The organism is Hyphomonas sp. UBA4505 (assembly GCF_002388685.1).
In the GTDB taxonomy this organism is placed as follows: Bacteria; Pseudomonadota; Alphaproteobacteria; order Caulobacterales; family Hyphomonadaceae; genus Hyphomonas.
In genome coordinates, this window is record NZ_DGMZ01000012.1 from 356833 (window position 1) to 469841 (window position 113009).

Annotated in this window: 114 protein-coding genes and 1 other RNA gene (1 of these 115 running past the window's edge); 52 read left to right on the plus strand and 63 right to left on the minus strand. The window is 59.7% G+C overall.

The window, feature by feature from the left end:
* Positions 1-6: 6 nt before the first annotated feature.
* Both B3527_RS10845 and B3527_RS10850 read left to right on the plus strand, forming a co-directional pair.
* Positions 7-318 carry a cupin gene (locus tag B3527_RS10845; protein WP_206991239.1) on the plus strand — a complete coding sequence of 104 codons (312 nt, stop codon included), beginning with the start codon at positions 7-9 and terminating at the stop codon, positions 316-318.
* A 97-nt stretch (positions 319-415) separates the two neighbouring features.
* A complete protein-coding gene (locus B3527_RS10850) occupies positions 416-907 on the plus strand; it encodes a hypothetical protein (protein WP_206991240.1) in 492 nt (163 codons plus the stop codon).
* On the opposite strand, the gene B3527_RS10855 is transcribed toward B3527_RS10850, so the two are convergent.
* Complete coding sequence (locus tag B3527_RS10855) at positions 904-1323, minus strand: 6-carboxytetrahydropterin synthase (protein WP_290479876.1); 420 nt, start codon at positions 1321-1323, stop codon at positions 904-906. The two genes, B3527_RS10850 and B3527_RS10855, sit on opposite strands and share 4 nt — an antisense overlap.
* 129 nt (positions 1324-1452) lie before the next feature.
* Positions 1453-2160 (minus strand): 7-cyano-7-deazaguanine synthase QueC, encoded by a 708-nt coding sequence (gene queC / locus B3527_RS10860; protein ID WP_290479877.1) that lies wholly within the window; start codon positions 2158-2160, stop codon positions 1453-1455.
* Positions 2161-2371: 211 nt separating this feature from the next.
* Between queC and B3527_RS10865 the strand changes: the two genes are divergently transcribed.
* Both B3527_RS10865 and B3527_RS10870 read left to right on the plus strand, forming a co-directional pair.
* On the plus strand, positions 2372-5245 hold the full coding sequence (locus tag B3527_RS10865) for a TonB-dependent receptor (protein WP_290479878.1): 2874 nt from the start codon (positions 2372-2374) through the stop codon (positions 5243-5245).
* A 119-nt stretch (positions 5246-5364) separates the two neighbouring features.
* Positions 5365-6507 (plus strand): PQQ-dependent sugar dehydrogenase, encoded by a 1143-nt coding sequence (locus B3527_RS10870; protein ID WP_290479879.1) that lies wholly within the window; start codon positions 5365-5367, stop codon positions 6505-6507.
* A gap of 6 nt (positions 6508-6513) precedes the next feature.
* Here B3527_RS10870 and recR read toward each other — a convergent pair whose 3' ends face one another.
* The 14 genes from recR to B3527_RS10940 all read right to left on the minus strand — a co-directional run bounded on the left by recR (position 6514) and on the right by B3527_RS10940 (position 16415).
* A complete protein-coding gene (gene recR, locus B3527_RS10875) occupies positions 6514-7119 on the minus strand; it encodes a recombination mediator RecR (RefSeq protein WP_290479880.1) in 606 nt (201 codons plus the stop codon).
* 130 nt (positions 7120-7249) lie between these two features.
* Positions 7250-7963, minus strand: a complete 714-nt coding sequence (ctrA, locus tag B3527_RS10880; protein ID WP_034810668.1) for a response regulator transcription factor CtrA — start codon at positions 7961-7963, stop codon at positions 7250-7252.
* A 135-nt stretch (positions 7964-8098) separates the two neighbouring features.
* Positions 8099-8938 carry an AAA family ATPase gene (locus B3527_RS10885; RefSeq protein WP_034810665.1) on the minus strand — a complete coding sequence of 280 codons (840 nt, stop codon included), beginning with the start codon at positions 8936-8938 and terminating at the stop codon, positions 8099-8101.
* 4 nt (positions 8939-8942) lie between these two features.
* Positions 8943-9953, minus strand: a complete 1011-nt coding sequence (locus B3527_RS10890) for a flagellar biosynthesis protein FlhF-like protein (RefSeq protein ID WP_290481453.1) — start codon at positions 9951-9953, stop codon at positions 8943-8945.
* Between the two features lie 165 nt (positions 9954-10118).
* Positions 10119-10385: a flagellar motor switch protein FliN gene (fliN, locus tag B3527_RS10895; RefSeq protein ID WP_034810661.1), complete on the minus strand. Its 267-nt coding sequence runs from the start codon at positions 10383-10385 to the stop codon at positions 10119-10121.
* Positions 10382-10786: a hypothetical protein gene (locus tag B3527_RS10900; protein WP_034810659.1), complete on the minus strand. Its 405-nt coding sequence runs from the start codon at positions 10784-10786 to the stop codon at positions 10382-10384. The genes fliN and B3527_RS10900 overlap by 4 nt, the downstream gene beginning before the upstream one ends.
* Entirely contained in the window at positions 10783-11712 is a 930-nt protein-coding gene (locus B3527_RS10905; RefSeq protein ID WP_290479882.1) for a FliG C-terminal domain-containing protein, read from the minus strand. Before B3527_RS10905 ends, B3527_RS10900 begins: the two co-directional genes overlap by 4 nt.
* Positions 11709-12386, minus strand: a complete 678-nt coding sequence (locus tag B3527_RS10910; protein ID WP_290479883.1) for a hypothetical protein — start codon at positions 12384-12386, stop codon at positions 11709-11711. The genes B3527_RS10905 and B3527_RS10910 overlap by 4 nt, the downstream gene beginning before the upstream one ends.
* 106 nt (positions 12387-12492) lie before the next feature.
* Positions 12493-12765: a DUF1153 domain-containing protein gene (locus B3527_RS10915; protein ID WP_206991248.1), complete on the minus strand. Its 273-nt coding sequence runs from the start codon at positions 12763-12765 to the stop codon at positions 12493-12495.
* Between the two features lie 210 nt (positions 12766-12975).
* Positions 12976-14058, minus strand: a complete 1083-nt coding sequence (locus B3527_RS10920; RefSeq protein WP_290479884.1) for a phosphotransferase — start codon at positions 14056-14058, stop codon at positions 12976-12978.
* On the minus strand, positions 14059-14697 hold the full coding sequence (locus tag B3527_RS10925; protein WP_290479885.1) for a hypothetical protein: 639 nt from the start codon (positions 14695-14697) through the stop codon (positions 14059-14061).
* Between the two features lie 13 nt (positions 14698-14710).
* Positions 14711-15520: a pyrroline-5-carboxylate reductase gene (gene proC, locus B3527_RS10930; protein ID WP_290479886.1), complete on the minus strand. Its 810-nt coding sequence runs from the start codon at positions 15518-15520 to the stop codon at positions 14711-14713.
* Positions 15521-15530: 10 nt separating this feature from the next.
* Positions 15531-16034 (minus strand): YbjN domain-containing protein, encoded by a 504-nt coding sequence (locus B3527_RS10935; RefSeq protein WP_034810645.1) that lies wholly within the window; start codon positions 16032-16034, stop codon positions 15531-15533.
* Between the two features lie 129 nt (positions 16035-16163).
* Entirely contained in the window at positions 16164-16415 is a 252-nt protein-coding gene (locus tag B3527_RS10940; protein ID WP_206991251.1) for an accessory factor UbiK family protein, read from the minus strand.
* Positions 16416-16500: 85 nt separating this feature from the next.
* Here B3527_RS10940 and lgt point away from each other — a divergent pair, with 85 nt between their 5' ends.
* Both lgt and B3527_RS10950 read left to right on the plus strand, forming a co-directional pair.
* Positions 16501-17457: a prolipoprotein diacylglyceryl transferase gene (gene lgt / locus B3527_RS10945; protein ID WP_242517383.1), complete on the plus strand. Its 957-nt coding sequence runs from the start codon at positions 16501-16503 to the stop codon at positions 17455-17457.
* Positions 17458-17464: 7 nt separating this feature from the next.
* Entirely contained in the window at positions 17465-18511 is a 1047-nt protein-coding gene (locus B3527_RS10950) for a class I SAM-dependent methyltransferase (protein ID WP_290479887.1), read from the plus strand.
* Between the two features lie 6 nt (positions 18512-18517).
* On the opposite strand, the gene B3527_RS10955 is transcribed toward B3527_RS10950, so the two are convergent.
* Positions 18518-20476: an alpha/beta hydrolase family protein gene (locus B3527_RS10955; protein ID WP_290479888.1), complete on the minus strand. Its 1959-nt coding sequence runs from the start codon at positions 20474-20476 to the stop codon at positions 18518-18520.
* 166 nt (positions 20477-20642) lie between these two features.
* On the opposite strand from B3527_RS10955, the gene B3527_RS10960 reads away from it, so the two are divergent.
* A complete protein-coding gene (locus B3527_RS10960; RefSeq protein ID WP_290479889.1) occupies positions 20643-21626 on the plus strand; it encodes an LLM class flavin-dependent oxidoreductase in 984 nt (327 codons plus the stop codon).
* Between the two features lie 24 nt (positions 21627-21650).
* Here B3527_RS10960 and panD read toward each other — a convergent pair whose 3' ends face one another.
* Positions 21651-22007, minus strand: a complete 357-nt coding sequence (gene panD, locus B3527_RS10965) for an aspartate 1-decarboxylase (protein WP_206991255.1) — start codon at positions 22005-22007, stop codon at positions 21651-21653.
* 272 nt (positions 22008-22279) lie between these two features.
* Between panD and B3527_RS10970 the strand changes: the two genes are divergently transcribed.
* Together B3527_RS10970 and B3527_RS10975 are read left to right on the plus strand one after the other, a co-directional pair.
* Positions 22280-23617 (plus strand): hypothetical protein, encoded by a 1338-nt coding sequence (locus B3527_RS10970; protein WP_206991256.1) that lies wholly within the window; start codon positions 22280-22282, stop codon positions 23615-23617.
* Positions 23618-23707: 90 nt separating this feature from the next.
* Positions 23708-24319, plus strand: coding sequence for an NAD(P)H-dependent oxidoreductase (locus B3527_RS10975; RefSeq protein ID WP_290479890.1), 612 nt, complete (start codon positions 23708-23710; stop codon positions 24317-24319).
* Here the strand turns inward: B3527_RS10975 and B3527_RS10980 are convergent.
* On the minus strand, positions 24311-24730 hold the full coding sequence (locus B3527_RS10980; RefSeq protein WP_290479891.1) for a secondary thiamine-phosphate synthase enzyme YjbQ: 420 nt from the start codon (positions 24728-24730) through the stop codon (positions 24311-24313). The genes B3527_RS10975 and B3527_RS10980 overlap by 9 nt on opposite strands.
* 122 nt (positions 24731-24852) lie before the next feature.
* Between B3527_RS10980 and ypfJ the strand changes: the two genes are divergently transcribed.
* The gene (gene ypfJ / locus B3527_RS10985; RefSeq protein WP_206991259.1) at positions 24853-25695 is read left to right on the plus strand and encodes a KPN_02809 family neutral zinc metallopeptidase; all 843 of its coding nucleotides are present in this window, start codon (positions 24853-24855) and stop codon (positions 25693-25695) included.
* Positions 25696-25746: 51 nt separating this feature from the next.
* Positions 25747-27036 (plus strand): O-acetylhomoserine aminocarboxypropyltransferase/cysteine synthase family protein, encoded by a 1290-nt coding sequence (locus B3527_RS10990; RefSeq protein WP_290479892.1) that lies wholly within the window; start codon positions 25747-25749, stop codon positions 27034-27036.
* Positions 27037-27128: 92 nt separating this feature from the next.
* Here the strand turns inward: B3527_RS10990 and rpoD are convergent, their stop codons facing one another.
* From rpoD to B3527_RS11010, 4 genes are all read right to left on the minus strand, one after another.
* Positions 27129-29084: an RNA polymerase sigma factor RpoD gene (rpoD, locus tag B3527_RS10995; protein ID WP_206991261.1), complete on the minus strand. Its 1956-nt coding sequence runs from the start codon at positions 29082-29084 to the stop codon at positions 27129-27131.
* 410 nt (positions 29085-29494) lie between these two features.
* Positions 29495-31402, minus strand: a complete 1908-nt coding sequence (gene dnaG, locus B3527_RS11000; protein ID WP_290479893.1) for a DNA primase — start codon at positions 31400-31402, stop codon at positions 29495-29497.
* A gap of 122 nt (positions 31403-31524) precedes the next feature.
* Positions 31525-32292, minus strand: coding sequence for a PRC-barrel domain-containing protein (locus tag B3527_RS11005; protein WP_206991262.1), 768 nt, complete (start codon positions 32290-32292; stop codon positions 31525-31527).
* Positions 32293-32386: 94 nt separating this feature from the next.
* Positions 32387-32899 (minus strand): GatB/YqeY domain-containing protein, encoded by a 513-nt coding sequence (locus B3527_RS11010; RefSeq protein ID WP_290479894.1) that lies wholly within the window; start codon positions 32897-32899, stop codon positions 32387-32389.
* Positions 32900-33029: 130 nt separating this feature from the next.
* Between B3527_RS11010 and carA the strand changes: the two genes are divergently transcribed.
* Complete coding sequence (gene carA / locus B3527_RS11015; protein WP_290490081.1) at positions 33030-34211, plus strand: glutamine-hydrolyzing carbamoyl-phosphate synthase small subunit; 1182 nt, start codon at positions 33030-33032, stop codon at positions 34209-34211.
* A gap of 123 nt (positions 34212-34334) precedes the next feature.
* The gene (locus B3527_RS11020; protein ID WP_290481184.1) at positions 34335-34907 is read left to right on the plus strand and encodes a 2OG-Fe(II) oxygenase; all 573 of its coding nucleotides are present in this window, start codon (positions 34335-34337) and stop codon (positions 34905-34907) included.
* A gap of 16 nt (positions 34908-34923) precedes the next feature.
* Here the strand turns inward: B3527_RS11020 and B3527_RS11025 are convergent, their stop codons facing one another.
* From B3527_RS11025 to B3527_RS11050, 6 genes are all read right to left on the minus strand, one after another.
* On the minus strand, positions 34924-35508 hold the full coding sequence (locus B3527_RS11025) for a TetR/AcrR family transcriptional regulator (RefSeq protein WP_290479897.1): 585 nt from the start codon (positions 35506-35508) through the stop codon (positions 34924-34926).
* Between the two features lie 382 nt (positions 35509-35890).
* Entirely contained in the window at positions 35891-38623 is a 2733-nt protein-coding gene (locus B3527_RS11030; protein ID WP_290479898.1) for a beta-glucosidase family protein, read from the minus strand.
* Positions 38624-38746: 123 nt separating this feature from the next.
* On the minus strand, positions 38747-39184 hold the full coding sequence (locus tag B3527_RS11035; RefSeq protein WP_206991266.1) for an EVE domain-containing protein: 438 nt from the start codon (positions 39182-39184) through the stop codon (positions 38747-38749).
* On the minus strand, positions 39185-40045 hold the full coding sequence (locus B3527_RS11040; RefSeq protein ID WP_290479899.1) for a heme-dependent oxidative N-demethylase family protein: 861 nt from the start codon (positions 40043-40045) through the stop codon (positions 39185-39187).
* Between the two features lie 9 nt (positions 40046-40054).
* Positions 40055-40681, minus strand: coding sequence for a class I SAM-dependent methyltransferase (locus B3527_RS11045; RefSeq protein WP_290480655.1), 627 nt, complete (start codon positions 40679-40681; stop codon positions 40055-40057).
* Positions 40678-41397: a hypothetical protein gene (locus tag B3527_RS11050; protein WP_206991269.1), complete on the minus strand. Its 720-nt coding sequence runs from the start codon at positions 41395-41397 to the stop codon at positions 40678-40680. The genes B3527_RS11045 and B3527_RS11050 overlap by 4 nt, the downstream gene beginning before the upstream one ends.
* Positions 41398-41624: 227 nt before the next feature.
* On the opposite strand from B3527_RS11050, the gene B3527_RS11055 reads away from it, so the two are divergent.
* Positions 41625-42527 carry a DMT family transporter gene (locus tag B3527_RS11055; RefSeq protein WP_206991270.1) on the plus strand — a complete coding sequence of 301 codons (903 nt, stop codon included), beginning with the start codon at positions 41625-41627 and terminating at the stop codon, positions 42525-42527.
* Positions 42527-43276 (plus strand): peptidoglycan recognition protein family protein, encoded by a 750-nt coding sequence (locus B3527_RS11060; protein WP_290479901.1) that lies wholly within the window; start codon positions 42527-42529, stop codon positions 43274-43276. The genes B3527_RS11055 and B3527_RS11060 overlap by 1 nt, the downstream gene beginning before the upstream one ends.
* On the opposite strand, the gene B3527_RS11065 is transcribed toward B3527_RS11060, so the two are convergent.
* The gene (locus B3527_RS11065) at positions 43255-44199 is read right to left on the minus strand and encodes a YhjD/YihY/BrkB family envelope integrity protein (protein WP_290479902.1); all 945 of its coding nucleotides are present in this window, start codon (positions 44197-44199) and stop codon (positions 43255-43257) included. The genes B3527_RS11060 and B3527_RS11065 overlap by 22 nt on opposite strands.
* A 170-nt stretch (positions 44200-44369) precedes the next feature.
* Here B3527_RS11065 and B3527_RS11070 point away from each other — a divergent pair, with 170 nt between their 5' ends.
* Positions 44370-44912, plus strand: a complete 543-nt coding sequence (locus tag B3527_RS11070) for a low molecular weight protein tyrosine phosphatase family protein (RefSeq protein WP_290479903.1) — start codon at positions 44370-44372, stop codon at positions 44910-44912.
* Positions 44913-44916: 4 nt separating this feature from the next.
* On the opposite strand, the gene B3527_RS11075 is transcribed toward B3527_RS11070, so the two are convergent.
* Together B3527_RS11075 and B3527_RS11080 are read right to left on the minus strand one after the other, a co-directional pair.
* Positions 44917-46095 carry an acyl-CoA dehydrogenase family protein gene (locus B3527_RS11075; RefSeq protein ID WP_290479904.1) on the minus strand — a complete coding sequence of 393 codons (1179 nt, stop codon included), beginning with the start codon at positions 46093-46095 and terminating at the stop codon, positions 44917-44919.
* Between the two features lie 70 nt (positions 46096-46165).
* The gene (locus B3527_RS11080) at positions 46166-47698 is read right to left on the minus strand and encodes an amidohydrolase family protein (RefSeq protein WP_290479905.1); all 1533 of its coding nucleotides are present in this window, start codon (positions 47696-47698) and stop codon (positions 46166-46168) included.
* An 83-nt stretch (positions 47699-47781) separates the two neighbouring features.
* Here B3527_RS11080 and B3527_RS11085 point away from each other — a divergent pair, with 83 nt between their 5' ends.
* The 3 genes from B3527_RS11085 (at position 47782) to rnpB (ending at position 49732) form a co-directional block, all read left to right on the plus strand.
* Positions 47782-48441, plus strand: coding sequence for a TetR/AcrR family transcriptional regulator (locus B3527_RS11085; RefSeq protein WP_206991275.1), 660 nt, complete (start codon positions 47782-47784; stop codon positions 48439-48441).
* 55 nt (positions 48442-48496) lie between these two features.
* A complete protein-coding gene (locus tag B3527_RS11090) occupies positions 48497-49312 on the plus strand; it encodes an enoyl-CoA hydratase/isomerase family protein (protein WP_290479906.1) in 816 nt (271 codons plus the stop codon).
* 47 nt (positions 49313-49359) lie between these two features.
* An RNA gene (gene rnpB, locus B3527_RS11095) (RNase P RNA component class A) lies at positions 49360-49732 on the plus strand.
* Positions 49733-49920: 188 nt separating this feature from the next.
* On the opposite strand, the gene B3527_RS11100 is transcribed toward rnpB, so the two are convergent.
* Complete coding sequence (locus tag B3527_RS11100; protein WP_206991277.1) at positions 49921-50268, minus strand: DUF1428 domain-containing protein; 348 nt, start codon at positions 50266-50268, stop codon at positions 49921-49923.
* A gap of 159 nt (positions 50269-50427) precedes the next feature.
* On the opposite strand from B3527_RS11100, the gene B3527_RS11105 reads away from it, so the two are divergent.
* Complete coding sequence (locus tag B3527_RS11105) at positions 50428-50820, plus strand: hypothetical protein (protein ID WP_290479907.1); 393 nt, start codon at positions 50428-50430, stop codon at positions 50818-50820.
* Positions 50821-50955: 135 nt separating this feature from the next.
* On the opposite strand, the gene B3527_RS11110 is transcribed toward B3527_RS11105, so the two are convergent.
* A complete protein-coding gene (locus B3527_RS11110) occupies positions 50956-51618 on the minus strand; it encodes a DUF2959 family protein (RefSeq protein ID WP_206991279.1) in 663 nt (220 codons plus the stop codon).
* A 147-nt stretch (positions 51619-51765) separates the two neighbouring features.
* Between B3527_RS11110 and B3527_RS11115 the strand changes: the two genes are divergently transcribed.
* Positions 51766-52677: an RnfABCDGE type electron transport complex subunit D gene (locus B3527_RS11115; RefSeq protein ID WP_290479908.1), complete on the plus strand. Its 912-nt coding sequence runs from the start codon at positions 51766-51768 to the stop codon at positions 52675-52677.
* Entirely contained in the window at positions 52674-54056 is a 1383-nt protein-coding gene (locus tag B3527_RS11120) for a DUF2330 domain-containing protein (protein ID WP_290479909.1), read from the plus strand. The genes B3527_RS11115 and B3527_RS11120 overlap by 4 nt, the downstream gene beginning before the upstream one ends.
* 51 nt (positions 54057-54107) lie before the next feature.
* Here B3527_RS11120 and B3527_RS11125 read toward each other — a convergent pair whose 3' ends face one another.
* The 3 genes from B3527_RS11125 to B3527_RS11135 are packed head-to-tail and all read right to left on the minus strand — an operon-like array spanning position 54108 to position 56868.
* Complete coding sequence (locus B3527_RS11125; RefSeq protein WP_290479910.1) at positions 54108-55130, minus strand: threonine aldolase family protein; 1023 nt, start codon at positions 55128-55130, stop codon at positions 54108-54110.
* On the minus strand, positions 55130-55882 hold the full coding sequence (locus tag B3527_RS11130) for an SDR family oxidoreductase (protein ID WP_290479911.1): 753 nt from the start codon (positions 55880-55882) through the stop codon (positions 55130-55132). The genes B3527_RS11125 and B3527_RS11130 overlap by 1 nt, the downstream gene beginning before the upstream one ends.
* Positions 55879-56868: a calcium/sodium antiporter gene (locus tag B3527_RS11135; protein WP_290479912.1), complete on the minus strand. Its 990-nt coding sequence runs from the start codon at positions 56866-56868 to the stop codon at positions 55879-55881. The genes B3527_RS11130 and B3527_RS11135 overlap by 4 nt, the downstream gene beginning before the upstream one ends.
* Positions 56869-57129: 261 nt before the next feature.
* On the opposite strand from B3527_RS11135, the gene B3527_RS11140 reads away from it, so the two are divergent.
* On the plus strand, positions 57130-57603 hold the full coding sequence (locus tag B3527_RS11140; protein WP_290479913.1) for an NUDIX domain-containing protein: 474 nt from the start codon (positions 57130-57132) through the stop codon (positions 57601-57603).
* A 357-nt stretch (positions 57604-57960) separates the two neighbouring features.
* Here the strand turns inward: B3527_RS11140 and B3527_RS11145 are convergent, their stop codons facing one another.
* From B3527_RS11145 to B3527_RS11155, 3 genes are all read right to left on the minus strand, one after another.
* Positions 57961-58611 carry a CDP-alcohol phosphatidyltransferase family protein gene (locus B3527_RS11145; RefSeq protein ID WP_206991286.1) on the minus strand — a complete coding sequence of 217 codons (651 nt, stop codon included), beginning with the start codon at positions 58609-58611 and terminating at the stop codon, positions 57961-57963.
* A gap of 98 nt (positions 58612-58709) precedes the next feature.
* A complete protein-coding gene (locus B3527_RS11150; protein ID WP_290479914.1) occupies positions 58710-59642 on the minus strand; it encodes an Hsp33 family molecular chaperone HslO in 933 nt (310 codons plus the stop codon).
* Between the two features lie 79 nt (positions 59643-59721).
* A complete protein-coding gene (locus B3527_RS11155; RefSeq protein ID WP_290479915.1) occupies positions 59722-60657 on the minus strand; it encodes a radical SAM protein in 936 nt (311 codons plus the stop codon).
* Positions 60658-60718: 61 nt separating this feature from the next.
* Between B3527_RS11155 and B3527_RS11160 the strand changes: the two genes are divergently transcribed.
* Complete coding sequence (locus B3527_RS11160) at positions 60719-62068, plus strand: MFS transporter (protein WP_290481191.1); 1350 nt, start codon at positions 60719-60721, stop codon at positions 62066-62068.
* Between the two features lie 3 nt (positions 62069-62071).
* On the opposite strand, the gene argF is transcribed toward B3527_RS11160, so the two are convergent.
* Entirely contained in the window at positions 62072-62998 is a 927-nt protein-coding gene (gene argF / locus B3527_RS11165) for an ornithine carbamoyltransferase (RefSeq protein WP_290479917.1), read from the minus strand.
* A 53-nt stretch (positions 62999-63051) separates the two neighbouring features.
* Entirely contained in the window at positions 63052-63756 is a 705-nt protein-coding gene (locus B3527_RS11170; RefSeq protein WP_290481193.1) for an N-acetylmuramoyl-L-alanine amidase, read from the minus strand.
* Positions 63757-63939: 183 nt separating this feature from the next.
* Between B3527_RS11170 and B3527_RS11175 the strand changes: the two genes are divergently transcribed.
* Together B3527_RS11175 and B3527_RS11180 are read left to right on the plus strand one after the other, a co-directional pair.
* A complete protein-coding gene (locus B3527_RS11175) occupies positions 63940-64131 on the plus strand; it encodes a hypothetical protein (RefSeq protein WP_290479919.1) in 192 nt (63 codons plus the stop codon).
* 179 nt (positions 64132-64310) lie between these two features.
* Positions 64311-65525 (plus strand): saccharopine dehydrogenase family protein, encoded by a 1215-nt coding sequence (locus tag B3527_RS11180; protein WP_206991291.1) that lies wholly within the window; start codon positions 64311-64313, stop codon positions 65523-65525.
* Here the strand turns inward: B3527_RS11180 and B3527_RS11185 are convergent.
* Complete coding sequence (locus tag B3527_RS11185; RefSeq protein ID WP_290479922.1) at positions 65522-66067, minus strand: GNAT family N-acetyltransferase; 546 nt, start codon at positions 66065-66067, stop codon at positions 65522-65524. The genes B3527_RS11180 and B3527_RS11185 overlap by 4 nt on opposite strands.
* Before the next feature lie 118 nt (positions 66068-66185).
* Here B3527_RS11185 and nspC point away from each other — a divergent pair, with 118 nt between their 5' ends.
* Positions 66186-67331, plus strand: coding sequence for a carboxynorspermidine decarboxylase (nspC, locus tag B3527_RS11190; protein ID WP_206991293.1), 1146 nt, complete (start codon positions 66186-66188; stop codon positions 67329-67331).
* A 3-nt stretch (positions 67332-67334) separates the two neighbouring features.
* On the opposite strand, the gene B3527_RS11195 is transcribed toward nspC, so the two are convergent.
* The 8 genes from B3527_RS11195 to B3527_RS11230 all read right to left on the minus strand — a co-directional run bounded on the left by B3527_RS11195 (position 67335) and on the right by B3527_RS11230 (position 76495).
* Entirely contained in the window at positions 67335-68165 is an 831-nt protein-coding gene (locus tag B3527_RS11195) for a carbon-nitrogen hydrolase family protein (RefSeq protein WP_290479923.1), read from the minus strand.
* 37 nt (positions 68166-68202) lie between these two features.
* Positions 68203-69420, minus strand: a complete 1218-nt coding sequence (locus B3527_RS11200) for a S41 family peptidase (RefSeq protein WP_290479924.1) — start codon at positions 69418-69420, stop codon at positions 68203-68205.
* Positions 69408-70595 (minus strand): aspartate aminotransferase family protein, encoded by a 1188-nt coding sequence (locus tag B3527_RS11205; protein ID WP_290480684.1) that lies wholly within the window; start codon positions 70593-70595, stop codon positions 69408-69410. The genes B3527_RS11200 and B3527_RS11205 overlap by 13 nt, the downstream gene beginning before the upstream one ends.
* Before the next feature lie 396 nt (positions 70596-70991).
* A complete protein-coding gene (hisG, locus tag B3527_RS11210) occupies positions 70992-71726 on the minus strand; it encodes an ATP phosphoribosyltransferase (protein ID WP_051607414.1) in 735 nt (244 codons plus the stop codon).
* On the minus strand, positions 71723-72853 hold the full coding sequence (locus B3527_RS11215; protein ID WP_290479927.1) for an ATP phosphoribosyltransferase regulatory subunit: 1131 nt from the start codon (positions 72851-72853) through the stop codon (positions 71723-71725). The genes hisG and B3527_RS11215 overlap by 4 nt, the downstream gene beginning before the upstream one ends.
* Positions 72850-74334 (minus strand): histidine--tRNA ligase, encoded by a 1485-nt coding sequence (hisS, locus tag B3527_RS11220; protein ID WP_414651598.1) that lies wholly within the window; start codon positions 74332-74334, stop codon positions 72850-72852. The genes B3527_RS11215 and hisS overlap by 4 nt, the downstream gene beginning before the upstream one ends.
* A gap of 262 nt (positions 74335-74596) precedes the next feature.
* The gene (locus B3527_RS11225; RefSeq protein WP_290480683.1) at positions 74597-75070 is read right to left on the minus strand and encodes a PaaI family thioesterase; all 474 of its coding nucleotides are present in this window, start codon (positions 75068-75070) and stop codon (positions 74597-74599) included.
* A gap of 60 nt (positions 75071-75130) precedes the next feature.
* A complete protein-coding gene (locus B3527_RS11230; RefSeq protein ID WP_290479929.1) occupies positions 75131-76495 on the minus strand; it encodes an ABC1 kinase family protein in 1365 nt (454 codons plus the stop codon).
* A 260-nt stretch (positions 76496-76755) separates the two neighbouring features.
* Between B3527_RS11230 and B3527_RS11235 the strand changes: the two genes are divergently transcribed.
* From B3527_RS11235 to recF, 6 genes are all read left to right on the plus strand, one after another.
* Positions 76756-77538, plus strand: coding sequence for an enoyl-CoA hydratase (locus B3527_RS11235; RefSeq protein ID WP_034810559.1), 783 nt, complete (start codon positions 76756-76758; stop codon positions 77536-77538).
* A 129-nt stretch (positions 77539-77667) separates the two neighbouring features.
* Positions 77668-77931 (plus strand): 30S ribosomal protein S20, encoded by a 264-nt coding sequence (gene rpsT, locus B3527_RS11240; RefSeq protein ID WP_034810557.1) that lies wholly within the window; start codon positions 77668-77670, stop codon positions 77929-77931.
* A 543-nt stretch (positions 77932-78474) separates the two neighbouring features.
* The gene (locus tag B3527_RS11245) at positions 78475-79932 is read left to right on the plus strand and encodes a DnaA ATPase domain-containing protein (RefSeq protein WP_290479930.1); all 1458 of its coding nucleotides are present in this window, start codon (positions 78475-78477) and stop codon (positions 79930-79932) included.
* Positions 79933-80124: 192 nt separating this feature from the next.
* Positions 80125-81246 (plus strand): DNA polymerase III subunit beta, encoded by a 1122-nt coding sequence (gene dnaN, locus B3527_RS11250; RefSeq protein ID WP_206991303.1) that lies wholly within the window; start codon positions 80125-80127, stop codon positions 81244-81246.
* A 7-nt stretch (positions 81247-81253) separates the two neighbouring features.
* Positions 81254-81643 carry a putative quinol monooxygenase gene (locus B3527_RS11255; protein WP_290488449.1) on the plus strand — a complete coding sequence of 130 codons (390 nt, stop codon included), beginning with the start codon at positions 81254-81256 and terminating at the stop codon, positions 81641-81643.
* Between the two features lie 25 nt (positions 81644-81668).
* Positions 81669-82781, plus strand: coding sequence for a DNA replication/repair protein RecF (recF, locus tag B3527_RS11260; protein ID WP_290479932.1), 1113 nt, complete (start codon positions 81669-81671; stop codon positions 82779-82781).
* On the opposite strand, the gene B3527_RS11265 is transcribed toward recF, so the two are convergent.
* Entirely contained in the window at positions 82778-84319 is a 1542-nt protein-coding gene (locus tag B3527_RS11265) for a TadE/TadG family type IV pilus assembly protein (protein ID WP_290479933.1), read from the minus strand. The genes recF and B3527_RS11265 overlap by 4 nt on opposite strands.
* Positions 84320-84545: 226 nt before the next feature.
* Between B3527_RS11265 and B3527_RS11270 the strand changes: the two genes are divergently transcribed.
* Entirely contained in the window at positions 84546-85340 is a 795-nt protein-coding gene (locus tag B3527_RS11270; RefSeq protein ID WP_290479934.1) for a thymidylate synthase, read from the plus strand.
* Here B3527_RS11270 and B3527_RS11275 read toward each other — a convergent pair.
* Together B3527_RS11275 and B3527_RS11280 are read right to left on the minus strand one after the other, a co-directional pair.
* Positions 85337-85693: a carboxymuconolactone decarboxylase family protein gene (locus B3527_RS11275; RefSeq protein ID WP_290479935.1), complete on the minus strand. Its 357-nt coding sequence runs from the start codon at positions 85691-85693 to the stop codon at positions 85337-85339. The genes B3527_RS11270 and B3527_RS11275 overlap by 4 nt on opposite strands.
* An 81-nt stretch (positions 85694-85774) precedes the next feature.
* Positions 85775-86443, minus strand: coding sequence for a hypothetical protein (locus B3527_RS11280; RefSeq protein WP_290479936.1), 669 nt, complete (start codon positions 86441-86443; stop codon positions 85775-85777).
* A 159-nt stretch (positions 86444-86602) separates the two neighbouring features.
* Here B3527_RS11280 and B3527_RS11285 point away from each other — a divergent pair, with 159 nt between their 5' ends.
* From B3527_RS11285 to B3527_RS11300, 4 genes are all read left to right on the plus strand, one after another.
* Complete coding sequence (locus B3527_RS11285) at positions 86603-87139, plus strand: dihydrofolate reductase (protein WP_206991308.1); 537 nt, start codon at positions 86603-86605, stop codon at positions 87137-87139.
* Positions 87140-87209: 70 nt separating this feature from the next.
* Positions 87210-88118: an SMP-30/gluconolactonase/LRE family protein gene (locus B3527_RS11290; RefSeq protein ID WP_206991309.1), complete on the plus strand. Its 909-nt coding sequence runs from the start codon at positions 87210-87212 to the stop codon at positions 88116-88118.
* A 23-nt stretch (positions 88119-88141) separates the two neighbouring features.
* The gene (locus tag B3527_RS11295; protein WP_290479937.1) at positions 88142-89218 is read left to right on the plus strand and encodes an MBL fold metallo-hydrolase; all 1077 of its coding nucleotides are present in this window, start codon (positions 88142-88144) and stop codon (positions 89216-89218) included.
* Positions 89219-89320: 102 nt separating this feature from the next.
* Entirely contained in the window at positions 89321-90415 is a 1095-nt protein-coding gene (locus B3527_RS11300; RefSeq protein WP_290479938.1) for a serine hydrolase domain-containing protein, read from the plus strand.
* Here the strand turns inward: B3527_RS11300 and B3527_RS11305 are convergent.
* Positions 90412-91587: an Mrp/NBP35 family ATP-binding protein gene (locus B3527_RS11305; protein WP_290479939.1), complete on the minus strand. Its 1176-nt coding sequence runs from the start codon at positions 91585-91587 to the stop codon at positions 90412-90414. The genes B3527_RS11300 and B3527_RS11305 overlap by 4 nt on opposite strands.
* A 98-nt stretch (positions 91588-91685) precedes the next feature.
* Here B3527_RS11305 and hflK point away from each other — a divergent pair, with 98 nt between their 5' ends.
* The 4 genes from hflK (at position 91686) to B3527_RS11325 (ending at position 95464) form a co-directional block, all read left to right on the plus strand.
* The gene (gene hflK / locus B3527_RS11310) at positions 91686-92819 is read left to right on the plus strand and encodes an FtsH protease activity modulator HflK (RefSeq protein ID WP_206991313.1); all 1134 of its coding nucleotides are present in this window, start codon (positions 91686-91688) and stop codon (positions 92817-92819) included.
* Complete coding sequence (gene hflC / locus B3527_RS11315; protein WP_206991314.1) at positions 92819-93715, plus strand: protease modulator HflC; 897 nt, start codon at positions 92819-92821, stop codon at positions 93713-93715. The genes hflK and hflC overlap by 1 nt, the downstream gene beginning before the upstream one ends.
* Positions 93716-93727: 12 nt before the next feature.
* The gene (locus tag B3527_RS11320) at positions 93728-93925 is read left to right on the plus strand and encodes a DUF2065 domain-containing protein (RefSeq protein ID WP_206991315.1); all 198 of its coding nucleotides are present in this window, start codon (positions 93728-93730) and stop codon (positions 93923-93925) included.
* 81 nt (positions 93926-94006) lie between these two features.
* Entirely contained in the window at positions 94007-95464 is a 1458-nt protein-coding gene (locus B3527_RS11325; protein WP_206991316.1) for a Do family serine endopeptidase, read from the plus strand.
* A gap of 9 nt (positions 95465-95473) precedes the next feature.
* Here B3527_RS11325 and serB read toward each other — a convergent pair whose 3' ends face one another.
* Complete coding sequence (gene serB, locus B3527_RS11330) at positions 95474-96394, minus strand: phosphoserine phosphatase SerB (protein WP_290479940.1); 921 nt, start codon at positions 96392-96394, stop codon at positions 95474-95476.
* 53 nt (positions 96395-96447) lie between these two features.
* On the opposite strand from serB, the gene miaA reads away from it, so the two are divergent.
* From miaA to ilvC, 6 genes are all read left to right on the plus strand, one after another.
* Positions 96448-97398 (plus strand): tRNA (adenosine(37)-N6)-dimethylallyltransferase MiaA, encoded by a 951-nt coding sequence (gene miaA, locus B3527_RS11335; protein WP_206991317.1) that lies wholly within the window; start codon positions 96448-96450, stop codon positions 97396-97398.
* A 169-nt stretch (positions 97399-97567) separates the two neighbouring features.
* The gene (locus B3527_RS11340) at positions 97568-99346 is read left to right on the plus strand and encodes an acetolactate synthase 3 large subunit (RefSeq protein ID WP_290479941.1); all 1779 of its coding nucleotides are present in this window, start codon (positions 97568-97570) and stop codon (positions 99344-99346) included.
* A 38-nt stretch (positions 99347-99384) separates the two neighbouring features.
* Entirely contained in the window at positions 99385-100083 is a 699-nt protein-coding gene (locus tag B3527_RS11345; RefSeq protein ID WP_206991319.1) for a hypothetical protein, read from the plus strand.
* On the plus strand, positions 100080-100652 hold the full coding sequence (gene ilvN / locus B3527_RS11350; RefSeq protein ID WP_051607411.1) for an acetolactate synthase small subunit: 573 nt from the start codon (positions 100080-100082) through the stop codon (positions 100650-100652). The genes B3527_RS11345 and ilvN overlap by 4 nt, the downstream gene beginning before the upstream one ends.
* Complete coding sequence (locus tag B3527_RS11355) at positions 100649-101302, plus strand: hypothetical protein (protein WP_290479942.1); 654 nt, start codon at positions 100649-100651, stop codon at positions 101300-101302. Before ilvN ends, B3527_RS11355 begins: the two co-directional genes overlap by 4 nt.
* 53 nt (positions 101303-101355) lie before the next feature.
* Positions 101356-102375, plus strand: a complete 1020-nt coding sequence (gene ilvC, locus B3527_RS11360; RefSeq protein WP_290479943.1) for a ketol-acid reductoisomerase — start codon at positions 101356-101358, stop codon at positions 102373-102375.
* A gap of 3 nt (positions 102376-102378) precedes the next feature.
* Here the strand turns inward: ilvC and B3527_RS11365 are convergent, their stop codons facing one another.
* Positions 102379-103068: a GH25 family lysozyme gene (locus B3527_RS11365; RefSeq protein ID WP_290479944.1), complete on the minus strand. Its 690-nt coding sequence runs from the start codon at positions 103066-103068 to the stop codon at positions 102379-102381.
* Positions 103069-103262: 194 nt separating this feature from the next.
* Between B3527_RS11365 and B3527_RS11370 the strand changes: the two genes are divergently transcribed.
* Complete coding sequence (locus B3527_RS11370; protein WP_034810523.1) at positions 103263-103778, plus strand: bactofilin family protein; 516 nt, start codon at positions 103263-103265, stop codon at positions 103776-103778.
* Here the strand turns inward: B3527_RS11370 and B3527_RS11375 are convergent.
* Complete coding sequence (locus B3527_RS11375) at positions 103772-104371, minus strand: tetratricopeptide repeat protein (protein WP_051607409.1); 600 nt, start codon at positions 104369-104371, stop codon at positions 103772-103774. The genes B3527_RS11370 and B3527_RS11375 overlap by 7 nt on opposite strands.
* A 154-nt stretch (positions 104372-104525) precedes the next feature.
* Between B3527_RS11375 and B3527_RS11380 the strand changes: the two genes are divergently transcribed.
* Positions 104526-105497 carry an oxidoreductase gene (locus B3527_RS11380; protein ID WP_290479945.1) on the plus strand — a complete coding sequence of 324 codons (972 nt, stop codon included), beginning with the start codon at positions 104526-104528 and terminating at the stop codon, positions 105495-105497.
* A gap of 100 nt (positions 105498-105597) precedes the next feature.
* A complete protein-coding gene (locus B3527_RS11385; protein WP_290479946.1) occupies positions 105598-106308 on the plus strand; it encodes a class I SAM-dependent methyltransferase in 711 nt (236 codons plus the stop codon).
* A 12-nt stretch (positions 106309-106320) separates the two neighbouring features.
* On the opposite strand, the gene yghU is transcribed toward B3527_RS11385, so the two are convergent.
* Positions 106321-107199, minus strand: a complete 879-nt coding sequence (gene yghU, locus B3527_RS11390) for a glutathione-dependent disulfide-bond oxidoreductase (RefSeq protein ID WP_290479947.1) — start codon at positions 107197-107199, stop codon at positions 106321-106323.
* Positions 107200-107303: 104 nt separating this feature from the next.
* Positions 107304-109754 carry a sensor histidine kinase gene (locus B3527_RS11395; RefSeq protein WP_242517391.1) on the minus strand — a complete coding sequence of 817 codons (2451 nt, stop codon included), beginning with the start codon at positions 109752-109754 and terminating at the stop codon, positions 107304-107306.
* 199 nt (positions 109755-109953) lie between these two features.
* Here B3527_RS11395 and B3527_RS11400 point away from each other — a divergent pair, with 199 nt between their 5' ends.
* A complete protein-coding gene (locus B3527_RS11400; RefSeq protein ID WP_290479948.1) occupies positions 109954-110505 on the plus strand; it encodes an EF-hand domain-containing protein in 552 nt (183 codons plus the stop codon).
* Here the strand turns inward: B3527_RS11400 and aguB are convergent.
* The 3 genes from aguB to B3527_RS11415 all read right to left on the minus strand — a co-directional run.
* Positions 110502-111344, minus strand: a complete 843-nt coding sequence (gene aguB / locus B3527_RS11405) for an N-carbamoylputrescine amidase (RefSeq protein ID WP_290479949.1) — start codon at positions 111342-111344, stop codon at positions 110502-110504. The two genes, B3527_RS11400 and aguB, sit on opposite strands and share 4 nt — an antisense overlap.
* 16 nt (positions 111345-111360) lie before the next feature.
* Positions 111361-112344 carry an agmatine deiminase family protein gene (locus tag B3527_RS11410; protein ID WP_290481911.1) on the minus strand — a complete coding sequence of 328 codons (984 nt, stop codon included), beginning with the start codon at positions 112342-112344 and terminating at the stop codon, positions 111361-111363.
* Between the two features lie 92 nt (positions 112345-112436).
* Positions 112437-113009, minus strand: the end of a protein-coding gene (locus B3527_RS11415) for a TonB-dependent receptor (RefSeq protein ID WP_206991329.1). The gene runs 2499 nt beyond the window's last position; only the last 573 of its 3072 coding nucleotides appear in the window; its start codon lies beyond the right edge, outside the window — the gene reads right to left on this strand; the stop codon is at positions 112437-112439.

Sequence of the window (113009 nt, forward strand, 5' to 3'; positions counted from 1 at the left end):
CACACGATGCAAGTCATCCGCGGCAAGGCATTTACCGCGCCCAAAGCCTGGGGTGCGATCGATGTCGCAAACATGGACGGGATCACCACACGCCTTCACTGGACCGACCAGCCCTATATCTGGCACGTCAATGAGGGCGAGGAGGTGTTCGCGGTCCTCGATGGGATCGTGGACATGCACTACCGCGAAGACGGTGCAGAGAAGATCGTGACGCTGGAAACAGGAGACATTTTCTTCGCCGGGATTGGATGCGAACATGTCGCTCACCCCCGGGGTGAAGCCCGCATCCTTGTGGTCGAGCAGGAAGGCAGTGTTTGAACCCCTGACAGGTGCACTCCACGCTCACAGGCCTGTGACTTCTACGGGCATGGGCAGCGTGGTAGGATGAATCTATAGCAGTTTTGGAGAGACTTCGATGAAACGACTAGTTCCCCTCGCCGCCCTAGCCTTGCTGGCCGCCCCGGCCGCGCTCGCAGGCGAAATCAATGTCACCTTCAGCCCGGAATTCACCGAGGAGCTGAACGATGAATATGGCATGCGCGAAGCTGATTACCTGATAGAAGAAGTGCAGGAAGACCTGACCCGCGAACTCGGCAAGGCCGGGCTCGACATAGCCCGCATTGATGTGACCATCCTTGACGCCAAGCCCAACAAGCCGACGTTCAAGCAATTGGGCGATACGCCCGGCCTTGATTATGGCGACTCCAAAAGCATTGGTGGCATGAAACTGTCAGCAACGGCCTTTGATGCCAGCGGCAAAGCGACAGGCGACCTGACCTATGACTGGTATGAGACTGATATTCGTTATGCCGGTATCTCGACCTGGCAGGACGCCAAGCGCGCCTCTGACCGGTTTGCCCGCAAATTCGTGAAAGAACTGACAGCCGCGACGCCGTCCGGCAGCTAGAGAACCAGCTCGCACCGCTCATTCAGGCTTGGCCGGGAAATGGCGACTTTCGTCAGGCCCGGCAGGCCTTCTTTCAGGTCGGCTGCTGCCCAGAGGCAGATCCGCTCCAGCGTCGGCACTTCAAGCCCTTCAATGTCATTCAGCAGCTTGTGATCCAGCTTCGCCGCCGTAGCCTGCAGGCAGGCGGTCAGATGAGAGAAATCCTCAACCCATTGCTCGCCTGGCTTGACCGTGCCCGCAACCGTCGCCTCCAGTACAAAGGAATGGCCGTGCACATTGCGGTAGGGATGACCTTCAGGCTTGCCGCCCATATAATGGGCCGCCTCGAAATTCACAGATTTCGAGATCGCAAACACGCGGCCTTCCGGGCTGGTCGCCGCGGCTGAGGTGCTGGTCTGGTCAGTCTGTGTGGTCATCGGTTCGTTTCAATTCTCGTGCGGTTTTGCGCCAACAAGTGCTCGAGGCGCGGATTGGCGCCCAATTGCTGGAAAAAGCTCGAAAAGTCCAGTTGTTATGGCTGCTTCTTCTGCAAGTGAATAGGGTGTTCAGGCACCGGCTTTCCAGCCTGCCCAGCCCTTTGCGCGCAGCTCACAAGCCGGGCATTCCCCACAGCCATAGCCCCACTCATGGCGCTGGCCGCGCTCGCCCAGATAGCACGTATGGGTATCTTCCGCGATCAGATCGACCAGCGCCTGCCCCCCCAGATCTTCTGCCAGCGCCCACGTCCCTGCCTTGTCTATGTACATTAGTGGCGTGTCGATCTGCATCGGAACATCGAGGCCAAGCCTCAGTGTTTCAGCCTGGGCGTCCATCGTCGTTGCGCGGCAGTCGGGATAGCCCGAATAGTCCGTTTCGCACATCCCGCCGACCAGAACAGAAATGCCCCGGCGGCTGGCCAGAGCGCCCGCCAAGGTCAGGAACAGCAGATTACGGCCCGGCACGAATGTGGAAGGCAGGCCGGCCTCTGTCATCTCGATGCTGACATCGTGCGTCATCGCCGTTTCTCCGAGCGACTTCAGCACGGTGGCGTCGAGCATATGGTCCGGTCCAAGACGGCTGCCCCAGTCCGCATTTAGGCCAGCCAGACCCCGCCGCACCGTCTCTCGGCAATCAAGTTCGATCCGGTGGCGTTGGCCGTAGTCAAAACCGACCGTCTCTACGCGCCCGAATCGCTCAAGCGCCCATGCCAGGCAGGTCGTGGAATCCTGCCCTCCCGAGAAGAGGACCAGTGCGGCGGTAGAAGAACGTGACATGCTGCGCCTGTAACAGGCATGGGCAACGCGGCCAAGCAAGGGCGTTACATTTTTAACACCCGCATTTTAAAACCCGTCATTACCCCAGCGTCATGTTGACAGACCCGTCACGAATGCATTCAGATGACAATTGAAGCAGGCCCAAAAGAGGCCGGCTCGGCTAAAATTGCTCGAGGCAGCACTAAAGCGGCCCGAGGGGAGGAAACAAAACATGCGAAATATCAGACACTCGAAATCCGTCTGGCTGGCTGGGGCATCCGCTCTCGTGGTCGGTCTGGTGGGGCCGATGGCCGCCGCTCAGGATGATTCCGACGAAAGCCCGCGCACCCTGTCAACGGTCACGGTGACAACACAGAAAACCGAGGAATCCATTCAGGATGTTCCGATCGCGGTTTCCGCGTTCGATGAAGATGCCCTCGACCGGCTCCAGCTTGCCGGTGGCCCTGACCTGGTGAAATCCATTCCGAACGTCAGCTTCACCAAAGGCAACTTCACATCATTCAACTTTAAGATCCGCGGTATTGGTGCCGACGTGGTTGCACAATCCGGTGATGCGGGTGTGGGTATCCACCAGAACGACATTCCGCTTACGGCCAACCGCCTCTTCGAAGCCGAGTTCTATGATGTTGAACGTGTCGAGGTCCTGCGTGGCCCACAAGGTACGCTTTATGGACGCAACGCGACTGGCGGTGTGTTCAACCTGATTACTGCCAAGCCGGTACTGGGCGAATTCCAGGCAGATGCCGAGCTGACCTATGGCAATTACAACACGTTCAAAGGCAAGGGCATGGTCAACCTGCCCCTTGGCGAAAACGCCGCCCTGCGTGTGGCTGGCTCCTATCTCGGCCGTGACGGCTATGTGGACAATCTGACAACCGGCAATGATGTCGATGATCGTGACCTCTATAGTGTGCGGGCGACCCTCGCATTCGAGCCCACAGACTGGGCCCGTGGTTGGATTTCGGTTGAGCATTTCGAAGAAGACGATTCCCGCCTCCGCTCCGGTAAGCAGCTGTGCGACAAGGACGAAGGCTTCGACAGCTTCATGGGCATTCCGGTCTCAGCTGTTGACCAGTTGGCGACATCGCTCGGCTGTGAAGATGCTCCGCTCGACCAGTCCCGTGACCGCGTGAATTCGCAGGCCACCCTCGCTGGCGGCCTCGGCATCTTTGCCGGCCTCCTGAACGGTGATGTGAACCTGGCCCCGGCCATTTCGGACCTGCGCAAGATTGAGTCGGCCTTCGACCCAATGTACCAGGCCGACCAGACGCTCTATTCATGGAAAGCTGAAGCCGATATCGGCGACAATCTACTGCTGACCTATCTCGGCAGTTATAGTGAGAGCTCGGTCGTATCGCGTGAGGATTACAACAAGGCCTCTGCATCACTGACCTTCAACACAACGGCCGGCCCCTTCATCAACCCGGCCCTGGCACCACTCTATCCCCTCCTGTTCCCAGGCGGCGTCGTGACCGATCCGGAACTTGGCGCTGCCAACTCCTTCCGGACCTTCGACCTGTCTGGTGGCAATAGTGAGCAGACCACTCACGAACTTCGGCTCCAGTCCGACTATGATGGTCCGTTCAACTTCAACCTTGGTGCCATCAAGGTGGATTTCGAATCCATCGATCCGTACAATGCTGAAGACGGTTATTACGTTCTGTCGAACGCGCTTACGGCTCTGACGCAGATCAATAATGCGGCTGGTGGCGCCCTGTTCGGCGGCAATGTTCCGCTCGATAGCGGCTCTACGACCTCCGATGGCGCGTCCCTGTTCGACCTGTCCCTGAATGGTGACGGCGGGAACTATTTCCGCTCGCTGTCCCCCTACCAGCTGGAATCCTTCGCTGTCTTTGGTGAAGGTTACTATGACGTCTCTGACGATCTCCAGCTCACGCTGGGACTTCGCTATACGGATGACCAGAAGGAACAGGACATCGTCTCGACCTTCCTGTTCACTCCACAACCAGCAGGCGCAGACCCACTTGCGTCTCAAGGCAAGCTGAAAGCCGACTTCCAGGAAATCACTGGCCGTATCGGTTTTGACTACACAGCTGATCTCGACTTCACAGAAGATACGCTGATCTACGGCTTCTATTCCAAGGGCTACAAGGGTGGCGGCATCAACCCGCCACAGCCAGCAGGTGCAAACCTGTTCCCGCAGACCTTCGATCCGGAATTCATCAACTCGTATGAAATCGGAACGAAGAACACGTTTGCAGGCGGCACCGCCCAGCTGAACCTGACCGGCTTCATGTATGACTATGAAGGCTACCAGATCACGCAGATCATCAACCGCTCTTCGGTGAACATCAACGTGGACGCAGAGCTTCAGGGTCTTGAGCTGGAAGCCCTGTGGACGCCGGCAGACAATTGGCTGCTGACGGCTAATCTCGGCCTTCTGAATGCCGAAGTCGTCGACACTTATGGCATCGACGTGCTCGACCGCACCAATGGACGAGCAGATCTCGTCGCGCTGAAGAATTCCAGCACCTATTCGAACTGTGTCGTGTCCGCTCAGGGCTATGCCACAGTGCTGGGAGCCATTCAGGGCGGCCTGCTTGCTCCGGGTTCCACGCTTGGCCTCTGTACCGGCGCATTCTCCGGGCAGGAAGCCGCCTTCGGTCTGGACGGCGTCACCGTGACCTACACGGACTCCAATGGCGACACGCAGACGGCCACGGCCCTGCAGCCCATCGAAGGGGATGCCAAGAATCTGGATGGCAACTCCATGCCGGGCGCCCCGGACATGACGCTGAACCTGGCGGCGGAATACACATTCCCAGCCATCAGCAATTCCAACTGGGACCTTACGATCCGCGGCGACTACTACATGCAGTCGGAAAGCGAGAGCCGTATCTGGAACACGCCGCGCGATGGACTGGAATCCTGGTCCAACGTCAACCTGTCGATCCTGCTCAATAATCCAGAGAGCGGATGGGGCGTGGAAGTCTTCGCCAAGAACTTGACCGACGAGGAAGTCATCACCGGCACGTACCTGACCGACGATTCCTCAGGCCTGTTCACCAACGCCTTCTTGACCGAGCCAGCTCTCTACGGCGTCACGGTCAAGAAGTCCTGGTAGGACCCGGACTCGTTTGAATTCCAAGGGCGGCCTTTCGAGGTCGCCCTTTTTGTTTGGCCAATCGGCAGGCTCGTCCTATGGTCCCAGCAAACCTCCCTGCCTCAAACGGAGACGCCCTCATGCGCCCTATCATCCCCCTGCTTCCGCTCGCACTGATTGTTGCCGCTTGTGGCGGGCCAGCTGAAACCACGCCGGTCGCAACAAGCGACTTTGACGTGAAACTCACGCCCGTCGTGACCGAGGCCGAGTGGCCCTGGGGTCTCGCCTTCCTGCCGAATGGCGATTTGCTGTTCACAGAGAAGGAAGGCGGCCTGAAATTCGTGGCTGGAGGCGAGGGCACCCCCTCTTCCGTGACCGGCCTGCCGGAAGCGTTCATTGAAGGTCAGGCAGGATATCTTGGCCTGGTGCTGGATCCGGACTTCGAGACCAACCGCATGGTCTACATCTCCTACTCCAAGGGCGATGGTGCCGCGAACGCAGCAGCCGTCATCAAGGGCCGCCTCAGCGACGATGCCAGCGCGCTGCAAAATGTTGAGGAAATCTTCTGGGCCGATGCGCGCGATACCGCCTACCATTATGGCTCGCGCCTGCAATTTGCGAATGACGGCACCCTGTTCGTTTCCCTCGGCGAGGGCTTCAGCTTCATGAAGGATGCTCAGGATCCCACCAATACGCATGGTACCATCGTCCGCATCAACACAGACGGCTCTATTCCTGCAGACAATCCGTTTGCCGATGGTGAAGCCGGTGCGCCCGCAGTCTGGTCCTATGGTCACCGCAATGTGCAGGGGCTCTACTACGACACCGCCACGGACACGTTGTACGAGACAGAACACGGCCCCAAAGGCGGCGACGAACTCAACATCTCCACGCCCGGCGCGAATTATGGCTGGCCCAAGATCACCTATGGCGTGAATTATGATGGCACAATCATAACGAATGAGACCGAAGCCGAAGGCATGGTTCAACCGCTCACTTATTGGGTACCATCAATTGCTCCTTCAGGCCTCACCATGCTGACCAGCGACGTTTATCCGGGCTGGAAAGGCGACCTTTTCACGGGCGGCATGAACGGTCCGGCCGGACTGGAGCTGACGCGGATCGACATGGAAAATGGAGAAGTGGTCGGCAAGCAGTCACTGTTTGACGAAGAATATGCGATCCGTGACGTGGTTCAGGGCCCCGATGGTCACCTCTATGTCGCGACCAAGGATTTCGACGGCATATTCCGCGTGGATATCGCTGAAGCGGAAGCCGAATAGGCCCGATCAGATATCGCGGCGTGACCTGAGTGCGGCGGCGAGCGTACCATCATCGAGATGGTCCAGTTCGCCGCCCACAGGTACGCCATGCGCCAGACGCGTGACACTGACGCCCTTCCCTTCAAGCAACTCGGCCACGTAGTGCGCTGTCGTCTGGCCATCAACAGTGGCATTGAGCGCGAGGATCACTTCGCGTATGCCGCCCGCGTCCACGCGGGTCACCAATGACGGAATGTTGAGGTCATCTGGCGTAATACCGTCGATCGCCGACAGGACGCCGCCGAGCACATGGTAACGCCCCCGGAACGCGCCACCGCGCTCCAGCGCCCAGAGATCCGGCACGTCTTCCACCACGCACACCAGCGCATCATCGCGCCCACCTGCCTGGCACACTGCGCAAGGCTGCACCGTGTCGAAATTCCCGCAGACCTTGCACCGTTCGATCTTCTCGCCTGCCTCAGCCAGCGCGTCGGCCAGCGGTTTCAGCAAAGTGTCGCGACGCTTTAACAGGAACAGGGCAACGCGCCGCGCAGACCGGGGCCCGAGGCCCGGCAGGCGCGAGATCAGTTCAATCAGGCGAAGGATTTCAGGACCGGCAGAATTCTGGGACATGGCGTTCAATGTCAGCTATTTGCGCCTGGTTGCAAGCCGGAACGTGCAAAAGCCATTTGCGCGCAAAACAAAACCCCGACCTTTCGGCCGGGGTTCGGGAAGCACTCTTAAAGCTTCAAAACTCTGGGCGTCAGGCCGCCGCTTCGACTTCCGCCGTCTTCGAGCTTGGACGCGGATCGCGCAGAACATAACCGCGCCCCCAGACCGTTTCGATATAGTGGTTGCCGTTGGTCGCATTCTGCAGCTTCTTGCGCAGCTTGCAGATGAAGACGTCGATGATCTTCAATTCTGGCTCGTCCATGCCGCCATAGAGGTGGTTCAGGAACATTTCCTTGGTCAGCGTCGTGCCTTTCCGGAGGGAAAGAAGCTCGAACATCTGGTATTCCTTGCCGGTCAGATGAACGCGCTCGTCGTCCACTTCCACGGTCTTCGCGTCGAGATTCACAACGATTTCGCCCGTGCGGATCACGCTCTCGGCATGGCCTTTGGAGCGACGCACAATGGCGGTGATGCGGGCGATCAGCTCGTCCTTGTTGAATGGCTTGGTGAGATAGTCGTCGGCGCCGTAGCCGAGCGTCTTCACCTTCGCTTCAATGTCGGGATTGCCGGAGAGGATCATCACAGGCGTGTTCACACGGCCCATGCGCAGCTGCTTGAGCACTTCGTACCCGGAAATATCAGGCAGTGAGAGGTCAAGCACGATCATGTCGTACTCATAGACCTTGCCGAGGTCCACGCCCTCTTCGCCGAGGTCGGTGGTGTAGATGTTGAAGCCTGCAGCCTTCAGCATCAACTCGATGGAACGAGCCACCGCACTATCATCTTCAATCAGCAGGACGCGCATCTCTCGTCTCCCGAATCATCATTACGACCAAGCTAGCCGCATTTCCTGTCAATGTGAATCCTACGGGCTGTTCCTTTAACGAAGGTTAACAAGCCGTACGATCCGCCCCCAAAACTTCTACTTTCTTCACACAGATTAATAGCCAATATCGACACCTTGACGGGCGCCTATGAGCATCTGGGAAATTGCAATTGCGTCCTGGATCGGCTGTGCCTGCTGGTCTGTGGAGATCAGCGTCTTCTGGCAGCGGATCGCATCGCGCACTTTCGGATCCCGCATTACGGTGCCCGCAAGATGTGGACGGAAGCCGAGGAAGGTCTGACAAGCGCGCGCAATCGCTTCATAGGTGCGCTGGCCTGCGGCCCGGGACTCGGCCTGATTGATACAGATGACCGGTTCGACGTTCGGCGCGTAACCGCGCAACACCTTGATGAACGCATAAGCGTCCGTCATCGAGGTCGGCTCGTCGGTAATGACCATGAGCGCCTTGTCGGCGGCGCGCGCCAAGCGCATGCAATTGGCTTCGATCCCGGCGCCAAGGTCCACGACCACCTGGTCGTATTGCAGCGCCAGCGCCGAAAGGCCTGCAGCAAGGCGGGCAACTTCCTCAGGCGGAAGCTCAGCCAGCGCGCCAGAGCCGGATCGGCCAGGCAATACGTCAAAGCCGCCATCTGCTGCGCCGCCATCGACGGCCGTCACAGCGTCATCCAGTTCGACCCAGCCTGCGATGACCGCGGCGAGGTCGGTTTCCGGAGCGATGCCGAGTTGAACGTCGACATTGGCAAGGCCCAAATCGCCATCCACCAACAGTGTGCGCTTGCCGGCCTGGGCAAAAGCGGAGGCCAGGGTAATGGCCATGAAAGTCTTGCCGACACCACCTTTGCCACTCGCAACAGCGATGATCGAGGCTGGCGCGACGCGAGGGGTCGGCCGCTGAGCCGGACGTTCCTGCGATTTTCGAAGCATGAAGCTCATAGGACTACGCAGCTCCTTTCAGGGCGATCACATCGCCGGGGGCATCTTCCATCAACAAGGCAGCCAGCCGGGACGGCGCTGCCGGCACCAGCCCGCCGCCTATAAAGGGCGTAACGGCAAGGTGCGAGAAGGCGATTCCCGCAGAAGACAGAGCCGAAATGGCCCCTCCCCGCCTGCGGGCAATATCGAGTTTGGTCAGGATAGCGCGGCGTATGCCAGCGCGGGCAAAGATGCGGGCAGCATCTGCCTGATCTTCCGGGTGACCTTCGGCTGACATGACAAGTACGGGCTCGGCGCGCACGACCTGAATCAGGTCCTGCAGACTGTCCATGTCATCCTGGTCGAACGCATTGATCGATGGCAGGTCAATCACACAGCGATGCCCGGCGGCCCGTGCGGTGCGCAACGTGTCGAAAAGGGCATCTGGCGTCAAAGCGTTGCGAATCTGGCCACGCTCCTGTTCCAGATAGGCTGCGAGCTGAGCGCCGCCTGCAGTTCCATCAAGGTCTGCAGCGATTGGCAGGATGGCCGTACGGGCAACCGCCGCCCGGCGGGTCAGTTTCGCTGCAGTGGAGGTCCGGCCATGTCCTGGCGGCCCCACGAGGATGATGTCGCGTTCCATGCGGGCCGCAATCGGATCGCAGGTGACGATGCGCTCCAGACCGGCCGCGATCGAATCCTCTGGCGAGTCGCCCGGAACCGCATTCTGATCAGCGCCCTCATGAGCCACCCGATCCGCAAAGCGCTTGGGGGCGCCATGCCATAAAAGAGCGTCGCGAACGCGACTGTAGAGAGGGTTTTCAGAGCCACGACCATGTCCGGTGCCACGGGCTTCTCGCAGGAATAGCGGTTCGCTTGGAACAACGCCGCCTCCCAGCTTGTCCGTTGCAGCGCGAACTTCCACACCGCCGTCGATCTCCCGTTCAGACAGGATGACCGCGTCCGCTCCCATTTCGGCAAAAATCATCGCTTTGGCGGCCTCAAGGGTCTCCGCGGCGAACATCTTCATGCGCATGTTTGCATGTTCCCTTGTGTTGATCACCCCGCCGATCGCCACCCCAATAGGCCGACAGGACATGCTTTCGTTGGAAGCAGTTAACACCGGCAAAGGTTAACAACTTCCTTTCTTCCGTTAGGAATTGGGCGGCCTTGCAATGTTTTAATGATAATTGCCTAAGCGTCAGGCAGCCGCGCGATCGTCGACGATTTCCGACAGGGTCACGCCCAATTGGCCATCCGCAATAACCAGTTTGCCCCGCGCCATCAGGCGATCTGACAGATAGATGTCAACCGGCTCACCCGTATGGCGTTCCAGGGCAACGATGTCCCCTTCTGCCATGGCCATCAGTTCCTCGATGGGCATCCGCAGTTCACCCAGCACCACATCCACCCGGACAGGCACATCCATCAGGCTCTTTTTCAGCGCGGGATTGGCAGAATCAGTCATGAGGTACCTTCGGGTGTAACACGCGTGAGAGATTGCCGGGCGTCGAACAGATCACCCTGCCCGTCAAGAATGGTGCGGGCGGTGGCCCTTATTAACGCATGGGCCCGGTCACTGAAACCCTCCTCATAGGCGCAGGCCTCCAGATGACCTGTCAGCGCCACGAGATTGGCGAGGGCTTCGTTGAGTGCATTCGTCACGCCCTGCAAGCGCTCGCTGTCGGCGCGGGCCGCTTCGGCGCGCACACTGGCAGCGCCTTCCGCACGGGCTTCCGCCAGCATTTCCAGCAATTCCGGCGTGGTCAGCTTCACCGGTGGGTCGAGCTCGACCGGAGCCGCTTCGCCCGGACTGAAATCGCTGCGAAATTCAAATTGCGTAACAGATTTGACAGCGCGGTGGATCATTCGACGAGTTCATCCTCATCTTGCGGACGTCCTGCGCGAATGTCTCCGCGCTCGATCAGCGTGCGGGCCAGATCAACCAGTTCCATTCGTGCGGCTTCAATCTCGCTGCGGCGCACGGCGCCAAGCATGTCGATTTCCTCGCGCAGCAATTCTCCAGCGCGTTGCGTCATGTTTCGGAAGAAGGCCGCGCAGGTCTCTTCGCGTGCGCCTTTCAGCGCAAAGGTGAGGCGTGTACGGTCTGCGGCAGACAGCAAGGTCTGCAGTCCCCCCGCATCCAGATTCGCCAGATCGTCGAAAGTGAACATCAATGAGCGGACGCGCTGTCCTGCGCCTGGCACAGCGGATTCCAGCGCGGACAAAAGGCTTTGTTCTGAACGGCTATCCATCCGGTCGAAGATACGGGCGACACCTTCATGACCACCGGTTCGGGAAGCTGGCGCGGCGCCGGCCATCCATGCCGACACGGCTGTTTCGAGCGCTGCGACCGCGCTTGGATGCGCTGGACCCAGATGTAACAGGCGTTGCATCACCTCGACGGCGACAGGTTTCTCGAGCGCCTTCAACATGCGCGCCGAGGCTTTGCCATCCAGGCGGGAAAGCATCAGGGCAAGTGCTTGCGGGTGCTGGCCCTCTGCCAATTTCAACAGGTCCCGCGTTTCAAGTTCAGACACTTCAGCCCAGATTGGCGTATCGGCTTCGGTAGATGCGCCGCTGCGCGCATGCGCCTGTTTGTAGCTTTCCAGCGCATCAGTCTCATCACGCAAATCATCATCCAGCGCGTCCATTGCGGCAGAAAGTGCGCGGGCTTCCTGCGGGCTCAATTCGCTCCAGACTGGCGCGGCCTCAGGCCCCAGAGCGCGCATCAGACGCGCCGACCGAGCAAGCCCGGTCGTGCCGCGCGGCCGTGAAATCGCCAGCGCGCTCATGCAGCATCTCCTTCACCGCGCATCCAGCTGCGCAGGATCGATGCGGTGCGCGCGGGGTCCTTGCGCACAAGGGATGCGGCGTCCGGGTCCGGCTGGCGGACCGGGCGTGGTTTGGACACCGGAATGATGTCGGCAGATTCGATGCGGGTCGACTTTCGGTCAGCTGGCGCGCCGGTACTCGTCGCCGCGGGAGCCGCATCAAGCGGGGCACGAAAACCAACCCATGCCAACAAACCGCAAAGCAATGCGTACAGGCCAAGCTCGGTCCAGCCAGTTGCATCCGGACGACCGGCAACACCGCGCGCGAAGTCAGCCTGTTCGATGATCAACTGATCGCCGGTTTCAGGCGACAGGAGAATGGCGGAACTTGCAAGACGTTGCAGGGTTGGTGCGGTCTCGCTCGCATCTGACGCCAGCAGGATGAGGACCGATCGGCCTGAGCGACCATCGCCGGACACGGAAAGGCGGATACTTCCCGTGCCAGCCACCGGCTCAAGAATACCCATCAGGGAAGTTTCAATGGCTGATCCAGGCACCCAGGATTCAACGGGCTGGGTGAACAGGTCGCTGGCACGCCAGCTGCCCAGCACGCCAGCAATGACAAGCGCAAACAGCGCGACTGCTCGTGTGGAGAGCATCGCGCTGCCTTGGAATTTTGCGAGCTTATGGTCCATTCGCCACTCCTGTTGCCGGGTAAACTTCCGGCATTCAGGACCAGTGATAGGCGCTGGCATTTAAATTTGTGTTTAACGGAGAGGAGTCCGTTAACCGTGACGCGTCCTAGCGGCGGTATTGCTGCAAACGTGTGGTCCGCAGTCCCTTGGTTCCGTGACGGGAATAAAGCTTCTCCCACGTCTCGAACTCTTCTTCGCTCAGGCTGTAGCGATCGCAAGCAGCCTTGCGGGACAGGAGCCCCCCGGAGACTGCTGCAACGACTTCAGCTTTGCGACGCGTAACCCAACGCGAAATGTTAGGTGACGGAAGATCCGCCAGGGTCAGCATCTGGCCATCCGGGCCGGGGACGCTGATGTTACGTGCATTGTGCTGTTCCATGTCCACACCATTCTAGTTGCTATGACAGGACTGCCCGGCTTCTCCGGGCGCCATGGAAATCAACATACAGGGTGGGGTTTAAGCCGAGGCGTAAGCGACCCGGTCAGTTTTACTCCCCCGGTTAGAGGAATGTTTGGAAAGCTGTACCGGGCCGGGACAAATTGTGGGAATCGGCTGGATTCATTACAGAAAGTATAACTTTCGCCTGGATTACGGCAGCAATGCCAGCGCATCATTGTCGCGCGCCTGCGCTGCGTGACGTCGCAGCATGGTGAGGAACATCTCGTCTCCGCGATCCGTCTGCTTCACCAGCATCGCAGCCCCGAAAGCGACCGACATGCCGTAAAAGCTGAACCAGCGATAATGATCGTAGAGCGCCTCGAACGAGTAGTCGGAAATACCCTGCTCGGTCAGCCGCGCATGATAGAAGCGCAGCAATGCCTGCTCGTGCTTTGGCCGGTCTTCGCGCGTCAGGCCGGCGCCGATAAAGTATGCGACATCGCCAGCTGGCGCGCCCTTGCCAGCTGTTTGCCAGTCTACAACGGCCAGTGGCTTGGGTGCCGCGTCCGCGCCGAACAACATGTTGTCGAGCCGGAAATCATTGTGCGTAAGCGCGTGCGGGCCGTCATAACCCTCACTCCAGGCTGGCAACGCGGCCGCATAGGCATCGCCCACAAGGATGTCGTCAGCCTCCAGCCGTTCACCATACCGATCCTTGAATCCATGCCAGAGCCCACTCACTGCTTCCGGTGTCAGCGCGGGTGGCGGCGCAAGGTCACTGCCCTGCAACCAGGCGTGCGTATCAAGCGAAGGATCATTCCAGTACGCGGCATGCAACACAGCCGCTGCCGACAAGGCACGCTCGGCCTCGGCAACGCTACACCCCTGAAGTTGGTCGCCCTGCTCTGACGGCGCCATGTCTTCCATGATCAGCGCGAACCGGTTCGTGTCCGGGTCATAATCTGTGTAAAATGCCGCGGGTGTAATCACGCCGGCCACTTTCGGAAAAGTTCGATAGAATTTTACTTCCCGCTCATAATGGCCGAGCAGCTTGGCAGTCATCAGGCTTTCGGGGCTGTCAGACGGGAACTTGCCCACCAGTGTCGCCGGAGCATTCGGCCCCTTGCGCGCATAGTCGAAAACAAAGCGGACATTCTCGCCGATCTGTCCGGTGCCGATGGATTTTGCGGTGAGGCCAGCAACCTCGGCGTCAATACCGATCTCTCCAAATAGCGCATTGAACCAATCAGCTCCCAATGAGAGCGGGTCTTCGTCGAGGCCTGGTCGACTCATTCATGTTTCCTCCGGTTTCGTTTCCTCGTCGGCAGTGTTGTCCTGCCGTGTTTTCTTTTTTCCCCAGCCGGTGAAGCGCTGAAGCTGCTCCATCCGGTCTTCGGCGTCGCGCAGGCCCTTGTCGAGCGCGGCCATGGTCAGCGCGAAATCGCCGCTTGTTTCCTTGCGCCAGGCGCGTTCAGCTGTGTCGATCACATAACCAATTGCGACGGATTTGAGCCCCACCGGCGCGCCGGAGCGATTGTCGAGCCCGGCTGAGACAAGCGCCCAGTCGGCGCTGCGCTTTCGGGCGAGTGGAAGCGAGAGCAAGAGCGACGGCGTATGGTCGCGATACTTCATCAGCGAGAGGAGACCGGCACGGTGCGCTTCCATTGCCTCGAACCGCAGCATGATGACGTCGAACAGGCGTTCCCGCGGGCTTTCATCATGCGACACGCCCTCTTCCGACATGGCCTTGTCGAAATAGGGGTCGGCATGTGCGGCAAGATCATCCTTGCCGGCAAGGCCATGAAATTCGGAAAGACTGGTATCTGCGGCCTCCGCAATGGCCGACAGTGTCAGATCGGCCCAGGGCGTCTCGTCGGCAAGTTCCAGTGCGGCGAGCAGGCCCTTTTCCAATATGCCTGCCTGCGTCGTCATCGGTAACTGTCCTCTAATCCGGCTCTCTGGAAAGCTCCCGGTCGCGGGTCACAGCAGCGCGCAGGGCTTTCCTCAGCAATATAGGCATCCCACCGTCATCCATAAGGATGTCAAGAGCGGCCTGGGTGATGCCGCCGGGGGAAGTGACCATTTTTCTGAGCGCATTTGGAGTCTGGCCAGATTGTTCCATCAGGGCCGCCGCGCCGATGATCGTCTCGATGGCAAGGCGCGCCGCCATGTCCTTTGGCACGCCTTCGGCCTCTCCGGCTTCGGTCATCACCTCAGCAAGCAGGAAGACATAGGCCGGGCCGCATCCTGAAATGCCAGTCGCGGCAACCATCGTCTTCTCGTCCATCGGCCCTTCGACCAGCCCGAGCGGTGTGAGCAGCTTGCGGGCGGTTTCAATATCCACAGAGCCCAGCGACGAGGCCGCCGACAGCAGCGTGACGCCCTTGCCGACGGACCCCGGCGTGTTCGGCATGGCGCGGATCACATGCGGTGTGCCGAGGCGGTCTTCGAGCTGGCTCAGCTTGATCCCGCCCATGACAGAGATCACCAATGTTCTCTCATCGATGTATTGCTTGATGCTTTCAGCAGCGCGCGTGAATTGCTGGGGCTTGATACCCAGAACGACGATGCGCGCAGGCGACGGGTCCGGGTTGAGCGTGATGCGGCCGGCTTCAGCCCACTCTTGCACTTGCGGGGTCGGGCGCGGCGCGACGATGGAAATACTAGGCTTGGATCGCCCCGACAGCCAACCGGACGCCAGTGCGCCGCCCATGCGGCCTGCCCCGATCAGGACAATTGACTGTGCCGCCGCCACGCGCCGGGTCTCAGGCTTCGCCGTGGGTTTCGAACATGACCGCATCCATCGCTTCGCGTGGGCTCTTGCCAGCCCAGATCAGGAAGTTGAACGCAGGCACAAACCGGTCAACGGCGCTGACGGCCGCCGCGATGGTCGAACGGAGCTCGCCCAGCGAGGCTTCATCCCGATCCATCATGGAAAAGGTATATCGGAAAATGACCACACCTTCGTCTGCCCAGTAATCAAAGTGGCCGAGCCAGAGGCGCTCATTGGCCATGATGATCAGTTCGGACAGCTGACGGCGTTTATCGGCAATCGGCTTGATGTCGAGGGTGACGGAAAAGTGGATCGCGGCTGGCTCAGGGCGAAACGCAAACAGCGCGCCCATATCACCCCAACGGGTCTCAGCCACAGCCTGAATAGTGCCTTCTTCGTCGCGTTCGTGTTGCCACCCGGCGATTTCGAGGGCCTCTTCGACGCGATCGAGCGGATCGATCCCTTCGAATTCTTCGCGTGAAAGATCAAGGCTCATGAAAGTCTCCCCTTCTTTCTGAAGTCATGGACACAGGATTCGTGCCCAATGGCCATCCCCGTTGAAACGCGGCGCAGGGTCTGCGTCCACCCCGAACAACAGGTAGGCATATAAAGTCTGTGGGTTGCGCTATTTGGATTTTGCGGCCGTTTCGAGCTCTGCCACACGCGCTTCCAGCGCTTCGACACGCTCCAGCGCCGCCGTGGCGAGCGTCTTCAGTGCCTCGACTTCGTCGCGGCCCGCCAGGTCCATATCGGCGATCAGGCCCTTCACGCGGGCCTGGGCAGCGGTCTTCGCCTCTTCGCTTGCGGCCCGTGCAGCACCCATTGCGCCGGTCATCAGACCTGCAATGTCATCTAGCAGTGGATTTGTTGTGGCCATGCGGCTACTCCTTCGCGGCATCGGGCGGACAAGTTCTCGGTCCCCTAACAGATAGGTCCTTATCCATACAGGGAAAAGACGCTGCATGCTGGATATGATGAGCTTCGCTGCAACCCTCCTGCCCGCTGCGGCGCTGACCTTCCCGGATGTCAGTCCGGCGCTGGTCTCCATTGATCTCGGCTTTCTTGGCCTCGGCACCTTCCATTTGCGCTGGTACGCGCTCGGCTACATGGCCGGAATCGCGCTTGCCTGGTGGTATGCCAGCGCGATGATCCGGCGTCCGCGCCTGTTTGGCGGCACCAGCCCGCTGACCAAGGACCAGCTCGACGACATCATGTTCTGGATCATTGTCGGCATCATTCTCGGCGGACGGTTCGGCTATGTCCTGTTCTACATGGTGCCCTACCAGTTCGACGTGATCGCGGCGAACCCGCTGACCATTTTCAAGATCTGGGATGGGGGCATGGCATTTCATGGCGGCATTCTGGGCGTTACCATCGCGCTTATCCTGTTCGCGCGCCGTCGCAAAGTGTCTCTGCTCTCGATTGGCGATATTGCCGGCGTCGTCGCGCCTATTGGCATCGGCCTCGTCCGACTCGCCAATTTCGTGAACGCCGAACTCTATGGTCGCCACACGGATGCGCCCATCGGCATGGTGTTCCCGGAAGGTTATGTGCGCGGCTCGACGCCGCCGGCCTATAATTGGGATACAGGCGAATGGGCCTATACAGACTTCGAGACCGCCCGCCACCCCAGCCAGCTGTATGAAAGCGTGCTGGAGGGTTGGTTACCGCTGATTGTGGGATCGATCCTGATCTGGCGCTTTGGTGCGCTGAAGCGGCCCGGCCTTATCGCCGGCCTGTTCCTGCTGATCTATGCGACCGGCCGTACCATCGTGGAGAATTTCCGCCTGCCCGACAGTTTCGTCGAGGGCCTGCCGGACTGGATCACGATGGGCCAGCTGCTCTCCATCCCGATGTGGATCGGCGGCGCCTGGCTGGTCTGGAATGCGCTGAAGACAAAGCCTGTAGCCGCGGACTGATCTGCCCATGACCCTCAAGGATCGCATCATCCGCCTGATCGAGACCGGCGGCCCCATCCCGGTTTCGACCTATATGCAGCTTGCCCTGCATGACTCGGCCCAAGGCTATTATGCCACGCGCCCCGGCCTTGGCACTGATTTCATCACGGCGCCGGAAGTCAGCCAGGTCTTCGGCGAACTGATCGGCCTGTGGGTCGTGAATGAATGGCGGGCCATGGGCGCGCCGGACTCGTTTCATCTGGTCGAGATTGGTCCCGGTCGCGGCACGCTGATGGCGGATGCGCTGCGCCTCGCCTATGTCGCGGGCGGCCGCGAATTTGCCGATGCCGCCAAACTCACCCTCGTCGAGCCGAGCCCGGAATTGCGCAAGGTGCAGGCAGAGCGTCTCAGCGATTATACGCCGTCTTTTGCCGACACGCTCGGCAATGTGCCCGCCGGGCCGATGATCTTGGTCGCGAATGAATATCTCGACTGCCTGCCCGCCCGCCAGTTCCGCAAGGCGGATGGCCAGTGGCGCGAATGCGTGGTCGGGCTGGATGCGGACGGAGCGCTGGCCTTCGGTCTTGCCGCCGACGAGCAGCGCGCGCCCGATGGCGCCGCCGAAACGTCAGAGGCGGTCGAGGTCCAGATCGGCTTCGACCTGTTGATTGCAGACCTCCTCACCCGCCCCGCGCCGATGCGCGCGCTGTTCATTGACTACGGCCCCGCCGATGCGACGCCGGGCGACAGCCTCCGCGCCTTCAGCCAGGGCGAGCAGGTCTCCCCCCTCGCCCGCCCCGGCGAAACCGATTTGACCGTGGACGTGGATTTCGGACGCCTGAAACGGCTTGCCGCGCGCATGGGACTGGATGTGGCCGGGCCGACACCGCAGGGCATGTTCCTGATGGGGCTCGGGGCACAGGCACGGCTCAACCAGCTGGTCGAGGCCAATCCCGACCATGCCGACGCGATCTTCAACAATGCCCAGCGGCTGATCGACCCGAAAGACATGGGCAGCCGCTTCAAGGCGATCTGCCTGTCGAGCACGGGCCTGCCCGCGCCGGTTGGGTTCTAGGCGCCCCTACTCGGCTTCAGCGCCGATATGCTGGTCTATGAATGTCGCCATAGCGCGTAATGCGTCAATTCGCGTATCGCCATCCGACATCCAGTGATCCTCACCTTCCAGTTCGAGGAAGGTCACATCCTTGCCGGCTTTTTCGAGAGCCCGTTCCATGATCTCGCTCTGCTTGATCGGCACGACGGTGTCGTCATTGCCATGGATCAACAGTACGGGTGCCGTGAACTTGTCTGCGGCTCTGGCTGGCGAGATAGCATCCAGCTTCTCGCGCTCTTCATCAAGATCGCCTATGTTTTCCTGCCAGTAGTCCAGCGCCCAATGCTTGCGCCCATTATCCCACTTCACATCCACGAGGAGGGGTCGAATGTCCGACACGGGTGCAATCGCCACGACGCATTTGTACAGGTCAGGTGTGAACGCACCGCCCGCGAGCGCCGCATAGCCGCCATAGCTGGCCCCGACAATGCAGACACGTGTCGGGTCTGCCAGGCCCTGCTCCACCAGCGTCTGCACGCCATCAGTGATGTCATCCTGCATCTTGCCGCCCCACTCCCCCTTGCCGAGAATCCGGTGCTCAGTTCCGTAGCCTGACGACCCCCGGAAATTCGGCTGAAGCACGAGGTAGCCCCGATTGGCGAAATACTGCGCCATCCAATCGAACCCCACCGCGTCATACGATTCTGGTCCGCCATGTGGCATCACGACCAGAGGCAGCTTGCTGGCCGTTTCAATATCCACGCCTGCCGGCCAGGTCAGGATCGACGGAATGTTGAGCCCATCCCGGGCTTTATAATTGACAGAAACCATCTGGCCGACGGCGTCTGGGGGTATGTTGTCACGCTCATCCGCGACGAGCATCATTTGGCCGGTTTCCCGATCCTGCAGGACATAACTGCCGGGCGTGTCGCTGCCATAGATCAGGTAGAGTAGCTTCGACCAGTCATCGGTCCAGGATACGAGATTTACGGAGGCCGTGGAAAACTGGTTCACCATGCCCGAGACGGCCGCGTCCACATCCGGATCATAAAACTTGTACGAGGGCACTGCGCCGGAATATTCGACACCGAGAACGAACCGGTTCCCATCCTTGATGATCCGCTCGATCGTACCGCCCTTCCCGCCGAGCGATGCAGGCGTCAAATGCCCCGAGAAATCGAGCTCATAAACGTTTCCGGAATCATCGGCATCACTACCGTCGGAAAACAGCAAGGCGGACCGGTCAGCCTTGATACCCGTGACACCGGGGGGCAGTTGCGATGTTTCGAGTTCATAGATGAGCTCACGCTTCCCGTTCACATAGGTATAAACCCTGTAGGTATCCGTGGTGTTATTATAGTCCTCCCGCGCAAGTACCGTCCCATCCTTGTCCACGAACCAATCAACCGTATTGTCGACACCGCTCTTGAACCGTCTTCCTTTGCCGGTCTTCAAATTGACGCGCAGCAGGCTGTAATTCGGATGAGAATAGCGATCTCCGACATAAGCCGGCATGAAGATGTAGCCGGGGTCGGCATCGTCACCGACAATCCGCCCAAGATCGCCCTGGGCTGGATAGATGTTGTCCGTACCCCTCAACAAGAATGTCAGTTTCTTAGTCTTCAGACTGAAAGAGAAAGCGCCCGAATATTCAAACTCCCCCCGAAACCCGATCACGAACTTCGTTTCCGAAGCAAGGATGACGATGTTCTCCTCATCGGCGAACCAGATGTCACGCGTGGCAACGTCGTCGATCTTCACGTGATAGGTCTTCTGTCGCGTCGCGAAGTCAAACGTGACCAGATAGTCCGCCCCTTCCCGGCGCTCGGCAAAGGCAACGATCGATCCATCCGGAGACAGGGCCATGTACCGGATTGAGGGCAGGTCGCCATAGGCTTCCAGCGGCGGATGGGTGACCTCGGCGCTGGCCGTGTTGAAGCCAAAGCCGAGCCATGCCGCCAGAACGGCGAGGACCAATACTCTCATGCAGGATCTCCCCAATAACTGCGTTCAGGCTATTTTGGATGGAAAGGCGAGGCAACACCGAAACCGCCCGATTCCGACCAACTCCCCCCCTTCCGCTGCGCAAGCCGGGCTTGGCTTTGGCGGCGCGGTCCCCATGTCTCAGGGATGCAATGCAAGGGGCCTTGATGTGGCTGAACTTTCGATCCTGGAACTCGGACGCGTGCGCGAGGGCTTTACCCGCGCCGACGCGCTGAACGATGCCCGACGCCTCGGCCAGCACGCCGAGACATGGGGCTACAAGCGGCTCTGGGTCGCCGAGCATCACAATATGCGGGCCGTCACGACGGCGGCCACCTCGCTCGTCGTTTCGCACATTGCGGCTGGCACGAAGACCCTCCGCGTGGGCGCTGGCGGCATCATGCTGCCCAATCACGCGCCCTATATCATCGCCGAACAGTTCGGCACGCTGGAGGCGCTCTATCCGGGCCGAATCGACCTTGGCTTGGGCCGCGCCCCCGGCACCGACCAGATGACGCTGCGTGCCCTGCGCCGGGATCCCAACAGCGCCGACCGTTTCCCCCAGGATGTGCTGGAACTGCAGGCCTTTCTCGGCCCGGTCGAGCCCGGCCAGAAGATCGAGGCTGTCCCCGGCTCCAATTCGAATGTCCCGCTCTGGATCCTCGGCTCCAGCCTGTTCGGCGCGCAGGTCGCGGCCGCCTATGGCCTGCCCTATGGCTTTGCCTCCCATTTCGCCCCGCAGGCGCTGGATGATGCGCTGGCTACCTATCGCGCCAACTTCCAGCCATCAGATCAGCAGAAGACCCCCTATGCCCTGATCGGCGTGAACATCATCGCTGCCGAGACGAATGAGGAAGCGGAATATCTCGCCACCTCCCAGCAGATGTCGTTCGCAAATCTCGTGCGCGGCGACCGCAAGCTGACCCAGCCGCCGATTGACGACATCGACACCTATTGGACGCCGGAAGAGAAAATGCGCGCGTCACACATGCTGAATTTCAGCATCATCGGGGACGCGGATACGGTGAAACGCGGCGTCGAGGCCCTGCTCGCCCGCACACAGGCCGACGAGCTGATGATCGTCTCCGACATGTATGATGTCGACAAGCGCCTACGCTCGTTCGAAATCATCGCGAACGTCCTGAAAGACTGAATTGTCGTTTGATGACCGCCCCGGCTAGACGGGGCGCTTGATCTCGTTGTGGTCGTCCAGCAGCACAACGGTCGGCGCATGCTGGCGGGCCTTGTCGGCATCGATCCCGGCAAAGGCCGCAATGATGACTTTGTCACCGGCCGCAAAGTGGCGGGCCGCCGCGCCGTTCACACCGATCGTCTTCGAACCGCGAGGAGCTTCCAAAGCATAGGTCTGAATGCGAGCGCCATTGGTGACGTTCCAGATATCCACGCGCTCATTCGGCAAGATGCCCGAGGCGTCCAGCAGGTCCTGGTCGATCGATACCGAGCCTTCATAGTGAAGGTCGCACTGCGTGACGGTCGCAGAATGCAGTTTCGCTTTCAGCATATTGAGCAACAAGGATGGATCCTCCCGGATTATTATGAGCGCATAATTATGCTCATAGTGAGCATATAGGAAGGCCTGCGGCCTTGCGCAAGGCGCTTATTGCATCGCAGCAAATGTGAGTAAAGACGATATTGGACGCTTGGGCCTCACCTTCACGCGAGGTCATGACATACCCTCGCTCCCATACCCCTATCTCGCGAATTCCGTATCAAAATGGGTCGCCTTGCAGGATTTCGTCTGTTAACAATCTGTAAGGCTGGGGAATAATACAGGGGAAGAACGACATGAAACAGGTGTCCGCAAGCGCCATCGCCATCGCAATGATCGTCGCCGGCTGCGCGTCCAGCCCGGACCCCGCACCCGCGTCTCCGCCGCCCGCAGACGGGCAGGCACCCAACGGACCCGTGCGCGGCATACCCAATCCCGGTGATGATGACTTTCTCGGCGCGCCAACCCCCACCGTGCGGCGCCATACGGGCCGCGCCAGCGGCGGCGCCGTGCCCGCCAAGGACTACCTCCCCTATATCGATGTCGCGATTGACGAGGCAGCCGTCTATTCCGAGTTCGGAGACATGCTGCAGGACCGTTACACGCGCATCCAGATCGTCACGCTGAAACCCGACGCTTATGACATGGAAGGCGTGACGTCCGGCGTGCGCAGTCAGGAAGTTGAGGCTCGCAATTATGACGAGGAGAGCCGGGGCTGGTTCTCTCGCATGATGTCTTCGCGCAGCATTACCCGCACCCTGATCGCCGAATTCGATGTGGCCAAGCCGGACATCACCGCAACCAACGCGCTCTTCTCCTCCACCTTCTCCTCGAATAACCGCGAGGGCGAATCCTGGACGACGAACGAAAGCATCTCGGTCTATGCCACGCCTTACTTCAAGGTCGGACCCAACACGACCATTGAGGCACGCTTTCGCCTGCAGTTGTCGGATGAAAAGGAATCTTCAGCCAGCGCCAATGTGATGGGGGCGCTGACCACCGCCGCCAATCTGATCGCACCGACTTCCACACTGGTCACCTATTTCAATGCGCCCCTGATGATGGAGGCTTCCAACTTCCTGAATAACTCCACCAGCACCCTGTTCGGTCAGTCGATCACGGAGCAATCGGTCAGCGCGTTTTCCGTGAAGGCATGGAGCGACAAGCCGATCCTCGTTGTCTCCGCACAATTGCCGGACACGAATGATATCAAGGACACGCGCGGCAAAGGCGCCATCGGTCAATGGGCCGTGTATCTGGACCAGCCGATCCCGTCCATTTTCACAGCAGGTGTTTCGGATACCGGATACCCGGACTTTACCGGCGTCACTTCAGGCGACATCCTGGCTTTTGATGTTGGTGAAGACCTGACCGTGTATGATTACATCTTCTCACGGCTCGACCTGTCAGATCGCATCTCCTACCTCAACAGCTCGGCTGACCCGGACGTTGCCGGCCTGATCTGCAACCGGATTGAGCGTGGCCTTTCCGAGATCGGATTCACATCCTATGACGCGGCCGCTGCGGTCTGGGCCGCATCCGTCTCCGATCAATTCAATGGCGCCGCCAAGTCTGCCTTCCAGGGCGAAAACACATGCGAGGCCATGATACGCTGGAAAGCACTGGGCGGCTGATCCGCTCACGCGACCATAACCCTCCCCTGTTAGCAGCACTTATGGCCCCATGCAGTTGCGGTCCTTTAGTGGCCCGGCCAGAAGGAGAGGATGACAAATGTCCTCATCGTCAATGGTCACCAGCCCTTTCCAACCTCTCCCGATACACTGAACTCTGCCTTTGTCGAACGCGCTCGGCGTATATTCGAGGCGGCCGATTGGAACATTCGCACCACTCATGTGGCAGATGGATGGGACACGGAAGAAGAGGTCGCCAATCAACTCTGGGCCGGTCAGATACTTTTTCAGTTCCCCCTGAACTCCATGGGCTTGCCCTGGCCTCTGAAACGTTATCTCGATGAGGTATACACCGCCGGTATGGATGGCCGCCTGTCAAAGGGAGACGGGCGCAGCCGCAAGGACCCGTCCCGCCAATATGGCAGCGGCGGTCACCTGACCGAAACGCAATACATGCTGTCGCTCACACTCAATGCGCCGCGAATGGCATTTGGCGATCCGAACCAGAATTTCTTTGAAGGTCGCTCCGTCGAAGACCTGCTCTGGCCGGTGCATTTGAATTTCCGATTTTTCGGTATGCAGGCCCTGCCGAGCTTTGCGGCATATGATGTTTCCAAGGCGCCGACAATCGCGGCAGACTTCGAACGCTTCGATGCGCATTTGCGAAGCGCGTTTGGCTTGCCCGCCCAGCAATCCTCAGCCTGATGTGAGGAAATGAGCAACCACGCGCCGGGTATGCGGGGCGTCGCGATGCTCGAACAAATATATGCCCTGCCATGTGCCGAGCGCCATGCGCCCCGCCGAAACGGGAATGGAGAGCGAGGTCTGTGTCAGCGCGGCCTTGATATGGGCAGGCATGTCGTCCGGCCCCTCGGTGCGATGCACCAGATAGTCCATGGAAGGGTCATTGGCGGGCGGCACAAGGCGCCGGAAGAAGGCCTGCAAATCCCGCTGCACGTCCGGATCGGCATTCTCCTGCACCAGCAGCGAACAGGAGGTGTGCTGGCAGAACAGGGTCAGCAGGCCATCGCCCTCTCCGGCCACGAAGGCTGCCGCATCGCGGGTGAACTCATAAAGGCCGGAACCGCGCGTCGAAATCGTGAGTTGGGTCTGCATCGCTTCCGAATACCTGTCCATCTTGCGCCGGGCAATCGGCAGATGACTTTGCGGGGTGACGGCTCACGCTGCGCCCTGTATCCAAATATTTACCTGGATTAACCAATTGCACGGAGTGGGACATGCGCTGGAAAGGTGGACGCAGAGGCGGAAACGTCGAGGACAGGCGCGGCATGAGCGGCGGCAAGCTTGCGGGCGGCGGCATCGGCTTTGTCCTGATCGCGCTGGTCGTGTCCTATTTCCTGGGCATTGACCCCCAGCCCCTGCTTGAGGCCGGCAGCGGCATGTCATCCGGCCAGCAACAGCAATCCGGCGAAGTCGGCACCCCAGAGGATGAGGCCGGCCAGTTCGTCGATGTTGTCGGGACGAACGTCAACGATGTCTGGGCCGAGCTGCTCGACGGCTATAAGAAGCCGAATACCGTCATCTACACGCAAGGCACGGGCACGGGCTGCGGCTATGGCCAGGCCGCGATGGGGCCTTTTTATTGCCCGGCCGACCAGACCATCTATCTCGACCTCTCCTTCTGGCAGCAGATGGAAACCCAGCTGGGCGCGTCCGGCGCAGATTTCGCCCGCGCTTACGTCATCGCACACGAGTTCGGCCATCATGTGCAGACGCTGACCGGCGCCTCACAACAGGTCCGCAAGGCACAGCAACAGGCTCGTAATCAGGCCGAAGCCAACAAGTATTCGGTCGCGCTCGAACTGCAGGCCGATTGCTATGCCGGCGTATGGGCCGCCCGCGCTGCAGAGGCCTCCAATGGCCAGGTCGCACTCGAACGCGGTGACATGGCAGAGGGACTGAAGACCGCCAATGCCATTGGCGACGACATGCTGCAAAAGCGCTCGACCGGTCGCGTCTCGCCCGAAGGCTTCACGCATGGCTCGGCCGAACAACGCATGGAATGGCTGACCCGGGGTTATGAGAGCGGCGACCCCCGCCAGTGTGATACGTTCAACTGAGCCCCTGCCCGAACGGGGGGAAACAACACCATTCAAAGAGGGAGAGCCGACATGACCGACGGCAAGCCAATGGGGTTCGACACCCTGCAAATTCATGCGGGCGCAAACCCGGACCCCGCCACTGGCGCGCGTCAGGTGCCGATTTACCAGACAACGGCCTATGTCTTCCGCGACGCAGACCACGCCGCCGCGCTCTTCGGCCTGCAGGAAGTCGGCTATATCTATTCCCGCCTGACCAATCCGACCGTGGCCGCCCTTGGCGACCGGATCACCGCGCTGGAAGGCGGCGCGGGCACTGTCTGCTGTTCGTCCGGTCATGCGGCCCAGATCATGGCGCTGTTCCCGTTGATGGCCCCCGGCCGCAACATCGTCGCCTCCACGCGCCTCTATGGCGGCACGATCACCCAGTTCAGCCAGACCTTCAAACGCTTCGGCTGGTCGGCCACCTTCGTGGACTTTGACGATCTCGACGCCGTGAAGGCCGCGATTGACGACGACACGCGCGCCATCTTCTGCGAGACCATCGCCAATCCGGGCGGCTATATCACGGACCTCGACGCGATCGCCGAAATTGCCGATGGCGCGGGCATCCCGCTGATCGTCGATAATACGATGGCCACACCGTATCTCTGCCGCCCGATCGAGCATGGCGCGACCCTCGTCGTCCATTCGCTGACGAAATACATGACCGGCAATGGCACGGTGACCGGCGGCGCGATTGTCGATTCCGGAAAATTCGACTGGTCCGCCTCTGACAAGTTCCCGTCCCTCTCCCAGCCAGAGCCGGCCTATCACGGCCTGAATTTCCACGAGACATTCGGCCCCGCCGCGTTCACCTTCCACGGCATTGCCATCGGCCTGCGCGACCTCGGTATGACGCTCAACCCGCAGGCGGCGCATTATACGCTGATGGGCATCGAGACGCTCTCCATGCGGATGGAGAAACACATTGCAAACGCCAAGAAAATTGCCGCGTGGCTGGAAGGTCATGACGCGGTTGCCGGCGTTACCTATGCCGGGCTTGAGTCCTCCCCCTACAAGGACCGTATTCCGAAGATCTGCCCGAAGGGTGCGGGCGCGCTGTTCACGGTCCAATTGAAGGGCGGCTATGAAGCCTGCACGAAATTTGTCGGCGGCCTGAACCTGTTCAGCCATGTCGCGAACCTCGGTGACGCGCGCAGCCTGGTCATCCACCCGGCCTCCACCACGCACCGCCAATTAACCGAAGAACAGCAGATCGCCGCTGGCGCCGCGCCCAACACGGTCCGCCTCTCCATCGGCATCGAAGACGCCGACGACCTGATCGCAGATCTGGATCAGGCGCTAAACGCGGCAGGCTAGTCACGCTTCGACAAATCCAAAAACAAAAACAAAAACAAAAAAAGGCGGCCTCGACGGGCCGCCTTTTTCAAACTTGGATCGGCGCTTGCGCCTTATGTATCCAGGAAGCTCCGCAGTTTGCGGCTGCGGCTCGGATGCTTCAGTTTGCGGAGCGCCTTGGCTTCGATCTGGCGGATTCGTTCGCGGGTCACCGAGAATTGCTGGCCGACTTCTTCCAGCGTGTGATCCGTGTTCATACCGATGCCGAAGCGCATGCGCAGCACGCGTTCCTCACGCGGCGTGAGCGAGGCGAGCACGCGCGTCGTCGTTTCGCGCAGGTTCGACTGGATCGCGGCGTCGACGGGCAGAAGCGCCATCTTGTCCTCGATGAAGTCGCCGAGGTTTGAATCCTCGTCGTCGCCAATCGGCGTTTCCAGCGAAATTGGCTCTTTCGCGATCTTCAGAACCTTGCGGATCTTTTCCAGCGGCAAGCCCAGCTTTTCGGCCAGTTCTTCGGGGGTCGGCTCGCGGCCGATCTCGTGCAGCATCTGGCGCTGGGTACGGATGATCTTGTTGATCGTCTCGATCATGTGCACCGGAATACGGATCGTACGGGCCTGGTCCGCGATGGACCGGGTAATCGCCTGACGGATCCACCAGGTTGCATAGGTCGAGAATTTGTAACCGCGACGGTATTCGAATTTATCGACCGCCTTCATCAGGCCGATATTGCCTTCCTGGATCAGATCCAGGAATTGCAGGCCACGATTTGTGTATTTCTTCGCGATGGAGATCACGAGGCGCAGGTTGGCCTCGACCATTTCCTTCTTGGCGATGCGCGCTTCGCGTTCGCCCTTCTGCACCGTCTGCACGATGCGGCGGAAATCATCGATCGGAATACCGATTTCCTGCGCGATTTCAGAAATGTTGTCGCGGGACTCGGTGATCTCGGCTTCCTTGCCTTCGGCAAAGCGCTTCCACTTGGCCGACTGGCCTTTAACAGCCTCGATCCAGTCCGGCTCCAGCTCGCGGCCGAAATAGTTCTCGAGGAATTCCTTGCGCGGCACGCCATAGGCATCGCCCATGCGCATCAGCTTGCCTTCCATGCCCATCAGCTTCTTGTTGATAGCATAGAGCTGTTCGACCAGCGCTTCGATCCGGGCATTGTTGATGTGGATCGTCTTCAGGTTTTCGACGATCGAGTTTGACAGCGAGTCATACTCTTCCTGAGCCTTCGGCGTCAGGTCCTTGCCTTCGAGGCGACGGTTGACGAGCTTGTCCTGCAGCTTGCGGTATTTCGCAAAATCGTCGGCGATCTCGTCCAGCTTGGCCAGAACGCCATCGCGCAGTTCGGCTTCCATGGCGGACATGGACATTGCCGCAGCATCATCCTCGTCCTCGTCGTCATCATCGTCTGAGGATTCTTCGCCTTCGGCTTTCGCCTCGTCCGCTTCGTCTTCTTCTTCCTTGGGCTTTGGCTCAGGCGGCGGGTTTTCCGCGCCATAGGTGGCCTCAAGGTCGATCAGGTCACGCAGCAGGATGCGCTCGTTCACAAGCTCGTCGCGCCAGACCATCATGGCTTCGAAGGTCAGCGGGCTTTCGCACAGGCCGCGGATCATCGCATCACGTCCAGCCTCGATGCGCTTGGCAATCGCGATCTCACCTTCACGCGACAGCAGCTCAACAGCGCCCATTTCGCGCAGGTACATGCGGACCGGATCATCGGTGCGGTCAGAACCGCGCGCATTGCCCTTCTTGGCAACGACTTTCTTGTCTTCAATCTTGGTGAGCGCCTTGCCTTCGGCTTCGGCTTCTTCTTCGCTCTCGACCACTGCAATGCCCTGCTCGGAAATCTGGGACATTACGTCCTCGATCTGGTCGGAGGTCATTTCGTCATTGGGAAGCAGAGCGTTGATTTCGTCATGCGTGATGAAGCCGCGCTTCTGAGCGCGCTTCAGGACTTTCTTGACGTCGGTCGCATTGAAATCGACCAGGCCGTTTTCATTGTCCTTGTCGTCATCACGGTCGCCATCGCCGGAGACGTTCTTTTTCTTGGTGGCTGTTGCCATTCAAATCTCTCCTGTGAGGACCCCGACTGCGCTTGCCGAGAACTCTCCCAAAATAATACCTGCCTGTTAGCTTTCGCTGACTGTTCCTGCTGCCTCGTACATGCGGTCCCGCGGGACCGTTCGGTTCTCAACGAGCTGAAGACGCCTGTGCCATATACATGACGGCAGGGTCGATCCCTTGCACGCAGCATCCATGCCACGGTCAAGAGCAGGCTCGTGTGAACGTCCGTCTTCCAGAAATTGCTCGATGGCCGTTGGCCAGTCCTTTGCCTCGGGTTCAAAAACCGCGTTCAGAGGCAGATGAGGATAGTGTTTGAGCAGTTTGTCAGCGCGCATGTTCCCTGCTTACAGTAAATGGGCATGGATTGCGTTGCGGTCAATAGGTTTTCCTGCGTTTGAACCCGCGATGCCTAATTGCTGGAGCCATCTGGCTTGAACCAGGGGTTCTTCTCTTCGAACTGTTTCCAGAAATCGCCGATATTCGCCTTGCCCATCGCCTTTTCCTGCTGATCGACCAGAACACGCTCCTCATAGGCCTTACGCTTCTCGGCCACCAGTCGACGTTTCAATTTGAGACGCCGCACTTCGTCATCCGCAGATGGGGCGGTATCGACCGGGATGAACACCTCGATCGCAGCTTTCCAGGACCGGTAGGCCGGATCGTCAACATTGATCCGCGACACCTGCGTCATGTCGATCTGGGAGACTTCCCGCTCATGCCCCTCCCGCGCCAGCAATTCCAATACGGCGTCGAAAGTCAGCTCCCTGTTTTCGATCAGGAAATCAACGAGCAGGTCGCGCAACCGGTTGGACATTACATTGCGGAAATCCGCCGCGATCAGCGTCTCTTCCATCCCGGACAAGATTGCAGGACTGGCAATGGCCTGCATCAGCAACAGGACACCGGGACTCTGTTTGCCGCCGGTTTGCGGACCTGTTGATGGGCTGCCTCCATAGGGGGACGCGCCGCCCTGCCCCCGTCCTCCGGGCTTGCCCTTGGTAAAGGAACTCTGCCGTTTGGCCTGACGGATCTGCCAGAAATGATCCTTCATGCGCGCGCGCAAGTCACGCTCATAGGCCGCCTTGACGCCGGGATGCTTGATCTGGGCTGCAGCCTGCATCAGCCGCGCCTCCAATCCGGCCTGACGTTCCGGCGTATCCAGCGGTTCGGCATCGCGCTCGCGCAGCCAGAGCAGTTCAGACAGGGCGATTCGCCCGTCCAGTGCTTCGCCCATCGCCATCGGTCCACGCTCGCGGATCAGGTCATCCGGATCCATGCCGTCTGGCAACAGCACGAAGAACAAGGACCGGCCTGGCTCGACATGCGGCAGCGCGCGGTCAACGGCGCGATAGGCGGCGCCAAGACCAGCCCGGTCACCATCGAAACACAATACCGGCTCCGGACCAGCGCGCCAGAGCAGGCTGATCTGCTCCTCGGTCAGCGCCGTGCCAAGAGGGGCAACCGCCTGTCCGAAACCGGCTTCGGTCAGTGCGATGGCGTCCATATAGCCTTCGCAGACAATCAGGCCGCCGCCTTCGCCATGCCCCAGTGCTTCACGGGCCGCCTTGTAGCGGTAGAGCACGCGAGATTTGTGAAATAGCGGCGTGTCGCCGGAATTGAGGTATTTCGGCTTCGCGTCCGGCGTCAGCCCGCGACCGCCAAAGGCGATGATTCCGCCCCGGCTGTCAGGAATCGGAAACATGAGTCGGCCCCGGAACGCATCATAGGGCTCCCCGCCCTTGTCGCTTTCCTTGGTCAGGCCAGCTTCCAGAATCTCGGCGGCGGTAAACCCTTCGGCCTTCAGGTGCGCGCTCGTCTTGCGCCAATCATCCGGCGCATAGCCCAGCCTGTGGCGTTTCCAGGCCGCGGGCTTCAATCCCCTGCCCTCAAGGTATTCGCGCGCCTGGGCGCCTTCGGACGATTGCAGTCGTTCTTCGAAATACGACGCGGCTGCCTCGCAGACTCCCTGCAACCGTTTGCGATGGTCATAGGCTTCGGCGGCACGCGGATCGGACTTCGGCAATTCCATGCCGGCCTCTTCGGCCAGCTTCTCAACCGCTTCCATGAAGGAGAGCCGCTCGGTCTCCATTACGAAACTGATGACATCACCACCCATGCCGGACGAAAAGCATTTGAAGATGCGCTTCTGGTCGTTGACGTAGAAGCTCGGTGTCTTCTCGGCCGTGAACGGCGACAGCCCGACCCATTCCTTGCCCTTCTTGGTCAGCTTCACCTTGCGGCCGATCACATCCGAAGGCCGGATACGGGCCTTCAGTTCATCGACGAAGCCATCAGGAATGCGGACAGGGGAACTCATAGCGGCGCAGTGTAGCCTCAATGGGGAATTGGGGGAACGCTCCCCTGCCTGCTGAGGAACCGGAATTGCACAAAAAAGGCCCCGCGCGAGCGGGGCCTGATCTTGATGCCAAAGGAAATGGCTTAGTCGATGTCAGCCGTGAAACCCAAAGCACTGTTGAATTCCTGTTCGCTCAGGTCGATGACGATCTCGCCATCGCTGTCGCCTTGGGCAACCATGATTTTCGATGGATCGATCAGGAAGCGTTTGTCCGTCACAGCTTCGACGATGCCATCAGACACAACAGCATACTTGGCCTGGCCGTCTGTCTTCATGATCAGGTCTGTGACGCGCACATCCTTGTCATTGAAAGCCAGATTGATGTTCGTGCCAGTCAGCTCTGACGCAAGACGATAGTCGTTCATGCCATTCTGCTCGAACTCCTGGAGGTCATCCAGCATTTCCTCGGTCAGATCCATACGCGCAGCAGGTTCACCTTCCTCATCGAACCAGATTGAGGCTTGCTCGAATGACACGGCGTGCAGATCACCGGCAAAACCATCACGAATGATCAGCATTGGTTCCATCGTACCCGACGCCAGCATGACGTCTTCAACTTCGCCAACTTCCTCGCCATTGGAGTCCATGACTTCTTCGCCGATCAGCTCAGATGTGAGGAATTCGCCGGATGTCAGCACATAGTCGTCGCGGTCAGCCTCGGCCATATTGGTCTCGGTCGTCGCGTCACCGTAAACATCATTTTCGGTGTCGAACTCGCCATCATAGGTCGCGGTCTCGGTCATCGCCGTTGTATCGGTCTCAGCGGTCTGCGTGTGGGTATCAGCGCCCGAACAGGCCACAACACCCATCATCAGGGCAGCCGCACTCGTAGTCAGAAAAAGCCGTTTCATTTCAAAGTCCTTTCGTTGTGATCAATGCACAACCAACGGACCTCTAGCGACCTTTGTTCCAACCTTTCGCAGAATTAACCAGCTGGGCCGCCGGCTATTTTGCCGCCGCCTTGTTCGATGTCAGCGCCTTGCGCATGACCTTGCCGGCGGTGCTGGATTCGATCTTTCCGGGATAGCGCTGTTTCAGCGCCGACATGCACCGACCGATATCCTTCAGTTTGCTGGCGCCGAGGTCTTCAACCACTTCTTCAACAGCCTCTTCAAGCGCCTTCGTACAGAGCGGCTCAGGCAGGAATTTGCGGATAATCTCGATTTCTTCGCGCTCACGAATGGCATCTTCGATACGGCCGGCATCATCATGCTCGTCGGCTGCTGTTTCGCGCTGGGCGATCATGATTTCGAGCACGTTACGCACGTCGGCATCCGGACAGCCTTCGCTGTCGCCACGCCCACGGGCGCACACATCACGGTCACGAATGGCCGCATCAATCAGGCGCAGCGTCGACAGGCGGGTGGTACAGCCACCGTCCTTTTCGCGCTCGGCATGCAATGCCTGCGCAACGCGCGCTTTAAGCGTCATCATGTCAGATTTATCTTCGTGGCCCATTCAAAATACGCCTTTCACACCAGCAACGTTCGTCTATGCTTGACGTTGCAGGGACTCAGTCCCATTACCCGGAAAAATGTCGGCGGAGAGAGTTAACCGTCTGACAACGATCCCGGAAGGCCAGCCAAATATGTCCGAACAAAGCAAAAAGCAAGCCAGCTCAACCGCCACGGGAGCTATCGCCTTGTCTGACGGCACTATTTTCTTGGGAAAAGGTGCAGGTGCCGAGGGCGTACATGTCGGTGAGCTCTGTTTCAACACAGCCATCACAGGCTATCAGGAGATCCTGACAGACCCCTCCTACTCATCGCAGATCGTGCTCTTCACCTTCCCGCATGTGGGCAATGTCGGCGCAAATGCTGATGATCATGAGGAATCCTCGATTCCGGGCGCGAATGGGGCCTGCGGCACGATTTTTCGCGAGCCGATCACAGCGGCGTCCAACTGGCGGTCTGGCGAGGAATTCGGCGACTGGCTGACCCGCCGCAATATTGTTGCCCTGTCAGGCGTCGACACCCGCGCCATCACGCGCATCGTGCGCGAGCAAGGCATGCAGAAAGCTGCAATTTGCCACAAGCAGGACGGTAATATCGACCTTGATGCGCTCATTGAGGCTGCCCGCGTCTGGAACGGCCTGGAAACTGCCGACCTCGCCGCAGATGTGGATACAGATGCGCCCTTCGAGAATGCTCAGCGCCTGTGGCAGGTTTCCGGCGGCTATAGCGACATGGCCGACGCCAAACACCATGTCGTCGTTGTTGATTTCGGCGTGAAGAAGAACATCCTGCGCAATCTGGCCCAGACTGGCATCCGCACCAGTGTCGTGAATGGCGATGCCACCGCAGACGAGATTTTCGCCCTTAATCCCGATGGTGTGGTCTTTTCCAACGGTCCCGGCGACCCCGCCGCGACGATTGCCCGTTCCGGCGACATGATCCGCGCAGTCATCAACAAGGGCCTGCCAATTCTCGGCATTTGCCTTGGCCACCAACTGCTCGCCCTCGCACTTGGCGCCAAGACCATGAAGATGGCTCAGGGTCACCATGGCGCAAACCACCCGGTAAAAGACCTAGTCACCGGCAAGGTCGAGATTGTGTCGATGAATCATGGCTTCACAGTAGACCCGTCCACGCTGCCTGAGGGGGTCGAGGAGAGCCATCGCTCACTCTTTGATGGCACCAATTCTGGCCTCGCCGTGAAAAACCGCCCGATCATTTCCGTACAGCATCATCCGGAAGCCAGTCCCGGCCCCCAGGACAGCTTCTACCTGTTCCAGCGCTTTGCGGACCTGATGGCCGCGCACAAGTCCTGATACCGGCCACCGCGCCCGACATTCCGGCCCAGTATGGACGCTCCCCTTCCCCTACCGGGTGACAACCGTCTAGGCTGCGTCGCCGCAGACCTCGCAAGCCAGGGCTGGTCATGGCAGCCGGGCTTGCTGCCAGATACCTTGCTGGCCGCCATGCGCGCAGAGATTCAGAGACTGGACGCAGACGCCACACTGGCCCCGGCCGGAATCGGGCGCGATGATGACTTTCAGGTCGACCGCTCCATCCGCAAGACACGCATCACATGGCTTGATGGCTCCAGCGCCGCCCAATTGACCTTTGCCGAATGGGCTGAACACTGGCGGGAGTTTCTCAACCGCACCCTTCTGCTTGGCCTGTTCGAGTTCGAAGCCTGCTACGCCGTCTATCCGGAAGGGGGCTTCTATGATCGCCATCTCGATAGTTTCGAAGGCGCGAAAAATCGGATCGTGTCGATCGTGGTCTACCTGAACGAGGCTTGGAGCGTAGACGATGGTGGCGCGCTGCTGGTCTGGCCTGAAGGCGCGACCGATGAAGCCTCTCCCGTTGCCTGCATTGTCCCGGAAGGCGGCGGGGTGGTGTTCATGCTGTCGGAGACGATCCCGCATGCCGTCGAGCCAACAGCGCGTCTGCGCTATGGCATTGCAGGGTGGTGGCGCGTAAATCCGGCGATAAATGGGCTCGCGATCCCGCTGGACTGAGCGACGGCCAACTGAATCAGGACAATTTCCGCAATAGGTGTTCAATCGTGTTGTAGATCGACTCGACTGTTACACCCGGCACTTGCCGGCTGAGCGCGACGCCCGCCCCATTCAACGCCCCCTGCAGGATGACTGCAGAAGATGCCGCATTTTCGGTCGCTATAGCCCCCTGTTGGACAAGGTATTGGACGCCAACCCGCACACTTTTCTGGCTGAGGTCAAAGTCAGCCTCATACCAGTCCCGTCCCAGTGCCGCACGACCATCGATCAGCACAATCCTCTGATAGTCGGGCCGCGCGGCCCACTCCAGATACCGGCGCGCGCCAGCGAGCATTGCCGAATATGGATCGCCCGGAGACCGGCCCTCCGCGGCGGCCGCCTGCGTGTCCTGGTTCATTTCCTGTTGCAAGGTTCGCCAGACCTCATAATAGAGCGCCTGCTTGTTCTCGAAATGATGGAACAGGGCACCCTTGGTGATCCCCGCATCTTCCACAATACTTGAGAGACTCGCTTCAAATCCTTCATCGGTAAAACGTTGCCGCGCCGCGCTCAGAATGGCTGAGCGTGTCTCACTGGCCTTTTTGGATCGACGGTTGGACATGTTTAGCTTTTCGGTTGTCGATCTAACATACCAGTGGTATGTAAAATTACCAATGTGGAGGCTCGAGAACGGTTCGTTCCCGATAAGGTACCACCAACTAGACACCAGGCTGGGTGGCATTCCGATACTGCATTGCCAAAGTGGGACGCGGGACGGTTACGGAAACGGGCAGACTGCCTGACGCCGTAACCGTCTTTCCACTTGTCGGCACAGGTCGTCACTTCCGGCAATCATCCCCCCGCACAATCTGTAATAAACACTACAGGATCGAAAGGGTTTTGCAAGTCGTTTGCAAGGACTGGCGTCCACCTGTCATGTAAAAGGCGACGGGCCTGCTTGGAGGCAGGCCCGTCTCAACTATCCATCAACTTGTGAGGTAGAACTACTCGTTCCGCTCAAAGCGAACAGAACTGGTTTCGATGGCACTATCCTTAACAAAGCCGGGCTGACCACTGCCCAAACTGAGGATGGCTTCGGTGCCCTGCGGTGTGACGAACTTCCCATCGATCGCGTAGTAGCCAATGCGCTCTGCCGATAGCGTAAGGCTGACAGTTTGGCTTTCTCCAGGGGCAAGTTCCACGACCTCGAACGCCACCAGCTCGACCTGGGGAATGGCGGCGTGCGCCCGGTCTTGATGCTGGATATAGGCCTGCACCACTTCCCGGCCGGGCATGTCGCCCGTATTTGTCACAGTCGCGCTGACCGGCAGAGGCTCTGAAGCGTCATGCGTCTCCGGCACCGACAGGCCGCTATAGTCGAAGCTGGTATAAGAGAGGCCGTGGCCGAATGGATAGAGCGGCTCGCCCTCGTAATATTTATACGTCCGGTTCGCCATCGAATAGTCGCCAAAGTCCGGCAGATCATCGACTGACTTGTAGAAGGTCACCGGCAGCCGGCCCGACGGGCTGAATTCGCCCCAGAGCAGGTCTGCAATGGCCTTGCCCGCCTGCTCCCCCGGATAGAAGGCCTGCACGATGGCCGGCAAATTCTCGTTCTCCCAATTCAGCCCCATCGCCGAACCGGAGAAGTTCACCATCACGACAGGCTTGCCCGTGGCTTGCAGCGCTTTCAGCAAAGTCTCCTGGCTTTCCGGCAGCTTGATATGCGTGCGGTCACCGCCGAGGAAGCCATCGAGCTCGACGCCCATTTCCTCGCCTTCGAGATTGGCATCAATGCCGCCGAAGAACAGGATCACGTCTGCATCTTCTGCCGCCGCCATGGCTTCGGCTTTCAGGTCACGGGAAACATCTGTCCAGTTGAGATAGGCGTATTTGTCCAGCTGGTCGCGCGGCCAGCCACTGTCGAATTTCAGCACCATACGGACCGAATAGGCTTCACCTGCCTGCATTTCGACGCCGTCCATCTCACCGACTGCTTCCCCATTGATCTCGACCTCACTCCAGCGCGAAGGCTGGAAACGATAGACGCCATCAGCTTCGGGTACGATCACGCCGTCCCACGTCGCGCTGAATTCGTCATTCAAACCGCCTGTGCTGGGGGTGCGGTCCCAGTAGAAGTCGATCTTCTCTTCGACCTGTTCCAGCGTCGGCTCGCCTTCGAGCGTCTTGTTGGGATAGTAGGCAGCCTTCACGCCCGGCACGAGATTGCCGTCGGCATCCTCATGGAACAGAGCGGAAGCAGGCACAGGCTTGTAGTTGGAGTAATTGTCGCCCGCGATGGTCGAGCCGACTGCATAGGTGACGTTCTCGGCACCGATCTTTTCCTTCACGCCTTCCAGCGCCGTAACGGGCTGGGTTGGGCGGCCATAATAGTTTGCCACCAGCGTCCACCAATTGTCGGCATTCGGACCGATCACGGCAACCTTGGTCTCGGGCGCCAGCGGCAAGATGCCGTCATTCTTCAACAGGACAAGGGACTGGCGCGCTGCCTGCTCAGACAGGGCAATGTGTTCGTCACTCGCCACGATATCGAGCGGCGTATCGGCCCACGGCACCAATGCCGGATCATCGTACATGCCAAGACGGAACAGTGCAGTGTAGAGCCGCTCAACCGACTGGTCGATGGTGGCCTCATCGATCAGGCCCTGTGCCACGGCGTCTGGCAGGGCATCCATCTTGTTGCCTTCGCCATCCCCGCAATTGAGGTCGGTTCCCATCTTCACCGACAGGGCTGCTGCTTCGGCGCGCGTATCAACATAGTCATGCGCCGCATAGGGCGCTTCGCCAGCCTCATGTTTCGCTTCGTCATAATAGAAGTCGCCAATCGCGCCGCAGTCGGAAACCACATAGCCGTCGAACTTCAATTCATCGCGTAGCAAATCCACCATCAGCCGTTCGCTGCCACAGGCTGGCGCACCCCAGACGGCGTTATAGGCGCACATGACCGAGCCGACATCTGTTTCGTCGAACGCCATCTTGAAAGCCGGCAGATAGGTTTCCCAGAGATCGGCATCAGAGGCGTGATAATCGTCACGGTGGCGCGACGGCTCGGGACCGGAATGGACGGCGTAATGTTTCACTGTCGCAATGGCTTTCAGGTATTTGTCGTCATCGCCCTGGATGCCGTTGACGAAGTTGACGGCCATGCGGCCCGTCAGGAACGGGTCTTCGCCATAGGTTTCCTGACCCCTGCCCCAGCGCGGGTCGCGGAAGATGTTGATGTTCGGCGACCAGAAGGTCAGCCCGCCATACATGGCGTACACATCTTCAGAGGCATAATAGTGATGCTTGGCGCGGCCCTCGTCGGAAATCGTCGTGGCGATCTCCAGCATCAGGTCTTCGTCCCAGGTCGAGGCCAGGCCAATTGCCTGCGGGAAGACGGTTGCGTGCCCTGCGCGCGCGACCCCGTGCAGGGCCTCGTTCCACCAATTGTATTCGTGCAGACCAAGGCGCGGAATGCCGGCAGCCTTGTCATACATTTGGGCGGCTTTCTCTTCCAGCGTCATGCGGCTGACGAGATCCCTGGCGCGGGCTTCCGGGCTCAGGGACGCGTCCATATAGGGCAAGATTACCGGCGCCGTCTCGGCCGTGGTCTCCACCAGCTCAGCAGGCGTTTCCCGTCCGTCCAGACTCGCGCACCCGGTCAACAGTGCGATGGATGCCGCAGCCCCCAGAAGATTGAATTTATTCAGAATTTCATGCCGCTGCATAGCCATGCCGGTCTCCCTGTGACGTTTCTCAGGGGCGGCGACCATGCGCATACACCCCCTTATTGGGGCGTATTGTTGCACGCTAACATTTTTTACGCCAGACGCTTTTTTTGGCTTTTTTACCTGTGGTCAGACCGGCTTCAACGTCTTCGGATCAAGCCCGCCCATCCGGCAGACTTCCTTCCATTCATTCGGTTTCACAGGCTGAACCGACAGGCGAAATGACGTGACCAGACTCATGTCTTCCAGCTTCGGATTGGCCTTCACGTCTTTCAGCTTCACGGGCTTGGGCATGTCGGCCAGCGCGCGCAGATACACACAGTCCCAACGCTCATCATCTGTCGTGGAATCGGGTGCACTCTCGGCAGAAACTTCCACCACGCCCACGACTTCCAGTCCCTTGTTGGAGTGATAGAAGAAGGCCCGGTCGCCAATCTTCATGTCGCGCATGAAATTGCGGGCCTGATAATTGCGGATGCCGGACCATTCCTCGCCCTCATCGCCCTTGGCCTTTTGCTCGTCCCAGCTCCACGCGTCGGGTTCGGATTTGAACAGCCAGTATTTCATTTATCCTGCCTCGTCTTTTCTGCTGCGTTTGGAAGTAACCGGATTCAGGCTGGCGTCCAGTGCAGCCCGAACCAGACGATCATAGATTGCCCAGCCTTTATAGCGTGCCATGGCCGGATCAACACTCTGCCAGGCCGATGCAAAAGCCTCTGCATGGTGCGACGTCGAGATCGCTGCGCGCAGCGGATCAATCACGATACGGATGGTAAAAAGCAACGCGCCCGTCTCCGGCAACTTCCGGATCGTCTGGCGTTCCACGCGCAGGTGCAGCTGGTCCAGCGCGTCTGCCTCTTGCATTGCCTGCGCACGTACTTTCAGGGGCGCAGAGCTGGGCGTGAACCGCTCATCCCCTGGCTGGACCGACCAATTGCACCGTTCCAGCACGAGGCCCGGCCTAAGCCCATCAAAGATGCGAGAGATACGCGCCGCAAGGCCTGGGTCACCACCCGGCACCGGCGCGTGAAGTCCGCCAAGCGGCTTGCCAAACTTCTCGGCGAGGCTCCAATAGGTTGGCGTGCAGAGGCTCGCGGCCTTCAGTCTCCATAGCCCCTCAGCGTCACGCACCATGATGCAGAGATCATCCGAAACCATTGCGGAAGCCGCTTCCAGCGGGGTGGACCAGTCGCCAACTGCCGGACCGGTTGCTGCCAGTACAGTCGTCGCAGCCTCTGTCATTTCGGCGTCTGCATTATGGGCTGCAAAGACGTCTGATCGGCGCGTTCGCATCAATTCACGTTTGGGGGCAAGCCACACCGCGGCCTCGGTGTCCGGCCACAACCAGGCTTCGGGGGCAATCGGCTTCAGTCCCGGCGCAATGCTGGGTGGCCCGTCCAGAAAAGGCAGATAGGGTGGTGCACGCATGCCTTGGTGTCAGACCGGAACCGCTGTGCCCCAGCTGACGAAGCCAGCCACTTTGGGCGTTGATGGCAGATACATCGTCTCAGCGTCTTCCAGCCGGAACCCGGCCGAGGCAAACATGGCCTCGGTATCGCGCGTCAGGTGGCAACCGCCCGCAAGCGGCTTCCACACAGGTTCGATCCGTCGCTGCCACTTCGACACGCCTTCATCCGGCGCAAGGCCATGTTCGGAGAACAGGATCTTGCCGCCGGGTTTCAGAACACGTCGCACTTCCTTCAGCGACGCCTCCCAGTCCGGAATTGTGCACAGGACGAAGGTTATGACGACCGTGTCGATGGAATCATCTTCCAGCGGAATGGATTCTGCTCCGGTCTGAAGAAAATCGATATGGTGGCCAATGCCGAGGCGTCCCGCTTCGCGGCGAGCCTTGTTGACCATCAATTCGGAAGGCTCCAGCGCATAGAGATGGTCGACCTTGTTGCCATCATAGAGCGCGAAATTCGTACCCGATCCCGCACCGATTTCCAGCACACGGCCGGTGGCCTTCGGCACGACTTTCTCGCGCTGTTTCATGATCGGCTTGGTGCTGCAGGCACACGCTACAATGTGCGGGACAACGTAGCGATCCCACGGGTTCACTGACCCGGCTCCTCAGTGGAGGAATAGCCCGGGAAGCGCTGTTTCTGGATCAGCGTCTTGGTCGCCTCGGATGGGCGCGCAATGAGCGCGTCCTGAGAGATGTTCACAACATACTCAAACCGGTCGCCCATGGGCTGGTAAGTGGCCGAGCCGTACTGCGCGTCAATGCCGAACCGCCCGCCCTGCTCCTCGGCCAGGCGATGCACATCCAGCCCCGGATTGGTTGCCAGGGCGATCCCATTGGTTGTCGCCTCGGTCACTGAATCCGGTGTGAAGCGGCGCGACATGCGGCCTTCGATGAAGTCGAGCCGGTATATCGAGTCATATCCCAGCATATTGGCCATCGGCTTGAACTTGATGACCTGCGCACCGATCTCGAATTCGTTGCCGCGCAGCACTGGCTGGGCCCCATTGGCCTCAACCAGTTTGCGACCATCGGAAAATGTCAGATCCAGTGTGTAGGCATTAGCTTCGCCTTCGACCGCTTCAAACTTGATATTGGCGGCGTAGCGTTCCTTTGTCAGGCGCTTGTAGGTCTGCAGGTTGAGCCCGGCAAAGGCCACGACCCCCGCCAAAGCAAGCATTCCGGCGCCAAAGGTCAGGCGAACGGCGCCGGAACCTGCTTTCAGGCGTGCCAGTTTTCCAAAACCTGCAAACAGCAACATCAGACCGATCACGGCCGCAATTGCTGGCAAAATCCACCAGATCAGTCCCATACACCACACCTCCTGATAACAGGTCCGGATTGGCCCCGCCTTCCACCTGCCAATGACTATAACATCTTCTTAACGATTGTTTAGCGCATCCCGCAGCCGTCAGTTCCCTCGCAAGCCGCACCTGACTGCAAGCTGAATATACCAATCTGCTCTACAGCTGCCCGGCCAGCAAGAGAAAGTCCCAAGCCCCCTGCCCAGCCCGGATAAATCCTGCTAACCGCCAAAGCATGTCCTTTCGCGATTTTATTCTCCTGTTCGCCGTGTGCCTTGTCTGGGGCCTCAACATCGTCGTCACGCGATGGGTTGTTGCCGATATCGGCGTGCCGCCGATTTTCTTCGCGGGCATCCGCTTTGCCGGAGTCGCCCTGCTGCTGCTCGCATTCCTGCGGCCAAAGCCCGAAGACCTGAAAATGCTGTTCCTGATCGCCATGTTCATTGGCGCGGTACACTTCTCTCTCCTCTTCATGGGATTGCAGAATGCCGAAGCGTCCGCGGCCTCGATCACCGGCCAACTGGGCGCGCCCTTCTCGACATTGATGAGCATGGCATTTCTCGGCGAAACCATCGGCTGGCGGCGCGGTCTCGGCATCATGCTGTCCTTTGCCGGCGTTGTGCTGATCGCATTCGACCCGGCCAGTTTCACCATCTCCATCGGACTGGTCTACATCACCATCGCTGCCTTTGTCGGCTCGGTGGGCGGCATCCTGATGAAGCGTATGGCCCCGATCAAGGCATTGCGCCTGCAGGCCTGGGTCGGCCTGTTCAGCTTCGCCCCGCTCCTGATCACGTCCAGCATGATCGAGACAGGCCAGTTGGAGGCCTTGTCTCGTGGTGGATGGCAGCTGGCCGTGGCATGGCTGTTCGCCGTGGTCGGCGTGTCCATTTTTGGCCATGGCGGTTTTTATACGCTGATCAAGAAATATGACATCTCGCTGCTCTCACCGCTCACCCTGATGACGCCCGTCTGGGGCGTCGTGTTCGGCATCGTCCTGCTGAACGAACCCATCACGGCACGCCTGATACTCGGTTCCGTCATCTCGCTGTCTGGCGTATTTGTCATCGCCGTGCGCCAGAACAAGACCCTGCCGGATGCGGCCATCGTCAAGAAAATGGGATCCGGAGGCAGCTGATGGACATCACGCAAACGCCGAGTCCGAACTTCAACATGCGCAAGCACAAGCTCGACATGCTGGTCCTGCACTATACCGGCATGGCGACCGGCGAGGAGGCCCTGGAGCGCATGTGCGACCCGGCCGCCGAAGTCTCTGCCCATTACATGGTCTGGGAGGATGGCCGCATCACCCAGCTGGTCGATGAGGACAAGCGCGCCTGGCATGCAGGCGTCGCCAGCTGGCAGGGGCAGCAGGATCTCAACTCCCGTTCCATCGGCATCGAGATCGTCAATGGCGGGCATGACTTCCCCTTGCCTGATGGCGGCCTGCCACCCTATCCGCGCCCGCAAATCCATGCCCTGCTGGATCTCGTCCACGACATTCTCGGTCGCCACGATATTCCAGCCACGCGCATCCTCGGTCATTCCGACATCGCGCCCCTGCGCAAGCAGGACCCCGGAGAGCATTTCCCGTGGGAACGGCTCGCCCGCGCCGGCATCAGCCTGTGGCCGGAATTCGACGGCACGACGAAAGAGATCATCGGCAAAGGGCTCGAACGCGGCACCTCCGGCTCCAGCGTCTGGCGTCTCCAGACCATGCTGTCAGAAATCGGCTATGGCTTCGACGTGACCGACATCTATGGCGAGACCTGCGAGAAGGTGATCACCGCCTTCCAGCGCCGCTGGCTGCCAGAGCATGTCACCGGGCAAGCCGACCTCAATACGCTGCGCCGCATTGGCGTCATTCAAGCGCTGTTTACGGCCTGAGACTCAACCGCTTCGATCTCTTCATCCTCATCTTCCGCAATCACCTCTTCCCGCTGCATACGCGCGGCCCATTCGACCGCCAGCGCTGCGCCAAACAGAAGCGCCGAAACCGACACTGACAACCAGATGAAGCCAAGGATCACCGAGGCCAGCGCGCCGTAAAATGTGTCGAGCGCACTGAATTTGAGGTAGAGGTGATAGCCCCAGGTCGCGACCAGCCAGGCCAGTGCGCCAGCCGCAGCCCCCATTGCCTTGGCCCGGTGCCCCTTCACCCGCCCGTGCAGGGACAGGGCAATAATCAGATAGAACACCGCAAAACAGGCGATCCCCTTCCCCAGCCACAGGGTGGAGGCAATGTCCGATACGGTCTGCGCCAGTTCGAACGCAATATAGCCTTCCCGCTCGGTGATCAGCGACAGGATCAGTTGCAGCGCGCCCAGGATCCAGACCGACAGGATAAGCAGCGCCGTCATCAGGATCGATACGCCCTGGAAGCGGATAATCCGTGTACGCTGTTCACTGCCTGCCACCATGCGGATGCCGGTAATCGCAGCCTTCGCGCCTGAGCTTGCGGTGTAGAACACCACAATCACCGCAAATAGCGCGCGAAAGGTTACGCCCTGCGGCGTGGACTCATGGATCACATCAAGGTCGGCCTTGCTGAGCGGGGCCACGGCTGAGACCAACACCTGATCGACCGTATCGCCCAGTTGGCGGCTGAGATCTGCCGGTAGCAGCGCAAACAGCAAGGTCAGGGTCAGATAGACAATCGGAAAGATGGAGAACAAGGCATAGAAGCTGATCCCACCGGTCACGATCCGCACTTCCGGCTTCGACAGGCGGACAATGGCGCACCAGAGCGGCGAGATCACCCAGTGGCGGACCGGCTGGGGCACAGGCAGCTTCTTGATCCACTTCAGCATACAGCCTCCATTGGTGAGACCTTCCATATGGAGCAATTCGCGTCCCCGTCCCACCTTTTCCCTATCTGGTCCTTTCCGGCCCCTTGCCGGACAGGGACACATTACGCTATGACCCCCGCATTCCTCGTATTGCCGCGGCTGCTGACCCGCACAGTATGAGGATCACCACCATGACACACCCACAGGATCGTGGGGCGCGTCGGCGCATCAATCGCCACCGCCCGGACACATACCTTTCCCGCAGCCAGCGGATCGACCGCTATGGCGTTGAGAAGCAATGGAAACACCTTTATGGGCGAAGCGTGAAACTTCGCCGCGCGCAACAGCTCGGAAAGCTGTGGCCCCGCCGCGAATGGGAGAAACTGATGGCCGAGGCCGACCCCGTAAACGTGTTGTTCGTCTGCTCGAAAAACCAGTGGCGCAGCCCCACTGGCGAGGCGATCTTCGCCAAAGCCGACGGCATTGCGACACGCTCTGCCGGCACGGCAAGCAGTGCACGGCGGCAGGTCTCGCTGGAAGACATTCGTTGGGCTGACCTTATCCTCGTGATGGAGGAAAAGCATGCCGCACGCCTCAAGGCCGATTTCCGTCAGGATATCCGGTTCAAACGCCTGCACGTGCTCGACATTCCGGACGACTACAAATTCATGGACACCGATCTGGTCGCACTGATCCGCACAGCAGCAGAGCCGCTGATTTTTGGAAACAGTTGACCCGTCAGACCATGCCCCCATCCGTCGGCAGGTCCAGCAGCAATCGCCCGGTCAGTTCCCATGTCGCGGGGGCGGTCACGATATGCTGCGTCATCGCGTGCGCGTCGCGAAAGCGGCGCTGCAGATCAGAGGATTCGAACAGGGACGCGCCGCCGCCAAGGTCATACAGGGTACGGCAGATGTCTGCGCCGGTCCGCGTCATGTGCGTACACGCCATGCGCAAGGCTGCGCGGCGCTCGACCGGAATGCCTTCACCCGGCTTCACGCCAAGCGCGACGGCCCAGGTCTCGTCCAGCTCCGCCATCATATAGGCACGGGCTGCGCGCCACTGGGCCTCGGCCTCGGCAAAGCTCGCCTGAATGGTCTGGCGCTCGGCCAGCGTTTTCCTGCTGCCCTGGCTCTTCTTGGCGCTGGCGAGATCCTTGAAAGCATCGAGGCTCGCCCGCGCATTGCCCATCGCCACGGCCGATACGCCCAATGACAACAGGCCAAAGGCCGGGAACGTATAGAGCGGCCCCGTTTCGCGGGGAACATCCGTAATCAGAGAAACAGACCGCGCCGCCGGCACGAAGATATTATCCACCGACAAATCGCCGCTACCAGTCCCTTTCAGGCCCATCACATGCCATGTGTCGTGCAGGGTCGCCTCGCTGGCCGGGAACACCATCATGCGTTGATCTGGCGCGCCGGATGGCAGGCGTTTCAGCTCGCCATCCTCGAACACCATGCAGCCGCCCGCCAGCCAGCTGCAATTGGCTGAGCCGGAGCCCCATTGCCAGCGCCCGGTGACGCGATAGCCATCGCCTTCCACGTCAGCCCGGCCCATCGGCGCAAACACGCCGCCTGTGATCGTCAACGGGTCAGCATAGATTTCCGTCGCCATGTCCGGCGCCATATAGGCGGCGTTCATGGAGGTCGTGCAGGCAATCATGGAGCACCACCCGGCGCTGGCATTGGCGCGCGCGATCTGTTCAACGCCCTCGATGAATTCTCGCGCCGTCAACTCCAGCCCGCCATAGGTCTTTGGCGTCATCATGCGGAACGCGCCCGCCGCCGCCATCTTCCCGGCAAGGTCGGCAGGCAGCCGCCGCGCGTCGTCCATCTCGGCCGCCCGGTCGGCCAATTCCGGGGCGAGTGCATTGAGCGCCGCCTGCAAGGTCTCGTAAGTCGTGATCTCGGTCATGGCTCACGCTACCCCAGCCTGCCTTCCCTTGCCCAGTCCTGACGTGGCGCGATGGCGGGCAGACGGGCGATCACCCGCCTTCAGCGACCGGTATCGGCACGGTCCGGCTCGCATCATTTGCGGCCTTCACCGTATCCAGCATTTGATCCAGGTCTTTTCGGTTGAAAACACTGTCGCCAATAATGACCATTTCAATGGCGTCCGTCGCGCCAATATCCTCCAGCGGATTTTCCCGCAACAAGACGAGATTTGCCTTCTGGCCAGGACGGACCTGGCCCGTGGACGTACCCATGAAATCACCGGGAACTGACGTGGCCGAGGCAAGGATCTGCGCCGGACTCATGCCAGCCGCCTGCAAAGCTGTCATTTCTCCATGAAGGGAAAAGCCCGGCACCCGGACGGGCACGTTTGCGTCTGTCCCGGTCATGATCGCCACGCCGCGCGCCATGAACGCCTCGAACAGGATGTGCTGGGCTTCGGCATAGGTTTGCCAATAGAGGCGGCTGCGCGCCTTGCGATCATCATCCCACTGGTCTGGCCAGCGGTAAATGTTCACATCCGGCAGCCACCCCATGCCGCGTGACGTGATCACGGTGCCTTCCGCGATGCCGGGATTTTCATAGACCAGCTTTGCAGCGCCCAATTCCGTTTGGAGGTCCGACTTCTGCCTCTGGAAACTGTCGATCAGTTCCAGCGTGGAGGTCACGGAAATGTCGTGCGCGATCATCTGATCCGCGACATCCTCGCTCCGTCCCCGGACAAAGGTCAGGAAGTCTTCCGCTGTGTCGGCACCATAACCGCCAAACTCGCGGTCCAGCGCTTTGACGAATTCTTCGACATGGGCGACTTCGCTCTGATGGGATGCCCACAAATCCTCCAGACCGGTCGCCACCGGCAAATGCCCGACCAGCGGAATATCATGCTTGGCCGCCGCTGCGCTGAGGGCGATGTAACCTTCGCGATCCAGATAGCTGCTGGCTTTCAGCGCGTCATACCCTTTGGCGACATAGTCCTGGACGGCCTTGTCGACCTGCTCTGCTGTCCGCACGATGGTCTTGTGCTGCACCCAGCCGACAAATGCGCCCTCCATCGGTCCGAAGGTCGCAAATTGCGGCGCGACCGCAAAAATGTCCGGTCCGATCCTGCCACCCTCGATCTCGTCCCTCCAGCGCAGATTGACCGGCAGGCTGTTCATGTCCCGCACCTGCGTCACACCATTGGCCACATAGAGCAGAAGATCATTCTCGCTTTCCCAGAGATGGACGTGCGAGTCTGTAAAACCCGGCACGAGATACATGTCGCGCCCGACAAGCGAGGGGATGCCTCTGGGAACTGTCGTCGAATCGCCAACGGATCGGATTTCCCCGTCCCTGATCGTCACGATCTGGTCCGGCAGAAAGCGATCTCCTTCCGGCGCAAGCACGTTCACATGGAAGATGGCATAACTGTCCATACTCTCTTTCGACAATGCAGGATCGGCCACTTCGGTCAGGCCGCCATACATTCTCGTCAGCTCACGATCGATGAACAGGTAGGAAGATACCGCGCCGACCATCATGACGGCCGCAACGCCCAACACGATCCTGACAATCCATTTTCTCATTTCGCCAGCCTTCATCTAGTCACTGTCTACATTGTCTTTGCCTGCGCATCTAGACAGTGTCAAGTGACGTGCTATCAAGACGGATGGCCTCAACTGAAAAGTCTTCCCGGAAAACTTACCATCATGGCGATCTCGCCAGTGAACTGTTGCGCGCGGCCGAGAGGGAACTTTCCGAAAACGGTATTGAATCCTTTTCCCTGCGCGCGGTCGCCAAGCGCGCGGGCGTCAGCCACGGGGCCCCTGCCCACCATTTCAGGGATGCCCGCGGCCTGCTCACCGCGCTGGCGGCGTCCGGCTTCCGGCGATTGGTCGCCACACAGGAAGCCCGTCAGGACGCGGCCGAGCGCGATGTGCGCTCACAACAGATTGCGGTGGGGCTTGGCTATATTGATTTCGCGCTGGAGAACCCGGCCCTGTTTCGCCTGATGTTCAGCTCGGAAAAGCCTGACCGAACTGTGGCCGATCTCGGAGCGGCCTCCATCGCTGCCTATGAGAAACTGATGTCGGGCGTACGCAGCGTCGTCGGAAACAATCCCCCCGATGATCCCGGCGCGATGAAACACGTCATGGCCTCCTGGGCCATGGCGCACGGGCTGGCCGATCTCATCGTCTCGGGCCGGGCCGAACGTCCGTTGAACTTCAGTGCCTTGTCCCCCCAAGAGCGCGACGCTCTCCTCTCGGACCTGATGGCCAGCCAGCTTGACGTCCGGTTCGCAGTTGACTTCCCACCGCCCGCACCCTGATCGTGACGCTGACAGGGAGCACGCCGGAAAGGCGGCCAGCCGGACGGGAGGGTTTATGCCGGACACAACCACGACAGAGCGCTTTGGCGACTTCGTTTCGCTGGAACGCGCAGGCCGCCTCGTCACCGTCACCTATGATCGCGGCGACGGACTGAATGCGCTCTCCATCCAGGGCATGACCGAACTGCGGGATGTGGCGCGGGCACTGGCAGACGATGATTCCAGTTCCATTATTGTCCTGACCGGCACATCCGTCTTCTCTGCAGGGGCAGACCTGAAGGATCCCGACCGCAAGGGCCGTGACGAGATGACGCTGCTGCAGCAACGCAGTGCCGTCCGGCTCGGCCCGGACATGTGCCAGGCCTGGGCCGATCTTGAACAGGTCACCATCGCCGCCATTGAAGGCTTCTGCATAGGCGGCGGTCTGGCTCTCGTCGCATCCTGTGACCACCGGGTCTGTTCGGACACGGCGGAATTTCGCCTGCCGGAAGTCCCGCTCGGCATGAATATGAGCTGGCGCTCGGTCCCCCGGCTCGTCGCCCTGATGGGGCCATCGCGCGCCAAGCAACTCATCATGCTGGGCCGGAAACTGAACGCCCAGACGGCGCTGGACTGGGGCCTCGTCGACGAGATTGCCGCGTCCGGCAAGACGCTCACAGCTGCCACCCGTCTCGCCCGCGACTATGCGGCCCTGCCCCCGATCGCGCTGCGCATGACCAAACAGGCCATCGACACCGCCGCCCAGCCCCTTGCCTTTGCCACCAGTTTCATGGACCGCGATCAATTCCTGCTCGCCAGCCAGTCGAATGACCAGGCCGAAGCAATCCGCGCCTTCCTCGAAAAGCGCACCCCCGACTTCTCGGGCGACTGAAGCATGACTGGCGCCGAGCAGGTTTTCCGCCTATATCCCCCTCTGGACCAGACGGCCGGGCAGCCGCTGGTGCGCGGGTAACTGCGTACTGGAGGAAAGTCCGGGCTCCAGGGAAACAGGGCGACGGCTAACGGCCGCCCGGCGTGAGCCGAGGGAAAGTGCCACAGAAAGCAAACCGCCTCCCCTTCGGGAGAGGTAAGGGTGAAAGGGTGGGGTAAGAGCCCACCGCAGGCCTGGCGACAGGACTGGCACGGTAAACCCCGCCCGGAGCAAGACCGAATAGGGGGCACATATGGGCTGTTTCACGCCCGTGCCCCGGGTGTGTCGCGTGAGGTGCCTGGCAACAGGCATCCCAGAGGAATGGCTGCCAGACCGTGGCAACACGGCGAACAGAACCCGGCTTACAGGCCGTCTGGTCTTACTTCCCGGTGCCGCTATACGGCAGCATTTGATCGAGGATCGAATGAAGGAAGAAGAGGTCCGCAGCGCAAGCAAGGGCTGGTCTCCTGCCCGAGAATCAATTGCCGGGAAGCGAGACGCGATGTGCACGCACTGCCCCCCGCATATGAAACCCCATGAAAAGATATGAAATGCCCCTGAGACGCTGCCTAAGCCTCCAGCATCGTCTCGAACCCGCCAAAGATCAGGCGCGCACCATCGAACGGCATCTCCATGCCCTGCATCCGTTCATCACTCTCCAGCTTCGCCCAGGCCGCATCACGCACCGTCTTTGACGGCCAGGTCACCCAGGAAAACACGATCCCTTCGTCCGCTTCGCGCATGACCGCCAGATGCATGGATGTCTTCTTGCCCTCCGGCACATCCACGCCCCAGCATTCGGTGACGCTCAGCGCGCCGTATTCCTTCATCAGGCCGGCCATCATCTTCGCCTGCGCCAGGTAGGCCGCCTTGTTCGCCTCCGGCACGGCCGCCATGAAACAATCGACATAAGTCATCAGCTATTTCTCCCTCTTGCCCGGCAACCTGCCGGAGCCCGCCTTATCCTACCTTGCCCAGAGGAATTATCCCACACATGCCGAGTCCGGCCCCTGTGTCGCCATTGATCTGACCAGAAACTTATCCGACGCACCCATGGCCGAGCCTACACTGCGCACATGACTGACGCCTTCGCCACATTGCGAAATCTGCCGCCCCATCTCCAGACCCATCGGTTCTGGATATGGGTGCAGATTGTGGTGCTGACTTTCTTTGTGCGCCATGTTCGCAGGGATGCGCGGCAGATGCTGGTGCAAATCACGTCGTCCGGCGCGGTCCATATCGCGGTCATTGGTGATATGCCGGGCACAGCCAAAGCTGACCCGCTCAGCTTTGCGCCTTCGCGGGCATTTCTTGCAGCCATGTCAGGATTTGAACCCGAGCGGGGCGGTATCTGCTCACCCCGAACGCATTCGAGGCCTGGAATTGAAACATGTGTCCCCTCAATTCCAGATTCCGGCCGAGACCGGAATGAGCAGACTTCGGTGAGCTTGCCCCTGCCAGAGACCTGAACAGAACTCGCGCCCCACAATTAGGTTCCCAAAAAAAGCGCCTTTTCCGGCGTCATTTGTGCAGCATTCAAAGCACGATACAACAATGGGGCCATCTGGCCCCATTGTCTGAACAAGTTTCCCGTTGAAAATGCGCTAGACCGAACCGGCCTGCATTTCCTGGATGAAGGCATCCGCATCGGCGATGGAACGCTCCATCTCGGCAATCAGGGCCGCGACATCGGTCTCGATATTACGTGTCTCATCGCCCAGCGCCGCGATCGCGCGCGCATTCAGATTGTGTTTGAGAAACAGGACCCGGTCCTTGAACACGGCCAGCACCGGATCCATCGACGCGGCAGCCCGGTCCATCTTTTCGACCAGCACGGCATAGCGGTCGCGTGTCGCCTCCAATTGCTCGGCCGAGGCACGGCGCAGGCCCGGATCGGAATATTCTTCCAGTTCCTTGCGCCATTCCACAAACAGGTCGCGGGAGACTTGTTTCATGTCCTTGATGCGTTCGCGCACGCGATCCGCCTTCTCCTCGGACCGTTCATAGGCGCGATTCAGGGAGTCGTAAGACGCTTCCAGTTCGCCAGCATCAAACGCCACAACCGACCGGAAGGCTTCCAGCGCATTGGAAAACTCCGTCTTTGCATCCGCCTGGGCATCCGCTGCATCATTGACCCTGGATACGAGCAAATCGCGCTTCTGGTATCCGAACTGCTCCATCGCGCCGTAATAGGCGGTCGAGCAAGCAGATAGTGTGGACGTGGCGAGAGCTGCTGCGAGCATTGCAGCGTGTAGACGACTGGACATGATGGACACGAAACCCCTTCCCCGTGAATTCAATCGCCCCTGTTTGCCGTGCGTCGCCCGATCCGTCCAGTTGCGCGGGCAAAAAGGTTTCATGACCCTGCCGTAATGTGATCGCATTTGCTGTATGTTCTGAATCCTATGGATGCCGTGGCTCGATTTCCCTTCCGTCTCTACCGACAAATGGACGCCGATCCGCGCCATTGGCAGGTCGCGGCCTTGGGTGGACTGTTCACGCTCAGTTGGATGACCAGCGATTTCGGCGTCACCCTGCCGACCCTGTGCCTCTCATTTACCGGAGCCATGATCGCGCAACTGCTCGGCACCACAATATCAAATGCCCGAGACGGCAATCCCTTCCTGTATCGTTTCGAATGGAAGTCAGCCCTGATCACAGCACTTGGAATCACACTCCTGCTACGTGCGGCCGATCCGTGGATCTGGTTCGCGGCGGGCTTTGTCGGCATTGCCCTGAAATTTCTCGTGCGCATTGATGGCAAGCACATTTTCAATCCCGGCTGCATCGGCATCGTCATCATGATGCTTCTGCTCGGCAACAAGGCCTGGGTCTCGCCCGGTCAATGGGGTCAGGCACCCCTGGTCGCCGGCTATGCGATGGCGCTGGCCGCACTGACCCTGTCCAGCGCCAAACGACTCGATATCGCCCTCGGTTTCCTGCTCAGCTTCGCCGCCATCCTGTTTGTCCGCGCGGCATGGCTTGGCGATCCCATGGTGATCCCGATGCACCAGATGAGTTCCGGCGCTTTGCTGATCTTTGCCTTTTTCATGATCACTGATCCGCGCTCCACCCCAGACAGCCGCCTTGGCCGCATTCTCTTCGCGCTGATGGTCGCCGGCCTCGCCGCCTGGTTCACAATCGGCCCGAATGTGCGCGGCGCCCCGCTGATGGCGCTGGCCGCCCTCGCCTGGACCACACCGGTTCTGGACCGGTTTCTGCCCGCCCACCGCTTCCAGTGGAGCCAGCCACGGTCGGCCGCTTCGCCCAAACAGTTGAACTATTCGCTCATGCCACTTCAGGGGACAAAGGAGACACACCCATGAGACTCAAATCGCTAGCCGCAGCCTTGGCGTTGCCCGCGCTCGGCCTCGCCTTCGCAGCGCCGGCTTCGGCCTTTTGCGGCTTCTATGTCGCCAAGGCGGATACCGACCTCTTCAACGACGCCTCCAAGGTCGTGCTCGCCCGTGACGGCGAACGCACCGTCATCACGATGGCATCCGACTTTCGCGGTGATGTTTCCGAATTCGCGATGGTCGTGCCCGTGGTCGATATTCCGACCGAAGAACAGATCCACGTCGCCAACCCGGCCTTGATCGACCATATCGACGCGTACACTGCCCCGCGTCTTGTCGAATATTACGACGAGAACCCCTGCGAGATGGCGCGCCGCGAAAAGATGATGGAAGACATGGCAATGATGCCTGCGCCAACCGCCGCCGGCATGATGGAAGAGGCCGAAGAGCTCGGCGTCACCATTGAAGCCGAGTACGAGGTTGGCGAATATGATATCTTGATCCTGTCAGCAGAGGAGTCCGATGGACTGATCACCTGGCTGAACAATAATGGCTACAAGATTCCAGATGGCGCAGAAGAAACCGTAGGTGCCTACCTCAAGCGCGGAATGAAATTCTTCGTCGCCAAGGTAAACCTCGAACGCCATGACGGCTCGTCCATGCTGCGTCCGCTTCAGGTTGCCTATGAGGATGAGGACTTCATGTTGCCGATCCGTCTCGGCACAGTGAACGCTGAAGGCAAGCAGGAATTGTTCGTCTTCGCCCTGACTCGCGAAGGCCGTGTGGAAACCAAGAACTACCGCACCGTGAAACTACCCTCTGACATGGATGTGCCGATCTATATCAAGGACGAGTTTGCCGATTTCTATAAGGACATGTTCGCCCATCAGGTCGAGAAGCAAAACGGCAAGGCCGTGTTCATGGAATATGCCTGGGACATGTCCTGGTGCGATCCGTGTGCGGCCGAGCCGCTCTCTCGCTCGGAGCTGCGCGAACTCGGCGTGATGTGGCTGGACGAAGACACCGATGATGACATGCGCCCCGGCTTCGGTCCCCAGCCGGTCGATGCATTCGTGACTCGCCTTCATGTGCGCTATGACGCCGAGACATTCCCGGAAGATCTGGAATTCCAGGTTACCGGCGACCGCTCCAATTACCAAGGTCGCTACGTCCTGCGTCACCCTTGGCGCGGCGACTATGGTGAGTGTGAAGCAGCTGGCGACTATGCCGTAAGTCTGGTCGAGCGCTGGGACGACGAAGCAAATGAGCTCGCCAAGCTGACCGGCCGCGACTTCGATGCCATCAAGACCAAAATGGCATCGCTCGGCTATTCCGACGCGATCCTGAACAATGTCAGCGTCGAGCCGAAAGAGAAAAAGAACTGGTGGCAAAAGCTTTGGGGCAACTGACCCCAATCTGAGTTACCATCTGGCGAAGGCGGGCTATGAACAGGTCCGCCTTCAGCCCTTCAGCGCACCAAGGAAGGCATCAACCTCCTCAGGCGTTGTGGCCCAGGAACAGACCAGCCGCTGGCTGCCGCCCATCCAGGGATAGAACACCGCACCTGCATTGTGGAGTACCGAGACTTGCGCCTCGCTTAGCAGCGCGAAGACTTCGTTGCCTTGCGGCTCGAAAGCCAAGTCCACGCCTTGCCGCCGCAGGCCGTCAGCCATGCGCCGGGCCATTTTGTTCGCATGCGTTGCAAGGTCTAGCCACAGCCGATCCGCCAGCATCGCTTCGGCCTGCGCAGCCAGATAACGCATCTTGGGGGGCATGTGGCCGGAGCGCTTGGCGCGCGCTTCGAGTTCACGTTTCTTCTGCCGCGCCTTGCCGAACAGCAGAATGATCTCACAGCCCATCGCGCCAGTCTTGGTCAAGCCGAAGGTGAGCACATCGACGCCTGCCTTCCAGCTTATCTCGGCTGCACTGGCCCCGGTCGCGACCAACGCATTTCCCAGCCGCGCGCCGTCCAGATGAACCACCAAACCCGTCGCATGCGCCTTTGCGGCATAGTCTGAAACTTCCGCGACGCTGTAAGCTGTGCCGTTCTCCGTTAAATTCGTCAGTGAAAGGACATGCGCCGGCGTCTCATGCACGAAATCATGATTGATGCGAGCCAGTGCCTCGTCCAGTTGCGCCGCGCCGATCTTTCCATCTGGCCCCCGCAACAAATGCAACTTACCACCGCCAGAGAAAAATTCCGGCGCGCCGCGCTCGTCCACGGCGATATGCGCCCCGGCATGGCAAAGCACAGCGCCGGTAGGCGGACAAAAGCAGGACAGTGCCAAGGCGTTCGACGCTGTGCCGGAGGCGGTCAGCCAATAGTCGAAATCATCCGTACTGAACACATCCGCCAGTATGGGACGCAAACGCTGCGTGACGGCGTCATTCCCGTAACTCGCCTCCAGTCCCGTATTCGCGGCGGCGAGCGCCTTCAGCACATTCGGATGGGCTGGCGCGGATGTGTCGGAAGAGAAATTCATCAGATTTGCGTGTCCGGGGTCTGCCACATCAGATGCTGGCCACCATCACTGGCGATCATCTGGCCGGTCACGCTGTTGGCGGAAATGAGATAGCGCAAAGCCTTGATGATCTCTTCCGGGCTGGAGCCTTCCTGGGTCAAAGTCGCGGCTTTCTCGGCAGCGAACTCTTCTTCGCTTTGGTGTTTAGACCGCAGCGTCGGCCCTGGCCCGATGCCATTGACGCGAATATCCGGCGCGAGAGCTTGCGCCAAGGTCTGCGTTGCCTGCCAGAGCGCGGCCTTGGAAAGCGTGTAAGTGAAGAAGTTCGGTGTCAGTTTCCAGACCCGCTGGTCAATCATGTTCACGACCAGCCCCTTCTCCCCTTTCGGCAGCGCATCCGCTAAGGCCTGCGCCAGATGCACCGGCGCGCGGAGATTGGCATTCATGTGCATGTCCCAGCTCGCGCGAGTATGGCTGGTGACAGAGTCCTCCTCGAATACGGAGGCGGAATTGACCAGCAAGGTCACCGGCTGGCCGATCTTCTCGGCGGCGTGCAGGATCAGATCGCCAGTTGCAGTCTCATCCGAGAGGTCGGCCTGAAGCGTGATCGCCGCGCCACCTGCCGCACGAATGGCCTTGGCGGTCTCTTCGGCGCCATCAGCGGAGGAATTGTAATGGACGATGACCTGCCAGCCATCGGCGCCCAGCGCTTCGGCCATGGCCCGGCCCAGCCGCGCGCCTGCGCCGGTGACGAGCGCCGCGCCCGGCCTCATGCCGGAGGGATCAGGAACAGGCCCAATATGTCGAACCCGTTCACCAGTCCGTAGATGTAGACCGCATAGATCAGCAGCATCAATATTCCCATCAGGCGACCAAGCCGCGCGCGGGTCAGGATGAACCCACCGATCAACAGCGCGGCGAAGGCCATGACCCAGTGGTCATAATGGGTGAAAGTCGGTGCAATCTCAATCGGCCCGAAGAGCGAGATGATGCCGCCCGCCCCGAGGATGTTGAAAACATTGGAGCCTAGTACGTTGCCGATAGCGACCTCGCCATGGCGGCGCAGGGCGGCGGCAATGGCCGCGCCGATCTCTGGCAGGGACGTCCCAATCGCCAGCAAGGTCAGGCCGATCCATTCCTGCGGCACGTGGTAGAACTCGGCGATTCCAACGCCGCCGGCAATGATCAGGTGCGCACCCAGCACGAGGCCACCAATGCCGAGAACGACATAGGCCAGAGAGCGCGGCAGGCTGAGTTTTGGCGCCTCTTCCAGTTCCACGCCGGGATCTTCGCCCGTCGCAACAGCCTTGCGCGCCATGTAGAAAGTGACAACACAATAAGCGATCAGAATGGCCAGAAACAGAATACCGCCCAATACAGTCAGGGGGCCCATTCCGGTCAGCAGGATCCAGACGGCTGTGGCAACGAGCATCGCCGTCAGCGCGCGGCCCTGACCGTGCCCACCGGCGACGAAAGGCATGATCAGCGCCGGAATCCCCAGGACGAGAAAGATGTTGGCAATGTTGGAGCCGACAATATTACCGAGCGCGAGACCAGCCCGGTCTTCCAGCGCAGCGTTCAGCGACACGACCATTTCGGGCGCCGAGGTACCGAAACCGACGATGAAGATACCGGCAATGAGGGGAGATACGCCGACGCGTCGGGCAACGGCAACCGCGCCGTTTACCAGGAAATCCCCCGCAAACGCCATAATAACAAGCCCCCCGATCAGGGCGGCGATCAGGGTTAAATCAGGCATTCGCCAGGCTCGCTTCTAGTCGAGGCGCTTGTATTCAATGAAATTCAGGATGCCGAACACGACCACTATGGAGGCAATGGCGATCAGAGAAGGATGGATCATGGTGCCGTCTCGCTGTTGTTTTCTTGAGCATTTCCATGCTTTGCACCGCTAATAGCGTGCGTTGCACGGCTTGGCGAGCCTCAAACGGCAGGAAGTTTGGCCTCTCTTTGCGTAATTTTTCATATTGGACGCGCTCCTCCCATAGTGTCAGGACACCGCATGCCTTCCCTCAGAACCAGGTTGTTCCACATCTATGCCCGCCTTCGCCGTCCCATGACTCTGGGCGTGCGCGGCCTCGTCGAGAATCCAGACGGAAAGATCCTGCTGGTACGTCACACGTATATTGCAGGCTGGCACATGCCTGGCGGCGGTGTGGAGCGGGGCGAGCCCTGCATCGAGTCGCTCCGCCGGGAAGTGGAGGAAGAAGGCGGCATTCTGCTGAACGGGACCCCGAGCCTGGTCGGGATGTTCTCCAATCACGCATCTTTCCCGAATGACCATGTCCTGCTCTATCACATTCCTTCGGGAACATGGACGCAAGGCAAGGCAACGGCAGTCGCCGAGATTGCCGAAACACGATGGTGCTCGCCGGATGACTTACCTGACGGAACAACCAACGGGACGCACCAGAGACTGGTAGAATTCTACGGGAAAGCACCCCTCAGCCCGTATTGGACCGACTCAAAACGCTGAGTTCAGGCACCCGCCATTGCGAGGAAGGCTGGCAGGCACAGGAACATCAGCGCCGCCAGCGCGACAATGACCAGACGGGTCGTGGGAGTGGTGCGTGATCTCATCCACTCCTTGTCTGCCGACATTAAGTCTCAATGCGGGCCATTCGCCGGAAAGTTCGTGATTTTGCTGCCCCATTGATGCCGCAAGTTTTAACGGAACCTTTGCCATCGCGGATGATTGTAAATGCGTGGTGGGACATGAAAGCAGACACGCCCCATCGCATGAACGGCCCTTCCGGGCGCCAAGGTTGCCCCTCATCCTTGCGCTCGCGAATTGAAATGCGGAACGCTGGCTCTGCCCCTTGGGGCCAGCGTTCTATTTCACCCGGCCGGCTGCTCTCATATATTGTCCGGCCGTCCACCAGGACAGAACCGCCGCCGTCCAGAGCAGTCCGACAACGGCGACCGTGGCCACAATCGCCAAGACTGACGTTCCCGTGGAGACTTCGCCCCCGGCATCCGGGCGCAAGACAGCCAGCGGCAACATAAGGCCGATGATCGCCGCCATCTCAAACCCTGTTTTCCACTTCGCCAGATTAGAGGGCACGATGGCAGAGCGTCCGCGCGGCGTGGCGCGGAACCAGGTCATAAACACATCGCGTGCAATAATCATGGCCGCCGGCACATAGATTAGCCAGGTCTGGAATTTCAGCCCCAGACCCAGCAGGGCCGCCGCGATCAGCAACTTGTCGGCGATGGGGTCCAGCCAGACCCCGAACCGACTGTGCGCGTCCAGCTTGCGGGCAAGCCAGCCATCCAGGAAATCCGTGATTGCCCCGGCCAGGAAAGCAAGGAAGGCAAACTGGAACCAGAGCTGTTGCAGCGTGATCTGCCGGGACACGGCGTCGGCATCAAGTCCATTCGGCAACGGGCTGAGGCGCATAGCCTGCCAGAAACCGACCAGCACAAACCCGGCAAACACACAGCGGGCGATGGTCAACGCATTGGGGAGCCATTTGAAATTCATGGCTGTCACCTGTGCCAGCGCCCGCGCGCCCGCGCAATCATGAAACTGTGGAGCCTCTCGCCTCCCCCCGCCCTACAAGGTGAAAGGCGAAAGTCTCATTAGTTGGTATCGCCGGTTACATCCTCGATCGCGACATCGTAATGGCGATTGCAGAACTGGCAGTCGATACCCAGCGTACCATCTTCTTCGGTCATCTCGCGCAGGGACTCGTCCGGCATCTGTTTCAGAGTCTCAACGAGGCGCTCCTGATTACAGGTGCACCGGTCATCCAGCGCTTGTGGCGTTTCCATCGTCACACCCTGTTCGTGGAACAGGCGATAGAGCAGCTCTTCCATTGGAAGGTCCGGATCGGCCAGTTCGGCATCGGTCAGCGTGGCAAACAGGGCCTCGGCTTCACGCCAAGGCTCTTCGGTCTCTCCGCGCGCATCATCTGCCGCAATCCTCTGCACCATCATGCCGCCAGACACCCAAACCGGATGCCCGTCTTTCCGGTCCAGTTCGGCGACCGACAGTTTGAGGCGCGTCGGCACCTGTTCCGACATCTCGAAATAGTCCTCAGCGCATTCACTCAGAGTCCCTTTCGCAAGAGGCACGATTCCCTGATAGGGCTGGATCGCCGGATTGTCCTGGATGATGATCAGGGCCAGACGCCCGCTCGGGCCGAACAGTTGAGGCATGTGCGGAGCGTCGCCCTTGTTCACCTTGTCCAGTTGCGCCCAGGCTTCGGCATCAAATTTGGCATAGCCGCGCACACCGCCATCAGAGCGGTACTCACCGACCAGCATCGACACGGGACCATCACCTTCGGCCTGAACCAGCAGACGCCCCTCGAATTTCAGCGACGCGCCTACCAGCGTCGCAAGCGTCACGGCTTCGCCAAGGATGCGCGCCAAATTCTTCGGATAGTCATGCCGTTGCAGGATGCCCGACAGGCTACCCTCGCCCATACGAACGGCACGCCCGCGAATGGGACGGTCCACGATCTGGAAATTCGTGACAAAGTCGGTGACGGCATAAGCAGCGTCGGTCATGGGAGAATACCTCGATTAGGTGCCCCCATGTGGCAGCGGCATGCGCCTATCGCAAGAGGGCCACCTGTCAGACGGGGGATCAGGCCGAGCAGCTACCTCCGCCGAGCACGCAGAAGCTGGCGCACCAGGGATGGTTCAGCTTGACCGGATTGGCTGTCGCTTCGGCAAGTGTGGCGCCCAGTTCGAAGGTCGGATCGTCCACCAATAGCGTGCAGGCTGTCACGGTCGCCCTGCCGGCACCCTTGCGGCGGATCACCATGCGCTGGTTGGCGCACATGATGTCGTCAGGGGACTTGTTCAGAATGCCCCAGCAATCCGTGGTGATTTCAGGTGGGTCGTCCCGGGCGATCATTTCAGGGAACAGGACGAGTTGCTTTGTATTGGTGGGATCTATCGACAGACCCAGTGCGCCAGCAAGCGCGCCATAAGCTGCGCGGGCCTCGGCATCATCCTCATTGAGGGCCTGACGTCCGGCAATGGCCACCTGTACGGCGCGTTCTCCCAACCATTTCAGGCCCTTGCAGGCTTCTTCAAAGGCCCCTTCTCCGCGTTCAGCGTCATGAATGGCCGGATCATGGGAATCCAGCGAGACACGCAGCACCATCCGTTCGCCATAGTGCGCCGCCAGCCGGTCCAGACCCTGCTGGATGCGCGGCCGCATCATCGGGCGCATGGCATTGGTCAGCAGGAGCAGGCTGTGCCCATCCGACAAAACATCTTCCATGATGTGGAGAATATCCGGGCACATGAAGGGCTCGCCGCCCGTAATGCCGATCTCGATGGGCTGGTCGATCTCGTCAAGGAACTGCCGCACATCAGATCGGCTGAGATAAACCAGTCGGTCATTGCGGGGTGAACTTTGAATGTAGCAATTGGTGCACTCAATGTTGCACAGCGTTCCGGTGTTCAACCAGAGCGTCTTCAAGCCCGTCCATCCGACGCTGGCGCGGGTCTCGCCCTTCGCGGTCACGTCCGGGTCAGAAAATTTCGTCGGGGTATAATCACTATCGGCCATTCATCTACGTTTAGCGCGATCCGGCGGCGCTTCCAGCGCTTTTGCAGCAGCACACCCTAACGTGAAGATTGCCGTACTCGTCGTGAGCGCTAGTTTGGCCGTCATGTCTGAAACCACCCAGCAGCAAGTGTTCGAAATGCTCACCTCAGGCGATGATGGCCGGGTGTGCAGAGACATTCCCGACAGCGCCTGTCGCGAAGAGGCCGGCAATTTCTTCACCCATGTTGCCAGCCTGTCGACCAGCAAGATCTCGGATGGGCTGATCGACCCCAAGCTTGTATTGAGCTGGTTGATGACCACGCTGGGCGCACCGGGCTGGATGATCGGCCTGCTTGTCCCCATACGCGAGGCGGGAGCGCTGTTGCCGCAATTGTTCACGGCCGCCGCGCTGCGCCGCCTGCCCCAGCGCAAGTGGGCCTGGTCAGTCGGCTCGGCAGTCCAGGGATTGTCAGCGGCCAGTATGGGGCTCGCAGCGTTTTTCCTGGAGGGTAAGACGTCGGGTTACGCCATCCTTGGCGCGCTGGCGGTTCTCGCGCTCGCGCGGTCGGTCTGCTCGGTCACCTACAAGGACGTTCTGGGCAAGACGGTCTCCAAATCCCGACGCGGAACAGCAACCGGCGCGGCCAGCACGGTCGGCGCTGCAGCGGTCCTGATCTATGGCGCGCTCCTGGCCGTCGGTTGGGTCGACCGGATGAGCCTCGTGATTGGCGGGCTGTTGCTCGCGGGTGGGCTCTGGATGACGGGCGCAGCGCTTTTCATGACATTGGAAGAAGAACCGGGATCGACCGAAGGCGGAGGCAACCCCATCGAATCCTTCCGGGACAACTTCAAGCTGCTCGCTGAAGACCGGCAGTTGCGCCGTTTCATCCTGGCCCGTGGCCTGTTGATCTCAACTGCACTTGCTCCGCCCTTCATGGTCGCGATGGGCGCAAGGAACAAAGAAGCTGACCAAATGCTTGGGGGACTCGGCTTGCTCGTTATTGCATCTGCGGGCGCAGGCCTGCTCAGCTCCTATGTCTGGGGCCGGCTGGCCGACCGGTCGAGCCGGAAAGTGCTGATCCTGACAGCGGCCGCAGCAACGCTTGCCCTGTTGACGACACTCGGCCTGAATGCGGCGGGGCGACTGCAGGATGTCTGGGCACTCCCGCTTGTTCTGTTCGTTTTGATGATAGCCTATCAGGGCGTGCGCCTTGGTCGTTCCACGCATCTGGTGGATATGGCGAGCCAGGACAACCGTGCGGCCTATACCGCCCTTTCCAACACGATCATCGGCACGCTGCTCATTCTTGGTGGCGGGTTCAGCATCGTTGCGCACATGGCAGGAGAAGCAGCGGTCGTCGGCTTGCTCGCCGTTATGAGCGCGCTCGCCATTCCGGTCGCCATGGGTCTTGAGGAAGTGCAGGAGCGCTGACGCCTATTTATCGAGGCACCAGCGCAGGATGGCCTTCTGGGCGTGCATGCGGTTCTCGGCCTCGTCAAAGACAAGGCTCTGTGGCCCGTCAATGACTTCGGCGTCGACCTCTTCGCCCCGATGCGCTGGCAGACAATGCAGGAATTTCGCACCGCCAGCGGCCATCTCCATCAATTCTTCGGTCACCGCATAGGGCTCAAGAATTTCAAGGCGGCGTTCAGCGTCTGCATCGCCCATGGAGACAAATGTGTCGGCAATCACGACGTCGGCGCCGGCCACGGCTTCTTCCGCAGTTTCATAGAGGTCGATCCGGCCCTGCAGGTCGCGGGCGATTTCAATATCCTCATCATCCGGCGCGAAGCGCGCAGGCGTGCCAATGGCGAGAGAATAGCCAAACTTCGGCGCGGCATGGATCAGGCTGGCGCAAACGTTGTTGCCATCGCCAACCCAGGCCAGCCGCGCACCTTCAAGTGTGAGGCCATGCTCTTCCAGTGTCTGGAGGTCCGCCATGATCTGGCAGGGATGTGAACGATCTGTCAGGCCGTTGATGACCGGCACGGTGGCATGCTCGGCAAAGGTCTCGACATCGGAATGATCATTGGCGCGGATCATCACCGCATCGACGAAGCGCGACAGGACGCGCGCAGTGTCTTCCACCGTTTCACCCCGTCCCAGCTGCATGTCATTTGATGTCGCGGTGATCGACGAGCCGCCCAGCTGGCGCATCGCCATGTCGAAGGAAAAGCGCGTCCGGGTCGAGGATTTCTCGAAGATCATTGCCAGCGTGTGACCCTCCAGCGGCGCGCCGGTATCGACCCGTCCCTTGGGCCAGTCGGCGCGGGCCTTCTTCATCGCATGGGCCATATCCAGAATCTCGCGCAATTCGGCGGATTCCAGATGCCAGAGGTCGATGAAATGGCGTGCAGACATGAGTCCCTCCGTTCGAGCGAAGCGGCGCTAATATCTGATTTCAGCTGTGATGGCTACTCACAGCAGTATTTCTTCGCTTCTTCTCCAGACGAAAGCGTCATCGACTCGGCAGCTGAAAAGATTTTTGTGCCGATATTATCGCGCCGCGGATCATTTTCGTCTGTAAGCACAAGTCCCACGAATTTATCCCAATCAAAATTTACCCCTGGATCAGAACGACGCTCTGGATCAACGAGCGCGTGTGAAAACACGTAACGAAAATTCGGGTACTTGGCCCAACAATACCGCACAATCTGGGCAGTCGCCTCCAGCTGCCAGTTCGAAAAAGTATCATTTGGCGTCTGCCGGTTCACAACTTCGACTCCAAGCGTCCAGTGATTGATACGTCCCTTTTTACCCACTTTCTCATGGGTCGCTGCATTCCGAACGTGCCAAGCTGCAAGCGCTTCATAAACGACCGCCAACACTTCCTTGCCGTGTCCCGCTTCGTCCTCATCGGGAACAATCCAGTGGGCTGATGCCCGACCGCCTCCCGGCTGTTTCCACCATGATAGGGCGCCTGATGTGCTCCCTCCTGCTGTGGCGTGGACCACCAGACCTTCAATTCCATCTACAGCATGAAATATTCGATCCGATGCTCGATTTTGGTTGAACCAGTGAATATCAGGATAAACTCGTTCCTTGAGTTTGAATAATGTCGGTCTGTTCGCTGAGTGGTTTATCAAATCCAGAAAATAATCAGTTTTTGGGTTTGCCATGATTTCCTCCCCAATCGCCCAGAACACCCTACCTTGGGTGGCGTGTTCTTTCACCCATTAAGTTTCAAAAAGCACTCTCCATGACGAATCATGGACAAATAATAATTGAGAATGACTTGCAAGAGCATATTGGATGTGAGATGCAAGTTTTGAGAACGAATCGCAAAACTGATGGAGCGTCCCATGTGCCTGCCGATCGACGATACCGCCATGCTGTGCTGGCTCAAGAACCAGAGAACGGTTCTGGAAGCTTGGCGAAACGAGCTGACTTGCCGCCCGGACACTACCGACACGATGATCAATCGTGTGGAGCAGCACTACACATGGTTGAGCGAAGAAATATCCCGCCTGGATACGCCCCGGCGCGCTGCCTGATACCCCTTTGCCGCAACGCAGGGCGAGGTTTTGCCCACCTCGTTTCCTCCCATACGCTCACCTGCGTTGCGGCAATTCCTTTCCGAAACTCCCCCGCAGATCGATACTGGCGAAGATGACGTGATTGCCCTATGTCACGGGCACATCAGTGCCCATCCAGCCAGGGAGCTTCATCACTCATGGACAATGTTCTCATCATCGGTGCCGGTGCCGCCGGATCCGTCGTCGCGCAGAAATGCGCGATGGACCGCGACACGTTCAAGCATATCCACCTTGCCTCGCGCCGACTGGAAAGCTGCGAGAAGGTCGCCAAGCTGTGCCAGACACCGATCGAGATCAGCCAGGTCGACGCCGACAATGTTGCGGAGGTCGTCGCGCTCATCAACAAGGTGAAGCCGGATCTGCTGATCAACATGGCCCTGCCTTATCAGGACCTGCCGATCATGGATGCCTGCCTGGAAACGGGCTGCAATTATATGGACACGGCGAACTACGAGCCGCGCGATGTCGCGAAGTTCGAATATTCCTGGCAGTGGGCCTACCAGGACAAGTTCAAGGACAAGGGCATCACGGCCATTCTCGGCTGCGGCTTCGATCCGGGCGTGACGAATATCTATTGCGCCTATGCGCAGGAATTCCTGTTCGACGAGATCGAATATATCGACATTGTCGACTGCAATGCCGGCGATCATGGCAAGACCTTCGCCACGAACTTCAATCCGGAAATCAATCTCCGTGAAGTGACCCAGGATGGCAAATACTGGAAAGACGGCGAGTGGGTGGAAATTCCTGCCCTGTCGATCAAGACGATGATCGACTATCCGGAAGTCGGCCCGAAAGCCTCCTACCTGATCTATCACGAGGAAGAGGAAAGCCTCGTCAAGCACATCAAGGGCCTGAAACAGATCCGTTTCTGGATGACCTTTGGCGAAGCCTATATCAAGCACCTCGAAGTGTTCAAATCGATCGGCCTGATCGGCCTCGAACCGATCAAGCACAAGGGCATGGACATCATCCCGATGGAGTTCCTGAAGGACCTCCTGCCCGTCCCGTCATCCCTGGCCGAAGGCTATACCGGCAAGACCAGCATTGGCGTGATCGTGCGGGGCACAAAGGACGGCCAGCCACAGGCAAAGATGATCTACAACGTGTCCGACCATGCCAAGACCAATGAAGAGGTCTCCGCGCAGGCCGTGTCCTATACGACCGGCGTGCCGCCCGTTTCAGGCGCGGCGATGTTCTTCCGCGGGGAATGGTCTGGCCACGGCGTATTCAATGTCGAGCAATTCCCGTCCAAGCCCTTCCTCGAAGACGTCGCCAAACGCGGCCTGCCCTGGCATGTCATCGACGTTGATGGTGGTGATCAGGAAGACTTGTTCGCGGTGGAGACTTAGGTCAGTTCTTTCCGCATGCGCAGGATCGGCACGATGGTGCCATCCTCGCTGGGCCTGGAGAGGTCTTCGACGAGCCGATAGCCGCACGCCTCATAGAGTGGCACGCCGGGCGCGGTTGAGCCCATCTCCATGGCAGAGAACCCTTCGGCCCGCGCGGCAGCTTCGCTGGCGTCGAGCAACATGCGGCCAATGCCGCGCCGGACGAAATCCGGATGGGTATACATGGCGCGGATCTTGGCGGGCTCGGTCTTCGGGTCCGCCGGGGAATCATCCCGGCCGGCGGTCGTGTTGCCGCCATAAAGCGTGCGCCGCCGCGACCAGCCCCCGCATCCGGCCAGCGCGTCGCCCTCGAAGACGAGGAAATAGGTGCCGTCGGAAACCAGCAATGTATCAACACCCATGCTCTCGCTGGAGCGCTCGACCTGTTTTGAATCAAGGAAGTGTGGCAGGAGTCGCGCCATGGACTCCGCCATCAGCGCCTCAATCGCCGGAATGTCGTCCAGCGTGGCGACTCGCATATACAGGGAAGATGTTACCGTCATTCGACCCGCATCCTATCTGCGCTGCACACTCCGCAAAAGCCGGAACTTGCGCGCCGCTAATAATGTTCGCTCAAGGCCCGTTGATGAGGCATAAGCGGGCACCCAAGGACCAGACACCATGACCCCACCCGCCCTGCCCGATCATATCCCGACGCCCGTCTTCGTGCTGGACGCGGCGCGCCTGCGCGCAAATCTGGAAACGGCCCAGCGCGTGCGCGAGGCGGTCGGGTGCAAGATCTTGCTGGCGACCAAGGCCTTCTCGCTGCCGGCGGCCTTCCCGTTGATGACCGATTATCTCGACGGCACCACAGCCAGCGGCGAGCAGGAAGCCATTATGGGGCATGAAAGCTTCGGCAAGGAAGTTCATGTCTATTCCCCGGCCTATACCGAAGCCGAAGTGCGCCGCCTGACCGAGGTGGCCGAACACATCTATTTCAATTCCCTCGAACAACTGGAGCGCTTTGGCGACATTGCCCGTGACGGCGGCGCCAAGATCGGCCTGCGCGTCAATCCAGGCTATTCCAATGCAACCGTGGGCGGCGACCTCTACAATCCGTGCGCACCAGGCAGCCGGTTTGGCGAAGTGCCGTCAAAGCTCGACCAGGTCGACTGGTCCGGCATCGACATCTTCCATGTCCACGCCCTGTGCGAGAGCCTGCACGAGGGCTCGGTCGGCCTGATCGAATTCGTCGCCGACAATTTCGGCCAGTATATCGAGCAGGTGAACACGGTGAATTTCGGCGGTGGCCATTTCCTGAACAAGGAAGGCTATGACGTCGACGCGCTGATCGCGGCCATCAAGGCGTTCAAGACGCGCTTTGGCGTGGAAGTCGTGCTGGAGCCGGGCGCCGGCCTCGTCGTGAACACGGGCGAGCTGTATGCGACCGTGCTGGCGCTGCACTGGAACGAGGTGGATCTGGCGATTCTCGATGCCTCCGCCTCGACCCATATGCCGGACGTGCTGGAAGTGCCCTACCGGCCGGACGTGATCGGCGCGGGCCAGCCCGGCCAGAAGGCACACACTTATCGTTTCGGCGGCAAGACCTGCATGACGGGTGACGTGATCGGCGAATACTCCTTTGACGCGCCGCTTAAGCCCGGCGACACAATCATCTTCACCGACCAGATGCATTATTCCTTCGTCAAGACGAACACGTTCAACGGCACGCCGCTGGCAAATCTGGCGGTCCGCTGGGAAGACGGCATCATCGAGAGCCTGTCCGATTTTGGCTATGAGGAATTCCGCCGGCGCTTGGGACGCTAATCGTCAGTCCTTGAAGCGAATGTCCTGATCATTCCCGAGCGACGGGATGCGGCGCCGCGCTTTCGCCACAGCGTCCAGATCCAGATCGGCAAGGATCACGCCGGGCTCAGCATCCGCCTTCTCCGCCAGCACCTCGCCCCAGGGGGAGACGATCAGAGAGTGGCCGAAGGTCTCGCGGCCGTCTTCATGCTTGCCGCCCTGCGCGGGGGCGATGACGAAGCTGCCGGTCTCGATGGCGCGCGCCCGGACGAGGACATGCCAGTGCGCCTTGCCCGTCACGCGCGTGAACGCTGCCGGGATCGTCAGGATGCCTGCGCCCGCCTGCGCAAGCTTGCGATAGAGATGCGGGAAGCGAACATCATAGCAGATGGTCATCCCCAGCTTGCCGAACTCGGTCTCCGCCAGCACGGCGCGCTCGCCCGGCCGGTAAGCGCGGCTTTCGCGATAGCTCTGCCCGTCGCCCACTTCGACATCGAACATGTGGATCTTGTCATAGCGGGCCCGGACGGAGCCATCCGGCGCGATCAGGACAGACCGATTGGCGAGCCGGTCCTCGCCTGCGAGGGTCACGGCGATGGAACCGATCAGCATCCAGATGCCAAGCTCAGCCGCCAGCCCGCGCATTGCCCCGAGCGTCTGGTCATCCGCCTCCGGAGCAATCTTTGGCCGTGCCTTGCCGGGACGTATGTCCAGCAGATTGGTCATCTCCGGGGTTGCCACCAGTTGCGCCCCCTGCCCCGCCGCGTCGCGGATCAGGTCAGAGGCCGCCACGATATTCGGGGCGATCTCCACACCAGACCGCATCTGGACACAGGCAACACGTACTTTGCTCATATGTTCATTCTAACGTAGCCGCGCAGCCATGCCAGCCTCAATCCTCTGGCCTGCCGATCCAGTCGAGTGCGGCTGCTAGCGCAAGGTCTGGTCCGTCGCCATTGTCAGCCACAACCTGATGGGGCGGAGACCATTCATGGCGCGGCGTACCATTCAAATGGGCAAGGTCGTAAGCGGGTAGGCGGATGGGAAAGCCGGTCTGGCTGAGCCGGTAATCTTCAACGCCTCCAGCCAGGCGCGCCATGTCGCTGCCAAACACCTCGCCCCGCTCGATGCCGTCAAAGCCAATGGCCAGCCCTTCGCCCATGCTGCCTGTCCAGCGACCGACCAGAACAGCAACCGGGCCTTTCGCCGTCCAGTCTCCATGGGGCTCTGCGGTCTTCACCCATTCCGGCGCGTCCGTCGGACGGATTTGTTGATATTCCGCCGCCTTCGACAGGAAGCGGCCCAGTATGGGTTCTGCCACGTTCGTGTCGCCACCGCCGGGTGTGTCGCGCAGATCGACGATCCATGAATTTGCCTCTCGCATCGTGTCCATCGCGGCATCGAAGGCGGCGACCGTGCGCGAATCCCCGAGCGAGTCATGCAGGCGGATATACGCGACATTCCCGTCCAGAATCCGGGACGACAGCGGCACCTGCTGCGCGTCAGTGACATAGCCATCAAGAGACAGCGTCTCAGACTCGGAAATGCGCGAGATGGTCACCGAACGGGGCTCATCGCGGTAACCCGCCGCCGCCGCGTTCAGCGCCCAGGCCTTCTGGGTCTCGCTAGAGGAAGCGTTCTTGGGGTGGAGGCGCGTAACTATCGCATCGGCCAGTGGGCGACCATTGATGGCGACAATCTGGTCACCCACTACGAGACCCGCTCGCGCCGCGGCGCTGCCCGGCCGCACAGCCGTGACGCGGTCACCTTCGAGCCAATAGTCGGACCCTGACGGCACGACACGCGGCGACATGCCGGAATGCGTACCGAACGTCGCATGTGGATCGTAAAGCGCATCGACCAGTGTTTCGAGCGCGCGCAATTGTTCCGGCTTAGTCGTGACGGGGCCGAGCATGCCGGCGAAGCCTGCACACGCGGCCTCCCAATTTTCCTGCCGGTCCGGGTAATAGGCATAGTCGGTGCGGACGAGCTCACAGAGTTCTGCTGCATCAGCCAGAGTTTCCTGCGACAGGTCGGTCACAGGGGCATCGGGCGTACACCCTGACGCCAATAGGGCCGCCAGGAGATATTTTGGCTTCAGCCTTCCCATTCTGACAGCGCAGCGTCGATGATGCCGGTGGCTTCACGCACATTATCGTCCGTGATGACAAGTGGCGGCGCGAGACGCAGAACCATGTTCCCGGCCACACCGACCAGCAGGTTCTTGTCACGGCAGACGCCTTGCAGGCTCTTCGGATCGGACTTCATCTTGAGACCGGTGAGCAGCCCTTTGCCGGTCACCGCTTCGACCTTGTCCGGATGGCTGTCAGCGAGGCTTTTCAGGCCCTGCGCCAGTGTGCCGGAGACCCGGCGCACTTCAGCCAGGAAGTCTTCGCTGGAAATGATGTCCCAGACGACATTGCCGACCGCCATGGCGAGCGGGTTGCCGCCATAGGTCGATCCATGGCTGCCGGGCTGCATGTGCTCGCCGACCGCTTCGGTCGTCAGGCAGGCGCCAAACGGGAAACCGCCGCCAATGCCCTTGGCCGAGCACAGGATATCCGGCGCGGCGCCTTCAACCCATTCGTGAGCGAACAGTTTTCCTGTCCGGCCCATGCCGCACTGGACTTCATCATAGATCAGCAGGATGCCTTGCTCATCGCAAAGCTCACGCAGCCCGATCAGACAGGCGTCGGGCATGGCACGTACGCCACCCTCACCCTGGACAGGCTCAACGAAAATGGCAGCTGTGGTCGGCTGGGCCGCTGCCGTCTTCAAAGCGTCATGGTCGCCCCATTCAAGGTGCACAAAGCCCGGCAATTTCGGGCCGAAGCCTTCAAGATATTTCGGATTGCCGCCGGCATTGATTGCGCCGAGCGAGCGGCCGTGGAACGCGCCGGTAAAGGTGATGATGTCGATGCGCGCTTCATTGCCATTCGCCCAGTGGTATTTGCGGGCGGACTTGATGGCGCATTCGACGGCTTCGGTGCCGGAATTGGTGAAGAAGACGCGGTCAGCGAATGTATCGCGGCAGATCTTGTCGGACAGTTCTTCGGCGCCGCGCACGCGGAACATGTTGGAAGTGTGCCACAGCTTGCCGGCCTGCTCCTGCAGGGCCTCGACCATGGCGGGATGAGCGTGGCCCAGCGCGTTCACGGCGATGCCGGCGATGAAATCGAGATATCGCGTGCCGTCCTCGGCGAAGAGGCAGACGCCCTCCCCCTTCTCGAAAACCTGCTCTGGCGGCCGGTAGACCGGCATGATGTGCTGGCGCGGATCGCTCATGATAACTCCTTGCGTGCGCAAAATCCTGTTTGGTCCACGCTTGGCCGCGCCGATGGGCGAAGTCAACTCACGGGCTGGTGCACGCCCGCTACAAGCTGACGATTAAGCTGTACTGATCCGCATCATGAAAAAAGTTTAATCGAAAAACGATAATTATGATTGACGTTTATCGATAATCCCTTATTGATAATCAGGAAGCCAAGACGGACCGGGGTGATGTCCAAAACGCCCCCTACCTCACCTGAGCCGTTGCTCCGGACCGTCCTGGTGGACCTGAATTTTTTCGGAAATGAAAAAAGGCGCGGAGAGCTTCCACCAGCTTCCGCGCCTTCCACCGTTTGCAGCGTTTCCTCCCAGAAACTTGCCGTGTCATATGGCCGCGCTTTATTGCGTGTGTCAAGATTGTGAATTCAAATTTTTCAATATGAGCAATTCTTCAACATTTGCTGCACCGCCCAATAGTGACAGGGACTTCAGAGCAGCCTGACTCCATGACGAATTTGCAGACACCGCCAGAACGGCCTCGCTTTTCAATATTATTCCATCTGAAACAATTTTCAGCCCGTTCGCCTTGAGCGTCGCGCCGGTCGAAGTGATGTCGACAATCACGTCCGCTGCGCCAGTGGCAGGCGCTGCTTCGGTTGCCCCCGCGCTTTCGACGAGCCGATATTCACCCACGGACTTGGCGGCGAAGAAGCGCCGTGTCAGCCGCATATATTTGGTGGCTACCCTGAGACGGCGATGATGCGCCTTGCGGAATGCAGCCCCGGCAGCTTCCAGATCAGACATCGTGTCCACATCAATCCAGGCCTGCGGCACGGCGACGATCACATCTGCACCACCAAAGCCGAGTCGTTCCAACACATGGAAATCCTCTGGCCCCGTCGGCGCGAGGTCCTGCAACAAATCTTCACCCGTCACGCCCGCATGGATACTGCCATCGATCAGCCCCTGTGCGATCTCGCGCGCGGAGAGAAGCCGCATATCGACTTCGCCCAATCCCGAGATTTCCGCCTGGTAGCCGCGCTCGCCACCAATCTGGCGCACTTCAAATCCACGGGCTTTCAGCCACTCCTCGGATTTCTCCTTCAACCGTCCCTTGGAGGGGATCGCAAGTGACAGAACGCTCATGCCGCCTCTCCTTTTGCACGCAGGATGCGATCTGGCCGGACCACGCCGCCAATACCTGACGCCGAGGCCCTGGACCGGGACAGGCCTTCGATCAGGCCATCATAGCGCCCGCCCGAGGCGAGCGGCTGGCGGGAGGTCAAATTCTCACCGAACGATTCGAAGACAAAGCCATCATAATACGTAAACCGTCGACCGAAGCCGGACCGGAAGCGCGCCTCGCTGGCGACGCCCGGCACTGCAGACAGGATCGCCTCCATTCGGCGGGCAACCCGTTCGATTACGGAGGACATGGCCGCGAGCCCGTGTTTGTCACTGATGGTGGCAAGCACGTCAGCCGCCTCCCCTGCAGGGCAGTTCACACCGGCAAGGTCAGACAGCGCTGCCCGCGCCGCCTCCGGCACACCACCTGCGGCATGCACCGCCGACTTTCCGCGCAGACCCGCGACGATTTCGACAACGCTGCGGGTACCAATCATCGGAATGCCGCGATCACTCAGAACTTTCAAAAATGCGTCTTCCGCCGCCTTCGCGCCGCCTGCATCCAGAACGGGCTGAAGGTCTGACGCCGGCGGTTGAGGCGCAGCATCGAGCAGCTCGCTGACCCCGCCCTCCTGCCGGAAGGCCCGCTTCAAAAGGTCTGTCGTGATACGCGCAAGACCAAGCGCGTCCACAAAGGCTGGAAAAATCGAGAGGTCGCCCATTTCAGTCGCCGTGGGCGACACATCGCAAGCGGCAACGGCTTCGCGTACCAGCGCAAAAGCTTCAGCGTCCGCATCTGCGCCGCTTTCCTTGCCGAACCATTCAAAGCCGACCTGGGTGAATTCCATCGGGTCGCCAGCAGAGGCCGGCAGTCGGAAGGCCCGCGCGGCATAAGTGTAGGCCTTGGCTCCGTCGCCACCCGCAGCGCGCCTGTCCGCCTCCTGCCCCGCCACCGGCAGGGTGAGGTCTGGCCGCATGACCATTTCATTGCCGCGATGATCGGAGAACACACAGAGACGTGCCCGCACCGCTTCGCCGGAGAGCTCCAGCGGGATATCAGACGGCAGGATATAGGCCGGGTCTACCGGTTCGGCGCCCGTTGCCTCGAAAACGCCGCGTGCTGCAGCGGCGAGAGTCTCGTGCGTCATTTCTGGGCCTCGGTGATCTTGCGAATAGCTTCGACCATTTCGGCGCGGGGCACTTCGAACTGACCTGGACGGGCTTCCCGGTATTCTTCGTTGGACTTGATGGCTTTCGCCTTGAGCGCGCCCATTTCAAGGTCCTTGATCGTGACCGTGCCTTTGGCCAGCTCGTCCTCTCCTACCATGACGACAGCAGGCGATGACCGGCGGTCAGCATATTTCATCTGCGGCCGCATGCCGGATGCACCCATATAGGCCTCGGCCCGGATACCAGCCCGGCGCAGTTCGGTTGCGAGCTGCAAGGCGCTGGTCGGGTCTTCCTTGTCGAAATTCAGCACGACGACCGGCCCATCGAGCTTTTCGGTCTCGCCCATGATCTGCATCGCCGCCGCGAGACGGGAAATGCCAATAGAGAAACCGGTGGCCGGAACTGTTTCGCCGGTAAAGCGCGCAACCAGGTCATCATAGCGACCGCCGCCTCCGATGGAGCCGATGCGATAGGTCTTGCCGTCTTCGCCGGTCACCTCGCGGAGCAGTTCCGCCTCATAGACAGGACCGGTATAATATTCGAGGCCGCGCACAACGGATGGATCGATCACGACATCGCCTTCCGGCGCGCCGAGCGCTTCCAGTGCTTTTGCGATGGCTTCGAGTTCAACGAGGCCAGCCTTGCCCTCTTCGGTATCCCCCGTCGCCTTGACGAGATTGGCCAGCGTTTCAGCGCGCGTGTCGGCCCCCGCCTGAGCGAAGGCGAGTACGCGGGTTACTTCTGAGGCGCCGAGTCCCGCCCCTTTTGTATAATCCCCGCTCTCATCCATACGGCCTGCGCCGAGCAGGTCCGCGACGCCCTCGGCGCCAAGACGGTCCAGCTTATCCAGCGCGCGCAGGATCGCGAGGCGCGTGTCCGCGCTTGTCGCGCCGACTCCATCAAGCACGCCATTGAGCAAGCGGCGCGTGTTCACGCGGATCACGAACTCGCCCGGTGCCATGCCAACCGCGCGCAGCGCTTCGGCGCCCATGGCGATCATCTCGGCATCGGCATGATAGCCCGGCGCGCCAATCGTGTCGGCATCGCACTGCCAGAATTCACGGAACCGGCCGGGACCCGGCTTTTCATTCCGCCAGACCGGACCGGCGGCATAGCGACGGAACGGCTTGCCCAGCGACTGGCCCGCCTCGGCCACGAACCGGGCAAGCGGCGCGGTCAGATCATAGCGTAGCGACATCCACTGCTCGTCATCATCCTGAATGGCAAACACGCCGGCATTCGGTCGGTCATCATCTGGCAAGAACTTGCCAAGCGCGTCGGCATATTCGAATGCGCTGGTTTCCAATGCTTCGAAGCCCCATTGGCGATAAACGCCGGTGATCGTCTCGACCAGCCCGGCCTGAGCATGGATCAGGCTCTCGCGCTTGTCCGGAAAGCCGCGCGGCTTGCGGGCAAGATCCTTGCCGGTGAGGGGCGGTGTGTCCTTGTCGCTCATGATCGTCTCAGGTCCTGGTTGCCGACGCGCTCCGCATAGACGGAGACGCACAGATTGGAAAGGCAACACGTCGGCGCAGCGCGGACCGGGCGCGGCCTGCCTCATCTGGTCTGGTTCGGAAGAATGAACACTTTCAGGAGGCGCAGCCGGACCGGTTCGCGCCTCGTCGGCGCGTCACGAATGATGGTGATGGTGGTGCAGTGCGATGTTCATTGCGTCGCCGGATACGCAGCCACCCGGCCGGAGTCAACCATTGGCCAGGCCGTCAGGCGTCCTGGCTGGCACGCTTGAAGGGCTTCTGCTGGCCGTCGCGGCGCTCGATCACCTTGAAGATGCCCGTGCCCCGCATCAGCAATTTGTCGTCCGTCCAGATGCGGCCTTCGACCGTGAAGATGTCGCCCTGACGACCGACAACTTCGGCCTTGCCCTCAACGAAGCTGCCCATCGACGCGCCGGAGAGGAAATCGCACATCAGACGGACCGTGACCCACCACGTGTCCTCATCCTTTTCGACCGCAGCACCCCACGCCATGTCGGCAAAGGTCATCATCATGCCGCCATGCGCGTTCATCATGCCATTGGTATGGTATTCCTCGACCCTGAAGGCACGCGTCAGGCCGGTCTCGTCCCGCTTCTCGAAGAGGGGCCCAATCTGGCGGCCAAAGCCGCGATGCCATGGCAGGATTGAATAGCCTTCAGGCGTGTCGAAAGTCTGGTTTCTGGTAAGATCGTCGCTCATGGGAGTCGGATTAGCGCCTCCTGCCTGAGAGTGCCAGAGGCGAGACAAACTTCCTTTGGGTCAGTCGAGCCCAACAGCAGCCTTGGCCTCAGCCTGCCGCGCGGCGACCTTCTCAATATCGAAGCCTTCGAGGCTTTCATTGAAGAGGCGATAGAAATTCAATTCTGCTCCAAGGCGGAGGTAGGCTGCGCCCAGTCCGATAGCGGCCCGGTCCATGAAGACGAATTCGCGTGGGATCTTAACGGGGCCCTTTTCCTTGAGCAGCTTGCGAACGGCAAAGGCTTCCTTGCGGCCATACTCGCCGGGCGTCACACCGTCTGCGACTGAACGCACGCGGTCGTCCAACAGTGGTCCATATATAAAGCGCGCCCAGATATTCAGCACTTCGACCAGCTCGCGGGACAAGCCGCTGAAGCCCCATTTCTCATAGGCGGCATAGGCCGCGTCGAAATCGTCCGCCAGGATCGCGCGATAGAGATCGACCACGCCGCTGACGAACTCCGGCGGGAAGATACGGATGCAGCCGAAATCGAGCAGATTCAGCCCGGTCCCCTCCCCGGTCACCTGGTAATTGCCGAGGTGCGGGTCCCCATGGATCACGGCATGGGAGTTGAACGGCCCCCACCATGTCCAGAACAACATTTCCGCAATCCGGTTGCGCACCTCCTGCGGGGCATCCTCAAACGCATCCAGCCGCTTGCCGGATACCCAGCTCATGGTCAGCAACCGGTCGGTGGACAGTTCGGGCACAGGATCCGGCACAGTGACGAAATCACGATCGGCCAGCATGTTCGCATAGAGCGCCATATGCTTGGCCTCGCGCGCATAATCGAGCTCTTCACGGAGGCGGTCGGTGATTTCGACCACCATCGCGCTCGGGTCGATAGAGCCATCCATCCGCTTGAACAGGCCAAGCATGGTCCTGAGCTGGCCAATATCGGATTCCACCGCGCTGGCCATATCAGGATACTGCAGCTTGCAGGCGACCCGGCGCCCGTCATGCAGGGTCGCGCCATGGACCTGGCCAAGCGAGGCGGCATGCGAGGCCTCCTTTTCGAACGCGCCGAACTTTTCCTGCCAGTCGGCGCCCAGTTCAGCGCGCATCCGGCGTTTCACGAAAGGCCATCCCATGGCAGGGGCTTCAGCCTGCAGCTGGCTGAGTTCGGCGGCATATTCGGGCGGCAGGAAATCCGGAATGGTCGACACCATCTGGGCCACCTTCATCAGCGGACCTTTGGACTTACCGAGCGCAGCGGCCAGCGCACGGGCAATCTTTTCATCTCCCTGATCCCCCCCGAACAGGCTTTGCGTGGCGAAGGTTAGACCCGCGCCAGACAGGTTGGCACCAACCCGTGCGCTGCGCGCAATCCGGCCCGACAAGCGGTTGCGCTCCGGGTCACGGGGTGTTTGTGTGTCGTCCGTCATGGGTGGGATATAGGGTGCTGCCTTGAAAACAACCAATCGCGTATATTGTCGCCCTTTCCCGCCATATGACTCGCAATGGATGACAAATGCGTCATGTTCGCGGTATAGGCCCGCCTTCGCGAATTGATCCGCAACAGAAAAAGCGCATCGCCCTCCAGATTTTGCCGGCCCCGGGCAGCCGAATGTAGAGTGTCCCGAAAGTTAAAGGCTGCTGCAGGTCAAATTGCCAGCGCCACACCGCGACGAGCAGGATTTAATGAATGTCTTACAAAACGCTTCTCACCGAGATTGACCAGGAAGCCGGCTTCGCCGTGATCACGCTCAATCGCGCCGAGAGCCTGAATGCCCTCTGCGAAGAGATGATGAATGAGCTGACAGATGCGCTGGATCGATTTGAAGCCGATCCGGACATTGGCTGCATCATCCTGACGGGCGGCAAGAAAGCCTTTTCGGGTGGCGCAGATATCAAGGAAATTCAGGAAAAAACCTATCCTGAGTCCTATTATGAAGATTTCATCAGCCGGAACTGGGAACGCGCAGCTCGCGCCCGCAAACCCATTGTGGCCGCCGTTTCCGGCTATGCCATTGGCGGGGGATGCGAACTGGCCCTGATGTGCGACATCATACTGGCAGCGGATACCGCCAGGTTCGGACAGCCGGAAGTGCGCCTCGGCGTCATGCCGGGCGCCGGCGGCACACAGCGCCTCGCCCGCGTGATAGGTAAATCCAAGACGATGGAACTCTGCCTGACTGGTCGCATGATGGAGGCTGAAGAAGCCGAGCGTTGTGGCCTTGTCAGCCGGGTCGTCCCTGCCGACGACCTTATGGATGCTGCGCGGGAACTCGCCCGCACGATCGCATCCATGCCTCTGGCGGCCGCCATGCTGACCAAGGAAGCCATCAAAGTGGCCTATGAGACTCCGCTTTCGCAAGGCATCCAGTTTGAACGCCGCATGTTTCAGTCCCTGTTCTCCACGGATGATCAGAAAGAGGGCATGGCCGCCTATGTCGAGAAACGCTCCGCTCATTTCAAAGACAAATGATGCTGAAAGCCCCGGCCCACCTGCTATTTCCTGCAACCAGCCTCAATTGCGCGGTTGACGCCTTCGCACCGTTTATGTATTCCCCCGCCTTCAGCCCGAAGGGAGCCCTTTGGGCCACAGGAGTTTAATATGGCTAATACCCGTTCCGCCAAGAAAATGGTCCGCAAGATTGCGAACCGCACCGAAGTGAACAAAGCCCGCCGCTCGCGCGTGCGTACTTTTGTTCGCAAGGTCGAAGAAGCAATCGAAGCTGGCGACAAGTCTGCTGCCCAGGAAGCGCTGCGCTCTGCTCAGCCTGAACTGATGCGCGCCGTGACCAAAGGCGTCATGCACAAGAATACATCATCTCGGAAAGTTTCGCGTCTGTCAGCTCGCGTCAAAGCGATGGGCTGATCGGACTTTCCCGATTGGAAATTTGAAACCCGCCTGATGGTTCAGGCGGGTTTTTTCATGTCAATCTCCTAATACAACAAATTGGACCTTTCGAGTTTCAACATCATTTCTACTGGATGTTTCATGGTAGGATTGCGAATTTGGGCTGACTGACGGGGTCCGGGTTGCGGTAATGTAGGGACTCGTCAGCGATCCTGAGAAACACGTCGATTTTCTGCAGATATCCACAGCCTTATACCCGCGCCCCCTGTTGACAGAACAGGTGCGAACAAATGTGTGGGGCGACTCACTCACAAAAAAAGATCAGTGCTCAAGCACCTGATTTGATTGCGGTTTGAGGTACAGTACGAAGAGTCAACTCATCAAATCCTGTTGTCGCATAAAAGTAGCACTTGTCAGCAAAACCCCCAGTGAGTAATTTCAATTTACCAACAGAAAAGTTCTCCCGACACGGAGTATTGAGTGTGACCGAATTTCGGTTCGGAAGGGAAACTGCGTGCCAGTTGGTCAGGGTGAAATTATAACTAGAAAATGGGGCTCGGCATGGACGGGAACAAACTCTTTGATTCAAAAACTGGCGTAGACTTCAAGAAGATGAATAAAGGCAAGAATGCTCCGGGCAAGGAGATTTGGCTGACTGTCAAAGCCCATCTTGCGACAATCCTCAACACCGCAGACTATGATCGCTGGATCGATGGCCTGCGCTTGGTCGCTGAGTTCAATGGCGAAATGGTGATCGCGGCGCGCGACCCGCTGTCTTTTGACCGCGTGTATGGCGCACACCGCCATGCGATCCAGCGCATCTGGCGCGAGCATGACCCGGCAGGCCGAGCGATCAAGCTCGTCTGCTGGCGCACCGCGCCCGCTGAGCTGCTCGACATTGTCGAGGACCCATGGGCCAAGGCGGAGATCGCCGAGGCCGCGCCCGAGCAGGCGAAACCTGCCGGTTCCGGCTCCGGCGCGCCTATTATGAGCTTTGAGACGCTCGTCACGGGTGAGGCGAACGAGCTGGCTGTCCAGATGGCCAAACGCATTGCAGGCGGGTTGCCGGTCGGAACGCTGACAACCTTGTTCTACGGCCTGCAAGGCACTGGCAAGACACACATCCTGCACGCATTGAAGACCGCTGCAGAGCAGCGCGGCGAGGATTGTCACATTGTCTATCTGACGGCCGAGGAGTTCCTCTCATCCTACACTGATGGCGTGAAGGTGAAGGATACGAGCGCCCTCAAGAAGCGGCTGCGCGCGGCGACGATCCTGATGATCGACGATCTTCACCGGATCAGCGGCAAGCCCGGCACCGAGACGGAACTGTTTCAGAACATTCGCGAAGTCACGGCCAATGGCGGCCATGTCGTGCTGGCGGGTGACAAGGCCCCCGGCGATGTCACCGGGTTCAGCCCGCGCATGATCAGTGAGCTGAAAGGCGCGACCACTGTTGAGGTTGGCGCACCGGATGCAGGCATGCGGCACCAAATCATGCGCCACCTCGCTGACCACATCGAGGCCGGTCACCCGAACTTTGCGGTCACCGACGAGATGATCGCCGAGTTCAATGCCGGCATCCGTGGTCAGGCCCGCGAGATGACGGGGGCGATCTGGAACCTCTACACCGAAGCGGCCTTTGGCATCCGCACGCCCACAATGGAAATGGTTCACAAGATCATCCGCCGGACCGAAGGCGATGTCCGCCAGCCCTCCATCGAACTGGTCAAGAAGGCTGCCATGAAAGTGTTCGAGGTTTCCAAGGCTGACATGGAGAGCCCGAGCAAGGCACGCGCCGTGGTGTATCCACGCCAGATTGCCATGTATCTCTGCCGCGAACTGACCGGGAAATCCTTCCCGCAGATCGGCTACAGTTTCGGCAAGCGTGACCATACCACGATCCTGTACGCGCACCGCAAAGTGTCCAAGGCCTTGCCTGAGAACAATGAATTGGGCGCGCACATCAAAGCCGTGAACGAGACCATCCTGGAGCTACAGGCGGCAGGCATGAATTAGGCAAACCCAGCTGAGAGCGGCGAATCTACGATCGGCGCTTGGCTTTTGCCTTTGTTTGAGTAAGTGTGCTCGGCCCGCTCTCCCCACAGAGCGGGCCGATTCCATTCCGGACCGCCGGTTCCGGGCGGAAGCGGCAGGACTGGTGAAGAATTCCGGGCCTTTTCCAAGGCCCCCCGATGAACGGAACGGACGATGAAACTGACGATTGAACGCGGCGACCTGCTGAACGCACTCTCTCACGTGCAGAATGTGGTGGAGCGCCGGAACACAATTCCGATCCTCTCCAATGTCTTGCTTCAAGCAAGCAATGGCGAGCTGAAACTCACTGCGACCGATCTCGACATCGAGGCCGTGGACAGCGCGGATGCAACCGTCACGCGCGAAGGCGCGGTCACGGCCCCGGCCGGTACGCTGTTTGACGTCGTCCGCAAACTGCCTGCGGGCTCCGAAGTCGAACTGGAAGTCCAACCCGAAGGCCAGCGCCTCGCGATCACCGCAGGCCGCTCGCACTTTGAACTGCCGACCCTGCCAGCATCCGACTTCCAGACCATGAGCTCTGACGACACGCCGACCAAATTCTCACTTGGCGCCAAGGAATTCGCCCGTTTGATCGACAAGACCCGCTTCGCGATCTCCACTGAAGAAACCCGCTACTATCTGAACGGCGTTTATCTTCACGGAGCCAAGACCGAAGACGGTACGGCCGTGCTCCGCACCGTTGCCACAGACGGCCATCGTCTTGCCCTGGCAGAACTTCCGGCTCCCGCCGGCGCGGAAAATCTCGAAGGCATCATCGTGCCCCGCAAGGCGGTTGCGGAAGCGCGCCGCCTCGTCGACGGGGTGGATGACGACATCGAAATCGAAGTCTCCGACACGAAGATCGTCGTGCGTGCAGGTCGCGCCGTCCTGACTTCTAAACTGATCGACGGCTCCTTCCCGGATTATGGCCGCGTCATCCCGAAAGGGAATGACCGGAAGCTGACCATCGACAACAAGGCCTTCGAAGCCGCTGTCGACCGCGTTTCGACCGTGTCGGCCGAGCGCTCACGCTCGGTAAAAATGTCCCTGTCTGATGGCAAGCTGGTGCTGGCTGTCAATCACGCTGAAACGGGTGTGGGCAATGAAGAACTCGAAGCCGAGTATGGCTCCGAAGCGATGGAAATCGGATTCAACGCGAAATACCTGCTCGACATTGCCGGCCAGATCGAGGCTGTCGAAGCCGAGTTCATGTTCAGTGATCCTGCGTCGCCTGCGCTCGTGCTGGACCCATCAGATGATAGCGCGCGTTATGTGTTGATGCCGCTGCGGGTGTAGTTTGTCTGTGGAGCCGCTGGATCGCCGGACCCTTCTTGCCAGCGCAACCGCAGCGACCGGCTTGGCGGCCTGTGGTATCCAGACCCGGAAGGAAACAAGCATGTACGGCCTCATCGGAAAGTTCACGGCAACGGATGGCAACCGCGACGCGCTGATGCGCATCCTTATCGATGGCGTCTCGGGCATGCCCGGCTGCCTCAGCTATATCGTGGCCAGCGATCCAACCGACGCGAACGCCATCTGGATAACCGAAGCCTGGGATAGTCAGGAAAGCCACACGGCGAGCCTGTCGATGCCAAGCGTACGGGATGCCATCACCAAGGGCCGCCCAATGATCGCCGGCATGGAACGCATCGCAGAGACCCGGCCCGAAGGCGGCCATGGTCTCGACTCCTGACCTCTGGCCCCTCCATACAGCCTGAATGACCGCCCTGACCCGCCTGACCCTGACTGACTTTCGAAATTACGAGTCGCTCAGCCTGCCACTCGATGGCCGGCATGTCTGTCTCTATGGGTCGAATGGCGCAGGCAAGACGAATTTGCTGGAAGCCGTCAGCCAATTGGGGCCGGGCCGAGGTCTGCGTTCGGCCACCCTGCCGGAAATGATACGAAAAGACGCGCTGGGCGGTTGGACTGTTTCCGCCGCACTCGTAAACGATCAGCGGATCGGCGTAGGTGTCGATACCGGCCCCAGTACGAAACGTACGGTACGTATTGATGGCGCGCCAGCAACCGCATCCGACCTCGCAGATCTTGTGCGCATCGTCTGGCTCACGCCCACAATGGACGGTGTGTTTCGTGGCAGCACGTCCGACCGGCGGCGCTTCTTTGACCGTCAGGTCATGGCACATATGCCGACCCATGGCACCGCTGCGGGCCGTTATGAGAAAGCGATGCGCGAACGCAATGCCCTGCTGGAACGCGGTCATGTGGATCCGGCCTGGGCCGATGCCATCGAGGCCCGCATGGCGGAGTCCGGAGCAGAAATGGCCATCAACCGCGCCCATGTGCTGGAATCCCTGCAGGTGGCGATTGATGCAAGACCCGAAGGCTATTTCCCGAAGGCTGACCTCGCACTGGAAGGCAAGGCCGAACAAGCCGCCATTCGCGGCGACGACTTCAAGACGATCTTCGAAGCGCTGACCGAAACCTTCCGAACGACCCGTCGCCGCGATATCGCCGCCGGACGCACCATTGATGGTCCGCATCGCTCAGACCTCACGGTCATTCACCGGCCAACCGGTGCGCCCGCCAAGGACGCCTCGACCGGCCAGCAGAAGGCCCTGCTCATCGGCTTGATCCTCGCATCGGCTGCGGCGCTCCGCGCTGGCGGCGATGGCCCCTCTCCCCTGCTGCTGTTGGACGAGGCAGCCGCCCACCTTGATGCGGACAGGCGCGCCGCACTGTTTGATGAGCTGGCAGCGCTGGGAGGGCAAGCCTGGCTGACCGGCACCGAAGCCTTCCTGTTCGAAGCATTTGGGGACCGGGCGCAAACCGTGCGCGTAGATGACGGAATGGCAGTCCCTGAAACCTAGCTCTTGATGCGCAGATCTGAAATCGACTGGGCGATCTCGCGATAGACTTCCTTCAACTCGTCCCCACTCGACGCATCAAAAGCATAAGACGGGCTTGTCGCGCAATATTCCATAATGGTTTGCCCATCAGACGTGGTCTGCACATAGGATGGCACCTGAAAACCGACCGTGTAAATCTGGACCTTGGACGGCTCGGCCTTCATGGCGTCGCATAAATCCATGGCCTGCCTGAAGGAGTTCTTGCTGGCACTGGGATGGTTTGTATTGAAATCTCCATCTGTCATCAGGATCACGGCCTTGGTCACATTGACCTCGTCATAGTCCCAGGGCTTAGCCGTCTCCGGCCAGACATTCTGCCAGTTCGGCGACAGCAGGTACCACCCCCACGCCACTCCCAGATGTCCGGCGGTGCCGCCATTCGCCGTCATGCTGTTCACATGGGCCGTCAGCGCTGCCTTGTCTTCGGTCAATGGGACCGGCCCGGTGGCGCGGCACGTCGCATAGTAGAAATCGAGTGCGCCGGTAGAGCCATTTGCGCCGCCATTTTCGATCTCGTTTTCGCCGCGATACTTGTCGCGATCGCTATCATAGAAGTTCCAGCGTGGATTGCCTGCCCCGATCCAGGCGAAGCTGCCCGGCGCTGCATCGCTATCAGCATAGGTGCCTGTCCGCTCGTACACACACGTGTCGGTGGCTGACGAGTCTTCCCAGAACCATCGGGCAACGTCCCAGTCATAGTCACCATGCTGGTCACACTCATCCGGATCGCTTTCGGTGCACGTGCCGTTTTCGTAGTACATGAAACGCTTGCCGGTCGCGTCGTCATACATCCGCGCGCTATTGTAGGAATTGTAATTGCTCAACCCATTGCTGTTGGAAGTGTCGGCCGGAATGGTGACCGCGCGCGTCACCTCATCAAAATAAGCCCCCGCATTGACCGCATTATTGTAGGTCACAATGCCCAGCCTGACCGTGCCATCCCGCACCTGATCATCTGGCAGCAATTCATCAAACGCGATGACCGCAGCCTCTTTCAACAGGGTTAGCCGATTGTTGCTGTTCATGGAGCCCGATACGTCGAACACAAACGAGACATCGATCTTTCCGACCGAGAAGGTCGAGGTCGAAGCGACGTTGAAGCTCATGTCGTCATTTCCCATGATGTTGGAAATGAAGGTCGGTTGGGTGCAATTCATTTTCCCGAGAATGTCTTCGCTGTCATCGGTGAAGACCACAGTGACGGGTGTACATGTCATACCGCCGCCAGCGCTCGCAATCAGCGGGCTCATGTATTCGCGAATGTCTGCGGTCACTTCCTCATCTGTCGCGCCCGCCTGGCGCGACAACGCCCCAGCCAGCACCGCCGAGTCCATCGCATATTGAACGCGCGCCTGTTGCCTGAAGATAAACTCGAGATCGACAGCCAAACCAACCAGCGCCACCATAGAGGCCAGAATGAACGCAGTGAGCACAGTCAGATTGCCGCGATCATCGCGCGCGAGTGAGTGCGATTGCCTGTCTGCAGGATACATATCCATCACTTGCCCCATCGATCGTCAGCACCTGTCTGCGAATCCTGAGTTTCGCTCAGACTGATTTCCTGCGTCTTCAGATATGGCCTCAAAATTGGTACAGTGGGGAAAGACAGAATTTACCCTGATTGGGCCTGGACCATCTGGTTAAAACCCGCTGTCGGGCCTTGCCCCCACAGCCTGTTTCCGTGGTATCCTGAACTCTGAAAATCGATTCCCGACCGAGGCCGACATGCAGCAATATCTCAATCTCCTGCAGGACATTTTGGACAATGGCCATGAACGCGGAGATCGGACCGGCACGGGCACACGCGCTGTGTTTGGCCGTCAGATGCGGTTCGACCTTGCCGACGGCTTTCCAATGGTGACCACCAAGAAACTGCATTTGCGCTCAATCATCATCGAACTGCTCTGGTTCCTGAAAGGCGATACGAACATCGCGTATCTGAAGGAGAACGGCGTTTCGATCTGGGATGAGTGGGCCGATGAGAATGGCGACCTTGGCCCCGTCTATGGCAAGCAGTGGCGCAGTTGGGCCGCGCCGGACGGCCGGGTGATTGACCAGATCCAGTGGGTGCTGGACGAAATCCGCACCAATCCCAATTCCCGCCGCTTGATTGTGTCCGCCTGGAACCCGGCCGATGTGAACGACATGGCCCTGCCCCCTTGTCACTGCCTGTTCCAGTTCAATGTCATGGACGGCAAGCTGAACTGCCAGCTCTACCAGCGTTCGGCCGATGTCTTCCTCGGCGTACCGTTCAACATCGCATCCTATGCGCTACTCACCCTGATGATGGCGCGCGCGACCGGGCTGGAAGCTGGCGAGTTCGTCCACACATTCGGCGATGCGCACCTCTACCTGAACCATATGGAGCAGACCCGGCTCCAGCTGACCCGTGAGCCGCATGCCCTGCCCCGCATGATCCTGAATCCCGACAAGACCGACCTGTTCGGCTGGGAGTATTCAGACTTCACGGTCGAAGGCTACGAACCGCACGCTCACATCAAGGCGCCGGTGGCCGTCTAGGAATCATTGAGGCTCTGCCAAGCCGTCCAGGCGTCGCCCGCATACATCAGGCTTGGGCCACCGCCCATGTAAACGGTCATGCCGAGCGTCTCGGCCACTTCCTCATCCGTCGCGCCCAGCCTCTTGAGCGCCTTGGTGTGAAAGCCGATACATCCATCGCACTGCTTGGCAACGCCGATGGCGAGCGCGATCAGTTCCTTGGTCTTCGTGTCGAGCGCCCCATCCGCGAGAGCGGCCTTCGCCATCGCGTTGAACTGCGTCAGCGTCTCCTTGGCCCCGGTGCCGCGAAGCCCGGATATTCCCTCGCTGATCGCACCCGTTATCGCGCCATAGTCCTTCTTGCCGTCCGCCATGATCGACTCCTTATTTGCATATTTGCGCAAATATGCATGTTTCTATGACATCAGCAATATGGGTATTCCCGGATAGTGCAGTCAGGCGGCCGCCGGATCCACGAGACCGAGGTTTTCCCGCCGCCGAATGACTGCCGAAACGATAACCGCGCCGACCATCTTGCCGATCACGAACACGATCCAGTTCCACACATGCAGCGAGTTTCCGGGGTCCATGCCAAGTTCCATCTGCTTGGCGAGATCAGCGCCATACAGGAACACAGTCGTATCGACCGGCGCTGCCAGCGCGCTGGAGAGCAGAATCCGGGTCGATAGCCGATATTTGGTGAAGGTGAACATCAGCCAATCCACCCCCTCGGAAATGGCAAATGCGATGCCGCTGGCCAGCGCAATCACGGGCCACGCATAGTAAAACGACCAGGCGATCGCCATGGCCATCACAAGCAACACCCGGTGACCCATTTCGCGTTGCACGAAATCGCGGACCACGAACACCATTCCAGTTACCATTGTCATCGGATGGAGAGACACGCCTTGAGCGGTCAGTCCGGTGCCTGTCGGGGCAAGAATCTGAAACTCCGGGATGATCCCGAACGACCAGTTCAAAAAGGGAATGAGTGCGACATAAATGAACGCCCATCCGCGCCCTCTGAGCAGCCAAATTGCCAAGAACGACAACAGAAGAGCAGGAATTGCCAGTCCGATTTGTTCCGGGTTTCCATTGGTCAGAATCGCTACAATCGATTTCATTCTGATTATCCCCCACGGAACTGTTTTTGGGCTTGTGAAAACTGATGAAAGAAGGTTGCATTCACCATACAAACTCGGCTCTGCATGTATTCACGCAGACGCTTCTGGTCACAAGGGCCGCGCGCGAAATTGGATGCAAGTAGATTGGAACCGGTCACTATGTCGGCACATGTAAAACTTTGCCTGATTGCCGCCAGGGCCAGCAACAATGTGATTGGTTCTGGAGGTGATCTGCCCTGGCGCCTGAAAAGTGACCTCGCATTCTTCAAGAAAGCGACGCTTGGGTGCCCAATCATCATGGGCCGAAAGACCTGGGAAAGTTTGCCCGTGCGCCCGCTCAAAGGTCGCGAGAACATCGTGATGACCCGCGACTGGGCCTACAATGCCGAAGGCGCCCGTGTCTATTCCAGCTTTGCGGCGGCAACGAACTCCGCCCGCGCCGTGGCCGCCAGAACCGCCGCCGACAAGGTTTTCGTGATCGGTGGCGAAGCCATCTACAAACTGGCCCTGCCGATTGCAGATCGCCTCTATCTTACGGAAGTCGATGCCGCACCCGATGGAGACGCTTACTTCCCGGAACTAGACGCGAACCAGTGGAAAGAAACCGGCGCAGAACAGTTCGAGGCCGGCGAAGGCAATGATTTCGCCTTCTCCATCCGCCAGCTCGACCGGATCAGCGCGTTCACTTCCCCCTAGGATACGCGTTGTCCTTCCCCATCGCGACGCCTAACCTCCTCCCAAAAAAGGGCGAGGAGGAAACAGCCACATGGAATTCGAAATCATCACGAGCGGTCTGCGCTTTCCGGAGGGCCCGGTCGTTATGGCCGATGGCAGCATTATCGTTGTCGAGATCGAGAAGAAATGCATCACGCGCTGCTGGGGTGACGGCAAGACCGAAGTGATCGCGACGCCCGGCGGCGGCCCCAACGGCCTTGCGATCGGTCCGGACGGCGCACTCTGGGTCTGCAATAATGGCGGCTTCATCTATACTGACATGGACGGTTTGCTCATCCCCGGAAACTGTCCGGACGATTATGATGGTGGCCGCATCGAACGGGTTGATCTTTCTACAGGCAAGGTTGACCGGGTACTGGACACAGTCGGTGGCCACCCCCTGAAAGGCCCCAACGATCTCGTCTTCGACAAGGCAGGCAATCTCTACTTCACCGATCATGGCAAAACCTACTCGCGCCACCGCGATTTCGGCGGGCTCTTTTTCCTCGCCAATGGTGCCAGCGAAGCCAAGGAACTGGACTTCCATTATAGTAGTCCAAATGGTGTCGGCCTTGCTCCTGATGAGCAGACCGTCTTCATGGCCGACACCATGACCGGACGCATGTGGGCGTTTGATTTGGAAAGCCCCGGCATCATCAAACCTGCCTCCCCTTTCAATGGCGGGCGCGTAGTCGCAACCATGCCGGGCCTGCAGTATTTTGACAGCCTGGCCATGACGGCGGCGGGCAATGTCTGTGTCGCAACCATTCTGAATGGCGGCATCACAACGATCACGCCGGGCGGAGATTTTCACCACACGGCTTTTCCCGACCTGATCGTCACCAATATCGCCTTTGGCGGCGACGACATGCAGGATGCCTACGTTACCCTGTCGAGTACCGGCCAGCTTGCCAAATGCCGGTGGCCGGAGCCGGGCCTGAAACTGAACTTCAACGCCTAGTTTGCAATTCAGGAGGATAAGCGATGAGAGTTCTCAAAATCATTCTGATCGCCGCCACAGTCCTGGTGCTCGCCGTGATTGGCGCACGCACCCTGTTCGGCGTACAAATTGGCGAGTTTGCGTTCAAAGCTGCGGTCAAATCGACCTTGGGGCAAAATGCGCTTGCCGACGCACCAGACGGTCTGACCGTTGTACTTGTCGGCACGGGATCTCCCCTGCCCGATCCGGGACGTGTGGGACCCATGACGGTGGTCGTTGCGGGAGACCGCGTCTTTATCGTTGATGCCGGGGCCGGATCAGGCCGAAGATTCGGAGAGCTGCGTCTGCCGTGGACCAATGTGGAGGCGGTGTTCCTGACCCATTTCCATTCCGATCACATTGATGGGCTTGGAGAGGTGATGCTGCAACACTGGGCAGCCGGTGGCGCACAGGCACCCTTGCCGATCCACGGTCCGGATGGCGTCGGTCAGATCGTCGCTGGCTTCGACGCTGCCTATGCTCTGGATTCTGCATACCGTATCGCCCATCACGGAGCGGATGTCCTGTCCCCATCTGGACAAGGCGCAGATGCTGTTCCATTCACGCCTGCGAGCACAGCTCGCAAAGTGTATGACCGCGATGGCCTGAGCGTTACCGCAGTTTCAGTGGATCATGATCCAATTGAGCCAGCTGTAGCCTACCGGTTCGACTACAAAGGACGGTCCGTCACGATTTCCGGAGATACGGTCAAGGATCCACGCTTGGTCGCCTTGGCGCGGGACACGGACATACTCGTTCACGAAGCGTTGAATGCCGACATGGTCAGCCAAATCCGCGACCAACTCAATGCGAACGGACAGGCCCGCCTCGCGGCCATCATGAACGATATCCTCGACTACCACACGACGCCGGTCGAGGGCGCGGAAGTCGCCAGCGAAGCAGGTGCGCGCATGCTGGTCTTCAGCCATTTCGTTCCGGCGGTGCCGAGCCGCCTTCTATACCCGGCATTCCTGAAAGGAACGGATGACGCCTATGATGGCCCGATCATTATGGGCGAAGACGGCATGGCATTCGAATTGTCTGCAAGCAGCGAGAATATCGTCCGCAAGCGGCTGGATTAGACCCGGTTCGCTTCGGCCAAGGCCTCAAAAAACTTTCAGCTTTTCGATATGCAATGCCGGCCAGCGCCGCTAGATCGGAGCGCTGACGATTTGGAGCGAACCATGAACTACGCGACGATTTTGGCCATGATGGCTGCACTCCTGACCATCGGCTGCACGCCGGAACACGCCGCCTCCTATTATGCACCGGCGATAGACACCAACGACCAACCCTCCCGGGAAATCACGGGCGTTCTGGAAGAGCTGGAATTTTCTGGCAGCATTCTTGTTGGCAAAAAAGAAGAAATCATCCTGCGTCAGGCTGTGAACGCATGGCCAACCGAAGACGTGCAACCGGTCAATTCCGACAGCCGTTTCCCAATTGCGTCGATGACAAAGAGTTTCACCGCTTCGCTTGTCCTGCAACTGGTCGATGAGGGAAAACTCGATCTGGACCAGTCACTGGAAGAACTCCTGCCCGATTTTGAGACGCTCTATGCGCGTGACGTTACCCTGCGCCACCTGCTCCAGAACAGATCCGGCATTCCGCACTATGTCGACATTCCCGGTTGGTTCGACAATGAGGTGAAGCGATCCTTCACCGATGAGTCCTTCATGGACACTCTTGAGGCGCTCGAGCTGAGATTCCGGCCCGGCAGCGACTACCTCTATTCAAACGTGAATTATTACCTGCTCGCGCGCATCATCGACCGCCATGCAGGCACCGGATACGAAGACTATTTGCGATCGCAGATTCTCGATCCGCTCGGCCTCGACCGTACCGGGCAAATCTATCAGGACGAAATTGATCTGGCGGCCAACTATTTGCGCTCCGAAGATGGCGGCTACGAAATCATCCCGATCACCAACCCCGTCCTGTTCCGCGGAACCGCCTCAATGTACTCAACGGTTGATGATCTGTCTGCCTGGGGACAGGCCGTTCTTAACGGAGACCTCCTGTCCGAAACTGGCCGGAAGGAGGCCTTCAATCCGGAAGCGCCGATGGCCTGGACGGTGACTCAAATGACCATCGGCAGCGGAGAACCGACGGAGGTCATCTTCTATAATGGACGTCTGATCGGCTATCTCAGCCTTGTTTTGCTCCTTCCGGAACAAGACGGTGTCATCGTCGTCCTCAACAACAATACGGTCGGCTATGAGAATCTGTTGACCATAGCGAGCACGCTCGCTGAAGAATACTTCAGTGAGCCGACCTAGTCCTCGAAGATGATCTGCGGCGCGGGCTTCGATTGAAGCGTATCCAACCCCATCGCAACGCGGCGGGCCAGTTCATGAAAGAGCTGGCCCGTTGTTTCATCTGACAGCGCCGCCGGCTTGCCTGAATCGCCACCTTCGCGGATCGCTTGCAGCATCGGAAGCTCAGCCAGCACTGGCAGGCCAAGAGCATTCGCCGTGGCGGTGCCCCCGCCCTGCCCCATCAGATAATGGCGATTGCCCGCCGGATCTTCGAACCAGCTCATTGTCTCGACTATGCCAAGGACCGGCACTTCAGTCTTGGCAAACATGGCCGCGCCGCGACGCACATCCGCCAGCGCGACTTCCTGGGGCGTGGTGACGATCAGCGCCGCCGTTACGGGCACGCGCTGGGCTATCGTCAACTGTGCATCCCCCGTTCCCGGCGGCGTGTCGATGATCAGCACGTCCAGCGGATCATCCACGGTACCCCATTCCGCATCATTCAACATCTGTGTGATTGCTGACATTACTATGGGTCCGCGCCAGATCATCGGCGAGTCCGGATCGGACAAATATCCAATCGACAGCGTCTTCATGCCGAAGGCTTCGACAGGTTGCAGCTTGCCGGACTCCGCGGACGTCACTGGCTCAGCCGACACTGTCCCCAGCATGGTCGGGATAGAGGGGCCATAAATGTCGGCATCCATGAGGCCGACCTTCATACCGGCTTTTGCCATCGCCGCAGCCAGATTGACCGCGACTGTAGACTTGCCGACGCCGCCCTTGGCGCTCGCCACGACTAGAATCCTGGAAATACCGGGGATTGAGGACTTTGGTGTGCTGGCCGGAACATTCCCTTGCTGCATCGCCTCATCCGACAGGCGGGCGCCCTTGCGCACACGTTTTGAGGCGGGCGCATGAGACAGATGAACCTCCTTCGCCGGAGCGACCGCAACGCGTTCGGCGGTCAGAACGCTGCTCACGGATTTGACCCCGGAGACCAGTTCGACCTTGCCTTCAGCCTCGATCCGGCGCGCCTCAGCGGCCTCTGGCGCGGCTGGGTCTGCCTCGATCACAAGTACCGCGCGACCGTCTTCACCCACCGAAACCGATTCGAGCCAATCGGGCCGACCGAGGGCTTCGATGATCTTTTCTTCGAGTTTCCGGCGTGATTTATCCCTAGATCCGAACAAAATCTGCGACTCCGCTGCTCTTGATGCCTGCAAACAGGCATGCACTTATCACCAAAGCGCCTATATAGAACCCATGCACAGTAATACAGGGAGGGCTCATGCCCTGGGATGACAAAACTAAATCCAGCGGCCCTTGGGGCGGCGAGGGCGGAAATGACAATGGAGGCGGCAAGGATGGCGGCTCTCCTTGGAACCGTCCCGGCGGCTCGGGCGGCAATGGGGGCAATGACCTCGAAGACCAGATGCGGCGCATGCAGGAACGTTTCCGGCAGCGCGGCGGCGGCGGTGGTCGCAAACGTGGCGGCGGTGGCGGCAGCGGCGGAACCAATTTCGGTCCGCTCGGCTTTCTGGTCATCGCAGGTATCGCCCTGCTTGCCTGGCTGTCCACCAGCGTCGTTATGGTAGATCCGGGCCAACAGGCCTCCGTCTTCCGCTTCGGCAAATGGCAGACCAATTTTGGCCCCGGCCTCCACTTCCACCTGCCTGCCCCCTTCGAGGAGCATGAACTGGTCGAGGTCGAAGCCCGCCGAAAGACTCAGATCGGCCAGACCATGGACGAGAGCCTGATGCTGACTGAAGACGAAAATATCGTCGACATTCAGTTCTCCGTCTTCTGGCGCGTGAAGCCCGAAGCACCACAGGATTACATCCTGAATGTGAAACAGCCCGATATCGCTGTCGAAATGGTGGCAGAGTCCGTGATGCGCGAAGTTGTCGGCAAAACGCGCCTTCAAAGTGTCATCACGACTGAACGCGACGTCGTTCAGACCGAAGTGGCCAATCAGGTCCAGACCCTGCTGAACGATTATCGCGCAGGCATCCAGATCGTGAGTATTCAGATCGACAAGGCCGACCCGCCTCAGCAGGTCATCGAGGCCTTCAATGATGTGAACGTCGCCGAACAGGACGCCGAAACCAATATCAACCGGGCCACCCAGTACGCCAACCAGATCGTGCCTCAGGCCCGTGGTACGGCTCAGAGACTGCTGCAGGAAGCTGAAGGGTATCGTGACCAGATCGTCGCCGACGCCCAAGGTGAAGCGTCCCGTTTTGAGCAAATCTATGAGGAGTACCGCAAGGCGCCACGCGTCACGCGGGAGCGTATGTATCTCGAAACCATGGAGCGCGTGCTTGAACGCACTGACAAGACCATTCTTGATAGCAATTCCGGCGCGGTTCCCTATCTGCCGCTTGACCGGGTGCAACCTGCCAACCGCGGAGGAGAGAACTGATGCGCAATCTGAGCTGGTTTGCCCTTGCCATCGTCGCGATCGTACTGGTCGCTATCTTCAATTCTTTCTATGTTGTTCGCCAGGACGAGCAGGCTCTGATCCTGCAAGTTGGGGAACCACGCGCGGTGATCAACGCGCCGGGCACGGATGAAGCCGGTCTTTATTTCAAGATTCCGGTCATCCAGACGGTTGAAAAACTCGACCGCAAGAATCTGGGACTCGACATCGAGAATATTCAGGTTCTCGCATCCGACCAGCGTCGCCTCGCTGTGGACGCGTTCGTACGCTGGCGAATCAGCGACCCGCTGCAATTCTATCAGAGCCTCCGGACCATTCCGGGCGCCGCCAACCAGCTGAATGATGTGACCAAGGCGTCCATTCGGGAAGTCATGGGCGATGTGCCCGTGCCTGAGATCATTTCAGGCCAGCGGTCCGAACTGATGGAAAATATCCGCGAAAAGGTTGCCAATGAACTGGCAGATGCGGGGATTTCGATCATCGATGTCCGTATTCGTCAGGCAGACCTGCCGCGCGAAGTGGCCGATGGTGTCTACAGTCGGATGCAGACAGCCCGTAAGCAGGAAGCCGAGCGCATCCGTGCCGAAGGTGAAGAACGCGCCCGACTGATTCGCGCGCAAGCCGAACGTGAGAAGACCGTACTTGAGGCCCAGGCCCGGGAACAGTCAGAAGTCATTCGCGGTGAAGGCGATGCTCGCTCCACCGAGATATACGCCAGTGCCTATAACAAGGATCCGGAATTCTTCCGCTTCCAGCGCGCGCTCATCGCGTGTGAAAACTCCATCCAGGAAGGCACACGCATTGTCGTGGCGCCGGATTCCCTGGGCTTGTGTGATGAGTTTATCAATCGCGCACGGGCCAATGGCGGCTCACGCTAGGACGGGCTTGGCATGTCCATACAACTGATCCTGATCGGGATCGGCATGTGGCTATTCATTGAGGGGGCGATCTATGCGGTCGCCCCCGAATTCATGCGGCGTATGGCAGAGTATCTAGCGCGTATGCCGGGACGCGAGATTGCGCTTGCCGGGATCGGGTCCGCGGCAATCGGCGCAATCTTCATCGTCATTGCAGTTCGGTTCTGTTGAAGCTGTTGCAAGACGCCTGCAAAGCGCCATAGTTTACAGACATTAGTGTATATTATGCTTCGAAAGGAGGCTCAGCGGCCTATGCGTATCCCGGCCCTTGCTGCCCTGTTCCTGATGAGTTCGGCAACCGCCGTTCTGCCTGCCCATGCTCAGGACAGCCTGTCGACGGCAGTCGATGGAATCGATCAGAAGGTCCAACCGCAAAGCTTCCGTGACTTGTCCAAGCGCCTGATGCCGGCCGTGGTCAATATTTCAACATCGCAAACAATTGCGCCCGATGGCATGCCGACCTTTCCGGAAGGCTCGCCCATGGAGCGCTTCAACGAATTCTTCGGTCGGGATGAAGACGGTTTCCGGCGTGAAGGATCACTTGGCTCCGGCTTTGTCATCTCGGCTGACGGCATCATCATCACCAATAATCATGTCATCGAGAATGCCGACGAGATTGACGTCAATTTCTCGAACGGCCGCGTCCTGAAGGCGGAACTCGTCGGTCGTGATCGCGACACCGATCTCGCCGTGCTCAAGGTGAAATCCTCGACTGCCCTGCCCTATGTGGACCTCGCCGACAGCGACAAAGCAGAAGTCGGTGACTGGGTTATCGCCATCGGCAACCCATTCGGCTTCGGGGGCTCTGTCTCGGCTGGCATTATCTCGGCGCGCAATCGCGACCTGAATGCGGGTCGCTCAGATGACTTCATCCAGACCGATGCCGCCATCAACCGCGGTAATTCCGGCGGGCCCTTGTTCAATCTCGGCGGCGAAGTCGTCGGCGTGAACACCGCGATCATCTCCCCTACGGGCGGCTCGGTCGGCATCGGCTTCTCCGTGCCGGCAAATCTCGTGAAACGCATTTCCGACCAGCTCATCAAGGAAGGCCGCGTGCGTCGCGCCTGGCTGGGCGTCAATGTACAGGATGCGGATGAAGCACTCGTGCGCGCGTACAAGGCCACGGGCAAGGGCGGCGTGATCATCACCCGTATCTCCGATGAAGGACCGGCGGCAAAATCCGATATGGAAGTCGGCGACCTTGTGCTCCGCTTCGATGGCCAGACCGTGACCAGCGTACGCGAACTGACACGCCTGATTTCCGATACCGAGATCGGCCGCACCGTTCCCATCGCGATTGTGCGAGATGGGAAGGGACGCACTGTCAATGTCACGCTCGGTGAACTGGAAGACGAGGCCGATACGCCCGCCGCCGATGCCACGCTGGATGCGCCGGCGAGTTCCAACGATCTTGGCGCAGAACTGACCAGCCTCGACGATGATATCCGCCGCCGCTATGGCATTCCAAAGGATGTTGACGGCGTTGTAGTTACAACGGTCTCTGCGCGTGGGCGCTCCTTTGGAAAACTCCAACGCGGCGACGTCTTGGTTGAAGTGAATTTCGAGCGCGTCACCACGGTTACCGACACGATCAGCAAGGTCGAAGCGGCGATGACCACACCGCGCCAGCCACTATTGCTCCGCGTGAAGCGTCGCGGCGAAGCGGGCTGGTTCGATCAGTTCATCTCGGTCGACCTGACCAATTCCTGATCCGGCAGTCTATTCAGTGACGAATTCGTCCGCGTGATAGCCTTGGAAGAACAGCGCTGTGTGCAAATCGGTGTGATTGATCGCAGCATGCGCTTCAGCCGCGACGATGAGCTTGGCCTTGTAGGCAATGCCGAGGCCCGCCGCCTGGATCATCGCAAGATCATTCGCCCCATCGCCGAGTGCAAGTGAATCTGCCCGGCTGAGGCCCGCTTCCGCTGAAAACTCATCCAGCGCCGAGAGTTTCGCTTCGCGTCCGAGGATCGGCATGCCCACCTCCCCGGTCAGCACTGCGCCATCATCGATCAGCGTATTGCCGCGGTGGGCAGCAAACCCGGCATCATCGGCGACCCGGCCCGTGAAGAAGGTGAACCCGCCGGAGACCAGCACGGTCATCGCGCCTTGCGCCTTCATCGTCTCCACCAGTGTCTTCGCGCCGGTATTCAGCGAAATGCGCGCATCATAGGCGTCTTGCAGCGCTTTGAGGTCGAGCCCCTTCAGCATGGCCACGCGGGTTGTCAGCGCGCCCTCGAAATCCAGCTCGCCCCGCATGGCACGTTCTGTGATCGCGGACACTTCCGCTTTCAGACCAGCGAAATCCGCCAATTCATCGAGGCATTCCTGTCCGATAATCGTGGAATCCATGTCGGAGATCAGCAACCGTTTGCGACGATTTCCTGCGGGCACCAGGGCCACGTCCATTTCTTCCGCTTCCAGCGCAACGAGCGCTGCGTGCTGGAAATCGGCATCCATCGGTGCAAGCGGAATCTCCACAGCACTGACATCTCCGACCTGCCCCAGCCTTGTTATCTGAGGCAAGGTCTGGGCAATGCCGAGATCTCCGAGGATCATGCCGAGGCGCGAGGCAATATTGTCTTCCGGGGCATTGGCGGCGGCGATCAGGATCATGGAATTAACTGCTTTCTCAATCATTCCCGCCTCTTCACGGGTTTCCTCGTCGCTGACAAGCCCTTACGTCTATATGGATGACACCGGCAATACTCATTCACGGACCCACGGCCAGCGGCAAGACCGCGCTTGCCATCGAAGTGGCGCGCCGTCTGGGCGGTGAGGTCATCAATGCCGATTCCATGCAGGTCTATCGCGACTTGCAAGTGATTTCAGCTCGCCCGACCGAAGAAGAGATGGACGGTGTGAAGCACCATCTCTTCGGCCATGTGAACGCGGCCGAGCGCTACTCCACTGGCGAGTGGCTGGAAGAGGTCCGCGCGACCATTCGCACGCTTGAACTGCGCGGCAAGCGCGCTGTCCTGGTCGGCGGCACCGGCCTTTACCTGCTCGCAATGACTCAAGGCCTGTCGAATATTCCCCCTGTACCCGACGATGTCCGCGCCGACGTGCGCGCCATTGCCGATGCCGAGGGCGCGGACGGCCTGCGTGCCCGACTGGCCCCGGTCGATCCGGAAATCGCTGACCGACTGGGCACCGGCGACCGCCAGCGCCTCGCACGCGCCTATGAGGTTTATCTGGCGACCGGCAAACCGCTGACCGACTTCCAGCGCAACCGCCAGCCGCCGGTCCTGCAGGAGAATGAATGGATGGGCGTTGCGTTGACCCCACCTCGCGCAAAACTCTATCAGAAGATCGACCGCCGTTTTGAAGGCATGCTGATGCAGGGCGCGATGGAAGAAGCCCGCCAACTGATAAAACGCGATCTCGACCCGGAACTTCCTGCCATGAAAGCACATGGAATGCCGTGGCTCGCAGCCTTCGCACGCGGAGAGATAACGGCAGAATTTGCCGCAGAAAACGCAAAACGCGACACAAGACGCTACGCAAAACGGCAATTCACGTGGATCGGTCGCCAATTTCCCTTCTGGCCGCGCATTCCTTCACCGGAGCCAGAAGATCGATTGAGGGTTATTCTTGCCTTGTATAGGGAGATTGACAGGCCGGTTGAGGCAGATTATTCCTAATCCCGACGTTGGAGGAAACGCACCGTGCGCAAATACGTGGTACTCGTTATTAAGCATCCGTAGCTGGCTTTAAGTAGCCAGTTGCGGATGCGCGCACAAAACGGGGCTCCATTGGAGCCCTTTTTCTTTTCCGATACAGTCCAAACTCAGTTCCATCAGAGATCTCCCCATGACAACCGACACCAAGACCAAGCCCGCAGCTGAAACCTTGACCATGACAGGCGCCGAAATCGTCATCACGGCGCTCAAGGAACAGGGCGTGGAAGTCATGTTCGGCTATCCGGGTGGGGCGGTTCTTCCGATCTATGATGCGCTCTACAATTCCGATGGAATTCGCCACATTCTGGTGCGCCACGAACAGGGCGCTGGCCACGCGGCCGAAGGCTATGCCCGCACAACAGGCAAACCCGGCGTCTGCCTCGTCACCTCCGGCCCCGGCGCGACCAATATGGTCACCCCGATTGCAGACGCGATGATGGATTCCATTCCGATGGTGGTCCTGACCGGACAGGTTCCGACACACCTGATCGGCACCGACGCGTTCCAGGAATGCGACACAACCGGCATCACCCGTACCTGTGCCAAGCACAATTACCTGGTTACCGATGTGAACCAGCTCGCACGCACGATCCACGAAGCCTTCCTGATCGCCAAATCCGGTCGGCCCGGACCGGTCGTGGTCGACATTCCCAAGGACATCCAGTTCGCCACCGGCACCTATGTCGGCAAGGAGGGCGTTCACAAGCCGAGCTATCACCCCACTACCAAACCGCACCCGGATGCGATTTCGGCGACAGTGGATCTGATGATGCACGCGCGGCGGCCAGTCTTCTACACTGGCGGCGGTGTCATCAATTCCGGTCCGAAGGCGTCCGATCTGCTGCGCGAGCTCCAGAACGTCACGGGGTATCCGGTGACCTCTACACTGATGGGGCTTGGCGCCTTCCCTGCCTCCCATCCGGACTGGCTGGGCATGGTTGGCATGCATGGCAGCTTCGAAGCCAATAATGCGATGCACGATTGCGATCTGATGATCTGCGTGGGCGCGCGCTTCGATGACCGGGTGACCGGCCGTATCGACGCCTTCTCACCCAACTCCAAGAAGGTGCATATCGACATCGATCCTTCTTCGGTGAACAAGATCGTCCGAGTCGATATCCCCGTGATTGCCGACTGCGCAGAGGCGCTGGCCGCAATCCTGAAAGAGTTCAAATCCCGCAAGGCCAAGAAGCCGGACCTGAAACCCTGGCGTCAGGAAATCGACATCTGGCGCGCCCGGAAATGCTTCACCTACGCAAACTCCAACACGGTCATCAAACCCCAACATGCCGTTGAGCGCCTGTATGAGCTGACCCGTGATCGCGAGACCTACATCACGACCGAAGTTGGCCAACACCAGATGTGGGCGGCGCAATTCTATCATTTCGACGAGCCGAACCGGTGGATGACCTCCGGTGGGCTCGGCACGATGGGCTATGGCCTGCCCGCCGCAGTGGGCGTTCAGGCAGCGCATCCGGACGCCCTCGTGATCGACATTGCGGGCGAAGCGTCAATCCAGATGATGACGCAGGAACTCTCCACCGCCGTTCAACACAGGCTGCCGGTCAAAGTCTTCATCCTCAACAATGAATGGATGGGTATGGTGCGCCAGTGGCAGGAATTGCTGCATGGCGAGCGCTATTCTCACTCCTATTCGGAAACCCTGCCCGACTTCGTGAAACTTGCCGAAGCAATGGGCGGACATGGCATCCGTTGTGACAATCCAGCGGAGCTGGACGACAAGATCCGCGAGATGATTGACCATCCCGGGCCGGTTTTGTTCGATTGCCGTGTCGAAAAGGCCGAGAACTGCCTGCCAATGATACCGTCGGGTTCAGCGCACAACGAGATGATCCTTGGCGAAATCAAGGGCGATGAGATTGGCGAAGCTGGCAAGGGACTGGTCTGACCGACCAGACCCGGCGGGAGCTTGATAGGACGAATGTGATGGCTGCGAGTGATCTGTGGCAGTGGGGAATGGAAAATATCGGCACGATCGTGACCGTGGTCTCCGCCATTGCGGCTGTACTTGGCGCGCTCGCAAGCCGCGCCGAAACCCGCAAACAACACCAGCTGCGCACCGAACAGCTGCGCCAGAGCATCGACAGCGCCAGCCTCGACTGGGGCAATACCGCCATCGAAACGCTGGCCTCTGCTGCCATGCTGGCGCGCAACCGCCACGTGATGGACTCCGACCGCGCCTTCCAGGAGGCGCGCGCAGACAGTCTGACTAACCTGTCGACCCTGATTGACCGTGGACGGATGTTCTTTCCAAACCTTGCGCCTGACCGTCATGGCCTCAACAAGGATGGCGCATATCAAGGCTTCCGCGCGCCGATCCTGGACAGCCTCGTCTGGGCCCATGAAGAGGTTCATGCCCTGACCCGCGAAGGCGGCCCGACAAGCGAGGACAGTGCGGCTTTCATCGATGCTTGCCGCAAATTGCTGGTCTCTGAACTGCAAGCCCATCTCGATCCACGGCGCATGGACCAGCTATTGGGCCGCTACACCAAACAAAAGCAGAAACACCAGGACGACGCGATCAGCCGGTCTGGAGCGCTGCGGGACGAGCTATTGACTCGCCGTCCCGACCTCTCCATCGACTTCTGGAATCGTGACACCCCGAAACCGGAGACACAGCCATGAGCGATGGATCAACAGCTACGCCCCCCGCTGGCAATCCGAAATCGGCCTATTTCCTGTCTCATGAGGACGAGGCCGTCGAACGCCGCACACTGGCCGTCATGGTCGATAACGAGCCAGGCGTTCTGGCCCGTGTTGTGGGACTGTTCTCTGGCCGGGGTTACAATATCGACAGCCTGACCGTGGCCGAGGTCGACGTGAATGAGCGCCGCTCGCGGATCACCATCGTGACCCAGGGCACACCGCATATTCTGGAGCAGATCGAAGCCCAGCTCTTGCGCATCGTGCCCGTGGAACAGGTGATCGACATCACCAAGTCCAAGCGCGGCATCGAGCGCGAACTGGCATTGATCAAGGTCGCCGGCAAAGGCGAAGCCCGTGTTGAAGCGCTGCGCATATCTCAGATTTTCCGCGCGAATGTGATAGACACGACAAATGAGAGCTTCATTTTCGAGCTGACAGGCGCCTCTGAAAAGATCACCCAGTTTGTGGATCTGATGCGACCGCTCGGCTTGGTTGAGGTAAGCCGGACAGGTGTTCTGTCGATCAAGAGGGGAAAGGAGAAGGGATGACACGCACCAGCCTGATTGCGCTCGGCGTCCTTTTTCTCGCTGGCAATGCGCACGCCATAGAAGAACAGCCCGAAAGCTGCCGCCCGAAAGTGGCCGGCTCGGCCCTGGCGCTTGCAGATGATGCCGATCAGGCTCAGCTGCAATGCGATATCGACCGTGCGGCCCTGATTGCCGACCGGGCCGATGCAACGTTTGATTCCTCCAATGACCCCATCCTGCGCATCGTGGACACCGCAGCGCCCAGCGGGGCCGCTTATGTCTACGATATCGTCGATGCAGACGGCACAATGATGCTGGATGCGCGAACGGTACCGGTCGATTCCGACACCAACACACATATTCCGCTCTGTCGCCTGCAGACCCAACTGCCTGCCCCCGTCGCAAGCAAGGTCGCCTTGTCTCTCCTGACCACCAGCGATGCAGGACTGCCCGCCTATGGCGCGCGGGAAAAAATGGTGGTCAATGCCGACGGATCGCGCAGCTATGAGCTGCTGCTGGCGTCGCACGACATCATCACCTCAATTGAAACCACCAATGGCCTGAAACAGTTTTCGCGCCATTCGGAGGCCACAGACATAATTGCCGAATTGAACCGTAGCGTTATCGGCGTCGCCAATTTTTCAGATGGCTGGGTGTGCAAGTCCAACTGACCTGAAGACCCTTACCCCAACAATCAATCCTCCAGCGGAGCAAGTAGAGGCCCATGAAAATCTATTACGAACAGGATGCAGACCTTTCCCTCATCCAGAGCAAGAAAGTCGCCGTGATCGGGTATGGCAGCCAGGGCCACGCCCACGTTCTGAACATGCGCGACAGCGGCGTGAAGCAGCTGAAGGTTGGCCTCTATGAGGGGTCGGCCAGCCGCGCCAAAGCAGAAGCCGAGGGCCTTGAAGTGGTCACGCCCGCCGAGGCCGCCCAGTGGGCCGACGTGCTGATGATCCTTATCCCGGACGAAAAGCAGGCCGTGCTCTATGCAAACGAGATCGAACCGCATCTGCGCGCTGGCCAGCATGTCATGTTCGGCCACGGCTTCAACGTGCACTACAACCTCATCCGTCCACGCCCCGATGTTGATGTCTCGCTGTCCGCCCCGAAAGGCCCCGGCCACACGCTGCGCGCCCAGTACCAGATGGGCTTCGGCTTGCCGGGTCTGATCGCAATCCATCAGGACGCGACCGGCACGGCACAGGATGTTGCCCTGTCCTATTCCAAGGCCATCGGCAATACGCGCGCTGGTGTCATCGAGACCTCATTCCGCGAAGAGACCGAAACAGACCTCTTCGGCGAACAGGCTGTGCTCTGTGGCGGCATCGTCGAGTTGATCAAGGCTGGCTATGAAACCCTGGTCGAGGCTGGCTACGCGCCGGAAATGGCCTATTTCGAATGCCTTCACGAGACCAAACTGATTGTTGACCTTATTTATGAAGGCGGCATCGCCAACATGAACTACTCGATCTCGAACACGGCCGAATATGGCGAATACGTCTCCGGCCCGCGCGTGATCAATTCCGAAGCCAAGGCCAACATGAAAAAGGTTCTCGAAGACATCCAGGACGGCACGTTTGCCCGCAACTGGGTCCTCGAAAACCAGGCCGGCGCACCGGGCTTCAACGCCATGCGCCAGCGCATGAACAGCCACGAAATCGAAGAAGTCGGCGAGAAACTTCGCGGCATGATGCACTGGGCCCAGAACGATCGCCTGGTCGACAAATCCCGCAACTAAACCTTATCCGGGTGGACGGTCCGGAACCCGGTTCATGTCCACCCGGCCGTCAATTCCCGGTACGCGGCCGGACATGGTGTATTGCCAGATGTCCGGTACGCGGCCGTTGATGGTCCGCGGCATCGTCTCGCCAAGGCCGCGCAACCAGAGCGGATAGTCATCATAACTGCCGGCCAGCCAGTCGGTGTGAAACTCTGGCGTCGTGTAGATCACCGGCCGCACGCCATATTCGGCCTCTAGCGCTGTCAGGAATGTGTCCAATTCTCCCAAAGTCTCAGTCGTGCTGCCGCGCGGCTCGCAATTGTGCGCATATTCCAAATCAACTGCGGGCGGCAGCGCCCCTGCCCGCACTTCCACGGACTGAATGAAATTCTGGGCCTGCTCGGCTCCCGGCCGGCAGAGTCGGTAGAAATGATAAGCGCCGACCGTCCAGCCGCGCGTTGTCGCTTCGCGCCAATTTTCCAGGAAACGTGGATCTTTCCAGTCCCGACCTTCGGTAGCCTTGAGGTAAAGAAAATCGACGGGTGCGGCCTCGAACTCGTCCCAGCGGATGCGACCATTATGGTGCGACAGGTCAATGCCGGTGAAACCGGATTGCAACGGGATAACACCGCCTGCAACCGGTTCAGACGATTGTGAACACGCCGCTGCAACCAGCATCAAGGTAAATGAAACGGACCGAAACAGGCTCATGAGCTGTTTCAACACAGGAATATGGCCTTATGGCGAGGAAAACTTGCCCGTATCTTGCAAGGTAATCTCTGCTTGGAACTGTGCGCGCGGCCAATTGCGCGCTATAAGAGCAATGAAATCAATTCTCTGGCCCGGATGAAAACCCCAACGCCGACAACAGGTGCATCAGGTCAGAACATGGGAAAGTATGGGTGATGGCCAAATTCGAAACGGACAATGCTGCCGGCAAGGGCCGCTCAGGTCAGGGCAGCTTCATCGGCACGGAATGCGCGCTGGAAGGCAGCTTCAATTTCTCTGGCCCGCTTACCGTAGCAGGCCATATGAAAGGTCCGGTCAAATCGGACGGGCTGGTATTGATCGAAGCGACCGGTCATATCGAAGGATCGCTGGAGGCGGCAATCATCGTCGTACATGGCAAGCTGACGGGCAATGTGACTGCTCATGAGAGCCTCGAGATATGGAATGAAGCTGTTGTCACCGGAAAGGTGTTCACCCGCAGCATCCGCGTTGACGCAGGGTCGCTGATGACCGCTGACCTCAACGTCGCAACCGACGGCCCCATACCGACGCATGAGGCTGTGGACACACCTGAGCATATCACTGCTGATACAGTTTCCGAGACCCCCGCTATCGACCCGAACCGACCCGCCAGCCCGCTGCCAGGCTCAAGCCTTGCGCGCAAACTGTCGACCTTGAGTGAAAATCAGTAGCGGCGCCTGACGTCTTCAAGACGCTCCCAAGTCGAGTCATCGGGCTGATAGGCCCCAAGCGTCGACAGGCGTTCGCAGGCCCATTCATACGCCTTATCGCAGGATTCCTGGAGAAGGCGCGTGCCTTCCGCAACGTTCTTGGAACCACCTTGGCCGGTATAGATCATGTTGCCATAGGCTGCACATCCGCTCACGTCGCCATAATCACACGCTTTATCATAAAGCTGGCGCGCCCGAGCGGTATCGGCATCCATGCCGCGCCCTTGAACAGTCAGATAGGCAAGTCCTGAACAGGCCTCTGCGACTTTTCCATCGCACGCCTTGCGATAATTGTCCGCAGCGCTCTTGTAATCCTGGTCGCCGCCAAGCCCCTTGCGATACATATCGGCCAGCTCGAAGCAGGCTTGATAATCCCTGGTGTCACAGGCCTGACTGGCTTCGGTGCGTGTGACGCGATTGGTCTCAAGGTTAGCCGTAGCTTCCTCGAGCGCAATTTCCGCTTGGGTCCGCTCAACCTGACCATACTGCGCAGCAGCAGGAAGAACAGCGACTGACATGGCGACAACAGATATCGCGGCGGCAAGAATACGCATGCAATTTCTCCCTTGGTTATATTCGGGATATAAGTGGCGATACGGAGTGCGTCCATGTAAACCGCTGCTTACAGATTGGTAACATCACGCATGATCGCTTGCCGTCGTACCGGCTGGCTCAGCATAAGAAACCAAACGACCAAAGGGGAAACACATGGCCGCAACAGACCAGACGCCGATCGGATCAGGCTTTCATGCAAAGTCGACGGCACAGGAAGTTATCGACGGCATCGACCTGACCGGACGCAACGTAATCGTCACTGGCGGCTATTCGGGGATTGGCCTGGAAACCGTTCGCGCCCTGGCGGGCGCAGGCGCGCGCGTGACGGTTCCTGCGCGACGCGTCGACGCCGCCGAGGCTGCGCTCGCTGACATTCCCGGCGATATCGAGATTGCGGCGATGGACTTGGAAGACCTCGCCACCGTGCGAAAATTCACCGCTGATTTTGAGGACACAGGCCGCGCACTTGATATCCTTGTTAACAATGCGGGTGTCATGGCCTGCCCTGAAACGCGGGTTGGGCCCGGCTGGGAACGCCAGTTGGGCGTGAACCATCTCGCGCATATGGCGATGAGCCTCGCGCTCGCCCCCGCTCTTGAACGCGCGGACGGCGCGCGCTTAGTCGCCCTTTCATCAACAGCGCATGTGCGCTCCGACGTGATCTGGGACGATCCCAATTACGAATCCCATCCCTATGACAAATGGGAAGCCTACGGCCAGTCCAAATCAGCGTGCGCCCTGTTTGCTCTGGGCGTGGACCATCGCGGCAAGGATATCGGTGTGCGGGCATTCTCGGTGCATCCGGGAGGGATTTTCACGCCTCTGCAACGCCACCTCACTGATGAGGAAATGGCCGAACTCGGTTGGAAAAACCCCGACGGAACAATCCCGCCTCAAGTTCAGGCCATGTTCAAGACACCAGAGCAAGGCGCATCCACCAGCGTCTGGGCCGCTACTTCCCCTGCCCTGGCGGACAAGGGCGGCGTTTATTGCGAAGATTGCGATATTGCCAAGCTTGCCACCGAAGAGAGTCAACGCTGGGAGCACGCCCGACCCTGGATCTGTGATGACGAAAAAGCCGAGCGGCTTTGGGATATCAGCGAGACCATGCTCAGCAAGGCCTGAGCGGACAGAGGACATTCCCATGAGACATTCACTAAGTTTCGCAGCTGCTTGCTTGAGCTTGGCCGCATGTGCTGCGCCGATTCCCGAGAGCATGCCAACAATGCCGGAAACTACCGTCCCTGCGTTCGATTACGATTCCGTCTTCGTGCATGATGGTCGACCGGAAGATGATTTCGAGCAGTATGAGCTTCGCAATTCGCGGCAGATCCTTGCATTCACCGGAGTAATGCCGGGCATGACAGTGCTGGATATGGAAGCTGGCGGCGGCATCTATACCGAACTCTTCTCACTGGTCGTGGGCGAAGAGGGAAAAGTCTACCTTCAGAACCCACCAGAGTTTGAAACCTTCCTCGGCGATGCGGTCGAGAAACGCATGGATGGCCGGCTGATCAACGTGACTCACATCCAGACATCGTTCGATGATTTCGAACCCATTGGCGATATGGAGGTGGATCTCGTAACCTGGTTTCTCGGTCCACATGAGCTCTGGTACACGCCGGAAGGCGCGGAGCCGGGTGCACTCGGAGATCCGGATGTCGCCTTTTCCGAAATTGCGCGCGTCCTGAAACCCGGCGGGCATTTCGTCGTGATTGATCACCGCGCGCCTGACGGTGCGCCCGCAACAACTGGCGGCGTGACACATCGGCTGGCGCAAGACACCTTGATGGATATGATGGGCGATGTCGGCCTCGTCCTTGTCGAGGAGAGTGACCTACTCGCGAATCCCGACGACGATGGCACGCTGAACGTATTCGATCCGTCTATCCGGAGACAGACGGATCGCTACATTCTCAAATTCGAGAAATCCTGACCAAAGACAGGATCAGCTGGAGCCTTCGGGATCCAGCTTGTCCTGGGTCCTGGTATCAAAATCGCTGGCGTCGTGGCGTTCGCGCAGTTGGGTCTCCGGCTTGCCAAAAGTGCGGTTCACCATGCGGCCACGCTTGACTGCCGGACGCTCGGCGATCTGTTTGGTCCAGCGCTGAACATTTTCGTACTCATGAACCTGCAGGAATTCTCCCGCATCATACACGACACCCGACGCCAGAGCGCCGTACCAGGGCCAGATTGCCATATCTGCAATCGAGTACTCGTCGCCAGCCATGAATTCATTATCGGCGAGCCGCTTGTCCAGCACGTCCAGTTCCCGCTTCACCTCCATCGCAAACCGATCAATCGCGTATTCGATCTTGATTGGCGCATATGCGTAGAAATGGCCAAAGCCACCGCCGAGATAAGGCGCCGATCCCATCTGCCAGAACAGCCAGGAAAGCGCTTCCGTGCGCTTGCGCGGATCCTTGGGCAGGAAAGCGTCAAACTTCTCTGACAGGTACAGAAGGATCGATCCGGATTCGAACACGCGGGTGGGCGGATTGGTCGAATGGTCCATCAGGGCCGGGATCTTGGAGTTCGGGTTGGCAGAAACAAATCCGCTGGAAAACTGGTCGCCCTCCATGATGTTGACCAACCAGGCATCATACTCAGCGCCGGAATGACCCGCCGCGAGCAGTTCTTCAAGCATTACAGTGACTTTAACGCCGTTCGGTGTGCCCAGCGAATAAAGTTGCAGCGGATGTTTCCCAACCTGCAAATCCTTGTCATGGGTCGCGCCCGAAATCGGCCGGTTGATGCTGGCGAAACGCCCGCCGCTCTCAGCATCCCATTTCCAGACCTTCGGTGGGATATAGGTATCGTCAGCCATGTTGCGTGCCTTCTTGCTTGGTTTTGTCAAACCAACATGTAGGCATGGCGCGCAGAAAGTCAGTAAACTTGTTTGTGAGACGTCCTAAACAGGCCCTCAGGTAATCAGGCTGGCAGGCTCTCAGTCAGCAACATTTCCTGGTTCTGCACAACTTTTGTGACCTTCACCGGCAGCCAGCAGGTCACTTCCAGACCGCCGCCATCGACCGGTTTCATACCGACCGTTCCGCCGTGCAGATCGATGAAATGCTTCACGAGCGCAAGACCGAGGCCGGCCCCGCGCTGGTCGCCCGAAACGAAACTGTCGAAGCTGGTGGCGCGTTTATCGGCTGCTAGCCCGCGGCCATTGTCTCGCACAGACAGGGTCACCATGTCGCCCACGCGCTGGGACGAGACGACGATTTCACCACCGGATTCGGTAAAGCGGAGCGAATTGGAAATGAGGTTGAACAAGACCTGCCTGATGCGACGCTCATCTGCCCGAATGACTCCAAGCTTGCCCTTGATGTCGGCGCGAACGGCAATCTGCGTGTCCTCTGCCTTTGACACGACCATGTCGATGCTTTCCTCGATGACATGGCTGAGATCCACATCTTTCAGATCGAGATCCATACGGCCTGCTTCGATCATGGCAAGGTCGAGAATGTTCTCGATCAGTTTCGAGAGGTGGTCGGAAGCTGACAGGATCGCGCTGACATAGTCTGTCTGGCGCTCGGTCAGATCGCCATTGCGCTTTGTTTCCAGCAGTTCAGCATAGCCAAAGATGACCGTCAGCGGCGACCGCAGCTGGTAGGACACATTGCGCACGAACTCCGTTTTCAGACGGTCCGCAGCCTCAAATGCTTCAGCCCGATCTCTCAGCGCGGACTCAACCCTGCGTGTGGCCGTCACATCCGCAAAGGCGATCAGCGTGTTTCCATCCGGCAGCGGATGGGTCAGATATGTCAGGATAGATCCATCAGACCGGCGCATCTCTCCGGTGGTGGACTGGCGTGCGCGGGCGGACGGGTCCGTAATATGGCCCTTGATCGCGTCCCAGACATCCAGGTCATGGAACAGCGGAACGCAGTCCTCGATCACATCGCTATAGTCCGGATGGTCTTTCAACTCGTCATGGTCCAGGGACCAGAGCCGTTCAAAAGCCTTGTTGAACAGTTTCAGCCGCCCGTCGCCGCCGAACACGACAACTGCCTCGTGCAGATTGTCGAGCGTGGACGCCTGCGTCTTCACAATGGCATTGAACTTGGTCTGAAGGTTCAGTTCGCCTGTGATGTCCTTGAACAACAGCAACAGGCCACCCATCGGGTGGCGCTGGCGTGTGACGGACAGAGTCCGGTCATCCGGCAGTGACCATGTATCTTCCTTTACCCCATCAATATCGAGGTAGTAGGACAGCTCCTCCGCCCGCCATTCGGCGTAATTTGTACGGGCCGGCAACTTGCGGCGCTCGCGCAGGCGGTCCAGCAACTGCCCGTGGTTCGGGCGGTCCAGCAGGAAGCTCTCATCGAGATCCCACATGTCGCGGAAGGCCTTGTTGTAGAAGGTCAGTTTGCGATCCGCCCCGAAGATCGCGACAGCATCGGCAACATGGTTCAGTGTCTCGTCATGCGCGCGAACATGGCGGTTCAGTTCCTCGCGCGCATTTTCCTGGGCGGTCACATCGAACGCCATCGCCCCTGCCCCGCCGGATAGAGGGAAGGTCAGCACACGCATGGCGCGCCGCTCTCCGTTCACGACCATGTGGCGCGTTTCGTCGATATCCGCACCTTCAGAAATAGTCTTGCGGGCTTGGTCAGCTGAAGCTTGGTCCAGCATGATCTGCCGATCCAGGACGCGGTCGAGGTTCACCCCATCGACTGCCTCAATGTAAGATGGGTTCACCCACTGCAGCTTGCCCATGCCGGATACGCGCCAGGCCGGGAACGGCGCCTTACCCAGCATGTCAAGGAAGGCTGTCGGATCGCGCGCGATAACCTGGCGCGCCTCTTCCAGCTTGCCGCGGGCGGAGCTTTCTTCCAGTCCCTTGATGGTGGTGTCGGTGACCCAGACGACCGCCCGCGCGCCAGCCGTCCGCCCGTCCGCCTCAAGGAAGCGGCCAGACGGCCCGATGATGGTGAGCGAGAAAGCCTGTCCAGTATCGCGCAGCTCGCGCATGCGAATCCGCAGCGTCGTGTCCTGTCCGGAACTGTCACGCGCTTCGAGGTCGGCAAGGCCTTCGATGATGCGCACCGCCGGATCGGGCGAAATCGCATCGTCGGTGAAGCTGAGCAGGCCAGCCAATGCCACCGGCGAACCGTAAAGCTCCGGCGGGGTCATTTCTTCACTGTCGGGCTCAAGCGCCTCACCCTGCCAGACCAGGATCACGCCCGGGTGAGCACCAAGGATTGAGCGGTGCTCTGCCAGAAGAGTCTCGAGATCGGACGACCGGTCTTTGTATTTGCGCGCCGCGCCACGTGCCCCATCAGACACGCGCAGCGCCCATAGCAAGGCGGCTAGGCCCAGCGCGGTCGCACCAGCAGACATGATGATAGGGACCTGGTCCGCCGTGATTGCCATAGTGTCTTCAATCCAAATCGCACGAATCGACCACCGGTCGGCGGCCGCAACTGGTTAACGGATTGCTCCCTTTGCGTTAAGGCGGCGTTAACGAGACGCTAATGCCAGACCGATGTCCAGACAAGATAACTGAAACGTCATGTTGCAAAAACGCCACACCGACATAGTCTGATCCCTCGAACCTTCTGGGAGTCTCTTCATGCGTAATCTGGCCCTTGCCCTTTCCGTGGCGGCACTCGTTTGTCTTGGTGCACCTGCATCTGCCGGTGCCGAAGATGAGGGCGACGATCTTGTGCGCCTGCCGGGGCAGTCTTATCCCGGCCCGACAAGACGCGGTGCCAAAGCGAATGGACATGTCCCAGAACGCCTTGTGGCGGGAGGTGGATTGATTGTCAGTTTCGATGCCAACCTGGATGGCAATGTCACCCCGGAAGAACTCGCCACGGGCATTGAGGCTGCCTTCCTTGAGGCCGATTCCAATAAGGACGGCTATCTCAGCCCGCTCGAACAGCTCTCATGGGCGGAAAGCCAGCCGACCCGCGACGACACGCTGGGAAATCCGGCTCGCTTCGACCCAAATCTGGATCGGCGCGCCAGTTTCGACGAATTCGACACGGTTCTCACCAGCCTCGCCGCAGACTACGCCTCGGATTCCGGCATCATTCACGTGGCCGACCTGAAAGCGCCCAAGCCTGAAAAACGGGAAGAGACCCGCTTTGTCCGCAATGACCCGCCGCTTCGTCGAAATTAGGTGAGAATATTGTAGAGGTCGGTCCGCCGATCCCGGAAAAACCCCCAGGCGGCCCGTTCGCGTTCAATTTCATCCAGATCGAATTCTGCCACCAGCACGCCCTGTTCGGTACGACCGAAATCAATCACGATCTCGCCGGTTGGGTCCGCGATGAAGCTGGTTCCGTAGAAGACCTGCCCTTCCTCGTCGCCCACACGGTTTGCCGCGACGACCGGGATGGTGTTCGAGACAGCATGGCCCTGCATCGCGCGGCGCCAGCGGGCGGCCGTATCAAGGCCCGCATCCTGCGGCTCAGCGCCAATCGCTGTGGGGTACAGCAACGCATCCGCGCCCATTAGCGCCATGGCGCGCGCAGCTTCCGGGAACCATTGGTCCCAGCAGATTCCCACACCAATCCGGCCTTTCATTGTGTCCCATACGCGAAACCCGGTATCGCCTGGGCGGAAATAGTATTTTTCCTGATAGCCCGGCCCGTCCGGAATGTGGCTCTTGCGATATACGCCCAGAGGCGACCCATCCGCGTCGATCATGACCAGAGAATTGTAATAGAGCGGACCGTCCTTCTCATAGATTGAGACGGGGATGACGACGCCAAGTTCCTCGGCCAGCGCCGACAGTTGCTCGACAGCCGGATGCTCGCGCCAGGGATAGGCGCGCGCAAAATGCTGTTCTTCCTGTGTCTTGCAGAAATAGTACCCCGCGAAGAGTTCCGGCGGCAGCACAACGTCGGCCCCCTGCTCTGCGGCCTCGCGCACACGCTCCGCCACGCGGTCGATATTGTCCTGCACATCGTCTGATGGCGTAAACTGGATGCAGGCAAGCGTTAGGGTACGGGGCATGGCTCGCTCCTGGAAATCAAGCTGGAATTTCGCGGGTCATGCAGTGGAAGCTGCCCCCGCCATTGAGAATATTGCGTGCCGGCAGGCCGATCACCTTGCGACCTTCGAACAGAGCGCTCAGTTCGGCCTGCGCCACAAGGCTGTAACGGTCTTCGTAAACGGGCACGAGGACCGCGCCGTTCGTGATTGTGAAATTCATATGGCTTGCCGGAATCGGATTTCCATCCTCGTCCTTCACAAGCCCGGGTGAGGGAATGGTGGTAACCTCGAGCCCAGCCCTGCGGAGCGTTGTTTCAATCTCCTGCAGCGTATCAGCATTCGGGTCGTCTGCGCCCGATGGATGCTGGCAGATCGCATGTCCCGGCGCGATGAAACGGGCGATATTGTCGACATGGCCATCTGTATGGTCATTGAGCAAGCCGTCGCCGAGCCAAATGAACTCCAGTACGCCGAGCGCCTCGGCAATCGCCATCTCGATCTCGGCCTGATCCATACCCGGATTTCGGTTTGGATTGAGCAGGCATTGTCCGGTTGTCAGCAGGCGGCCTGTGCCGTCCGCATCAATGCCCCCGCCTTCCAGAACCATCGCGTGCTGCGAAACCGGAATGCCTTCGTGCTGCGCAATGGCCGTCGCCGTTTCCGTGTCGCCTGGCATCAGGTACTTTCCGCCCCAGCCATTGAAGCGGAAGGCCTGCGCGCGGCGCGCATCGCCCGTTCCTGTAATGATTGGCCCGGTGTCGCGCATCCAGATGTCACCGGTCGGAATTCGGCAGACCTCAGCGCAATCACCTACGGCTGCACCCGCCGTTGCCTCGGCTTCATCTGACCCTACCGCGACCCGGATCGGCACATAGTCCGATGCGGCGCGGATGAATCCGGAGATATCTTTGCGTGGACCTTCAAGGTTGCCGCCCCACTCTTCAAGAAGACGCGGCCAGCCAACCCAGAGAGCAGCATGAGGGGCCCATTCGGGCAGGAGATGAGGTTTCATGTCAGACATTGAGCGCGCCATGCCACACCTTGTTCCAAAGGAAAAGGGCGGCTCTTCTCAGAGCCGCCCTTCCCGATTTTCAGTTTCGGAGTTCCGAGTGACTAGAACTCGTAGCGCAGGCCGAAGCGAATTTCGTAGCGCGACGCGTCGCCCTGACGAGATTCACAATCACCAGCCTGGAAGTCGTCAACCGCACAAACCGCTGGGAAGCCAGGCTCACGCAGTACGCCCCACTCGTCGTTCAGCAGATTTGTGAAGTTGTCGACAACAATGAAGCCGGAAGCCTTGTGATCAAGGAAGCCAGGGAATTCCTGCTCAAGCTTGATGTCGACCTTGCCCCACCAGGAACCTTCTTCGCCGTTACGCTCTGCACCAGCAGCCAGGTACGGGTTGCCTTCGAGGTAAGGGTTGAAGCCACTGATACCGTTCGCGCTACCACCGTAAACCACGCTGTATGGACGACCCGACACAGCCTGGCCGAAGGCCGAGAACGTGGTCATGTTGTCGCCGAAGAAAGCGCGCTCATAATTGGTAAGTGCCGTGAAGCGGTGCTTGGTGTTGTAGTCAGACGTCGAAGCGCTGACATCCTGCGGGTCGCCGAATGCGCGGTTGACGTAGTTCGAGAAGGCCACCGAGGACGTCATCGGGTGCACGTCTTCTGCATCCGTGTAGGC

What these genes read in the sequence shown, in the direction of transcription:
- B3527_RS11345 (WP_206991319.1), top strand. Translation starts at nt 99,385, where the DNA reads ATGGCTGCGAGTGATCTGTGGCAGTGGGGAATGGAAAATATCGGCACG.
- dnaG (WP_290479893.1), bottom strand. Translation starts at nt 31,402, where the DNA reads ATGAGTTCCCCTGTCCGCATTCCTGATGGCTTCGTCGATGAACTGAAG.
- B3527_RS11120 (WP_290479909.1), top strand. Translation starts at nt 52,674, where the DNA reads ATGAGACTCAAATCGCTAGCCGCAGCCTTGGCGTTGCCCGCGCTCGGC.
- B3527_RS10935 (WP_034810645.1), bottom strand. Translation starts at nt 16,034, where the DNA reads ATGAGCCTTGATCTTTCACGCGAAGAATTCGAAGGGATCGATCCGCTC.
- B3527_RS11395 (WP_242517391.1), bottom strand. Translation starts at nt 109,754, where the DNA reads ATGGCAATCACGGCGGACCAGGTCCCTATCATCATGTCTGCTGGTGCG.
- B3527_RS10885 (WP_034810665.1), bottom strand. Translation starts at nt 8,938, where the DNA reads ATGAGCTTCATGCTTCGAAAATCGCAGGAACGTCCGGCTCAGCGGCCG.
- nspC (WP_206991293.1), top strand. Translation starts at nt 66,186, where the DNA reads ATGACCCCACCCGCCCTGCCCGATCATATCCCGACGCCCGTCTTCGTG.
- B3527_RS11010 (WP_290479894.1), bottom strand. Translation starts at nt 32,899, where the DNA reads ATGGGCCACGAAGATAAATCTGACATGATGACGCTTAAAGCGCGCGTT.
- B3527_RS11025 (WP_290479897.1), bottom strand. Translation starts at nt 35,508, where the DNA reads ATGTCCAACCGTCGATCCAAAAAGGCCAGTGAGACACGCTCAGCCATT.
- B3527_RS11030 (WP_290479898.1), bottom strand. Translation starts at nt 38,623, where the DNA reads ATGGCTATGCAGCGGCATGAAATTCTGAATAAATTCAATCTTCTGGGG.
- B3527_RS10970 (WP_206991256.1), top strand. Translation starts at nt 22,280, where the DNA reads ATGAAACAGGTGTCCGCAAGCGCCATCGCCATCGCAATGATCGTCGCC.
- B3527_RS11180 (WP_206991291.1), top strand. Translation starts at nt 64,311, where the DNA reads ATGGACAATGTTCTCATCATCGGTGCCGGTGCCGCCGGATCCGTCGTC.
- B3527_RS11055 (WP_206991270.1), top strand. Translation starts at nt 41,625, where the DNA reads ATGTCCTTTCGCGATTTTATTCTCCTGTTCGCCGTGTGCCTTGTCTGG.
- B3527_RS10920 (WP_290479884.1), bottom strand. Translation starts at nt 14,058, where the DNA reads ATGAGTCGACCAGGCCTCGACGAAGACCCGCTCTCATTGGGAGCTGAT.
- B3527_RS10915 (WP_206991248.1), bottom strand. Translation starts at nt 12,765, where the DNA reads ATGGAACAGCACAATGCACGTAACATCAGCGTCCCCGGCCCGGATGGC.
- B3527_RS11235 (WP_034810559.1), top strand. Translation starts at nt 76,756, where the DNA reads ATGTCTTACAAAACGCTTCTCACCGAGATTGACCAGGAAGCCGGCTTC.
- B3527_RS11280 (WP_290479936.1), bottom strand. Translation starts at nt 86,443, where the DNA reads ATGAAATCGATTGTAGCGATTCTGACCAATGGAAACCCGGAACAAATC.
- B3527_RS11035 (WP_206991266.1), bottom strand. Translation starts at nt 39,184, where the DNA reads ATGAAATACTGGCTGTTCAAATCCGAACCCGACGCGTGGAGCTGGGAC.
- B3527_RS11125 (WP_290479910.1), bottom strand. Translation starts at nt 55,130, where the DNA reads ATGAATTTCTCTTCCGACACATCCGCGCCAGCCCATCCGAATGTGCTG.
- B3527_RS11375 (WP_051607409.1), bottom strand. Translation starts at nt 104,371, where the DNA reads ATGCGTATTCTTGCCGCCGCGATATCTGTTGTCGCCATGTCAGTCGCT.
- B3527_RS10890 (WP_290481453.1), bottom strand. Translation starts at nt 9,953, where the DNA reads ATGCGCATGAAGATGTTCGCCGCGGAGACCCTTGAGGCCGCCAAAGCG.
- B3527_RS10925 (WP_290479885.1), bottom strand. Translation starts at nt 14,697, where the DNA reads ATGACGACGCAGGCAGGCATATTGGAAAAGGGCCTGCTCGCCGCACTG.
- B3527_RS11205 (WP_290480684.1), bottom strand. Translation starts at nt 70,595, where the DNA reads ATGAGCGATCCGCGCCAGCACATCATGCCGGTCTACCGGCCGCCAGAG.
- B3527_RS11270 (WP_290479934.1), top strand. Translation starts at nt 84,546, where the DNA reads ATGCAGCAATATCTCAATCTCCTGCAGGACATTTTGGACAATGGCCAT.
- B3527_RS11200 (WP_290479924.1), bottom strand. Translation starts at nt 69,420, where the DNA reads ATGGGAAGGCTGAAGCCAAAATATCTCCTGGCGGCCCTATTGGCGTCA.
- B3527_RS11085 (WP_206991275.1), top strand. Translation starts at nt 47,782, where the DNA reads ATGGCCTCAACTGAAAAGTCTTCCCGGAAAACTTACCATCATGGCGAT.
- B3527_RS11005 (WP_206991262.1), bottom strand. Translation starts at nt 32,292, where the DNA reads ATGAAACGGCTTTTTCTGACTACGAGTGCGGCTGCCCTGATGATGGGT.
- B3527_RS11410 (WP_290481911.1), bottom strand. Translation starts at nt 112,344, where the DNA reads ATGTCTGACATGAAACCTCATCTCCTGCCCGAATGGGCCCCTCATGCT.
- B3527_RS10975 (WP_290479890.1), top strand. Translation starts at nt 23,708, where the DNA reads ATGACAAATGTCCTCATCGTCAATGGTCACCAGCCCTTTCCAACCTCT.
- recR (WP_290479880.1), bottom strand. Translation starts at nt 7,119, where the DNA reads ATGTCCCAGAATTCTGCCGGTCCTGAAATCCTTCGCCTGATTGAACTG.
- B3527_RS11400 (WP_290479948.1), top strand. Translation starts at nt 109,954, where the DNA reads ATGCGTAATCTGGCCCTTGCCCTTTCCGTGGCGGCACTCGTTTGTCTT.
- B3527_RS11365 (WP_290479944.1), bottom strand. Translation starts at nt 103,068, where the DNA reads ATGAGCCTGTTTCGGTCCGTTTCATTTACCTTGATGCTGGTTGCAGCG.
- B3527_RS11140 (WP_290479913.1), top strand. Translation starts at nt 57,130, where the DNA reads ATGCCTTCCCTCAGAACCAGGTTGTTCCACATCTATGCCCGCCTTCGC.
- rpsT (WP_034810557.1), top strand. Translation starts at nt 77,668, where the DNA reads ATGGCTAATACCCGTTCCGCCAAGAAAATGGTCCGCAAGATTGCGAAC.
- B3527_RS10940 (WP_206991251.1), bottom strand. Translation starts at nt 16,415, where the DNA reads ATGGCCACAACAAATCCACTGCTAGATGACATTGCAGGTCTGATGACC.
- B3527_RS10900 (WP_034810659.1), bottom strand. Translation starts at nt 10,786, where the DNA reads ATGATCCACCGCGCTGTCAAATCTGTTACGCAATTTGAATTTCGCAGC.
- fliN (WP_034810661.1), bottom strand. Translation starts at nt 10,385, where the DNA reads ATGACTGATTCTGCCAATCCCGCGCTGAAAAAGAGCCTGATGGATGTG.
- B3527_RS10845 (WP_206991239.1), top strand. Translation starts at nt 7, where the DNA reads ATGCAAGTCATCCGCGGCAAGGCATTTACCGCGCCCAAAGCCTGGGGT.
- B3527_RS11195 (WP_290479923.1), bottom strand. Translation starts at nt 68,165, where the DNA reads ATGAGCAAAGTACGTGTTGCCTGTGTCCAGATGCGGTCTGGTGTGGAG.
- B3527_RS11185 (WP_290479922.1), bottom strand. Translation starts at nt 66,067, where the DNA reads ATGACGGTAACATCTTCCCTGTATATGCGAGTCGCCACGCTGGACGAC.
- B3527_RS10905 (WP_290479882.1), bottom strand. Translation starts at nt 11,712, where the DNA reads ATGAGCGCGCTGGCGATTTCACGGCCGCGCGGCACGACCGGGCTTGCT.
- queC (WP_290479877.1), bottom strand. Translation starts at nt 2,160, where the DNA reads ATGTCACGTTCTTCTACCGCCGCACTGGTCCTCTTCTCGGGAGGGCAG.
- B3527_RS11170 (WP_290481193.1), bottom strand. Translation starts at nt 63,756, where the DNA reads ATGGCAAACCCAAAAACTGATTATTTTCTGGATTTGATAAACCACTCA.
- B3527_RS11320 (WP_206991315.1), top strand. Translation starts at nt 93,728, where the DNA reads ATGTCCATACAACTGATCCTGATCGGGATCGGCATGTGGCTATTCATT.
- B3527_RS11090 (WP_290479906.1), top strand. Translation starts at nt 48,497, where the DNA reads ATGCCGGACACAACCACGACAGAGCGCTTTGGCGACTTCGTTTCGCTG.
- recF (WP_290479932.1), top strand. Translation starts at nt 81,669, where the DNA reads ATGACCGCCCTGACCCGCCTGACCCTGACTGACTTTCGAAATTACGAG.
- B3527_RS11265 (WP_290479933.1), bottom strand. Translation starts at nt 84,319, where the DNA reads ATGGATATGTATCCTGCAGACAGGCAATCGCACTCACTCGCGCGCGAT.
- B3527_RS11040 (WP_290479899.1), bottom strand. Translation starts at nt 40,045, where the DNA reads ATGCGTGCACCACCCTATCTGCCTTTTCTGGACGGGCCACCCAGCATT.
- ctrA (WP_034810668.1), bottom strand. Translation starts at nt 7,963, where the DNA reads ATGCGCGTCCTGCTGATTGAAGATGATAGTGCGGTGGCTCGTTCCATC.
- B3527_RS11370 (WP_034810523.1), top strand. Translation starts at nt 103,263, where the DNA reads ATGGCCAAATTCGAAACGGACAATGCTGCCGGCAAGGGCCGCTCAGGT.
- B3527_RS11215 (WP_290479927.1), bottom strand. Translation starts at nt 72,853, where the DNA reads ATGACGCACGAGACTCTCGCCGCTGCAGCACGCGGCGTTTTCGAGGCA.
- B3527_RS10910 (WP_290479883.1), bottom strand. Translation starts at nt 12,386, where the DNA reads ATGGACCATAAGCTCGCAAAATTCCAAGGCAGCGCGATGCTCTCCACA.
- B3527_RS11290 (WP_206991309.1), top strand. Translation starts at nt 87,210, where the DNA reads ATGGAATTCGAAATCATCACGAGCGGTCTGCGCTTTCCGGAGGGCCCG.
- B3527_RS10980 (WP_290479891.1), bottom strand. Translation starts at nt 24,730, where the DNA reads ATGCAGACCCAACTCACGATTTCGACGCGCGGTTCCGGCCTTTATGAG.
- B3527_RS10990 (WP_290479892.1), top strand. Translation starts at nt 25,747, where the DNA reads ATGACCGACGGCAAGCCAATGGGGTTCGACACCCTGCAAATTCATGCG.
- dnaN (WP_206991303.1), top strand. Translation starts at nt 80,125, where the DNA reads ATGAAACTGACGATTGAACGCGGCGACCTGCTGAACGCACTCTCTCAC.
- B3527_RS11275 (WP_290479935.1), bottom strand. Translation starts at nt 85,693, where the DNA reads ATGGCGGACGGCAAGAAGGACTATGGCGCGATAACGGGTGCGATCAGC.
- B3527_RS11385 (WP_290479946.1), top strand. Translation starts at nt 105,598, where the DNA reads ATGCCGGAAACTACCGTCCCTGCGTTCGATTACGATTCCGTCTTCGTG.
- B3527_RS11340 (WP_290479941.1), top strand. Translation starts at nt 97,568, where the DNA reads ATGACAACCGACACCAAGACCAAGCCCGCAGCTGAAACCTTGACCATG.
- B3527_RS10850 (WP_206991240.1), top strand. Translation starts at nt 416, where the DNA reads ATGAAACGACTAGTTCCCCTCGCCGCCCTAGCCTTGCTGGCCGCCCCG.
- B3527_RS11245 (WP_290479930.1), top strand. Translation starts at nt 78,475, where the DNA reads ATGGACGGGAACAAACTCTTTGATTCAAAAACTGGCGTAGACTTCAAG.
- rpoD (WP_206991261.1), bottom strand. Translation starts at nt 29,084, where the DNA reads ATGGCAACAGCCACCAAGAAAAAGAACGTCTCCGGCGATGGCGACCGT.
- B3527_RS10855 (WP_290479876.1), bottom strand. Translation starts at nt 1,323, where the DNA reads ATGACCACACAGACTGACCAGACCAGCACCTCAGCCGCGGCGACCAGC.
- B3527_RS11075 (WP_290479904.1), bottom strand. Translation starts at nt 46,095, where the DNA reads ATGACCGAGATCACGACTTACGAGACCTTGCAGGCGGCGCTCAATGCA.
- B3527_RS10865 (WP_290479878.1), top strand. Translation starts at nt 2,372, where the DNA reads ATGCGAAATATCAGACACTCGAAATCCGTCTGGCTGGCTGGGGCATCC.
- B3527_RS11285 (WP_206991308.1), top strand. Translation starts at nt 86,603, where the DNA reads ATGTCGGCACATGTAAAACTTTGCCTGATTGCCGCCAGGGCCAGCAAC.
- hisG (WP_051607414.1), bottom strand. Translation starts at nt 71,726, where the DNA reads ATGAGCGTTCTGTCACTTGCGATCCCCTCCAAGGGACGGTTGAAGGAG.
- B3527_RS11080 (WP_290479905.1), bottom strand. Translation starts at nt 47,698, where the DNA reads ATGAGAAAATGGATTGTCAGGATCGTGTTGGGCGTTGCGGCCGTCATG.
- yghU (WP_290479947.1), bottom strand. Translation starts at nt 107,199, where the DNA reads ATGGCTGACGATACCTATATCCCACCGAAGGTCTGGAAATGGGATGCT.
- aguB (WP_290479949.1), bottom strand. Translation starts at nt 111,344, where the DNA reads ATGCCCCGTACCCTAACGCTTGCCTGCATCCAGTTTACGCCATCAGAC.
- serB (WP_290479940.1), bottom strand. Translation starts at nt 96,394, where the DNA reads ATGATTGAGAAAGCAGTTAATTCCATGATCCTGATCGCCGCCGCCAAT.
- B3527_RS11225 (WP_290480683.1), bottom strand. Translation starts at nt 75,070, where the DNA reads ATGAGCGACGATCTTACCAGAAACCAGACTTTCGACACGCCTGAAGGC.
- B3527_RS11155 (WP_290479915.1), bottom strand. Translation starts at nt 60,657, where the DNA reads ATGGCCGATAGTGATTATACCCCGACGAAATTTTCTGACCCGGACGTG.
- carA (WP_290490081.1), top strand. Translation starts at nt 33,030, where the DNA reads ATGTCCGAACAAAGCAAAAAGCAAGCCAGCTCAACCGCCACGGGAGCT.
- B3527_RS11065 (WP_290479902.1), bottom strand. Translation starts at nt 44,199, where the DNA reads ATGCTGAAGTGGATCAAGAAGCTGCCTGTGCCCCAGCCGGTCCGCCAC.
- hflK (WP_206991313.1), top strand. Translation starts at nt 91,686, where the DNA reads ATGCCCTGGGATGACAAAACTAAATCCAGCGGCCCTTGGGGCGGCGAG.
- B3527_RS11070 (WP_290479903.1), top strand. Translation starts at nt 44,370, where the DNA reads ATGACACACCCACAGGATCGTGGGGCGCGTCGGCGCATCAATCGCCAC.
- B3527_RS11300 (WP_290479938.1), top strand. Translation starts at nt 89,321, where the DNA reads ATGAACTACGCGACGATTTTGGCCATGATGGCTGCACTCCTGACCATC.
- B3527_RS11295 (WP_290479937.1), top strand. Translation starts at nt 88,142, where the DNA reads ATGAGAGTTCTCAAAATCATTCTGATCGCCGCCACAGTCCTGGTGCTC.
- B3527_RS11325 (WP_206991316.1), top strand. Translation starts at nt 94,007, where the DNA reads ATGCGTATCCCGGCCCTTGCTGCCCTGTTCCTGATGAGTTCGGCAACC.
- B3527_RS11100 (WP_206991277.1), bottom strand. Translation starts at nt 50,268, where the DNA reads ATGACTTATGTCGATTGTTTCATGGCGGCCGTGCCGGAGGCGAACAAG.
- B3527_RS11380 (WP_290479945.1), top strand. Translation starts at nt 104,526, where the DNA reads ATGGCCGCAACAGACCAGACGCCGATCGGATCAGGCTTTCATGCAAAG.
- B3527_RS11105 (WP_290479907.1), top strand. Translation starts at nt 50,428, where the DNA reads ATGACTGACGCCTTCGCCACATTGCGAAATCTGCCGCCCCATCTCCAG.
- B3527_RS11175 (WP_290479919.1), top strand. Translation starts at nt 63,940, where the DNA reads ATGTGCCTGCCGATCGACGATACCGCCATGCTGTGCTGGCTCAAGAAC.
- ilvN (WP_051607411.1), top strand. Translation starts at nt 100,080, where the DNA reads ATGAGCGATGGATCAACAGCTACGCCCCCCGCTGGCAATCCGAAATCG.
- B3527_RS11050 (WP_206991269.1), bottom strand. Translation starts at nt 41,397, where the DNA reads ATGGGACTGATCTGGTGGATTTTGCCAGCAATTGCGGCCGTGATCGGT.
- B3527_RS10950 (WP_290479887.1), top strand. Translation starts at nt 17,465, where the DNA reads ATGACCCTCAAGGATCGCATCATCCGCCTGATCGAGACCGGCGGCCCC.
- ypfJ (WP_206991259.1), top strand. Translation starts at nt 24,853, where the DNA reads ATGCGCTGGAAAGGTGGACGCAGAGGCGGAAACGTCGAGGACAGGCGC.
- ilvC (WP_290479943.1), top strand. Translation starts at nt 101,356, where the DNA reads ATGAAAATCTATTACGAACAGGATGCAGACCTTTCCCTCATCCAGAGC.
- lgt (WP_242517383.1), top strand. Translation starts at nt 16,501, where the DNA reads ATGCTGGATATGATGAGCTTCGCTGCAACCCTCCTGCCCGCTGCGGCG.
- B3527_RS10955 (WP_290479888.1), bottom strand. Translation starts at nt 20,476, where the DNA reads ATGAGAGTATTGGTCCTCGCCGTTCTGGCGGCATGGCTCGGCTTTGGC.
- argF (WP_290479917.1), bottom strand. Translation starts at nt 62,998, where the DNA reads ATGTCTGCACGCCATTTCATCGACCTCTGGCATCTGGAATCCGCCGAA.
- B3527_RS11355 (WP_290479942.1), top strand. Translation starts at nt 100,649, where the DNA reads ATGACACGCACCAGCCTGATTGCGCTCGGCGTCCTTTTTCTCGCTGGC.
- miaA (WP_206991317.1), top strand. Translation starts at nt 96,448, where the DNA reads ATGACACCGGCAATACTCATTCACGGACCCACGGCCAGCGGCAAGACC.
- hflC (WP_206991314.1), top strand. Translation starts at nt 92,819, where the DNA reads ATGCGCAATCTGAGCTGGTTTGCCCTTGCCATCGTCGCGATCGTACTG.
- B3527_RS11130 (WP_290479911.1), bottom strand. Translation starts at nt 55,882, where the DNA reads ATGAGGCCGGGCGCGGCGCTCGTCACCGGCGCAGGCGCGCGGCTGGGC.
- B3527_RS11110 (WP_206991279.1), bottom strand. Translation starts at nt 51,618, where the DNA reads ATGTCCAGTCGTCTACACGCTGCAATGCTCGCAGCAGCTCTCGCCACG.
- B3527_RS11230 (WP_290479929.1), bottom strand. Translation starts at nt 76,495, where the DNA reads ATGACGGACGACACACAAACACCCCGTGACCCGGAGCGCAACCGCTTG.
- B3527_RS10870 (WP_290479879.1), top strand. Translation starts at nt 5,365, where the DNA reads ATGCGCCCTATCATCCCCCTGCTTCCGCTCGCACTGATTGTTGCCGCT.
- B3527_RS11060 (WP_290479901.1), top strand. Translation starts at nt 42,527, where the DNA reads ATGGACATCACGCAAACGCCGAGTCCGAACTTCAACATGCGCAAGCAC.
- B3527_RS11145 (WP_206991286.1), bottom strand. Translation starts at nt 58,611, where the DNA reads ATGAATTTCAAATGGCTCCCCAATGCGTTGACCATCGCCCGCTGTGTG.
- B3527_RS11150 (WP_290479914.1), bottom strand. Translation starts at nt 59,642, where the DNA reads ATGACCGACGCTGCTTATGCCGTCACCGACTTTGTCACGAATTTCCAG.
- B3527_RS11135 (WP_290479912.1), bottom strand. Translation starts at nt 56,868, where the DNA reads ATGCCTGATTTAACCCTGATCGCCGCCCTGATCGGGGGGCTTGTTATT.